Annotated in this window: 96 protein-coding genes and 4 pseudogenes (1 of these 100 only partly in view); 45 read left to right on the top strand and 55 right to left on the bottom strand. The window is 69.9% G+C overall.

Going from position 1 to position 113,736, the window contains the following annotated elements:
- Together ACWCRB_RS00005 and ACWCRB_RS00010 are read left to right on the top strand one after the other, a co-directional pair.
- On the top strand, positions 1 to 1,032 hold a 1,032-nt coding region (locus ACWCRB_RS00005; RefSeq protein WP_450993796.1), incomplete at its 5' end, for an XdhC family protein.
- 47 nt (positions 1,033 to 1,079) lie between these two features.
- The gene (locus ACWCRB_RS00010; RefSeq protein WP_450993797.1) at positions 1,080 to 1,895 is read left to right on the top strand and encodes a sulfite exporter TauE/SafE family protein; all 816 of its coding nucleotides are present in this window, start codon (positions 1,080 to 1,082) and stop codon (positions 1,893 to 1,895) included.
- A gap of 60 nt (positions 1,896 to 1,955) precedes the next feature.
- Here ACWCRB_RS00010 and ACWCRB_RS00015 read toward each other — a convergent pair whose 3' ends face one another.
- Positions 1,956 to 2,822 (bottom strand): MmyB family transcriptional regulator, encoded by an 867-nt coding sequence (locus ACWCRB_RS00015; RefSeq protein WP_450993798.1) that lies wholly within the window; start codon positions 2,820 to 2,822, stop codon positions 1,956 to 1,958.
- 410 nt (positions 2,823 to 3,232) lie between these two features.
- On the opposite strand from ACWCRB_RS00015, the pseudogene ACWCRB_RS00020 reads away from it, so the two are divergent.
- The 8 genes and pseudogenes from ACWCRB_RS00020 (at position 3,233) to ACWCRB_RS00055 (ending at position 9,039) form a co-directional block, all read left to right on the top strand.
- Positions 3,233 to 3,906 (top strand): annotated as a pseudogene (locus tag ACWCRB_RS00020) (SDR family NAD(P)-dependent oxidoreductase).
- A gap of 26 nt (positions 3,907 to 3,932) precedes the next feature.
- Positions 3,933 to 4,913: an aldo/keto reductase gene (locus ACWCRB_RS00025; protein ID WP_450993799.1), complete on the top strand. Its 981-nt coding sequence runs from the start codon at positions 3,933 to 3,935 to the stop codon at positions 4,911 to 4,913.
- Positions 4,914 to 4,935: 22 nt separating this feature from the next.
- Positions 4,936 to 5,284: pseudogene (locus ACWCRB_RS00030) on the top strand (aldo/keto reductase); the annotation flags it as partial.
- A 182-nt stretch (positions 5,285 to 5,466) separates the two neighbouring features.
- On the top strand, positions 5,467 to 5,838 hold the full coding sequence (locus ACWCRB_RS00035) for a DUF2255 family protein (RefSeq protein WP_450993800.1): 372 nt from the start codon (positions 5,467 to 5,469) through the stop codon (positions 5,836 to 5,838).
- Positions 5,839 to 5,977: 139 nt separating this feature from the next.
- Positions 5,978 to 6,643, top strand: a complete 666-nt coding sequence (locus tag ACWCRB_RS00040) for an SDR family NAD(P)-dependent oxidoreductase (protein ID WP_450993801.1) — start codon at positions 5,978 to 5,980, stop codon at positions 6,641 to 6,643.
- Between the two features lie 63 nt (positions 6,644 to 6,706).
- A pseudogene (locus ACWCRB_RS00045) lies at positions 6,707 to 7,262 on the top strand (N-acetylmuramoyl-L-alanine amidase).
- Between the two features lie 50 nt (positions 7,263 to 7,312).
- Entirely contained in the window at positions 7,313 to 8,350 is a 1,038-nt protein-coding gene (locus ACWCRB_RS00050; protein ID WP_450993802.1) for a hydroxyacid dehydrogenase, read from the top strand.
- Between the two features lie 11 nt (positions 8,351 to 8,361).
- Positions 8,362 to 9,039, top strand: a complete 678-nt coding sequence (locus ACWCRB_RS00055; protein WP_450993803.1) for an HAD-IA family hydrolase — start codon at positions 8,362 to 8,364, stop codon at positions 9,037 to 9,039.
- Between the two features lie 59 nt (positions 9,040 to 9,098).
- On the opposite strand, the gene ACWCRB_RS00060 is transcribed toward ACWCRB_RS00055, so the two are convergent.
- From ACWCRB_RS00060 to ACWCRB_RS00080, 5 genes are all read right to left on the bottom strand, one after another.
- Positions 9,099 to 10,163, bottom strand: coding sequence for a zinc-binding dehydrogenase (locus tag ACWCRB_RS00060; protein ID WP_450993804.1), 1,065 nt, complete (start codon positions 10,161 to 10,163; stop codon positions 9,099 to 9,101).
- Positions 10,160 to 10,918, bottom strand: a complete 759-nt coding sequence (locus ACWCRB_RS00065) for a nitroreductase (protein WP_450993805.1) — start codon at positions 10,916 to 10,918, stop codon at positions 10,160 to 10,162. Before ACWCRB_RS00065 ends, ACWCRB_RS00060 begins: the two co-directional genes overlap by 4 nt.
- A gap of 15 nt (positions 10,919 to 10,933) precedes the next feature.
- Positions 10,934 to 11,920: an NADP-dependent oxidoreductase gene (locus tag ACWCRB_RS00070; protein WP_450993806.1), complete on the bottom strand. Its 987-nt coding sequence runs from the start codon at positions 11,918 to 11,920 to the stop codon at positions 10,934 to 10,936.
- Between the two features lie 157 nt (positions 11,921 to 12,077).
- On the bottom strand, positions 12,078 to 13,184 hold the full coding sequence (locus ACWCRB_RS00075) for an NADH:flavin oxidoreductase/NADH oxidase (RefSeq protein WP_450993807.1): 1,107 nt from the start codon (positions 13,182 to 13,184) through the stop codon (positions 12,078 to 12,080).
- 115 nt (positions 13,185 to 13,299) lie between these two features.
- The gene (locus ACWCRB_RS00080; protein ID WP_450993808.1) at positions 13,300 to 14,169 is read right to left on the bottom strand and encodes a helix-turn-helix domain-containing protein; all 870 of its coding nucleotides are present in this window, start codon (positions 14,167 to 14,169) and stop codon (positions 13,300 to 13,302) included.
- Between the two features lie 274 nt (positions 14,170 to 14,443).
- On the opposite strand from ACWCRB_RS00080, the gene ACWCRB_RS00085 reads away from it, so the two are divergent.
- Positions 14,444 to 15,289 (top strand): SDR family oxidoreductase, encoded by an 846-nt coding sequence (locus tag ACWCRB_RS00085; RefSeq protein ID WP_450993809.1) that lies wholly within the window; start codon positions 14,444 to 14,446, stop codon positions 15,287 to 15,289.
- Between the two features lie 69 nt (positions 15,290 to 15,358).
- Positions 15,359 to 15,784: a (R)-mandelonitrile lyase gene (locus tag ACWCRB_RS00090; protein ID WP_450993810.1), complete on the top strand. Its 426-nt coding sequence runs from the start codon at positions 15,359 to 15,361 to the stop codon at positions 15,782 to 15,784.
- Positions 15,785 to 15,993: 209 nt separating this feature from the next.
- Here the strand turns inward: ACWCRB_RS00090 and ACWCRB_RS00095 are convergent, their stop codons facing one another.
- From ACWCRB_RS00095 to ACWCRB_RS00105, 3 genes are all read right to left on the bottom strand, one after another.
- Positions 15,994 to 18,111: an ATP-binding SpoIIE family protein phosphatase gene (locus ACWCRB_RS00095; RefSeq protein WP_450993811.1), complete on the bottom strand. Its 2,118-nt coding sequence runs from the start codon at positions 18,109 to 18,111 to the stop codon at positions 15,994 to 15,996.
- Positions 18,112 to 18,113: 2 nt separating this feature from the next.
- Positions 18,114 to 18,728 (bottom strand): MEDS domain-containing protein, encoded by a 615-nt coding sequence (locus ACWCRB_RS00100; protein ID WP_450993812.1) that lies wholly within the window; start codon positions 18,726 to 18,728, stop codon positions 18,114 to 18,116.
- A gap of 148 nt (positions 18,729 to 18,876) precedes the next feature.
- Complete coding sequence (locus ACWCRB_RS00105) at positions 18,877 to 19,836, bottom strand: helix-turn-helix transcriptional regulator (protein ID WP_450993813.1); 960 nt, start codon at positions 19,834 to 19,836, stop codon at positions 18,877 to 18,879.
- 217 nt (positions 19,837 to 20,053) lie between these two features.
- Here ACWCRB_RS00105 and ACWCRB_RS00110 point away from each other — a divergent pair, with 217 nt between their 5' ends.
- A complete protein-coding gene (locus ACWCRB_RS00110) occupies positions 20,054 to 20,614 on the top strand; it encodes an ester cyclase (protein WP_450993814.1) in 561 nt (186 codons plus the stop codon).
- A 112-nt stretch (positions 20,615 to 20,726) separates the two neighbouring features.
- Positions 20,727 to 21,491: an SDR family NAD(P)-dependent oxidoreductase gene (locus ACWCRB_RS00115; protein WP_450993815.1), complete on the top strand. Its 765-nt coding sequence runs from the start codon at positions 20,727 to 20,729 to the stop codon at positions 21,489 to 21,491.
- Positions 21,492 to 21,834: 343 nt separating this feature from the next.
- Here ACWCRB_RS00115 and ACWCRB_RS00120 read toward each other — a convergent pair whose 3' ends face one another.
- Genes ACWCRB_RS00120 through ACWCRB_RS00130 form a run of 3 tightly spaced genes read right to left on the bottom strand, consistent with a single transcriptional unit; the run spans position 21,835 to position 26,661 of the window.
- Positions 21,835 to 23,382 carry an AbgT family transporter gene (locus ACWCRB_RS00120; protein ID WP_450993816.1) on the bottom strand — a complete coding sequence of 516 codons (1,548 nt, stop codon included), beginning with the start codon at positions 23,380 to 23,382 and terminating at the stop codon, positions 21,835 to 21,837.
- Positions 23,383 to 23,413: 31 nt separating this feature from the next.
- Positions 23,414 to 24,775 (bottom strand): CapA family protein, encoded by a 1,362-nt coding sequence (locus ACWCRB_RS00125; protein WP_450993817.1) that lies wholly within the window; start codon positions 24,773 to 24,775, stop codon positions 23,414 to 23,416.
- Entirely contained in the window at positions 24,772 to 26,661 is a 1,890-nt protein-coding gene (locus ACWCRB_RS00130) for a CocE/NonD family hydrolase (protein WP_450993818.1), read from the bottom strand. Before ACWCRB_RS00130 ends, ACWCRB_RS00125 begins: the two co-directional genes overlap by 4 nt.
- Positions 26,662 to 26,783: 122 nt before the next feature.
- Here ACWCRB_RS00130 and ACWCRB_RS00135 point away from each other — a divergent pair, with 122 nt between their 5' ends.
- Positions 26,784 to 27,845, top strand: a complete 1,062-nt coding sequence (locus ACWCRB_RS00135; RefSeq protein WP_450994051.1) for a DUF5937 family protein — start codon at positions 26,784 to 26,786, stop codon at positions 27,843 to 27,845.
- 188 nt (positions 27,846 to 28,033) lie between these two features.
- On the opposite strand, the gene ACWCRB_RS00140 is transcribed toward ACWCRB_RS00135, so the two are convergent.
- The gene (locus tag ACWCRB_RS00140) at positions 28,034 to 29,422 is read right to left on the bottom strand and encodes a glycoside hydrolase family 43 protein (protein WP_450993819.1); all 1,389 of its coding nucleotides are present in this window, start codon (positions 29,420 to 29,422) and stop codon (positions 28,034 to 28,036) included.
- Positions 29,423 to 29,688: 266 nt separating this feature from the next.
- On the opposite strand from ACWCRB_RS00140, the gene ACWCRB_RS00145 reads away from it, so the two are divergent.
- The 4 genes from ACWCRB_RS00145 (at position 29,689) to ACWCRB_RS00160 (ending at position 33,487) form a co-directional block, all read left to right on the top strand.
- The gene (locus tag ACWCRB_RS00145) at positions 29,689 to 31,113 is read left to right on the top strand and encodes an amidase (protein WP_450993820.1); all 1,425 of its coding nucleotides are present in this window, start codon (positions 29,689 to 29,691) and stop codon (positions 31,111 to 31,113) included.
- A 20-nt stretch (positions 31,114 to 31,133) separates the two neighbouring features.
- Positions 31,134 to 31,358 (top strand): hypothetical protein, encoded by a 225-nt coding sequence (locus tag ACWCRB_RS00150; RefSeq protein WP_369032243.1) that lies wholly within the window; start codon positions 31,134 to 31,136, stop codon positions 31,356 to 31,358.
- Between the two features lie 155 nt (positions 31,359 to 31,513).
- A complete protein-coding gene (locus tag ACWCRB_RS00155; protein WP_450993821.1) occupies positions 31,514 to 32,995 on the top strand; it encodes a flotillin family protein in 1,482 nt (493 codons plus the stop codon).
- A 45-nt stretch (positions 32,996 to 33,040) separates the two neighbouring features.
- Entirely contained in the window at positions 33,041 to 33,487 is a 447-nt protein-coding gene (locus tag ACWCRB_RS00160; RefSeq protein WP_450993822.1) for a type II toxin-antitoxin system PemK/MazF family toxin, read from the top strand.
- Between the two features lie 77 nt (positions 33,488 to 33,564).
- On the opposite strand, the gene ACWCRB_RS00165 is transcribed toward ACWCRB_RS00160, so the two are convergent.
- Entirely contained in the window at positions 33,565 to 34,386 is an 822-nt protein-coding gene (locus ACWCRB_RS00165) for a TIGR02452 family protein (protein ID WP_450993823.1), read from the bottom strand.
- A 278-nt stretch (positions 34,387 to 34,664) separates the two neighbouring features.
- Here ACWCRB_RS00165 and egtA point away from each other — a divergent pair, with 278 nt between their 5' ends.
- From egtA to egtD, 4 genes are read left to right on the top strand one after another with little or no spacing between them, the layout of a single operon-like run.
- Positions 34,665 to 35,981: an ergothioneine biosynthesis glutamate--cysteine ligase EgtA gene (egtA, locus tag ACWCRB_RS00170; protein WP_450993824.1), complete on the top strand. Its 1,317-nt coding sequence runs from the start codon at positions 34,665 to 34,667 to the stop codon at positions 35,979 to 35,981.
- A complete protein-coding gene (egtB, locus tag ACWCRB_RS00175) occupies positions 35,978 to 37,300 on the top strand; it encodes an ergothioneine biosynthesis protein EgtB (protein ID WP_450993825.1) in 1,323 nt (440 codons plus the stop codon). Before egtA ends, egtB begins: the two co-directional genes overlap by 4 nt.
- Entirely contained in the window at positions 37,300 to 38,100 is an 801-nt protein-coding gene (gene egtC / locus ACWCRB_RS00180; protein ID WP_450993826.1) for an ergothioneine biosynthesis protein EgtC, read from the top strand. The genes egtB and egtC overlap by 1 nt, the downstream gene beginning before the upstream one ends.
- Positions 38,097 to 39,059, top strand: a complete 963-nt coding sequence (gene egtD, locus ACWCRB_RS00185) for an L-histidine N(alpha)-methyltransferase (protein ID WP_450993827.1) — start codon at positions 38,097 to 38,099, stop codon at positions 39,057 to 39,059. The genes egtC and egtD overlap by 4 nt, the downstream gene beginning before the upstream one ends.
- Positions 39,060 to 39,095: 36 nt before the next feature.
- Here the strand turns inward: egtD and ACWCRB_RS00190 are convergent, their stop codons facing one another.
- A complete protein-coding gene (locus ACWCRB_RS00190) occupies positions 39,096 to 40,559 on the bottom strand; it encodes a glycosyl hydrolase family 28-related protein (RefSeq protein ID WP_450993828.1) in 1,464 nt (487 codons plus the stop codon).
- Positions 40,560 to 40,621: 62 nt separating this feature from the next.
- On the opposite strand from ACWCRB_RS00190, the gene ACWCRB_RS00195 reads away from it, so the two are divergent.
- A complete protein-coding gene (locus ACWCRB_RS00195; protein ID WP_450405606.1) occupies positions 40,622 to 41,329 on the top strand; it encodes a CDP-alcohol phosphatidyltransferase family protein in 708 nt (235 codons plus the stop codon).
- A 27-nt stretch (positions 41,330 to 41,356) separates the two neighbouring features.
- Here ACWCRB_RS00195 and ACWCRB_RS00200 read toward each other — a convergent pair.
- From ACWCRB_RS00200 to ACWCRB_RS00220, 5 genes and pseudogenes are all read right to left on the bottom strand, one after another.
- A pseudogene (locus tag ACWCRB_RS00200) lies at positions 41,357 to 41,767 on the bottom strand (adenylyltransferase/cytidyltransferase family protein); the annotation flags it as partial.
- Complete coding sequence (locus ACWCRB_RS00205; protein WP_450993829.1) at positions 41,764 to 43,299, bottom strand: fibronectin type III domain-containing protein; 1,536 nt, start codon at positions 43,297 to 43,299, stop codon at positions 41,764 to 41,766. The pseudogene ACWCRB_RS00200 and the gene ACWCRB_RS00205, both read right to left, overlap by 4 nt.
- Positions 43,300 to 43,384: 85 nt before the next feature.
- Complete coding sequence (locus ACWCRB_RS00210) at positions 43,385 to 44,926, bottom strand: lipopolysaccharide biosynthesis protein (RefSeq protein ID WP_450993830.1); 1,542 nt, start codon at positions 44,924 to 44,926, stop codon at positions 43,385 to 43,387.
- Positions 44,923 to 46,503, bottom strand: a complete 1,581-nt coding sequence (locus ACWCRB_RS00215) for a hypothetical protein (RefSeq protein ID WP_450993831.1) — start codon at positions 46,501 to 46,503, stop codon at positions 44,923 to 44,925. Before ACWCRB_RS00215 ends, ACWCRB_RS00210 begins: the two co-directional genes overlap by 4 nt.
- The gene (locus tag ACWCRB_RS00220; protein ID WP_450993832.1) at positions 46,500 to 47,984 is read right to left on the bottom strand and encodes a hypothetical protein; all 1,485 of its coding nucleotides are present in this window, start codon (positions 47,982 to 47,984) and stop codon (positions 46,500 to 46,502) included. Before ACWCRB_RS00220 ends, ACWCRB_RS00215 begins: the two co-directional genes overlap by 4 nt.
- Positions 47,985 to 48,282: 298 nt before the next feature.
- On the opposite strand from ACWCRB_RS00220, the gene ACWCRB_RS00225 reads away from it, so the two are divergent.
- The gene (locus tag ACWCRB_RS00225) at positions 48,283 to 49,263 is read left to right on the top strand and encodes an NAD-dependent epimerase/dehydratase family protein (protein ID WP_450405593.1); all 981 of its coding nucleotides are present in this window, start codon (positions 48,283 to 48,285) and stop codon (positions 49,261 to 49,263) included.
- Between the two features lie 32 nt (positions 49,264 to 49,295).
- Positions 49,296 to 50,495: a glycosyltransferase family 4 protein gene (locus tag ACWCRB_RS00230; RefSeq protein WP_450993833.1), complete on the top strand. Its 1,200-nt coding sequence runs from the start codon at positions 49,296 to 49,298 to the stop codon at positions 50,493 to 50,495.
- A 146-nt stretch (positions 50,496 to 50,641) separates the two neighbouring features.
- Here ACWCRB_RS00230 and ACWCRB_RS00235 read toward each other — a convergent pair whose 3' ends face one another.
- The 3 genes from ACWCRB_RS00235 to ACWCRB_RS00245 all read right to left on the bottom strand — a co-directional run bounded on the left by ACWCRB_RS00235 (position 50,642) and on the right by ACWCRB_RS00245 (position 54,096).
- Entirely contained in the window at positions 50,642 to 51,769 is a 1,128-nt protein-coding gene (locus ACWCRB_RS00235) for a glycosyltransferase (RefSeq protein ID WP_450993834.1), read from the bottom strand.
- Positions 51,766 to 52,452 carry a DapH/DapD/GlmU-related protein gene (locus tag ACWCRB_RS00240; RefSeq protein ID WP_450993835.1) on the bottom strand — a complete coding sequence of 229 codons (687 nt, stop codon included), beginning with the start codon at positions 52,450 to 52,452 and terminating at the stop codon, positions 51,766 to 51,768. Before ACWCRB_RS00240 ends, ACWCRB_RS00235 begins: the two co-directional genes overlap by 4 nt.
- Before the next feature lie 171 nt (positions 52,453 to 52,623).
- Positions 52,624 to 54,096, bottom strand: coding sequence for an exopolysaccharide biosynthesis polyprenyl glycosylphosphotransferase (locus ACWCRB_RS00245; protein WP_450993836.1), 1,473 nt, complete (start codon positions 54,094 to 54,096; stop codon positions 52,624 to 52,626).
- Positions 54,097 to 54,340: 244 nt separating this feature from the next.
- Here ACWCRB_RS00245 and ACWCRB_RS00250 point away from each other — a divergent pair, with 244 nt between their 5' ends.
- The 7 genes from ACWCRB_RS00250 (at position 54,341) to ACWCRB_RS00280 (ending at position 65,103) form a co-directional block, all read left to right on the top strand.
- Entirely contained in the window at positions 54,341 to 54,556 is a 216-nt protein-coding gene (locus ACWCRB_RS00250; protein ID WP_369032224.1) for a dodecin, read from the top strand.
- Between the two features lie 401 nt (positions 54,557 to 54,957).
- Entirely contained in the window at positions 54,958 to 56,172 is a 1,215-nt protein-coding gene (locus ACWCRB_RS00255; protein WP_450993837.1) for a right-handed parallel beta-helix repeat-containing protein, read from the top strand.
- 240 nt (positions 56,173 to 56,412) lie between these two features.
- Positions 56,413 to 57,825 (top strand): family 43 glycosylhydrolase, encoded by a 1,413-nt coding sequence (locus tag ACWCRB_RS00260; protein ID WP_450994052.1) that lies wholly within the window; start codon positions 56,413 to 56,415, stop codon positions 57,823 to 57,825.
- 43 nt (positions 57,826 to 57,868) lie between these two features.
- On the top strand, positions 57,869 to 60,673 hold the full coding sequence (locus ACWCRB_RS00265; RefSeq protein ID WP_450993838.1) for a beta-L-arabinofuranosidase domain-containing protein: 2,805 nt from the start codon (positions 57,869 to 57,871) through the stop codon (positions 60,671 to 60,673).
- A gap of 200 nt (positions 60,674 to 60,873) precedes the next feature.
- A complete protein-coding gene (locus ACWCRB_RS00270; protein ID WP_450993839.1) occupies positions 60,874 to 63,087 on the top strand; it encodes an MMPL family transporter in 2,214 nt (737 codons plus the stop codon).
- A 115-nt stretch (positions 63,088 to 63,202) separates the two neighbouring features.
- Positions 63,203 to 64,423 (top strand): sensor histidine kinase, encoded by a 1,221-nt coding sequence (locus ACWCRB_RS00275; protein WP_450993840.1) that lies wholly within the window; start codon positions 63,203 to 63,205, stop codon positions 64,421 to 64,423.
- Positions 64,420 to 65,103, top strand: a complete 684-nt coding sequence (locus ACWCRB_RS00280; RefSeq protein WP_389350507.1) for a response regulator transcription factor — start codon at positions 64,420 to 64,422, stop codon at positions 65,101 to 65,103. Before ACWCRB_RS00275 ends, ACWCRB_RS00280 begins: the two co-directional genes overlap by 4 nt.
- A 19-nt stretch (positions 65,104 to 65,122) precedes the next feature.
- Here ACWCRB_RS00280 and ACWCRB_RS00285 read toward each other — a convergent pair whose 3' ends face one another.
- The 5 genes from ACWCRB_RS00285 to ACWCRB_RS00305 all read right to left on the bottom strand — a co-directional run bounded on the left by ACWCRB_RS00285 (position 65,123) and on the right by ACWCRB_RS00305 (position 70,452).
- Entirely contained in the window at positions 65,123 to 67,315 is a 2,193-nt protein-coding gene (locus tag ACWCRB_RS00285) for a hypothetical protein (RefSeq protein WP_450993841.1), read from the bottom strand.
- Positions 67,316 to 67,396: 81 nt separating this feature from the next.
- Positions 67,397 to 67,936 (bottom strand): hypothetical protein, encoded by a 540-nt coding sequence (locus ACWCRB_RS00290; protein ID WP_450993842.1) that lies wholly within the window; start codon positions 67,934 to 67,936, stop codon positions 67,397 to 67,399.
- 202 nt (positions 67,937 to 68,138) lie between these two features.
- Positions 68,139 to 69,371: a cation:proton antiporter gene (locus ACWCRB_RS00295; RefSeq protein WP_450993843.1), complete on the bottom strand. Its 1,233-nt coding sequence runs from the start codon at positions 69,369 to 69,371 to the stop codon at positions 68,139 to 68,141.
- A 7-nt stretch (positions 69,372 to 69,378) separates the two neighbouring features.
- A complete protein-coding gene (locus tag ACWCRB_RS00300) occupies positions 69,379 to 69,864 on the bottom strand; it encodes a cation:proton antiporter regulatory subunit (protein ID WP_450993844.1) in 486 nt (161 codons plus the stop codon).
- A 57-nt stretch (positions 69,865 to 69,921) separates the two neighbouring features.
- On the bottom strand, positions 69,922 to 70,452 hold the full coding sequence (locus tag ACWCRB_RS00305; protein WP_450993845.1) for a DinB family protein: 531 nt from the start codon (positions 70,450 to 70,452) through the stop codon (positions 69,922 to 69,924).
- 97 nt (positions 70,453 to 70,549) lie between these two features.
- On the opposite strand from ACWCRB_RS00305, the gene ACWCRB_RS00310 reads away from it, so the two are divergent.
- The gene (locus ACWCRB_RS00310; protein ID WP_450993846.1) at positions 70,550 to 71,575 is read left to right on the top strand and encodes an LLM class flavin-dependent oxidoreductase; all 1,026 of its coding nucleotides are present in this window, start codon (positions 70,550 to 70,552) and stop codon (positions 71,573 to 71,575) included.
- An 85-nt stretch (positions 71,576 to 71,660) separates the two neighbouring features.
- On the opposite strand, the gene ACWCRB_RS00315 is transcribed toward ACWCRB_RS00310, so the two are convergent.
- The 5 genes from ACWCRB_RS00315 to ACWCRB_RS00335 form a co-directional block, all read right to left on the bottom strand.
- Positions 71,661 to 72,449 (bottom strand): lysophospholipid acyltransferase family protein, encoded by a 789-nt coding sequence (locus tag ACWCRB_RS00315; protein ID WP_450993847.1) that lies wholly within the window; start codon positions 72,447 to 72,449, stop codon positions 71,661 to 71,663.
- Positions 72,449 to 73,222: a GNAT family N-acetyltransferase gene (locus tag ACWCRB_RS00320; protein WP_389350516.1), complete on the bottom strand. Its 774-nt coding sequence runs from the start codon at positions 73,220 to 73,222 to the stop codon at positions 72,449 to 72,451. Before ACWCRB_RS00320 ends, ACWCRB_RS00315 begins: the two co-directional genes overlap by 1 nt.
- Positions 73,223 to 73,493: 271 nt before the next feature.
- Complete coding sequence (locus tag ACWCRB_RS00325) at positions 73,494 to 74,243, bottom strand: succinate dehydrogenase/fumarate reductase iron-sulfur subunit (RefSeq protein ID WP_450993848.1); 750 nt, start codon at positions 74,241 to 74,243, stop codon at positions 73,494 to 73,496.
- Positions 74,240 to 76,186 (bottom strand): fumarate reductase/succinate dehydrogenase flavoprotein subunit, encoded by a 1,947-nt coding sequence (locus ACWCRB_RS00330; protein WP_450993849.1) that lies wholly within the window; start codon positions 76,184 to 76,186, stop codon positions 74,240 to 74,242. The genes ACWCRB_RS00325 and ACWCRB_RS00330 overlap by 4 nt, the downstream gene beginning before the upstream one ends.
- 1 nt (position 76,187) lies before the next feature.
- A complete protein-coding gene (locus ACWCRB_RS00335) occupies positions 76,188 to 76,859 on the bottom strand; it encodes a succinate dehydrogenase (RefSeq protein WP_369032263.1) in 672 nt (223 codons plus the stop codon).
- A gap of 130 nt (positions 76,860 to 76,989) precedes the next feature.
- Here ACWCRB_RS00335 and ACWCRB_RS00340 point away from each other — a divergent pair, with 130 nt between their 5' ends.
- Positions 76,990 to 77,874, top strand: coding sequence for a LysR family transcriptional regulator (locus tag ACWCRB_RS00340; protein ID WP_235472902.1), 885 nt, complete (start codon positions 76,990 to 76,992; stop codon positions 77,872 to 77,874).
- Positions 77,875 to 78,043: 169 nt separating this feature from the next.
- Here ACWCRB_RS00340 and ACWCRB_RS00345 read toward each other — a convergent pair whose 3' ends face one another.
- The 3 genes from ACWCRB_RS00345 to ACWCRB_RS00355 form a co-directional block, all read right to left on the bottom strand.
- The gene (locus ACWCRB_RS00345) at positions 78,044 to 80,188 is read right to left on the bottom strand and encodes a putative bifunctional diguanylate cyclase/phosphodiesterase (RefSeq protein WP_450993850.1); all 2,145 of its coding nucleotides are present in this window, start codon (positions 80,186 to 80,188) and stop codon (positions 78,044 to 78,046) included.
- Positions 80,185 to 80,997: an SAM-dependent methyltransferase gene (locus tag ACWCRB_RS00350; protein ID WP_450993851.1), complete on the bottom strand. Its 813-nt coding sequence runs from the start codon at positions 80,995 to 80,997 to the stop codon at positions 80,185 to 80,187. Before ACWCRB_RS00350 ends, ACWCRB_RS00345 begins: the two co-directional genes overlap by 4 nt.
- A gap of 420 nt (positions 80,998 to 81,417) precedes the next feature.
- Complete coding sequence (locus ACWCRB_RS00355; protein ID WP_450993852.1) at positions 81,418 to 82,407, bottom strand: SCO0930 family lipoprotein; 990 nt, start codon at positions 82,405 to 82,407, stop codon at positions 81,418 to 81,420.
- Between the two features lie 287 nt (positions 82,408 to 82,694).
- Between ACWCRB_RS00355 and ACWCRB_RS00360 the strand changes: the two genes are divergently transcribed.
- The 3 genes from ACWCRB_RS00360 (at position 82,695) to ACWCRB_RS00370 (ending at position 85,053) form a co-directional block, all read left to right on the top strand.
- The gene (locus tag ACWCRB_RS00360; RefSeq protein ID WP_450993853.1) at positions 82,695 to 83,468 is read left to right on the top strand and encodes a hypothetical protein; all 774 of its coding nucleotides are present in this window, start codon (positions 82,695 to 82,697) and stop codon (positions 83,466 to 83,468) included.
- 18 nt (positions 83,469 to 83,486) lie between these two features.
- The gene (locus ACWCRB_RS00365) at positions 83,487 to 84,251 is read left to right on the top strand and encodes a bestrophin-like domain (protein WP_450993854.1); all 765 of its coding nucleotides are present in this window, start codon (positions 83,487 to 83,489) and stop codon (positions 84,249 to 84,251) included.
- Between the two features lie 277 nt (positions 84,252 to 84,528).
- Positions 84,529 to 85,053: a hypothetical protein gene (locus ACWCRB_RS00370; RefSeq protein ID WP_450993855.1), complete on the top strand. Its 525-nt coding sequence runs from the start codon at positions 84,529 to 84,531 to the stop codon at positions 85,051 to 85,053.
- Positions 85,054 to 85,150: 97 nt separating this feature from the next.
- On the opposite strand, the gene ACWCRB_RS00375 is transcribed toward ACWCRB_RS00370, so the two are convergent.
- Positions 85,151 to 85,639, bottom strand: a complete 489-nt coding sequence (locus ACWCRB_RS00375; protein ID WP_450993856.1) for a hypothetical protein — start codon at positions 85,637 to 85,639, stop codon at positions 85,151 to 85,153.
- Positions 85,640 to 85,982: 343 nt separating this feature from the next.
- Between ACWCRB_RS00375 and ACWCRB_RS00380 the strand changes: the two genes are divergently transcribed.
- Entirely contained in the window at positions 85,983 to 86,645 is a 663-nt protein-coding gene (locus ACWCRB_RS00380) for a class F sortase (RefSeq protein ID WP_450993857.1), read from the top strand.
- Positions 86,646 to 86,699: 54 nt separating this feature from the next.
- On the opposite strand, the gene ACWCRB_RS00385 is transcribed toward ACWCRB_RS00380, so the two are convergent.
- The gene (locus tag ACWCRB_RS00385; protein WP_450993858.1) at positions 86,700 to 87,545 is read right to left on the bottom strand and encodes a polysaccharide deacetylase family protein; all 846 of its coding nucleotides are present in this window, start codon (positions 87,543 to 87,545) and stop codon (positions 86,700 to 86,702) included.
- Between the two features lie 144 nt (positions 87,546 to 87,689).
- On the opposite strand from ACWCRB_RS00385, the gene ACWCRB_RS00390 reads away from it, so the two are divergent.
- The 4 genes from ACWCRB_RS00390 (at position 87,690) to ACWCRB_RS00405 (ending at position 90,344) form a co-directional block, all read left to right on the top strand.
- On the top strand, positions 87,690 to 88,166 hold the full coding sequence (locus ACWCRB_RS00390; protein WP_450993859.1) for a universal stress protein: 477 nt from the start codon (positions 87,690 to 87,692) through the stop codon (positions 88,164 to 88,166).
- Between the two features lie 170 nt (positions 88,167 to 88,336).
- On the top strand, positions 88,337 to 88,885 hold the full coding sequence (locus tag ACWCRB_RS00395) for a sigma-70 family RNA polymerase sigma factor (protein WP_369032198.1): 549 nt from the start codon (positions 88,337 to 88,339) through the stop codon (positions 88,883 to 88,885).
- A 148-nt stretch (positions 88,886 to 89,033) separates the two neighbouring features.
- Positions 89,034 to 89,549, top strand: a complete 516-nt coding sequence (locus tag ACWCRB_RS00400; protein WP_235472915.1) for a hypothetical protein — start codon at positions 89,034 to 89,036, stop codon at positions 89,547 to 89,549.
- A gap of 138 nt (positions 89,550 to 89,687) precedes the next feature.
- A complete protein-coding gene (locus ACWCRB_RS00405) occupies positions 89,688 to 90,344 on the top strand; it encodes a zf-HC2 domain-containing protein (protein WP_450993860.1) in 657 nt (218 codons plus the stop codon).
- Positions 90,345 to 90,422: 78 nt separating this feature from the next.
- On the opposite strand, the gene ACWCRB_RS00410 is transcribed toward ACWCRB_RS00405, so the two are convergent.
- The 3 genes from ACWCRB_RS00410 to ACWCRB_RS00420 form a co-directional block, all read right to left on the bottom strand.
- Complete coding sequence (locus ACWCRB_RS00410) at positions 90,423 to 91,286, bottom strand: Fpg/Nei family DNA glycosylase (RefSeq protein ID WP_450993861.1); 864 nt, start codon at positions 91,284 to 91,286, stop codon at positions 90,423 to 90,425.
- A 31-nt stretch (positions 91,287 to 91,317) separates the two neighbouring features.
- Positions 91,318 to 93,405, bottom strand: coding sequence for a SpoIIE family protein phosphatase (locus ACWCRB_RS00415; RefSeq protein ID WP_450993862.1), 2,088 nt, complete (start codon positions 93,403 to 93,405; stop codon positions 91,318 to 91,320).
- 64 nt (positions 93,406 to 93,469) lie between these two features.
- Positions 93,470 to 93,733 (bottom strand): hypothetical protein, encoded by a 264-nt coding sequence (locus ACWCRB_RS00420; protein WP_450993863.1) that lies wholly within the window; start codon positions 93,731 to 93,733, stop codon positions 93,470 to 93,472.
- 87 nt (positions 93,734 to 93,820) lie between these two features.
- On the opposite strand from ACWCRB_RS00420, the gene ACWCRB_RS00425 reads away from it, so the two are divergent.
- Positions 93,821 to 95,248 carry a lipase maturation factor family protein gene (locus ACWCRB_RS00425; RefSeq protein ID WP_450993864.1) on the top strand — a complete coding sequence of 476 codons (1,428 nt, stop codon included), beginning with the start codon at positions 93,821 to 93,823 and terminating at the stop codon, positions 95,246 to 95,248.
- Here ACWCRB_RS00425 and ACWCRB_RS00430 read toward each other — a convergent pair.
- From ACWCRB_RS00430 to ACWCRB_RS00465, 8 genes are all read right to left on the bottom strand, one after another.
- A complete protein-coding gene (locus ACWCRB_RS00430) occupies positions 95,236 to 96,084 on the bottom strand; it encodes an amidohydrolase family protein (RefSeq protein ID WP_450993865.1) in 849 nt (282 codons plus the stop codon). The two genes, ACWCRB_RS00425 and ACWCRB_RS00430, sit on opposite strands and share 13 nt — an antisense overlap.
- Positions 96,069 to 96,383 carry an L-rhamnose mutarotase gene (locus tag ACWCRB_RS00435; RefSeq protein WP_450993866.1) on the bottom strand — a complete coding sequence of 105 codons (315 nt, stop codon included), beginning with the start codon at positions 96,381 to 96,383 and terminating at the stop codon, positions 96,069 to 96,071. Before ACWCRB_RS00435 ends, ACWCRB_RS00430 begins: the two co-directional genes overlap by 16 nt.
- On the bottom strand, positions 96,380 to 97,348 hold the full coding sequence (locus tag ACWCRB_RS00440; RefSeq protein WP_450993867.1) for an aldo/keto reductase: 969 nt from the start codon (positions 97,346 to 97,348) through the stop codon (positions 96,380 to 96,382). The genes ACWCRB_RS00435 and ACWCRB_RS00440 overlap by 4 nt, the downstream gene beginning before the upstream one ends.
- On the bottom strand, positions 97,345 to 98,100 hold the full coding sequence (locus tag ACWCRB_RS00445; protein WP_450993868.1) for an SDR family NAD(P)-dependent oxidoreductase: 756 nt from the start codon (positions 98,098 to 98,100) through the stop codon (positions 97,345 to 97,347). Before ACWCRB_RS00445 ends, ACWCRB_RS00440 begins: the two co-directional genes overlap by 4 nt.
- Positions 98,097 to 99,437 (bottom strand): L-fuconate dehydratase, encoded by a 1,341-nt coding sequence (locus ACWCRB_RS00450; protein WP_450993869.1) that lies wholly within the window; start codon positions 99,435 to 99,437, stop codon positions 98,097 to 98,099. Before ACWCRB_RS00450 ends, ACWCRB_RS00445 begins: the two co-directional genes overlap by 4 nt.
- 141 nt (positions 99,438 to 99,578) lie before the next feature.
- Positions 99,579 to 100,604 (bottom strand): ABC transporter permease, encoded by a 1,026-nt coding sequence (locus ACWCRB_RS00455; RefSeq protein WP_389350541.1) that lies wholly within the window; start codon positions 100,602 to 100,604, stop codon positions 99,579 to 99,581.
- On the bottom strand, positions 100,597 to 102,123 hold the full coding sequence (locus ACWCRB_RS00460) for a sugar ABC transporter ATP-binding protein (RefSeq protein ID WP_450993870.1): 1,527 nt from the start codon (positions 102,121 to 102,123) through the stop codon (positions 100,597 to 100,599). Before ACWCRB_RS00460 ends, ACWCRB_RS00455 begins: the two co-directional genes overlap by 8 nt.
- Positions 102,120 to 103,214 (bottom strand): sugar ABC transporter substrate-binding protein, encoded by a 1,095-nt coding sequence (locus ACWCRB_RS00465; RefSeq protein ID WP_450993871.1) that lies wholly within the window; start codon positions 103,212 to 103,214, stop codon positions 102,120 to 102,122. Before ACWCRB_RS00465 ends, ACWCRB_RS00460 begins: the two co-directional genes overlap by 4 nt.
- 164 nt (positions 103,215 to 103,378) lie before the next feature.
- On the opposite strand from ACWCRB_RS00465, the gene ACWCRB_RS00470 reads away from it, so the two are divergent.
- Positions 103,379 to 104,101 carry a FadR/GntR family transcriptional regulator gene (locus tag ACWCRB_RS00470; RefSeq protein WP_450993872.1) on the top strand — a complete coding sequence of 241 codons (723 nt, stop codon included), beginning with the start codon at positions 103,379 to 103,381 and terminating at the stop codon, positions 104,099 to 104,101.
- Between the two features lie 104 nt (positions 104,102 to 104,205).
- Here ACWCRB_RS00470 and ACWCRB_RS00475 read toward each other — a convergent pair whose 3' ends face one another.
- The 6 genes from ACWCRB_RS00475 to ACWCRB_RS00500 all read right to left on the bottom strand — a co-directional run.
- Positions 104,206 to 107,229, bottom strand: a complete 3,024-nt coding sequence (locus ACWCRB_RS00475) for an alpha-mannosidase (protein ID WP_450993873.1) — start codon at positions 107,227 to 107,229, stop codon at positions 104,206 to 104,208.
- 27 nt (positions 107,230 to 107,256) lie between these two features.
- Positions 107,257 to 109,305, bottom strand: a complete 2,049-nt coding sequence (locus ACWCRB_RS00480) for an endo-beta-N-acetylglucosaminidase (protein WP_450993874.1) — start codon at positions 109,303 to 109,305, stop codon at positions 107,257 to 107,259.
- On the bottom strand, positions 109,302 to 110,558 hold the full coding sequence (locus ACWCRB_RS00485) for a glycoside hydrolase 5 family protein (protein WP_450993875.1): 1,257 nt from the start codon (positions 110,556 to 110,558) through the stop codon (positions 109,302 to 109,304). Before ACWCRB_RS00485 ends, ACWCRB_RS00480 begins: the two co-directional genes overlap by 4 nt.
- Positions 110,559 to 110,639: 81 nt before the next feature.
- Complete coding sequence (locus tag ACWCRB_RS00490) at positions 110,640 to 111,560, bottom strand: carbohydrate ABC transporter permease (RefSeq protein ID WP_450993876.1); 921 nt, start codon at positions 111,558 to 111,560, stop codon at positions 110,640 to 110,642.
- On the bottom strand, positions 111,557 to 112,480 hold the full coding sequence (locus ACWCRB_RS00495; RefSeq protein ID WP_450993877.1) for a carbohydrate ABC transporter permease: 924 nt from the start codon (positions 112,478 to 112,480) through the stop codon (positions 111,557 to 111,559). Before ACWCRB_RS00495 ends, ACWCRB_RS00490 begins: the two co-directional genes overlap by 4 nt.
- A 7-nt stretch (positions 112,481 to 112,487) precedes the next feature.
- Positions 112,488 to 113,736 carry the 3' portion of an ABC transporter substrate-binding protein gene (locus ACWCRB_RS00500; protein WP_450993878.1) on the bottom strand. 41 nt of this gene lie beyond the right edge of the window, so only the last 1,249 of its 1,290 coding nucleotides appear in the window; the start codon falls outside the window, past its right edge — the gene reads right to left on this strand; the stop codon is at positions 112,488 to 112,490.

Below are 113,736 nucleotides of genomic sequence, written 5' to 3' on the forward strand. Positions count from 1 at the left end.
GACACCCTCGCGGCCACGGACCCGGCGCTGAAGCCGCTCATCGGCGCGGCCCGCACCGACAAGGACCTGCTCTACTTCCACAAGGCCGACGGCGGAGCCCCCGCGCGGGCCCGCTTCGGCTACTCCGACGACGACGCCTTCGCCGTCGGCCTCACCTGTGGGGGCGAGATCGACGTCCTCGTCCAGCGCGTCGATCCGGCGGACCGGTCACATCTCACCGATGTCCTCCACGCAATCGTGCAGGGTCGCCCCGCCGCTGTGGCCCAGATCGTGGACGGCCCCGAAGCGCTCCTCGGCCGTACCCTCACGCTGCTCGGCGACGGCAGCGCATACGACGGGACAGTGGGCAGCGAGCGCGAAGACCGGGCGGTGGCAGCACAGGCCCGCGCACTGCTGCGCACCGGCCGCACAGCCCGGACCGAGGTCGGCGGCGACGCCGACACCTGCCCCGAGAAACTCTCCGTACTCGTCCACACCCACGCGCCCCGCCCCCGCATGCTCATCTTCGGCGCCACCGACTTCGCCGCCGCCCTCAGCCAGGCCGGCAGCTTCCTCGGCTACCGGGTCACCGTCTGCGACGCCCGCCCCACTTTCGCCACTCCCGCCCGCTTCCCGCACGCCGACGAAGTCGTCGTCGACTGGCCGCACCGGTATCTGGCGGACACCGAGGTGGACGCCCGCACCGCCGTCTGTGTCCTCACCCACGACGCCAAGTTCGACATCCCCCTGCTGCGGCTGGCCCTCGGCCTTCCGGTCGGCTACGTCGGTGCGATGGGCTCCCGCCGCACCCACGACCACCGCATGGAGGCATTGCGAGAGGTGGGTGTACACGAGGACCGGCTCGCGCACCTGCGCTCCCCCATCGGCCTCGACCTCGGCGCCCACACCCCCGAGGAAACAGCCCTCTCCATCACGGCCGAGATCATCGCCCACGCCAACCACGGCACCGGCCTGCCCTTGACCCACGGCACCGGACCCATCCACCACCCCGCTCCCGGCGCCCTCGCATCGGCCGTACTGACAGCCGTGTGAGGGCGTGCCGTAGAGCGCGGGGGCTGCCACCAGCGAGGATGCTCGCCATGACTGCCGACCAGCCCCTCGTTCTCCTCCGTTCTACGCACTCGACACCGGTGGTGTTCGGTGCGGGAGCGGCCATCGGTGTTCTGGGCGGGATGATCGGTCTGGGCGGTGCGGAGTTCCGCCTGCCGCTGCTGATCGGGCTGTTCGGGTTCGCCGCGCTTTCCGCGGTCATCCTGAACAAGGCGATGAGTCTGGTGGTGGTGCTGGTCGCGCTGCCCGCCCGCCTGGCGGCGGTTCCCGCCGGCGAGGTGGCCGCGCACTGGACGGTCGCGGTCAACTTGCTGGCCGGGAGTCTGCTGGGGGCCTGGGCCGGAGCGACGTGGGCGGTACGGATGCGCAGCTCCACCCTCTACAAGGTGCTGGCCGCTCTGATGGTGCTCATGGCCGCGGCTCTGCTGTTCACGCACATCAGCACCGTGGGGACGCTCGCGCTGCCACTGTGGGCTCAGGTGACCTGCGGGGTGGCGGCCGGCTTCGGTATCGGAGCGGTCGCGGCGATCATGGGCGTGGCCGGGGGAGAGCTGCTGATCCCGACGATCGTGCTGCTGTTCGCGGTGGACATCAAGACCGCGGGCAGCCTCTCGCTGCTGGTGTCGCTGCCGACGATGCTGGTGGCCTTCACCCGCTACAGCCGTGACGGCGGCTTCGCCGTGCTGGGCACCCACCGCCGCTTCACCCTGGTCATGATCGCGGGCTCGGTCACCGGAGCGGTACTGGGCGGGCTGCTGCTCGGGGTGTTCCCGGACCTGGTGCTCATCCCCGTGCTGTCCGTGGTCCTGCTCATTTCCGCGGTCAAGCTCGCCCGGCACGACTGACGGCGGACAGCAGAGGTCTGCACCCGGCTCTTCCCGGGCCCGACTGGATGGTGCCCAGCGTCAGTGGGCGGTCCCAGTGCTCGACTGGTGGGTGGCGGACCAGGAGGCGAGAAAGCGCAGTCTCTCGTGGGAGGGGGTGCCGGGTTCCGCGCTCAGGACGGTGAGCTGCTGGTCAGGATCGGTGGGGCAGGCGAGGGTTTCCCAGTCGAGGGTGAGGTCACCGGCCACAGGATGACGGAAGGCCTTCGTGCCCATGGCGTGATGAGCCACCTGGTGGGCACCCCACCACTGCCGGAACTGACGATCCTGTACGGAGAGCTCCTCGACGAGTGCGTTCAGACGGGGATCGTCGGGATTCTGCGCGGCTTCCATGCGCAGGAAGGCCACATTGGTGCGGGCGACATCTTCCCAGTCCGCATACAGATCTCGCATCGCCGGGTCGGTGAAAACCAGTCTCACAGAATTGCGGTGCTCTTCCGGTATCTGGGAGAAATCCGTCATCAAAGCAGCAGCGAGAGGATTCCAGGCGAGAATATCCATACAGCGGCCGAGAACGAGAGCAGGGATATCGGTGAGATTGTCGAGGAGCCGTCGCATCGACGGCCGGACCTTCTGCGCCGCACGTCGGCGTGGCAGTGCATTTTCCTTCCCCGCCAGTTCGAGCAGATAGTCGCGCTGGTCGTCGTCCAGGCGCAGCACCCGGGCCAAGGCGAGAAGGACCGGCGTGGAGGCTTCGATGCGGCCCTGCTCCAGGCGGGTGTAGTACACGGTGCTGATCGAGGCCAGCTGCGCCACTTCCTCCCGGCGCAGGCCCGGGACCCTCCGCAGGGCCCCGCTCTCGGGCAGACCCATCGCATGGGGTCTCAGCTCGGCGCGCCGGGCCTTGAGGAATTCACCCAGCTCACTGAGGTGTGCGTCCCTGCTCATGCCGGTCACGATACTGCGGAAGCCGCTCCGGCACAGCTCTGCTGAGGGGTAGGGATTTATACCTGGAACATCTATTCCCGGCAAGGCTCCTCCCCTTCGCCGGGACCTGCGGAGCGTGTGACACTGCATGTACGGCAAGTGGCTGTCCGATGCGACACCGCATGGCCAGTTCGTTGGGGGACAGGGTTTTATACCAGGAAAGATCTCTCCCATTGTCGCGTTCAGGAGTCGATGGCACTGTTTCCTCTGTACTCGTCGATGGATCGAACAGAAAACTATGAGCCGGAATTCTTTTTCCCGACGCGAGTACGTCGGAGATCCTCATGGTCGGCCCTGTCCGGCCCAGGCGACTGATGTGACGCCCCTGCTGTCTGCCGCCACGCCGTACATCAGCGGAAAGGACAACCTTCATGGCATCGCAACTGACCGGCACCGTCGCGCTGGTCACCGGAGCGAGCAGCGGTATCGGCGCCGCCACCGCCCGCCAACTCGCCGACCACGGCGCCTCCGTCGCCCTCGTGGCACCGACCACGCCCAGGCCGAGGCGGCCGTGCAGCAGGCCGTCGAGCACTTCGGGCGGCTGGACATCCTGGTCAACAACGCCGGCCTGATGCTCCTGGGCCCCGTCGTCGGCGCGGACGTCGAGGAATGGGAGCGCATGATCGCCATCAACGTGCAGGGCCTGCTCTACACCACCCGCGCCGCCCTCCCCCGCCTGCTCAACGCCGCCGAGGACGGGCCCCGCCGGGTCGCCGACATCAGCTCCATCGCGGGCCGACAGGCGTGGGCGAACTACGGCGTCTACAACCTCACCAAGTTCGGCGTGAACGGCTTCACGGAAGCGCTGAGGCAGGAAGTCACCCAGCGGCATGTGCGGGTGAGTGTTCTGGAGCCGGGCGCCGTCGACACCGAGCTCGGCTCGCACAACAACGACACCGTCCACACGGAGATCCTCGAGCCGTTCAACGAGCAGCACGAACGACTGGACCCGGCTGACATCGCCGACGGGATCGCCTACATCGTGACCCGGCCCCGGCACGCCTCGATCGCCGAACTCCGGGTCATGCCCACCGACCAGGCCTGACGGCCGCCACAACCAAGGAGTAACCAATGAAGCACGTATCCCTGGGCGCACTCGATGTCTCTCGCATCGGTCTGGGAGCCATGACCATGGCCGGCACCTACACGACGGGCGGGGGGCTCGACGACTCCGAGTCGATCCGCACCATCCACCGAGCGCTGGACCTCGGGGTCACCCACATCGACACCGCCGAGATCTACGGTCCCTTCCACAGCGAGGAGATCGTCGGCAAGGCCATCAAGGGCCGACGCGACGACGTCGTCGTGGCGACGAAGTTCGGTCTCGTCTCCCACTCCGATGGCGGCCCCGGCGTCGTCGACAGCAGCGCCGGCAACGTGAAGGCCGCAGTCGAAGGCTCACTCAAGCGGCTGGGCACCGACCACATCGACCTCTATTACCAGCACCGGGTCGACCGGAGCACTCCCGTCGAGGAGACCGTCGGCGCGCTGGCCGAACTGGTCGCCGAGGGCAAGGTGCGCCACATCGGACTCTCGGAAGCCGGCCCCGAGACGATCCGCCGGGCACACGCCGTGCATCCGGTGGCCGCCCTCCAGACCGAATACTCCCTGTGGACCCGCGACGTCGAGGCCGAGATCCTCCCGCTGCTGCGCGAACTCGGCATCGGATTCGTGCCCTACTCCCCCCTCGGCCACGGCCTGCTGACCGGGCAGATCCACACGGTCGACGACTTCGCCGATGACGACTGGCGCAAGACCAACCCGCGTTTCACCGGTGAGAACTTCCAGCGCAACCTGCGCATCGTCGACGAAGTGCAGGCCATCGGCGCCGAGATCGGAGCGACTCCGGCCCAGACCGCGCTGGCGTGGCTGCTGACCCGCGGCGACGACATCGCCCCCATCCCCGGAACACGGCGGGTCTCGCGCGTCGAGGAGAACACCGCCGCCGACGGCATCGAACTCAGCGCCGCTCAGCTCGACCGCCTGAACAACCTCACGCCCGCCTCGGGCGAGCGCCACGACGAGGCGAACATGGCCAGCATCGACCGCTGACCGCGGCGCCGCGCACTCTTGAAGGACGAGGAGATGGTTCGCGCGACGCGACGACATCGTGCTGGCGACCAAGGTCCACCAGCACATGCACGACGGCCCCGGGGGTTCCGGGCTGTCACGCAAGGCGATCATGGAGCAGGTCGACGCCTCGCTCACCCGGCTCGGCACTTACTACGTCGAAGAGACGATGGAGGCCCTGCACGACGTGGTCAAGGTCGGCAAGGCCCGCTACATCGGCGCATCCAGCATGTATGCGTGGCAGTTCGCCAAGATGCAGTTCGTCGCCCAGATGAACGGGTGGACGAGGGTTCGTCTCCATGCAGGACCAGTACAGCCTGGTGCAGCGCGGGGAAGAGCAGGAGATGTTCCCCCAGGGACAACCCGAGCAGCGACTTCGACGGGCGCCCTCTGTGGCAGGACAGCGACAGGCCGACGATCGACGCCCCGATCGTGGGTGCGACCAAGAACCATCACCTGCCCGCCGCTGCGGCGGCGCTCACCTACTTCCAGTCGGGCCGAAGAACAAACCCGCATCCCTGAGAGAAGAACCATCATGAGCTCCTGGAGCCAGACACAGCTCCGTGCGATCGCCGAGAACGCGGATCTCTTCGTATCCCCGTTCCGCGAGGACGGCACCACCTACGGCACCCCGACCCAGACCTGGGCACTCGTCGTCGACGGCCACGTCTACGTGCGTGCCGCCAACGGACAGCAGTCGAAGTGGTATCAGGCGGCCATCGTCCAGAGGGCCGGTCGCGTTCGCGTCGCCGGTGAGTACTACGAGGTCACCTTCGAACCCGTCGGCAGCGACGTCGACGCCGCTGTCGACGCCGCCTACGAAGAGAAGTACCCGGGCAGCTCCGCAGTGCCGATCATGCAGGGTGACGGACCGAAATCGGCGACAGTCCGCATCTCCCCTCGCTGAGCTCAGTCCCTGCTCCCGAACGCATGGCGACGCCGCCGGGGTCACGATCTCGCGTTCTCCACAGGACGGTGTATGCCCATGTCCGGGGAGGTATTCGCCGGTAGGACGGCGACCTGCCCCCTACTCGAGGAGAAGAAGCATGACCACCATCGTCATCGTCGGAGCGGGAGGCGGCCTCGGAGCGGCCGTCGCCCGACAGTTCGGCCACGGCGGCTTCGATGTCGCGCTGATCTCCCGCAACCAGGACCGGCTCGACGCGCTGGCGGCCGGCCTGACCGCCAAGGGGGTGACCGCACGCGGATTCGCCGCCGACGTACGCGATCGGGCCGCCCTGGAAGCAGCCCTCGACGCGGCGACCGCCACCCTAGGCCCGATCGAAGTGCTGCAGTACAGCCCGGTCCCACAAAGGGAGTTCATGCGGCCGGTGCTGGAGGCCACTCCCGCCGATCTGGCGGGCCCGATCGAGTTCTCGCTCTACGGACCGGTCACCGCGGTGCGCCAAGTGCTGCCCGGCATGCGGTCCCTCGGCCGCGGCACCCTCCTCTTCGTCAACGGAGGCAGCGCCGTACGCCCCCACCCCGGACGTGCCGGCACGTCCGTCGCCTTCGCCGCCGAAAGCGCCTACGCCCGGATGCTCCACGACACGCTCGCCGACGACAACATCCACGTCGGGCAGCTCATCATCCCCGGCGCGATTGTGCCCGGCGACCCGAACACGGATCCCACCGTCCTGGCCCGCAGGCTGTGGGACATGCACAGCGAGCGGAGGGGATTCCGCCTCTGCGCAGGCGACTTGGACTCCTGACCACCAAATGGCTACGGGCCGTCGAACCGGCCCCCGCCGACACGTACACGAGGCAGCCTCTCCATGCACTCCACTGATCGCCCGACCTGGGCCTCGCCCGAGCAGCCCCGCTTCCCGACCCGCAGAGCGGTCTTCCTCGGCACCGGTGCGGCCTTCCTCGGCGGGCTCGGCTTCGCGGCCGCTCATTCGGCTGACGCCGTCCCACGCAGCTTCCCCGCGCCCGGCGCTCGATCGAGGACCGCGGGCAATCCCGCGAGTACGGCAGGACCCACCATCCCGGCGCCGAGTGGAACACCGCCGCCTCGGACACCGTCGCCCTGAAGGTGTTCCAGGACCCCGGACACCGCGCCGCAACGCACTATGTGGTTCGTGCCCACGACGGCCATCTCACCCAGATGTCGAGCACGAGGGGTTCGTGGACCAACCGGACCGCTGGTTCACCGACGCCGCCTACCGCGCCTCCGCGAAACTGTGCGCCGACATCTGCGCGCGCCACGGCATCCCAGTCGACCGCGGACACATCGTCGGCCACAACGAGGTCCCCGGCACCGACCACACCGACCCCGGCCCGCACTGGGACTGGGACCGCTACATACGCCTGATACTGGTCTCGGCCTGACACTCCGTTCTGAACGGCGAGCCAATACCCGTACACACGCGAGGAGTTCTGTGACCGCTCCACCCGCCGCCCCCGCCAAGCCCGTGGTGGTCCTGCGCCCCAGGCCGCAGCGCACGAACCGCATCTTCGCCCCCGCCGCTCTTGAGTCGCTCCGCGACCGCTTCACCGTGGTGGACCTGGAGAACGATCCCTCCGAGGAAGCGCTTGAGGAGGTGCTGCCCGACGCCTTCGCGATCGTCGGACAGCCCGACCTGCCGGCCGGGCGGCTTGCCCGCGCGGGCAGGTTGCGGGCGCTGCTGAACGTCGAGGGCAATTTCTTCCCCAACGTCGACTACGCGATCTGTTTCGAGCGCGGTATCCATGTGCTGGGCTGCGGACCCGCCTACGCACAGGCCGTCGCCGAGTACTCCCTCGGACTCGCCCTCGACCTCGCCCGCGGCATCAGCCGCGAGGACCGGGCCTTCCGCGCCGGACGGGAGCGGTACGTCTCCGACGGCAACGTGGACGCTGTGCTGCTGCAGGGCTCCGACGTGGGCCTGGTCGGCTTCGGCAACCTCGGCCGCAGCCTCAACCGGCTCCTCACGCCCTTCCGGCCCACCATCCGGGTCTACGACCCCTGGTTGCCGCCCGGTGTCCTGCACGAACACGGTGTGCTTCCCGCCTCGCTCGACGAGACCCTCGCCCGGAGCCGCTTCGTGTTCGTGCTGGCCACCGTCACGGACGACAGCCGCCACCTGATCGGAGAACGCGAACTCGAACTGCTGCCCGACGGTGCCCGCCTCGTCCTGGTCAGCCGCGCACCGGTCGTCGACTACCCGGCGCTGCTCGCCCACGTCGCGCGCGGACGCCTGCTCGCCGGCATCGACGTATGGCCGGAGGAACCGGTCGCCGCCGACGACCCGGCCCGCGACCTCGACGGTCTCGTGCTCTCCGCACACCGCGCGGGCGGCATCCCGGAAGCCTTCCGGACCATCGGCGACATGGTCCTCGACGACCTGACCCTCCTCGCCCAGGGGCTCCCTCCCGTCCGTATGCAGACCGCCGCCCGTGAACTGGTCGGCCGCTACCGCAACCGCCCCGTGACGTGAAGGGACCGCCCATGACTGCACAGCTCCACCCGCCCGCCGCGCTCGACATCCCCTGCGAAGGCCTGCTCTTCGACAACGACGGTGTCCTGGTCGACTCCGACCTCGGTGTCGACCAGGCCTGGAGCCAGTGGGCCCGCGACCGCGACCTGCCGCCGGAACAGGTGACCGCCATGGTGCACGGCCGCCGTTCGGCCGACACCGTCGCCCTACTGGTGACCGACCCTGAGGAGCGACCGGCCGCGCTCGCCGCGATCGACCGCCTGGAGGTGGAGGCCGCGGCCTCCACCACAGCGCTCCCCGGCGCCCTCGACTTCCTCGCGGGCCTGCCACGCGACCGGTGGGCGGTGGTGACCTCCGGAGTCACCGTCCTGGCCCGGGCCCGCCTCACGGCGGCGGGGCTGCCCACTCCACCCGTGCTCATCACCGCGGACGACGTCAGCCGCGGCAAACCGGCGCCCGACGGCTACCGTACGGCGGCGGAGAAGCTGGGCTTCGCCCCGGCACGGACCGTTGTCTTCGAGGACAGCACCGCGGGAGCGGAGGCCGGAGCCGCGACGGGCGCAACCGTCATCGGAGTCGGGCAGCGCGGACTGGCCACCGACGCCACCGTCGTCGTCCGCGATCTGCGCGGCCTGCAATGGCACGACGGCGTTCTCAGCCTCGCCGCCGCGGACCTGCTGCGGTTCTGACCACCCCCCACACCTCCGAACACCTCCGAAGAGAGGGTGTTCGCACCGCACGGCCGCAGTCAGCCGACGACGACGATCGGCTTGATGAGGGTCTGGTCGCGGCTGCGCATCAGTTCGAGGCTCTTCCCGACGTTGTCCCAGCCGTGCAGCACATGAGTTGCCAGCGGCTGGGTGTCGAGCTTGCCGTTCTCGATCAACAGCAGCAGACGCTCCATGTAGTCCCGGCCCTGGTTGGCCTGGGCCGCGGTGAGGAACTTCTCCATCACACCGTAGTTCCAGACCTCCATCGGAAGCGTCACCGTCTCGTCGTCGAAGAAGCCCGAGACCACCGACACGTGGCCGCCGAACTTCGTGAGCCTCATGGCCGTGCCGATCTGGTCACTCGCACTGCCGCCGCTGGCGACCAGGACACTGTCGACCTGCACACCACCGGTCAGCGTCATGATCTGCTCGTAGACGTCACCCTTCTTGTAGTCGACGAGGTCGGTCGCCCCGTACTGCGTCGCGACGGTCATCGTGTTCGGGCGCGAGCCGACGGCGAAAATACGGCCGGCTCCCCGAAGCGCCGCCGCGGCCACTCCCATAAGTCCCACGGGTCCCACGCCCAGTACGACGACGACCTCGCCGAACTGGATCTCCATCCGCTCGACGCCGGTGAAGCCTGTGGCGGCCATGTCGTCGACGGAGACGGCCTGGACATCAGTGACTCCGTCGGGAATGCGCGCCAGGTTGGAGTCCGCGTCGAAGCACTTCACCAGTTCCGAGAACCACCCGCCGTTGGTCGGGTCGTCGGAGAAGTAGGGGCTCTTGCTCTGGTGGAACTTGCCCTCTCCGCGCTGTGCCCGGGGATGCCTCCAGTCCGCCAGCCCCGCGGGAAGGACGACGCGGTCCCCGGGTGCGAAGTCGGCGACCAGGTCGCCGACTTGTTCGACGACTCCGACGGCCTCGTGACCGATGACCTTGCCCAGCGCGTTCGGGAGCGAGAGCGAGTCGATGAGATGCACGTCTGTCGTGCAGGTCGCCACCGCGGTCGGGCGGACCAGGGCGTCGTACGGTCCGATCTCCGGGACCGGGACCTCCTGCCAGTCGGCGCGGCCCTTCTCTTGGATGACGTAACCCTTCATGGGGCGCTTCCCTTCGTGTCGGCCGGACTCTGGAGTGGGAGGTTCGGGGCTTGGTGGCTGTCGAACAGGCTTGGGGTGTCGTGGGCGATGACGTTCTCCTGGGCCGGGACCTTGCCGAGGCGGTAGCTGTTGTCCCGGGACGAGCGGTCTTCGTGTCCGAACGAGATGCCGAAGAACAGCTTGAGGTCGTCGGGAACGTTCAGGACATCGCGGACGGTGTCGGCGTAGAGGCCCAGCACCGTCTGAGGGATTCCGCCCAGGCCTCTGGCAGCGAGAGAGAGCAGGAAGGTCTGGGCGTACATGCCGATGTCGCCGCCCACGCGCACGCCGTCACCGAAGACGGGAGCGAAGAGCATGGCCACGTGGGGAGCCCCGTAGAACTCGAAGTTGCGCCGATCCGCCACGCGGCGTGCTTCACGATCCGACCGGGCGATGCCCAGAGCGTCATTGCGGGTCTGTGCCTGGTGGCGAGAGCACTGTGCGTACGCGCCGAAGTATTCGTTCTGGTCAAAGGTGAAGTCGCCGGACAACTCTCCGGCGGCTTCGGCCCGCAGCAGTTCCTTGCTCAACAGGTCCCGCTGCCGCCCCGAGACGATGTGGATGTTCCACGGCTGGGTGTTGCAGTTGGAGGGGGCCGTCCGCGCATCCTCCAGCACGCTGCGGATCTGTGCAGGGGACAGCGGATCCGGCAGGAACGCGCGAACGGAGTGACGAGCCCGGACGGCCTCGGCGAAGGAAAGGGTGTCGCCAGACACGGTGCTCCTCGTCTTTCACATGGCTGGCGCGGGCGGGAATTCGAGGATGAGTCGCCCCCGAAGGCCGCCCTTCTCCAGCAGCCGATGAGCCTCGGGAGCCTGGTCGGCGGGCAGGGTCGCCGCGACTCTGAGAGTGAGCTCACCCGATTCCACCTGTTCGCGCAGCCGGATGACGGCCGCGGTGTCGGTGATGCGAGAGCGGACGTTCACCGGGTGTACGACGATGCCCCGGCCGGGATCGCCGTCCCAGAAACGGACGACCGCGATCTGACCGTTGTCACCAATGGCAGGCGCAATCAGGTCGTGCAGCATGGCGCTGTCCGCGACGGCTTCGGCTCCACCGGGCACAACATCCAGCACGCGCTGTGCGATGTCGGCGCCGCGAGCGACGAAGGTGTCGGCGCCGTGGGAACGCAGCCACTCCTCGTCGTGCTCCGACGCCACCGCGACGACGCGCAGGTCTTCCGAGGCGGCGAGCTGGACGACGTAGCCGCCGACGGCACCGCCCGCTCCGGTGACGACCAGAGTCGAACCGGGCGCGAGTGCGAGGGAGTCCAGGATGCTCCGGGCAGTCAGCGCGTTCATGAGGAACGAGGCCGCTTCCGGGAACGTCGTGCCGACGGGCTGACGCGTGACCGACGCGGCCGGCAGGACGACGAACTCGCTGTAGCCGCCGTGCCGGCCGTGGTTGTCGACGATGCCGATCACTGGCTCGCCCTCGGACAGGCCGTACGCGGCCTTGACGTCGTCCGCGACCTCGTCCAGCGTGCCCGCCACGTCCATGCCGGGAATGAAGGGAGGTTCAAAATCGCGGTACCACTCGGCGAGGGAGCCGTCGCGGAGCATGGCGTCGGCCGGGTTCACCCCGGCGGCACGCACCCGCACCCGCACCTCGTCGGGGCCGGCATGCGGCTCCGGAAGCTCGACGGCGTGCAACACGTCCGGGCCGCCATAGATGTGCAGACCGATCGCTTTTATGGACGAGGACTGCCTTGCGCTCATGGAGAGGTGTTCCTTCCGTGCGTGCCGACGGCCTGCTCACCCGACACCCCTCGGCGGACAGGGAGCATGGGGACCGTCTCGCGGTGTTGGTGGTGCGGCCACCGCCTGTGCGGTGGGGCGGCTCCCTGCGCATCCGCAGCGCGGGGCCTTCCTCGCCTCAGCCGCGCCGTCGTACGGCGTAGTCGTACTGCTCGGGCCAGCGGGGCTCTGCGCCGAGTTCGAGTGCGGCGTGCTGGGGCCAGTAGGGGTTGCGCAGCAGTTCGCGGCCGAGCAGGACGGCGTCGGCCTCTCCGGTGGCCACGATGTCCTCGGCATGGGCCGGCTCCAGAATCAGGCCGACGGCGCCGGTGAGCATCCCGGTCGTCGCACGGACCTGGGCGGCGAAGGGGACCTGGTAGCCGGGCGCGACGGGGATCGTGGCGTCGGGGACCATGCCGCCGGTGGACACGTCGAGGAGGTCGACGCCATGCGCTTGGAGCTCCTTGGCGAGGCGGACGGTGTCGTCGCCGGTCCAGCCGATGCGCTCGTCCTCCGGATTCTCGGTCAGCCAGTCCGTGGCCGACGTGCGGAAGAAGACCGGCAGGTCCTCGGGCCACACCTCGCGTACGGCGTCGACCACCTGGAGGGGAAAACGCAGTCGGTTCTCGAAGCTGCCGCCGTAGGAGTCGGTGCGGTGGTTGGAGGCGGGAGAAAGGAAGGAGTTGATCAGGAAGCCGTGGGCGCCGTGCAACTCGACCACCTGGAAACCCGCGGCCAGGGCACGCTTCGCCGACTCGGCGAAATCCCGTACCAACTGCTGGATCTCGTCCACCGTGAGCTCGTGCGGTACGGACCGCCCGGCGAACGGTGCGGGGCTGGGCGCGACCGCCTGCCAACCGCCCTCGGCCTCGGGTATGTACCGGCCGGTGAGCCAGGGCTTGTCGACGGATGCCTTGCGGCCCGCATGGCAGAGCTGGATGGCCGGAACCGACCCCTGGGAGCGGATGGCCGCGGTGATGCGCGCGAATGCTTGCTGCTGGCGGTCGTTCCACAGCCCCAGGTCCCAGGGGGTGATACGCCCGTCGGGCCGTATCCCTGTGGCCTCGGCCATCACCAGCCCGGCGCCCCCGACTGCCCGGCCGACCAGGTGGGTGAGGTGGAAGTCGGTCGGCACCCCCGCCTCCGGTCCGTCCGAGGCGGCGGAGTACATGCACATCGGGGACGTCCAGACGCGGTTGGGGATCTTGAGTGACCGCAGGGTCAGGGCGGTGAACAGGACACTCACGAGTGGTTCCTCATCGATGGGGACGTACTGGCCCAGGGGTGGCCAATGGCTTGGGTGGAACGGGGTGGTGCGCCGCATTCCGTCCGCAGTCGCAGGTCGGCCCGTACTGATGCGGTCAGACGGCTGTGTCGGGTGCTGACGGCTGGTGATTCATGGCCCAGGAGGCGAGGATGCGCAGCGCGTCGTGGGAAGGGGTGCCGGGTTCTGCTGTCAGCACGATGAGCACCTGCTCGGTGTCGATGCTGGCGGTGAGGGTGTCCCAGTCGAGGCTGAGCTCGCCGGCCACGGGGTGGTGGAAGGTTTTGGTGCCCACCGTGCGGGCGGCCACGTGGCGATCGCCCCACCAACGGCGGAAGTCCGGATCCCGCACCGACAACTCCCCTACAAGGGCGGCCAGCCGGGGGTCGTCGGGATATTTGGCAGCCTGCATCCGCAGCTGCGCAACGGTGGTGTGAGCGACCTGCTCCCAGTTCGCATACAGCGTCCTCATCGCGGGATCGGTGAAAAGAAGCCGCGTATGGTTTCTTTTCCTCTCCGGAATTTCCGCGTAATCGGTCATCAGCGCGGCGGCCAGGGAATTCCAGGCGAGAATGTCCGTACGGCGGCCCAGAACAAGAGCCGGAGTGTCGATCAGGTTGTCCAGAAGGCGTTGCAGTGTCGGCTGCACCTTCTGCACGGCACGGCGGCGAGGCCGGGCCTGGTCCTTGCCCGCGAGTTCGAAGAGGTAGTCCCGTTGGTCGTCGTCCAGGCGGAGTACCTGCGCCAGGGCGGACAGCACCGGCCCCGATGCCTGGAGGCGGCCCTGCTCAAGGCGGGTGTAGTACTCGGTGCTGATGGCGGCGAGCTGAGCGACTTCCTCACGGCGCAGTCCCTCGACCCGCCTCAGGCCGCCCGTGTCGGGCAGGCCCACAGCGCGGGGGCTCAGTTCGGCCCGGCGGGTCTTGAGGAACTCGCCCAGCTCGTTGAGATGCGCGTTGCGAGTCATACCGACCAGTGTGACACCGAATGGACCAACACTGGGGGGTAGGGATTTATACCCGGAACCTTTCATCCGGGTAGGGAATTCTACCCTTTACGGGTGCGCGTGACGGGGAGAAAGTCGATGGCATAGCGGGGAGAAACCTGCCAGGCAATCGACGACCGCGCGCTCCACACCGGATCGGCCCGGCCGACGGCCGGGAAGCCTTCCTCGACTCGGTACGTCATCACACAGCACAGCACACCGGGTGCCGGATCACGGCACCTGAAAGGAACCCCTCATGAGCAAGGTCATCATCGTCACCGGCGCCGGACGCGGTCTCGGCACGGACATCGCCCGCGAAGCCCTCGCCGCCGGCCACCAGGTCGTCGCCACCGGACGCCGCCCCGAAGAAGTCGAGAAGACCCTCGGCGGACCCCACGACAACCTGCTCGTCACCAAGCTCGACATCACCAGCCCCGACGACGCCGAGACCACCGTCCAGGCCGCCGTCGACCGCTTCGGCCGCATCGACGTCCTCATCAACAACGCCGGAAACTTCTACGCCGGCTACTTCGAGGAGATCACGCCCGCGCAGATGCGCCAGCAGATCGAGACCAACCTCTTCGGCCCGATGAACGTCACCCGCGCCGTCCTGCCCGTCCTGCGCAAGCAGCGCGCCGGCCACATCATCACCCTCTCCTCCTCCGCCGGCATCATCGGCCAGGAGTTCTGCGTCGCCTACGCCGCCTCCAAGTTCGGCGTCGAGGGCTGGATGGAGTCACTGCGCTACGACGTCGAGCCGTACGGCATCCACACCACGGTCGTCGAGCCCGGGTTCTTCCGCACCGAACTCCTCGTCGACGGCTCGACCATCTGGCCCGAGCCGACCATCGACGACTACGCCGAACGCACCACCGCCACCATCGCGGGCTGGAAGAGCATGAACGGCCAGCAGACAGGCGACCCCGCCAAGCTCGCCCGCGCCCTGCTCACCATCGCCGACCAGGACAAGCCCCTCCAGCGCTTCGTCGCCGGCGCCGACGCCATCGAAGGCGTGAAGGCCAAGGCCCAGGAACTCCTCGCCCAGGCCGAAGCCTCCCGCGAACTCGGCGCCGACCTCGGCTACGACGACACCGACGCCTGAACACCCGAGCGGCGACTTGTCACGCTGCCGCCTGAACAGTGGCAGCGGCGCTCTTCGAAGAAGGCATGAATGGAGATCCTCAAGCAGCCGCCGACCACCAAGGGCCCGGCCGACATGTTCGCCGGTGATGTCTGGTTCGACGTTGTCCACCGGGGCGAGGAGCCCTCTCGGGCGCGGGCGAACATGGTCAGGTTCGCTCCTGGCGCCCGTACCGCCTGGCACAGCCACGGCCTGGGCCAGACCTTGTACATCGTCGAGGGCATCGCCCTCATCCAGTCCCGCGGCGGCGAGATCATTGAAGCCCACCCCGGCGATGTCATCTACACGCCCCCGGGCGAGGCGCACTGGCACGGTGCCGCCCCCGACCGCTTCATGACCCACCTCGCCCTGTGGGAGAGCCCCGGCCCGGACGCAGGCCCGGAGACCACCTGGCTGGAGCATGTGGCCAACGACGAGCACGCCGCCCCGCGCGTCAGTACCCGTACTCGTCCCTGAGGGCCCCCGCCCGAGGCGCCTCACGTGCCGGGCGGCTGGAAGACACTCAGCCGCCCGGCATCCCGACGCCTCCTCTCGGGCAGCGACCGTTCTTGGCACCGCGCCACGAACGGCGCAGCCGTTTTCCACACCGATGCAATGGCCAACGACGTCCCGTGCGGCCCGGTCCCGATGACCCGGGTAGACGTCAAGCATCATGGAAGACACCGTCAGGCAAGTCCCGGGACCGAACTGTCAAGCGTCTCCCCGGACCTCACATCCGGGGGGGGAACCGAGTGGCCGTCGACAGCGCCATCCGCCGGCGAAAGGGTCTGCTCAGCCCAGATGATCTTGCCGGCCGCGGTGTAGCGGGTGCCCCAGCGCCGAGTGAGCTGCGCGATGATGAACAGCCCCCTGCCGCCTTCGTCCGTCGTCCTTGCATGTTGCAGGCGAGGTGAGGTGCTGCTGCCGTCCGAGACCTCGCAGATCAGGACGTCCTGGTGGATCAGGGACAGGCGGATGGGACCGGATGCGTAGCGGATGGCGTTGGTGACCAGTTCACTGACGACGAGTTCCGTGGCGAACTGCGCCTCGTTCAGGCCCCAGGCGGTGAGCTGTGCGCAGGCCAGGTTCCGGGCGCTCGCCACGACTGCCGGGTCGGCCGCCAGATCCCAGGAGGCGACCTGGTCCGGGCCGAGGACATGGGTGCGGGCCAGGAGCAGGACCACGTCGTCGGTGGGCGGACCACTCAGCAGAGACTGGACCGCGTCACCGCAGAGCGCGTCCAGGGTCAGGTGGGGCCGGGTGAGGGCATCCCCCAGCCTTGAGATGTCCATGCCGATGTTCCGGTCCGAGGCCTCGACAAGGCCGTCGGTGTACAAGGCGATCAGCGTGCCCTCGGGCAGCTCGAACTCGGCGGATTCGAAGGGCAGGGCCCCCAGCCCGAGAGGCGGCCCGGCCGGGAGGTCGGGAAACGTGACGGTGCCGTCCGGCCGGACAAGGGCGGGCGGCAGGTGGCCTGCGCGGGCCATCGTGCACCGCCGTGTGACCGGGTCGTAGACGGCGTAGAGGCAGGTGGCTCCCACGGCTGCGGAGCCCTCGGCCTCTTCTCGGGCCTCTTCCTCCTCCGCGAGACCGATGACGAGGTCGTCCAGATGGGCCAGCAGCTCGTCGGGCGGCATATCGAGGTCGGCGAGTGTGCGCACGGCCGTACGGAGCCACCCCATGGTGGCTGCCGCGTTGATCCCATGGCCGACCACATCGCCGACGACCAGGGCGACCCGGGCCCCCGACAGCGGGATCACGTCGAACCAGTCACCGCCCACACCGATCGGGGCACCAGCCGCGAGGTAGCGTGATGCCACCTCCAGGGCGGTCCCGCCGGTCAGCCGCCGCGGGAGAAGGTCGCGTTGCAACGCCACGGAGGCCGTGTGTTGGGCGAGCTCCATGGCCAGGACGGTGGCGCCGTGCTCGAGGGCGATCTGCTCCCGATCCGCGGCCGTCCCTGCGGGATCCACCAGGACAATCACGCCGAGGATGTCGGCGCCCGGACTGGCAACGGCCGTGAGCCGACCGTTCTCCCGGACCGGCCGCCCCTCGCTCAGAGCTCGGCGGAGTGTCCGATCTCGTCGGCTCTGGGGCTCTCTCTCGTAGGGGGCGGAACCCTCCGGGCCCGCCCAGGCCCGGATGTTCCCGTAGCGGTCCTCGACCGCCACCGGGTACCCGGTGAGCTCGTACACGGCACGGGCGATTCCTTCCTGCCCCTCCCCGGCCACCGCGACACGGGTCAGCCGGTCGTGGATCCGGGTGGTGTGCTCCAGCGCGCTCACGGTCTCGGCCAGCGCGGCATTGGCACGGCGCAGTTGCCCGGCCCTCGCCCGCTCCGCCATGTGCAGCCGGGCGTTGGCCAGGGCCACTCCGGTTTGCTGGGCGAGCACACGCAACAGGAACTGCGTCGCCGGGGAGGGCGGCTCGGACGCGGCCACGACGAAGTGACCGATGTGCTCCTGGATCCGCCTCAGGGGCAGAGCCCACCCCCACGCACGTCCCGGAATCTCGACCGGGCCGCTGCTCGCACCGAGAACGCGGAGTTGCGCCTCCACATCGGCCCGAACATGCTCCGGGGACAGACACGTGACGTCGGCCTGCCATCCGTCCTCGCCCAGGTACACGCCCACTGCGCGACAACTGCTGAGGGACGGCACCGAGGCAGCCGCAAGGCTGAGGATCTTCTCCTCGCTTCCACTCTCGGTCATCAGCATCGAGAGCATCAGCAGACCCTGCAGGTTCGACAGCTGATCGCGCTGCTCTCTGTCCCGGGCCGTGCGGTCGGTGGGGATGGCGGTCATGGTTACTGCCGGAGGGCGAGGAACTCGTCAGGATCGAGGTAGTAAGGGTTGTCCAGCACCATGCCCCCGAGCACCATCTTGGGATGGGTCTTGAGCACCTCCACCAGGGTCTCCCCGCTGTACTGATCGAGAGGGTAGAGGCACAGGCCCCCCTGGTGAGGATTGCGGCTCAGAAACTGGTTCACCATCGCCTCGTACGTCAGGAGCTCATCGATCATGGGCTGCGGGTGCAGCGCCCAGGTCATCTCCGAAGCTGCACGGGTGTAGCGGAATCCGTTCCGGAGCGCGATGGCCATGTTCTGCTCCCACCAGTCGAAGACCCTGTCCATGGAGAAGTCGCCACCGCGCAGAAAGACGTCCTGCGAGGGGTGCACCTCCAGCTGCTGACGGCCGAGAACCAGCTTGAGATCGGTGTCGGCGCCAAGGTCGTCGAGCAGCGCCGCGGGTTCGGTGGTGTCCACGACGCAGACGCATTTCTCGCCGGCAAGCAGGCCCTCACGAAGGAACGGGAGCAGGATTCCGTCGCGCTCGGCCAGGCTCGTATAGAAGACGCATACGTGATCGCCTGGGGCGATGCTGACGTCGGAGGGCCCCAGAGATGTTGAAGCGGGCAACATCCGGATCACCTTCTCTGGCCGGAGCAGACAGCCGGGCCCCGTACTGGAGAGCATAGTCCTGAGCCCCCAATGACAGCATTTGCGCAGCGATGCCTGGGGCGTCGACGACGTCTGCGGATCGGCATGCTGTCACTCGGTGGCTCGTCGATCAGTCGGGCGTCTCGGCCGACTCGGCCGGTTCGGAGTCGTCGGTCGAGGCGGGCTGCTCGATCGCGTCGGTGGTCGCTGCCCAGCTGGCCAGCAGGTTCAGCGCGTCCTGCGAGGGAGATGCGGGCTCAGCGGTGTAGGCGAGGAGGAATTGGCTGGGATCGGCGCCAAGCGGGAAGGTCTCGAACGGCAGCTCGAGGTCCCCGACAACCGGGTGGTGGAGGCGCTTCACGCCCGTGGTGTGGATCCGGACGTTGTGTGCGGCCCAGCGACGGCGGAAGTCCTCGCTGCGGGTGGACAGCTCCCCGATCAGATCCGTCAGCCGCCGGTCGTAGGCATCACGGCCGGCCTCGGCGCGCAGCATGGCGACCGTGTCGTTGGCGACCCCGTCCCAGTCACGAAAGAACTCGGCCGCGTGCGGATCGAGGAAGACGAACCGAGCGTTGCTCGGCGGCCTCAATGGGTCGGCGTAGAGCGGCGAGAACAAGGCGCGTCCGAGGCGGTTCGCGGTGAGGATGTCCAGACGTCCGTTCAGGACGAACGCGGGTGTGCCGGTCATCGAGTCGAGGACCCGTTGCACCGCCGGCCGAACGCGCTGCTGGGTCGGCCGACGGCGCGGCGGACGGGTCGTGGTGGCGGTGCGCAGGAGGTCGAGCAGATGGGTTCGCTCGGCTTCATCGAGCTGAAGGGCTCGTGCGATGCCGTCGAGGACGCCCTCGGAGATGCCGGTGGCGTTGCCGCGCTCCAGCCGGGTGTAGTACTCGCTCGAGATGCCCGCCAGGAGGGCGACCTCCTCGCGGCGCAGGCCCGAGACCTGCCGGCGGTCCCCGCCGTACACAGGCAGCCCGGCCTGCTCGGGGGTGACCCTGGCGCGTCGCGTGCTCAGGAATTCCCGAATCTCCGAGCGGATATCGCTACGGATGTCGCGGTGCGCGTCGTGAGCGTCGTTTTTGCCTGCCATGCATTTCACCTTACGAGCGATCCCGCATGGCCGGGGGTCCCTGTCAGTACCCCTCTCATCAGGGACTCCCGCCCGCCCGCACCAACCTGTTCCGTAGGGGGTGCACCGCCGATCGCGGTGTGAGTGGCCCGGACACGGCGGCGCACCTGGCGCCCGTCTCCAGTGCCTCCCGGCAGCACCGTCGGTGCTGCGAACCTCCGAAACAGAAGGACGAACCATGCGTCGACACACCAAGGCTGCCGTCGTTGTCACGACCCTGGGAGCACTCAGCTTCTCGGCCTACGCAGCGAACGCCGCGGACACGGCCGGCAGCATCAACACCGGCTCCGGCGCCGCGGCGGAATCCGCCTCCTGGAACCATGGGACCGCCCAGGTGAACAAGCGCATCATGCAGCAGTTCACCAGCCAGTTCCTGCCCACCAACGACCCCGCACTGGCGAAGAAGTTCATCAGCCCGGACATCGTCATGCACTTCGCCGGAACAACACAGCAGGGCCTGGACACCTACCGCGGCATCGTCGCCGCCAACATGAAGGCCTTCCCCGACCTCAAGTGGACGGTCCAGGACATGCGCGCAGAGGGCGACACCGTCGCCATCCGCTACACCATGGACGGCACCCACGAAGGGCCCTTCGCCGGCTACGAAGGCACCGGCAAGAAGGTCCACGCCGAGAGCATGGCCTTCTACCGCCTCGCCCACGGCAAGATCGTCGAAGAGCGCGCCCAGCTCGACATGCTCACCATCCTCCAGCAGATCGGCGCCATCCCCGCCGCCTAGGCACCCCTCGCCGCCCGGCCTGGCGGTTTACGGCGCCCCATCGGCCCGAGCGACTGATGGGGCGCCCCCGACTGCTTGCCCCATTTCATACGTCTGGAAAGAGAACCACCCCATGGCAACGAATCTGACCGGCACCGTCGCGCTCGTCACCGGCGCGAGCAGCGGAATCGGCGCCGCCACCGCCCGCCGGCTCGCCGAGCACAAGGCCTCCGTCGTGCTGGTGGCCCGGCGCAAGGACCGTCTCGACGATCTCGCCACCGAGATCGAGAAGGCCGGCGGCACAGCGCTCGTCCTGGAGGCGGACATCACCGACCGCGCCCAGGCCGAGGCGGCCGTACAGCAGGCCGTCGAGCACTTCGGGCGGCTGGACATCCTGGTCAACAACGCCGGGCTGATGCTCCTGGGCCCCGTCGTCGGCGCGGACGTCGAGGAATGGGAGCGCATGATCGCCATCAACGTCCAGGGCCTGCTCTACACCACCCGCGCCGCCCTCCCCCACCTGCTCAAGGCAGCCGAGGACGGGCCGCGCCGGGTCGCCGACATCGTCAACATCAGCTCCATCGCCGGCCGCGTCGCCTGGAGCGGCTACGGCGTCTACAACCTCACCAAGTTCGGCGTGAACGGCTTCACCGAGTCCCTGCGCCAGGAGGTCACCCAGCGCCACGTCCGCGTCGGGGTCCTGGAGCCGGGCGGCGTCGACACCGAGCTCGGCTCGCACAACAGGCCCGAGATCCAGGGCGCGATGATCAACCCCTTCTACGAGACGACCGAGGTCCTCGCCCCCGACGACATCGCCGACGGCGTCGCCTACATGGTCACCCGCCCCCGCCACGCCTCCGTCGGCGAACTGTGGATCATGCCCACCGACCAGGCCTGACGGCACCCCCTGCCCGGCCATCCACCGGGGCCGCCGGAGCACGCCTTGGCCGGCCCTCGGCTCCCAAGCGTTCGGTCTGCCCATGGGAAGGCACGAGGCCGGATCGCTTCGCAGATCGACGCCTCTGGGCCAGGGCATCGTCGGACGGAAGCGTTGGCCTGCTCTGGAGCGGGCCTTCGACTACTCGGCAGCCCAGGGACCGGTCGTCACCAACAAGGCCCCCGAGCAACGTGATGGAGACGTCAGACATCTCGATCAACAGCTCGGGGGCCTCGCCCGTCGCACTTCGTGGACCGGCACCTGGTCGGTGGCCGACTCGAAGAAGCTCAGTGAACCGGCGTGGTCAGTGGATCGGTGAGCCGGGGCCCAGTGGCAGACCCACGGCGTACCAGATGGCGAACAGGGCGATCCAGGCGACCATCATCGCCATGGCGGCGGGGAGGGTGAACGACACCAGGGTGCCGATTCCCGCCTTCTTCTGGTAGGTCTGCAGATAGCCGACGGTGAGAACGAACGTCGCGCTCATCGGGGTGATGGAGTTGGTACAGGAGTCCGCGATCCGGTAGACGGCCATGACCGTGGCCGGGTTGGCCCCGACCAGCATGGTCATGGGAACGATCACCGGAGCGATGAGCGCCCACAGCGCGGTCCCGCTGGTGATCAGCAGGTTCAGCAGGGCGATTCCGGCGATGAGCAGCATGAGCACGATGAAGACCGGAGCGTCGAGACTCTTCAGGCCCTCCGCTCCGCGTACCGCGACGACGGTGCTGATGCCGGTCCACTGGAACAGCGCGAGGAACTGCGAGACGGCGAAGAAGAGCACGAGGAGCGGCGCGATCGACTTGATCCCGTCCGCCATGAAGGCGGGCAGGTCGGACGAGCTGGTGAGCCTGCCGGTCAGGCGGGCGTAGGTGGCCCCGATGAGCAGGAAGAACAGGCTCAGGACCAGCGCGATGCTGTTGAAGAGCGTGGAGTCGAGGATGGCGCCGTTCTCACCGCGCAGCGGGGAGCCCGCCGGGATCATTCCTACGACCAGCAGCCCGAAGAAGACCGCCGCGACGATGCCGGTCCAGCGCAGCGCGCGGATTTCGACCTCGTCGGGGACGGAGTCGGAGCGGACGCCGGTGGTCGGGCCGGTGGCGCCGTCGTCGGGCACGAGTTCGTGCTCACGCTTGGCCAGGACCTTCTCCGTGACCACGGTGAGAACGATCGCGAGGACGACCGCGGAGACGGTGGTGAAGTAGGTGTTGTCGGTGGGCCGGACGATCGCCCCTGGATCGACGATCTGCGCGGCCTCGGTGGCGATCTTGGCGAAGATGACGTCGCTCGGAGCGATGAACGGGTTCGCGTCACCGGCCGCGTTGATCGACAGGAAGGCCACGATCATGCCCAGCATGGGGGAACGTCCGACGGCCTTGAAGACGAGCGCGGCCAGCGGTACGAGGATCACATAGGCGCTGTAGGACAGGAACTTCGACATCGCCCCGGCCACACAGACCGCGAAGACGGCATGGCTGGGGCGGACACGGCCCAGCGTGTGGCGGGCCAGCGATTCGAGCATGCCCGAGCGGTCGGCGACCGCGAGGCCGATCATGATGATCAGTACGGTGCCCAGTGGCCCGAAGGTCAGGAACGACTCCTCGGCACCGAGGGTGAGTTCGCGGACCGCGGCGACCGACAGGGCGTTCTTGACGGGGGACGGATCACCGGTCGCCGGGTCGATGACCGAGACGCCGGCCGCGGACATGATCGCGCTGGTGGCGGCAACGACGACCGCCAGGATCCAGAACAGCCAGAAGGGATGGGGCAGTTTGTTGCCTATCCGTTCGACGCCGTCCAGGAACCGGGTGAGTCGCTGGGGTCTCTGCTGTACTTCTGAGGGGGCAGTCATTTCTCGCTGGCTCCTTTACCGAGGTACGCGCTTATCTGTCGATGCGGATGCGGCCTTGACCGTTGTCAAGGAGGATTTCGGTTCCGTACGCCTCGGAAAGTGTGCGGAGTCGATTGAGTATGCGATGCGCGGCAGTGACGTCCGCCGGTCGAGGAGTTCCCCGGTCGGAATCATGCTGCGTGTCGAAGGTGAGGGTCACCGGGTGAATCGTGATGTCGACGGCGCCCTGGTTCTCGTATGCGCCCTGGTTCTCGAACGACAGGGACACCGCGACGCTCTCATACCAGATCCGGTCCCTGAAAGGCCCCTTGATCCGCTTCTGTTCGAGCATCTCGCTGGGAGTGTGCCGCGACGGGTCCAGGCCGGTTCGCCGCCATGCCTCACGGGTCAGCGGGAATTGGCGGTTCTGCATGAAGACGAAATTCCCGAGCGAATAGAAGATCGGCCGGTTCCGGTACACCTCGATTCCCCGCAACTGGTGGGGGCCGTGGCCGAGGACGACGTCGGCGCCCTCGTCGACCGCGGCGTGCGCGAGGTCGTGGAGGAAGGGGGGCGGCTCGGCGCTGTAGTTGCCCGGTTCGTGGGTGTGGAGGGCGACCGCGACGACATCGGCACTCTGCTTTGCCTGGCGCACGCTGGTGCGCAGGGCGGTGATGTCCTCGTCGTCGACCTTCCAGTACGGCCCGACCTTGCCACCGGTGGCCACGGACGAGATGAACGCGGTTCCGCCGAGGGTCACCGAGCCGTCCCGTGTGTCGGCCTTGCGGGCGGTGTGGTGCAGGGACTCGGTCGGCAGACTGTCCCGGATCGCGGCCAGGGACCTGAGCTCGTCGGGGCGCACACCGAACCACTTCGTGGTGCGCAGGCCGTTGATCCCGGGGCGGGCCGGCACGATCCCGAACGGGTCGCTGGCCAGGGACATGGCCTGGTAGCGGGTCGCGGCCGACACGAGCGCGACCCGTCCGCGCCGGGTGGTGAGGTAGCGCGGCGCCCGGGCCGCGGTGAGCGACTCTCCGGCGCCGGCATGGACGAGTCCGGCCTCGTCGAGAACGGCACCGGTGGAGCGAAGGCCGGCCACGCCCCAGTCGGTGGCGTGGTTGTTCGCACGCGACACCATGTCGATGCCCATGGCACGGACATCGGCTCCGCTGCGCGCCGAGGTGACCAGCCATGATCCGCCGGGTTCGGCCTCGGGCCAGCCGGCGAAGCGGTCGAAGTCGATCGCGGTCGTCTCGAAGTTCCCGATCGTGACGTGCGCGTCGCGCAGGAGGCCGAGGAGTTCGGGGGAGGTCGCTTCCAGGCGTGGCGTCAGGACGTCGTCGTCGAGGACGAGGTCGCCGACGGCGGCGAGGGTGAGACCGGCCCCGACACCCGTACCCGTACCCGTACTCATATCTGCTCCCCGGCAACGAGGTGCAGCGTGATCGTGGAGCGCCCGTCGACGAAGACCCTGTTCGTCGCGATCACCTGACGGCGGTCGGTGGTCTCCGGCTCGCCGGTGCCGGAGTTGACGTCGAACCGGGGAAAGTTGCTGGAGCTGATGTCCACCCGGATCCGGTGGCCGCGGGCGAAGAGGTTGGCGGTGCCGGGCGCCTCGACCGTCACGTCGTAGATCCGCCCGGGTTCGAGTGGTGACGGTGTCTCGAACGAGTCCCGGTAGCGGCATCGGAGGATGCCGTCGGTGAGGTTCATGGCGAAGCCGGCCGGGTAGTCGGCGCTCGGCGGGTGGACGTCGATCAGCTTGACGGTGAAGTCGGTGTCGGCCGCGCTCGACGACACCGTGAGCCGGGCGACGACCGGACCGGCCACGACGACGTCCTTCTCCAGCGGCTCGGTCTCGAAGGTGAGGACGTCGGGCCGGGAGGCGAGCGGCAGCCGCGACCGGGACAGGGAGAACGTCCGGTGGTCGGGGCGCTGGTCGAAGGCCCCGCCCACCATCACCGGTTCACCCGACGTGACCTGCCCGCCGATCGTCGGCACCGGGTCACGGGGATCGTGGTCGTACTCCAGAAACCCCGGGGACTCCGGGGACTCCCCCACGGCTCGGCGCTCGGAGGTGAGACTGCCGTCCGCGTTGAGGAAGAACCGCGAGGTGTACGACGACTCCGGCGGCCAGGTCGAGCTGCTCAGCCAGCGACCGCCGTGGTCGAGCCGGCCGTCGGCGTTGCGCTTTCCCGAGCCGCCGCCCATCCGGAAGTACCGGACGGCCGGGGGGTTGGACGCCGTCGGGTTCAGCTGGGAGTCGAACCAGTCCGCCCGGAACTCGACGTAGTCGGGCGCCAGGTTGCCGTCCAGCGTCGCCTCGGGGCCGAAATCGACGTCCCCCGCGTACGAGAAGCTCCGCTTGCCGTGGGTCCACGGCCCCAGCACCAGATACGCCGGGCTCGTCTTGCGTGCACCGAGTTCGCGGAAGTTCTCGACAGCGGTCTGGATGTAGGGGTCGTACCAACTGGAGATGTGCAGACTCGGCACATCGGGGAAACGGTCGAAGTGGCCTCGCCCATAGATGCCCAGCTGCTGCCAGTACGGCCCGAAGCGGCCGTGCTCCCACTGCTCGAAGAGATAACCCTCGTACTCCGGTGCGTGCCGCAGGGGTGAATGGCCCCGGCGCCACGGCAGCTGCCGGAACCACTCCTCGATCGACTCGGCGTCGAGCGCGGCGGCCCTGACGGGGTCGGCGAGGGTCTCCGCGCTGGTCCTGGCGCGGGCGAAGGCCCAGGTGGCCTGCTTGAGTTCGAAGGCCCCGCCCAGCCGGACGCCGGTCTCGTAGGCGCTCGCGAAGCCGCCGGAGTCGAGGAACATGGCGGACAGGTGCGGGGTGCCCAGCGAGGCGAGCGCGGTCTGCACGTGTGCGGCGTAGGACACGCCCATCGTGGCCACCTGTCCGTCGCACCACGACTGGGCGGCGATCCACTCGACGGTGTCGTATCCGTCCTCCGCCTCGTTGAGGTACTTCACGAACGCGCCGCCGGAGTCGCCCCGGCCGCGACAGTCCTGACGGACCACGTGGTAGCCGCGTTCGACGAAGCGCCGGCACACCGCCTCCGGCGGAGGCGGGTTCCAGGACTCGAAGGCGCCGTCCGACCCGCGTGCCCTCCGCCGGCCGTAGGGCGTGCGCTCCAGCAGGACCGGCCGGGGAGCCGGGTCCGGCTCGGCGGCGTAGACGTCCGCGACGAGCTCAACGCCGTCGCGCACCGGCACCGAGATCACCCGACGCCATCCTGAACCCGGCTCCGGTACGCGTTGCCAGACGTCGTGCCCACCCGGACTGTCCACCACGTGCACTCCTTCACATCGCTCGCATCGGTGTATGTGGGCGGGGACGCTACGCCGCTGACCACGGCCTGAACCCACTGTTATCGCGGAGGCGACAACAGTCGGGCTAGGCTGAGCGGGTGCCGGTGCTACTTGACCTCAGGGGGGCGAACGGCTCGGACGTGCAGATCGGCATCTCGCCGATCTCCGAGCTTCAGGCCTGTCTGCACGCGCTCGCGGAGCCCGACCATCACCTCGAATTCCGGGCGTGGCTGGTGCGGACCGACGAGGCGCTGTCGCCGGATCTGCGGGCCCGGCTGACGCGCTTCGCGCCGCTCTGGGCCCGCCGTCGCTGCCGTCTGCTGCTGCCGTTGAGCGGTCCGCTCGACACGGGCGTGGACGCGGAGATCGAGCGGCTGTCGCGGCTTCCGGAGCGCGAGTTCGTCGAGGCCGCCGCCTACACGATCCAGGGCGGAGACTTCGATCCCCGGCGGGCGGTTTCCCGGCCGGGTGAATTCATCGCCGCGTGCGAAGCCCGCTCGTTCTCACGCGGTGAGCTGGCGAGGTCGCTCGTCGACGACCCGGAAGAATTTCGCGCCGTGCTGATGCGGACATTGACGGACTGCGTCGGGGAATTCTTCGCCGAGGAATGGGAGCGTATTCACGACCGACTGCGCGAGGAGGCCGACCAGACCCGTTCGAGGCTGCGCGGGCTGCCGCTCGCCGAGCTGATCTCGTCGGTCAGCCCTGCCGCCCAGCCGGTCCAGGGCGGCAGGGCGGTCCGCTTCGACAAACTGCAGAACCTGACTGTCTCCCTCCAGGGAAACAGCACCTTTCTCGTCCCGACCATTCACGGACGCCCGCACCTCATCATTCGCGGTGAGGCCGGTTTCCCCGTGGTGGTGCATTATCCGGTGGCCTGGCACAGCCAGCCCGCGTCCATCGACGAAATGCAGCAACGGCTGACCATTCTGTCGGATCCGGCGCGCCTGGCCCTGTGCCGCCACCTGGTGAACGAGGCGATCACCACCTCCGATCTCGCCCGCCGTATGAACATGACCCGACCGCAGGTGTCACGGCATCTCGCCAGACTCCGCACGGCCGGCGTGCTCACCTCGGAGCGAAGCGGCAGATACGTCTACCACCGGGTCGATGTGCAGAAGCTGATGCAGATGGGAGTGGAACTGTTGCGCGCCATCGTGCGCTGACCGAAGCGGGGGCTTTGATGTGACCATCGGACCCGTTTCGCCAGGTGTGATACTTGCGGCGCGGCCGATGCACGTACGAGGCATACGCAGCGACCCCTGCGACGGTCGGACCGCACAGGGGTCGCTGCGTATGCCTCGCCCTCGCCCAGCCCGTTGCACGCTCCGCCCCAGGTCAGCAAGGGTCAAGCTCAGGCCCAGGCCGTCACCGGCACGAACGAGCTGTCTTGACGGAAGGTGTCCGTGCCGTCCGTCACGTCCACGCGCAGCTGGTAGTTGTAGTGGCGCAGGAAGTAGCCGGGGTAGTTGTACGACTCGAAGCGGATCGAGCCGGACGTCGTGCCGGTCCGGGCGATGAACGTGGCGTCCTTGGCGAAGGTCGTCGTGCCGTCGTTGGCGTCGAAGCGGGCGCGGTAGTTGTAGTGGCGGAGATAGTTGCCCGAACTGTCCCTGAAGGAATAGCCGTTGGCGTCGGCGAGGCCCGCGACGACCGTGAAGGTGGCCGCCGTCTTGACCGCGGTGGTGCTGGAGCTGCTCACCACGGGGAGGTTGAGCAGGGAGGACTCCACCGTCCAGTACCGCGTGGAGTAGTTGGCCGACTGGAAGGAGCGCGTGACGCCCTTCGACAGGGTCGGGCCGCCGCTGACCGTCTCCTTGATGACGGTGAAGTGGCGTGCCGTGCCGGACACCACGGGCAGTGCCTTGGGGGCGGTCCAGGTGGCGAACGTGTCGTAGCTGTCGCTGTAGTAGTAGGTCCCGTCGCCGTAGCCGTCGAAGAAGATCCGCCAGCCGCCGTTGTCGAGCTGGATCACGGACGGGCCCTCGCGATAGCTGCCCCAGCCGGCCCAGTTGCCGGTCTTCGAGATCGTGTAGGGGCCTGCGAGGCTGGTCGCGGTGGCGTACTCGATGTACTTCGTCGTCTCGTTCTTCGGGAACGCGTGGTAGGTCGAGCCGACCTTCACGATGTACGTGTCGATGTGGTTCGAGCCGATGCCGGACAGGGCGACCGGTGAACTCCACGCAGTGAGCGCGGTGTTGGTCGCCTTGAGCAGATACGGGGTGAAGATCCACTCGTCGCTGGTGACCGAGCAGGACACGATGATGTTGACGCTGCCGTCGCTGTCGACGAACCACTCGGGCGCCCACGCGCGGGACAGATTGGTGATCGGGACCGTGTAGTCGTACAGGAAGGTCCAGTTGACGCGGTCCGAGCTGCGGGCGAAGCCGATGGTGGTGCTGGTGTCCTGCCAGGTGTGCGTGGTGTAGGTGACGTAGTAGTAGCCGTTGGTGTGCTTGAAGACGCTCGCGTCGCGGATGCGGTTGCTGGGCGGTGTGTAGGCCGAGGACTGCACGAGCCGGAAGTCGGTGGCGTCGTCGGACTGGTAGACGTTCACCGTGCCGTCGTTGCTGTTGAGGAACGGCACGATGGTGTAGCGCGTGGCGGAGCCGCTGGGCGGGGCCGCCGCGGCGGCGGTGCCGAGCAGCCCGGGGAACTCGCCCAGGACGAGCGCGGAAGCGGGCAGAGCGGCCAGCGCGCGCAGGAGGCTGCGGCGGGAGGGGGTGGGGCTGGGTCTGGTCACGAGCGGCTCCTTGACGATCCGACCGACGGCTCTCCACGTTCGAGATTGCGAACGCGGTTCGGTAAATCGGTCAGACCGTAGGTCCGAGTCGTGCGCACGTCAATACTTCCGACACGCTCCGGACCTGTGAACTTCCGCCCGGCCGCGCCACATTCGACATACCGCACCGCGTCGCCGTGCCAGCCGTTACCGTTCGGTAGGAAGCTGTGAAATCGCTATGGGGAACACACCGCCGCGGCGCGACGGTGTGCGACGGAGGTGTCCGTATGACTGCCGAGCGTGCCGCCGGACTCGCGGAGTGCGCCCGTGCGCTGGCCGCCGGCGAGGCGACCTCGCGGACGCTCGTCGAGCAGGCCCTCGCCCGGATCGGGGCGAGCCAGCCCTCCCTCAACGCCTTTCGGGTCGTACGGGCCGAGGCCGCGCTCGCCGAAGCCGACGCCGCCGACCGGGAGTTGGCGGCCGGAGGGCGCCGGACGCTGCTCGGCGTACCGGTGGCCGTGAAGGACGACACGGACGTGGCGGGCGAGCCGACCGCGTTCGGCTGCCCGGGCGAGTTCCCGCCGGTGGCCGAGGACGGCGAGGCGGTACGGCGGCTGCGCGCGGCCGGCGCGATCGTCATCGGCAAGACCAACACCTGCGAGCTGGGCCAGTGGCCCTTCACCGAGGGCCCCGCCTTCGGCGCGACCCGCAATCCCTGGCACCAGGGCCACACCCCGGGCGGCTCGTCCGGCGGTTCGGCCACCGCCGTCGCCGCGGGCCTGGTCCCCGCCGCCCTCGGCTCGGACGGCGCCGGTTCGGTGCGCATCCCGGCGTCCTGGACCCATCTGATCGGCATCAAGCCGCAGCGCGGACGCGTCTCGACCTGGCCGCTCCCCGAGTCCTTCCAGGGCATCACGGTCAACGGCACCCTGGCCCGTACGGTCGCGGACGCGGCCCTCCTCCTGGACGCGGCGAGCGGCAACCACCTACGGGACCTGCACCAGCCGCCGCCGATCAGCGCGTCCGAGGCGGCCGGCCGCGACCCCGGGCGGCTGCGCATCGCGCTCTCCCTCAAACCGCCGTTCACCGCGCTGCCCGCCCGGCTCCAGCCCGACGTACGGGCCCGGATCGTCCAACTCGCCGAGAAACTGGCCTCGTTGGGCCACACCGTGGAGGAGGCCGATCCGGCGTACGGGCAGATCGGGCTCACTTTCATTCCGCGCGCCACCGCCGGTCTCGCCGAGCGGGTCCGCGAGGCCCCGTTCCCCGCGCTGCTCGACCGGCGCACCCGGGACGCCGCCCGGCTGGGCCGACTGCTCGGCGGGCCCCCGCTGCGGCTGGCCCGGCGCGCGGAGTCCGCGCTGCAGCGACGGATCGGCGGCCTGTTCTCCTCGTACGACGTGATCCTCTCGCCGACCACGGCCGCTCCCCCGCCGCGCATCGGGGCGATGCTGCCGCTCGGCGGACTGGCGACCGATCGCGCGATGATCGCCGCCTGTCCGTACGCCTGGCCGTGGAACGTGCTGGGCTGGCCCGGGGTGAACGTCCCGGCCGGGTTCGTGGGTGAAGGGCTGCCGGTGGGCGCCCAGTTGCTCGGTCCGGCGAACAGTGAGCCGCTGCTCGTCTCGCTGGCCGCGCAGTTGGAGGCCGACCTACGCTGGCACGAGCGGTGGCCGCCGTACGAGCCGGTTGCCGACTCGACGGCCGCGTAGGGGGTTTCGGCCCGTACGCTGTGACCATGGACGACGCGCCGATGGTCGGCTTGATGGGGCGGGTGACCGGCACGATCGGACCGGGGCTGGTCGGCGAGGTGATCGTCCGGGTGCGCGGCGGGGCCGAGCACTTCCTGGCGTACCCGGCCGCCGCGCAGGACCGGATCGAACGGGGGACGGTGGTGATGGTCGTGGAGTATCTGCCGCCGCGGACGGTCTACGTCACCGCCGCGTACGACAGTTGAGTCCGGCCGGGCACACCGGGTGACCGATTCGTCTGCGGATGATCACGTGTGCGTCAAGCTTGCAACAAGGATTCGTCAGCATCTGTACCCCTGCCCCGCGCAGGAGCACCCTTGCCTTCGTTCGGTGCCGAAAGGGCACCATGCAAAGGGGGCGTATGCCGATGTTCGTCGGCGTCGTTGCGGGGATCGCGGTTGCCGGGATCCTCGTGCTCATCGGTGTGTTCAAGATGATGTGGCGGGTCGCTGAACCCAACGAGGCACTCATCATCTCCGGTTCCAAGCACAGGACCGAAGGCCTTGAGGAAGGCATGGGGTTCCGGATCGTCACGGGGCGCGGCACCCTCGTGCTGCCCGGGGTGCAGGCGGTGCGCAAGATCTCGCTCGACCTCAACGAGACCGAGCTGCACGTGGACTGCGTGACCACCCAGGGCATTCCGCTCAAGGTGCGGGGCGTGGTCATCTTCAAGGTGGGCGACGACTTCGTGTCGATCGCCAACGCGGGCCGCCGCTTCCTCGACCAGCAGAAGATGATGTCGGAGCGCGTGCACAACGTGTTCGCCGGTCATCTGCGGTCCATCGTCGGCGGGTTGACCGTCGAGGACATGATCCGCGACCGCGAGAAGCTCACCGGGCAGACCCGGGCCGCGTGCGGAACCGAGATGGAGAAGCTCGGGCTGATCGTCGACTCCCTCCAGATCCACGAGATCGAGGACCCGACCGGGTACATCAAGAACCTCGCCATGCCGCACGCCGCAGCCGTCCAGCGGGACGCGCGGATCGCGCAGGCGGAGGCCAACCGGCTCGCCACCGAGGCCGAGCAGAAGGCCGCGGCGCGGATGTCGGAGGCCACCCGGGACAGCGAGATCCTCCAGGCCGGGTACCAGGCGGAGCGCGACAAGGCGGCGGCGAAGGCCCGCCAGGCCGGACCGCTCGCCGACGCCGCCGCCCGGCAGGACGTCGTCGTCCAGGAGACTCGTATCGCCGAACTCGACGCCCTGCGCCGGGAACAGCAGCTCCAGGCGGACGTCCGCAAGCCGGCGGACGCGCAGGCCTACGAGACACGGGCCCGGGCCGAGGCCGAGCGCGACGCGCGTATCTCGGCGGCGCAGGCCAAGGCGAAGGAGACCGAACTCGCGGCCACGGCCGAGGCGAACCGGGTGAAGGCCGCCGCGGGCGCCGAGGCCGAGGCGACCAAGGCACGGGGTGCGGCCGCCGCGATGGCGACCAAGGCCACCGGTGAGGCCGAGGCCGCCGCGTCCCAGGCCAAGGGCCTGGCCGCCGCCGAGGCGACACGGGCGCAGGGGCTCGCGGAGGCGGAGGCCATCAAGGCGCGGGCCGCGGCTCTCGCGGAGAACCAGGAGGCCGTGGTCGCCCAGCAACTCGCCGAGAACTGGCCGGAGATCGTCAAGGCCGGTGCGTCCGCGTTCGGCAGCGTGGACAACATGGTGGTGCTCAACGGGGCCGACGGTATGGCCGAGATGCTCGCCAAGGCGCTCACGATGGGCGGTACGGGGCTGGGCCTCGCACGGCAGCTGCTCGCGTCCATGAACCAGAACGGGCAGGCGGCGAACGGGACTTCGGCGCTGAACGGGGTGGCGGGTCCTGAAGTGCAGAAGGTGACGGTGGAGAAGGACTAGGGGTGATGCGTGGAGGGGCAGTCCGCAGGCTCTAACGTGAGCCTCGTGACTGCCTTTCCCGATGCCGAAGTCCCGGGGCGTTTTGGCCCCTCCGCCACCACCGAGGCCGATCCTCGCGATGTGGGGCGGGTGCGTACGGAGTACTCGCCCGCCCACGACGGGGATCCCGATCCCGGGGAGATCGTGTGGACCTGGGTGCCTTTTGAGGAGAACGACGGGAGGGGCAAGGACCGGCCCGTCCTTGTTGTCGCTCGGGAGGCTGCGGGGACGTTTCTTGCCGTGCAGCTGTCAAGTAAGCGGCATGACGGGGATCGGGAGTGGGTCGCTATCGGGAGCGGGCCGTGGGATCGGACCGGGCGCGATTCCTGGGTTGATGTGGATCGGGTGCTGCGGCTGTTCGAGGACGGGATGCGGCGGGAGGCTTGTGCGTTGGATCGTATGCGGTTCAACTCTGTTGTTCGGCGGTTGCAGGAGCGGTATGGGTGGCGGTGAGTTTCGGTTGTTCGCCGGGTGCGGGTCGGTGGGGGCTGGTCGCGCAGTTCTCCGCGCCCCTAAAAGCCGGCCGCGCCCTAGGGGGCGCTCACTCCAGCGAACGTATGTTCAAATGCGGCCCTTGTTGTCGCGCCCCTCGTGCGGTCCAGTACCGCGAACGCCACCCTCTCGAATCTGCCCTCGAAACGGCCGCCCACCAGTAGGTCTCTGAACGTGGTCGCCACCATGTGCGGGTCGTTCTGGAAGACTCCGCAGCCCCATGCGCCCAGGACCAGGTGGCGGTAGCCCTCCGTGGCGGCCACTTCCAGGACCCGCTCCGCACGTGATGCGAGGGCCTGGGGGATGGCCGCCTCGCGCTCTGGGGTCGTACGTCGGATCACTCCCGCGTTCGGGGCCGCCGAGGTCAGGAAGCCCGCCGTGTGCGGGGTGTCCAGGAGGCGGCCACGGTCGTCCCGGAAGATCGGGACCTCGGGTGAGTGGATGACGCGGTCCGTGTAGAACGGGTCGCGGTGGGTGCGGTGGTGGTCGTAGAACTCGCGCACCTCCAGCAGGCAGGTGTACAGCGCCGAAGCCCTGCACAGGGCCTCTTCCTGGGCCTGGGCGCCGTTCAGGTAGCCGCCGCCCGGATTGCGGGCCGAGGAGAAGTTCAGGACCGCCACCGGGCCGGGGAGGCGGCAGGCCGCCTCCAGGCTGCTCTCGCCGGTGACCTCGAAGGCCGTGGCGAGGGGTGCGGGTGCCGGGAGTACGTCCAGTGGGCCCGGGCCGTAGAGGCGTGTGCCTGCTCGGGCGGCCTTGATCGCCGCGGCGAGTCGTACCTCGCGTCCGTCGGACGCTCGGTAGGAACCGGCCGCGACGATCTCCTCCGTCGCACGGGCGAGGTCGCGCAGGCGGGCGCTCATGGCGCCACCCCCGTGTGCGCCATGGCCGTTCCCCGTACTCGCTTCCCCGCCGTGCTCATGCAGGCATCGTGGGTGATGCTGGACATGCGGTGCAACAGAGTTTCCCGGGTCGGCGAACGGCCCGGAAACACCACGGAAACGGAGATACACCGTCCCGTAAGTGCCCATGTGCACCCTTGTGCGATTCGGCGCGAGGGGTTTGGGTGGGACGAGCGTTGCCTGACCGGCCCACCCGAAGCCGGGCCGGCGGCATGGTGGAATCTCAGGAGGATCCCGACATGTCCGATTCGGTGAGTGGCTGTACCAAACGCCGCACCGCCCTCTCCGAGGCCGAGGTCGAAGCCCTCGTCCGGGGAATCTGTTTCAAGACCGGACCGCCTCGTACCCTCGGCGTCGAGGTGGAATGGCTCGTCCATGAGCTGCGGCAGCCGCAGCTCCCCGTGTCACCCGCACGGCTCGAAGCGGCCTACGCTTCCCTGCGGACCCTGCCTCTCAGGTCGGCGCTCACCGTCGAACCGGGCGGTCAGCTGGAACTCAGTTCCGCTCCCGCCGACACCCTGATGGAGTGCATCGGATCCGTCTCCGCCGACCTGGACGCCGTCCGCGCTGTTCTGCGCGAGGACGGTCTCGGCCTCGTCGGAATCGGCCAGGACCCTTGGCATCCGCCCCGGCGTTTCCTGCACGAGCCGCGCTATGACGCCCTGGAGCGCTCCCTCGACCTCACCGGCCCGGCCGGCCGCGCCATGATGTGCACCTCGGCCTCCGTGCAGGTGTGTCTCGACGCCGGTCACGAGGAGCCCGGGCCCCTGGGGCACGGACGGCGCTGGTGGCTCGCGCACCAGCTCGGCGCGGTCCTCGTGGCCGCCTTCGCCAACTCCCCGCTCGCCGCACGCAGCCCCACCGGCTGGCGTTCCACCCGGCAGGTGCTGTGGATGGAGATCGGCGCCGGGCGGGCGGGCGCGCCCACTCTGGACGCCGACCCGCGGCACGCGTGGGCGGAGCACGTGCTCGGCGCCCCGGTGATGTGCATACGACGGGACAGCGGGCCCTGGGACGTGCCGGAGGACGGGCTGACTTTCCGGGAGTGGATCCGGTCCGGGGTGCCCCGGCCGCCGACGCAGGAGGACCTCGACTACCACCTGACGACCCTGTTCCCGCCGGTCAGACCGCGTGGCCATCTCGAACTGCGCATGATCGACGCACAGCCCGGCGACGACGGCTGGATCGTCCCGCTCGCCGTGACGGCGGCGCTCTTCGACGACCCCGAGGCGGCCGAGCGGGCCTACCGGGCGGTCAAGCCGCTCGCCGAGCGCGCCCAGTCGCTGCCCGCCCCGCACAACCCGCTGTGGGCCGACGCGGCCCGCTACGGACTGACCGACCCGGAGCTGCACGAGGTGGCCGTCGTCTGTTTCTCGGCCGCCCTGGAGGCGCTGCCCCGGATGGGCGCGAGCCAGGAGGTCGTCGGCGCCGTCGCCGCGTACCTCGACCGCTATGTCATACCGGGTCGTTGCCCCGCCGACGACCTGCTCGACCGCCTGGGCGGCACGGACCGGCGTGCGCACGGGAACTCGTACGGGAAGGATCTCCGCACATGACCGACCCCACCCTGGATCCGGAGGCGCTGCGGGAGCGTGCCTTTGCCGCGCTCACCACCGCGCGGGCGCGGACCGCGCTCCTGACCACCGTGGACGATCCCGAACTCACCGCCCAGCACTCGCCGTTGATGTCCCCGCTGGTGTGGGACCTCGCACACATCGGCAACCAGGAAGAGATGTGGCTGCTGCGGGCGGTCGCGGGGCGGGAGGCGATGCGGCCCGAGATCGACGGCCTGTACGACGCCTTCGAGCACTCGCGCGCCGAACGGCCCTCGCTGCCGCTGCTGCCGCCCGACGAGGCGCGTAAGTACGCGGCGGAGGTGCGCGGCAGGGCCCTGGACGTGCTGGAGAGCGCCGCGTTCGAGGGCACGGGCGCCCGGCTGACCGAGGCGGGGTTCGCCTTCGGGATGATCGCCCAGCACGAACAGCAGCACGACGAGACGATGTTGATCACCCATCAGCTGAGGAAGGGGGCTGCGGTTCTCAGTGCTCCCGATCCCGAGCCCGCTCCCCTCTTCGCCGGTCCGGCTGAAGTCCTGGTCCCCGGTGGCCCGTTCACCATGGGCACCTCCGCCGAGCCATGGGCCCTGGACAACGAACGACCCGCGCACCGGCGGGAAGTGGCGTCCTTCTTCATCGACACGACCCCGGTCACGAACGCCGCCTATCAGGCGTTCATCGCGGCCGGCGGCTACGACGATCCGCGCTGGTGGACACCGGACGGTTGGGCACACATCCGCCAACACTCGCTGTACGCACCGCAGTTCTGGTTCCGGGACGGCGGGCAGTGGCTGCGGCGGCGGTTCGGGGTCACCGAGGTGGTGCCGCCCGACGAGCCCGTCGTGCACGTCTGCTGGTACGAGGCGGACGCGTACGCCCGCTGGGCCGGGCGTCGGCTGCCCACCGAGGAGGAGTGGGAGAAGGCCGCCCGGCACGACCCGGCGACCGGCCGCTCGACGCGCTACCCGTGGGGCGACGCCGACCCCACCCCCGAGCACGCCAACCTCGGTCAGCGGCATCTGCGGCCGGCGCCCGCCGGTTCGTATCCGGCCGGTGAATCGCCGCTCGGGGTACGGCAGTTGATCGGTGACGTGTGGGAGTGGACGGCGAGCGACTTCGCGCCGTACCCGGGGTTCAGCATGTTCCCGTACAAGGAGTACTCGGAGGTGTTCTTCGGGCCCGAGTACAAGGTGCTGCGCGGTGGTTCGTTCGCCGTGGACGCGGTGGCCTGCCGGGGGACGTTCCGCAACTGGGACTACCCGATCCGGCGGCAGATCTTCTCCGGGTTCCGCACCGCCCGTACCCCGGAGGCCGTCTGATGTGCCGTCAACTCGCCTATCTGGGGCCACCGGAGGCGATCGGCAGCCTCGTCGTGGAGCCGCCGCACGGGGTGTACCAGCAGTCGTGGGCGCCCCGGCACCAGCGGTACGGGACGGTCAACGCCGATGGTTTCGGGGTGGGTTGGTACGCGGAGGGCGATCCGGTGCCGGCCCGCTACCGGCGTACCGGGCCCGTCTGGGCGGACCCGTCCTTCGCCGACCTCGCCCGGGTCGTACGGACCGGCGCGCTGCTCGCCGCCGTACGGGACGCGACGGTGGCGGGCGCCGACGGGGAGGCCGCGGCGGCGCCGTTCGCCGCCGGTGCCTGGCTGTTCGGGCACAACGGCGCGGTGAAGGGTTGGCCGGGGTCGCTCGCGCCGCTCGTACAGGCCCTGCCCGCCGAGGAGTTGCTGTCGATGGAGGCACGCTGCGACTCGGCGTTCGTGTGGGCGCTGGTGCTGCACCGGCTGCGCGCCGGTGACGACGTCGGGCGGGCGCTGGCCCGTACGGTCCTGGAGGTCGCCGAGGCGGCCCCCGGGTCCCGGCTCAACCTGCTGCTCACCGACGGCACGACGATCGCCGCCACCACCTGGGGCGACACCCTCTTCCACCTCACCGGGCCAGGACCGCGCACGGTCGTGGCCTCCGAACCGTACGACGACGATCCCCGCTGGCAGGAGGTACCCGACCGCACCCTCGTCATCGTGAGCCGCACCGAGGTACGGCTCACCCCGCTCCAGGAGTTGAGCGACACGAGCGGCAACATGGCATCCGTACCACCCGAGGAGCTTCGTACGTGAGTCCGTTCCTGGTCACCCGCACCCTGCCCGAGGACGCCACGGAGGCCGCCCTGCGCGCCGACGTTCTCCATGGGCTCACCCGCACACCCAAGACACTCCCGCCGAAGTGGTTCTACGACGCCCACGGCAGCGAACTCTTCGATCAGATCACCGAGTTGCCCGAGTACTACCCGACCCGGGCCGAGCGCGAGATCCTCGTCGCCCGCGCCGGGGAGATCGCCGCCGCGACCGGTGCGCGCACACTGGTCGAGCTGGGTTCCGGCTCGTCGGAGAAGACGCGGTACCTGCTCGACGCGCTGACGGAGCTGGAGACGTACGTCCCGGTCGACGTCAGTGAGAGCGCGCTGCGGCAGGCGGGCGAGGCGCTGATCGCCGAGCGGCCCGGGCTCGGCGTACACGCCCTGATCGCCGACTTCACCGGCGGTCTGGCGCTGCCGGGGACGCCCGGGCCCCGGCTGGTGGCGTTCCTCGGCGGCACGATCGGGAACCTGCTGCCCGCCGAGCGGGCCGGCTTCCTGTCCTCGGTCCGTGCCCTGCTGTCGCCGGGCGACACGCTGCTGCTCGGCACGGACCTGGTCAAGGACGCGTCGGTGCTGGTCCCGGCGTACGACGACTCGGCGGGTGTGACGGCCGCGTTCAACAAGAACGTACTGACCGTCGTCAACCGCGAGTTGGGCGCCGACTTCGACCCGGACGCCTTCGAGCACGTGGCGCTGTGGGACCCCGAGAACGAGTGGATCGAGATGCGGCTGCGCTCACTCGCCGAGCAGACCGTGAAGGTCCCCGCGCTCGATCTCGCCGTCGACTTCACGGCGGGCGAGGAGATGCGTACGGAGGTGTCGGCGAAGTTCCGGAACGAGGGTGTGGGCGCCGAACTGGCCGCTGCCGGGCTGGAGTTGCGGCACTGGTGGACGGACAGCGCGGACCGCTTCGCGCTGTCGCTGAGCGTGGTGCGCTGACGGCGCGGCTCACCGCGGGCCGGCGTCCGGAACGCATCACCCGCCGGCCGCCGGCGCCGCGGAGGGCGGCGGGCTCGGGGTGGGCGGGGCGGCATCACCGGCGGGCGGCGGCGGGCTCCCGGGTGCCACCGGGCTGGTCGTGGAGACCGGGCCGCCGGGGTCGGCCTGCGTGGGCGTGTCGTCGGTGCGGGGGACGTCCAGGCAGTCGACGAAGCTGACGAAGTCGGGTCCGTCGGTGCTGTCGGCGACCAGGAACGCGCTCACCGCGTGGCTGCGCAGCAGGCACATGTCGTAGCGGGCGACGGCCGACAGGGGATGCTGCCGGCCGTCGGTCCGGTATTCGTGGCGGCCCACCAACTGGCAGGAGTCGTAGCGGATCAACGGCCCTCGCGGCCCCACCGAGTAGCGGTGCGGGCGCACGTCGGCGGAGAAGTCCCGGAAGGCGTGCCCGGTGTCGTCGCAGTCGCTGAAGTGGATCGTTCCGCTCCTCCATTCGCTGTCGATGATCCGCACGTTCGGGTTGCGCACCTCGAACCGGATGTCCTGGGCGTGGAACCGCTGCACCGAGTCATGGTGCTGGGCGACGGGGAAGCGGAAGAACGTGCTGCTGACGCCGTACTCCTCGGTGCTCACCGGGCGGGTGCCGGTGATGATGTACGAGCCGCCCCGGCAGGTGATCGATCCGCCGTAGGGGAACTCGAGGAAGTTGCCCCACTCGTACTCGACCTTCATGTCGGTGAACCAGTAGTTGAGGAACTGGTCCTGGTCGTTGGCGTCCGCCTGCCCGCGCCGGGTCAGACCCGAGTACAGGAAGGCCCGGCGGTAGCTGCCGCCGACCCGGCACGCCTCCCACCGCATCTCCGAGTTGGTGTCCGTACCCTCCAGGGCGAGCCCGAACTCCCACTCCCCCATCCACTCGCACTCGGAGAACCGGTAGTCCTGCGCCTGCCCGGTGGAGTACGAGCTGAAGAAGGAGGCACCCGGTGTGGCCGAGCGGAACTGCATGCGCTCGAAGGAGACGTTCGACCAGATGTCCTCGTTTCGGCACAGATAGGAGCCCGGGCCGGCATTCGGGCGGAAGACGAGGGTGGTCATGCGCTTGCCCGCCCCGACGAAGCGCAGACCGTTGGCCGGCCGCAGCGGAGCGACTCCGTTCATCAGCGCGTTCGGATGCGTGATGAGGAACTCGCCGGCGGGAATCCAGATCACCGTGCGTCCGACGCCGCCGGAGACCTGGGTGGCGGCGAGACGGTAGGCACGCTCGAACGCCGCGCTGTCGTCGGTCCGTCCGTCGCCCACCGCGCCGAGCTGGGTCACATCGATCACTCGGAGCAGCGGGTCGCCGGAGGGACGCCCTCGCCAGGGTTCAAAGGGGCCGGCCGGTGGGGCGGGAGTGCCCTCCGGCCCCACGGCGGCGGATGCGCTGTGGGCTGTCAGGGCCGTCGCGGCCAGCACCGTCGCTCCGCCACGCAGAAGTTGACGACGACTGACACGAGACATGGAACCTCCCCTTTCTGCCATGATTGCCTTCTCTCTAACGTTTTGCCCCATAAAGGAGGATAATGTCAGAATTTACTGCGGTACTCAGACAGCTGTCGGCGGCACAGAAGCCCGCGAAGGGCGTGTCGCTCTACACCCTGTTCATCAACCGTCCGGCCGGTCGTGTACTGGCCGCGCTGGCCTACCGGGTGGGGGCGACGCCGAATCAGCTGACCGTGCTCGGCGCCCTGTTCACCTTCCCGGCCCTGGCCGCGGTGGCTCTGCTGCCACCCGGGCCGACGATGGCGGTCTGCGTCGGCGCGGCCCTGGCCGTGGGGTTCGCCCTGGACGCGGCCGACGGTCAGCTGGCGCGGGGTCAGCGCTCGGGGAGCCCGTCGGGCGAGTGGCTCGACCATGTCCTGGACTGCGTCAAGATCGTCGCCCTCCACCTGGTGGTGCTGGTGTCGTTCTACCGGTTCTTCTCCCTGCCCGGCCCGGAGTTTCTCCTGGCACCGATGCTGTTCCAGCTCGCGGCCGTGGTGATCTTCTTCGCCGGGATTCTGACGGACAAGCTCAAGCGGCGGACACCGGGTGATGTCCCGGCGCCGACTGGGCCGGTCCCAGCACTGAGATCCGTGCTGCTCCTCCCGGTCGACTACGGCCTGACCTGCGTCAGCTTCCTATTCCTGGGGAGTCAGGAGGTCTTCCTTTCGGTGTACTGCGCGCTGCTGCTCGCCCATGTCCTGTTCATGGCCGCCTTCCTGGTGAAGTGGTTCCGCGAGCTGCGCTGAGGGCATCTCCGTCGGCTCGTGCGCCGAGAGCAGCTGCAGGGCGCCGCGCAGCAGGGTGCTGGAGGTGTGCGCGGTGTACGGGAAGTAGACGACTTCGACACCGACCGGGGCGAAGCGGCGCTCGAGCTCTTCCCACTTGGGGGTTCCCCGCCAGTCGTCACCCTTGAAGATGACGTGGAAACCGACCCGCTTCCATGTCTTCAGCTTGTCGACGTCCGCCTCCACGACGGCCTCGTCCACGTAACGCACGCTACGGACGATGTCCAGGCGCTCGGCGAGCGGAACGACGGGCAGCCTGCCCTTCAGGCGTGCGGCAAGGTCGTCGGAGGTAACCCCCGCGACGAGACGGTCGCAGTGCCGGCGTGCCTCACGCAGGATGTTGAGGTGCCCGACGTGGAACAGGTCGTAGACGCCGGGGGCGAATCCGATGCGGGTCACCGCGTCTCACCCTTGGCCCGCTCCTCCGCCTTCGGCACGGTCACGCTCAGGGCGGCGGACTTGGGCGAGGTGTTCGTCCCGTCCGTCACCTCGATCGCGTACCGGTGGCTCGTGCCCGCGCCCACGGAGTCGGTGTAGCTCATCCGCGGACGGTCCCAGTAGGCGGACGACTTGGTCCGCCGTGCCACGAGCTTCCCGTCCCGGTAGATCCTGTACGTCAGCTCGGCGTCGTCCCGGTCCCATGAGGTGCGCCAGGCGAGGGTGACCCTGCCGGGGTCGGTGTCGGCCACCGAGAGGGCGGGAACCATCGGCGCTCCGGTGTCGCGGCTCCCGAAGCGGGTGAGGCCCTGCTGCGGTTTGTTGTTGACCGTGGTGAACTCGCCGCCCGCCCACAGGATGCCGCGTCCCACCTCCAGGGTGCGGGGACCCACGTGTTCGCCCAGTCCGTCGTTGGTGTCGGGGAACCAGTGCAGGATCCTGCGGTCGTTGAGCTGCTGGGCCAGCAGGTGCTGCCGGTCTCCCCTTTCGGGGAACCCTCCGGGCGTCTCGGCGCAGTCGTGCGCGTGTGAGGCGCTGTACAGGACGCCCTTGTAGGGCAGCAGGGCCTGGGTGGCGCCGCGGCAGGTGTCCCTCCACACAAGGGTGTTGTTCGTCAGCCGGCCGGCGATGCGGCCGTCGAAGATGCCCCGGCCGTGGCCCTCGGCGCCCACGTAGAAGCGGGTGCTGTCGCGCGCGATGGCCTTCACCGACGACTGGGACGGGAACCATCCAGGATAGGAGAGCACCGTCCCGCCGGTGGTGGGGTTCAGGGCGACCAGCGAACGGTCCTGGCGTCCGTTGACCGACTCGAAGTCGCCTCCGACGAAGACGCGCCCGTGCGAGGTCGCGGCCGACAGGGCGCGCACCGGGTGGTCGAGGTTCGCCGAGAAGGGCAGCAGGGAGCCCTTTGGGGAGATGGCGGCGACACGCTGCCTCACCTTGCCGTCGACGCGGCCGAAGTCACCGCCCAGGTACACCGCACTGTCCGTCACGTCGATGGCCCGCACGGTGGCGGACACCGCCGGGCGGAAGCTCTCGCGCAGCGAGCAGCCTGCGGTGTTGAGGGCGACCGCGCTGGCCACGCTGGTGGATCTGACGCGGTTGAAGGAACCGCCCACGTACAGCACGCGGCCGTCCGCCGAGGCCTTCATGGCCCGCACGGTGCGGCCCAGGCCGGTGAAGGACGGGGCACAGGGCAGCAGCTTGCCCGTCACCGCGTCGAAGGCGGCGAAGTTGTGGCGTTTCACCTCGCCCCGGCCGGGCTCGGCACCGGGTGGGCGGACCGAGTCGAAGGTGCCTCCGACGTAGACGACGCCGTTCGCGGAGGCCAGCGACCAGACGATGCCGTTCGTCTGCCAGGTGGCCAGCGGATCGGCGGTGAACGTCCCGTCGGCGGCAGCGACGGGGAAGGCTTCGAGCAGGGCCGTGGTGCAGACGAGGGCGGTGACAGCCGCCGTCGTGACCGATTTCGTGCGGAGCTTTCTCAGGCGCAAGGGACACCCCGGTGGCAGTTGTGGAAGTGATACGGAGGAGGTGACGCCGACAGGGTGAGCCCGGACGGTACGACCGTGTCTGGGCTCATGCAGCGCGTCGGCGCAGCACTCCGACCAGCTCGCTCACTCTCAGCGGCGTCCTATATCGCCACAAACTAGTAGCAAATACACATATTCCCAAGACCATTCCCACGGCGAGTCCTGTCGGTGTGTCACCTGCCAGCGCGCGGGAGGCCGCCAGGGCGACCGCGACGAACAGACCGGCGGCCAGGGCGTTCACGTAGCCGCGGCTCACGGAGGTGAAGCCGAGGCCCAGCCGGATGAGTACGGCCGCCGCGAGGTTCTCCACGATGATGGCCGCACCCCAGGACGCGGCGGCGCCGAGCACACCCCAGGCCGGCACGGCGAACACGCCGACGGCCAGCTGCACCGCGAACGCCGCGGCGGTGACGGCCAGGTGCCAGGAGCTGCGGCCGGCCATGAGGAGCACGGTCTGGGCGTTGCCGACCGCGACATTGACCATCGAGGCGGCGCACAGCAGCACCAGGGCGGGCGCACCGTCGACGAACTCCGGCCCGAAGACGGACAGAACGGTCCGCGGAAAGCCGGCGACGAGGAGGAACAGGGGCCAGGAGAAGAGCACGATCCAGCAGGTCGAGACGCGGTGCAGATCGTGCGCCTCGGCGGCCTTGTCGACGGCGAGCAGGCGGCTGATCTCCGGTGCGGAGGCGAGCCGGACGGCCAGCTGGATGAGGGCGCCCGCGGTGACGACGCGGCCGATCGCCGTGTAGACCCCCGCGTCGTCGGCCGTGGCCATGACCGACAGCAGGATGACGCCGACCCATACGGCACTGATGTCGAAGACGGAGGAGACCGCGCGGGGTGCGGCGAAACCCCAGAAGGTCCGCCAAGGCACGGACCCGGGTCCCGTGGTGTACGGCGTACCGTGGCCGGCGCGGCAGCGGCGCAGGGCGAACCAGGCGGCCACGGAGCCGGCCAGCGCGGGCAGCAGCCAGGCCGAGGCCAGGGCCAGCAGTCCGGGCGCGTAGCAGGCCACAGGGACGGCGATCAGCACGCGCAGCACCGGTTTGCCGATCTGCTCCACGCCGACGAACGGCACCACCGTGCCGTAGCCCCGGGTGGCGGCGAGCAGGATCGTGCCCACGGTGGCGGCGGGCAGGAAGAGTCCGAAGAGCCGGACCAGGGCGACGGCGTCCGCGGGGGGCAGGAGGGGCAGGAGCGTGGTGGCCACCGACGGGAACAGCAGCAGGGGCACGGCGGCCGTGGTGCCGGCCAGGGCCGCCGGCAGGGCGGCCGTGCGCAGCAGCGCCCCCACCGAGCGGCCGTCGTCGACGGCGAGGTCGCGCGGGACGAAGCGGACAAGCCCGGTGTCGGCACCGAGCTTGCAGGCGTTGCTGAGAATGGTGAACAGGGCGACGCCCGTGAAGATCGCTCCCGCTCCGTTCGCTCCGACGGCCCGGGTGATCAGGCCGACGAAGACGAAGGAGAAGACGGCGTTCGCGAGAGACCCCGCCATCCCCCACCAGCCGCCCCGTGCGGCCGCGGCCACCCCGCTCGGGGCGGTGGCCCCGGCGCGGCGGCGAGCGGTCGCTTCGGGTGCGGTCATCGGCGGGTGACGGTGAGCGTGCCGTCGTACAGGGGAAGGTCCATGGTCGAGGTGTCGACGGGCGACACGCGACCGTTCTTCCGGCGGCGGAACAGCGCGCGCAGGCGTCGGCGTGGGCGCCCGGCATCGAGGACCGCCCCCAGGAGGCGTCCGCCGGAGCAGCCGATCAGCTCCTGCACCTGCCGGAGGTCGTCGCGCCGGGTGCCGTCGAGGCCGGTGACCACGAGGATGCCGTCGACTCGCTGAGCGACCGCCAGCACGTCGGCGTGCTCGAGGAAGGGCCCCGTGACGACGACGGTGGAGGTGTCGGCCTCGGACCCCGTCCGGTCGGTCCCGGAGAGGGCGGCCCGGGTGTACGGGCCGGTGTGGCCGCCCGAGGAGAAGGTGAGGCGTCCGGTCACGTCGGCGTCGACGAGGACGCCGCTCTCGGAGCGGAACCCCTCCTTCAGGGCGGGGGCTTCGTACGGCAGCAGCGGCAGTCGTCCGGCCAGTCCGGAGGTGTCGGGGGCGGCGTCCACCAGCAGCACGTCGCCACCTTCCTCGGCGAGGGCCGCGGCCAGGTTGGCGCCGACCTCCTCGGCGGCGTCGGCACGCCGGGGGGCCACGACCAGGACGCTGCCGGGGCCGGCCGGGCTGCCGAGCTGCCGCAGACGGAAGGCCAGGGCCCGGTACGCCTCCGTGCGAGGACTGTTCGTGTGGCCGACCGTCAGCAGCGCGTCGTCGCCCCCGTCGTCCGAGGGCAGGAGGCCGAGCACCGGGGCGCCCAGGGCGGCCCGTACCTCACCCACCGACCGGACCCGGGTGTCCAGGGCGGAGCGCATCCAGGCCAGCACGATGCCGAGGAGGAGACCGCAGGCCAGTCCGACGGCGAGCAGGGTCTTCCGACCGGGGCCCACGGGCAGGGCGGGGGCCACGGCCCTGCGCACGATGTCACCGCCGTCGGTGTCGCGGGACTTGATGTCGAGGACCTTCTTCTGCAGGTTGTAGAGCTGGTTCTGCGCGGCGGGCTTCGCGGTCGCCCGCTCCAGCTGGTTCTGGGCCAGCCGCTGGTTCAGCACGGTGATCTGCTGCTCCAGGGCGCGGGTGGCCCGCAGCACCGTGGCGTCGTTGCGGCTCTTGCGGTCGGCGAGGTAGGCCTCGGCGAAGGCGTTGGCGCCGCGCGCCGCGCGCTGGGGCCCGCGGGCGGTGAACTCGAAGCGGAGTACCTGGGACTTCAGCGGATTGGTGACCCGCACCCGGGCGCCGAGCGTGCCGGCCTGGTTGTCGGGGCGACCCAGGAGCCGTGGCACGCGGTGGGAGACGGCCGCGCTGGCGGCGATCCGCTGCTCGGTGCTCATACTGACCTGGTTGTCGGCGGAGACGCCGACCGCGCCGAAGGGGTCGGTGGTGGAGCGCACGAGGACTTCGCTGGTGGCGGTGTAGGTGTGAGCTCGCTGCAGCGACAGCGCCAGCCCGCCGAGGAGTCCCAGGAGGATTCCCAGCGTGATCAGGACGCGGTGGCGCAGGAGTCGGCGCAGTTGGTCGCGTAGCTGGTCCGGCTCGTCGTACCGGTCGTCGATGGGGATGGGGCCGGTCACGGGTGCCCTCCTGTTCCGGGGATCGATGCATGACGGGTGGGTGCGGTCGGCGCCGCCGATGAGGGGAACCGGGATGTCCTGACGGTCGGGATGCTGATGAGCAGCGGGATGGCCAGCAGCAGGGTCAGTGGGCCCGCGATGCCGAGCAGGCTGCCGCGCAGGAAGACCATCTGGTAGAAGGCGAAGGCGGGGACCATGAGGGCGGCGACGGTGTCCGGCCGGTCGCGCAGCCGGTGGCGTACGTCGTCCGCACGCCGTCCGGCCGCGCCGAGCAGGAGGAACACGATGACCACCGCGTAGGGGCCGGCCCACAGGTAGCTCTCGATCCACAGGGGCGCGGAGAGGTTGAGGAAGTCGTACCCCGCGTACCTGGCCAGGGTGATGCCGGTGTCGTCGGGTTTCCCGGGCCACATCGAGCGCGGCACCGCGAACAGCGGGGGGCCGAGCGCGTCCTGCGGGGAGAACCCGTTCTCCCGGGCGTAGTCGAGTCCGGTCTGCACCTGCTGGAAGGCGTCGTAGTCGCCGTTGGTGGTGAACTGGTCGGCGAGGGAGACGACGGCGACGTCCTCCCGCTCGCTGTAGCGGAAGTAGTCGCTGTACGGGAAGACGAGCAGGAGCGCCGCGATGAGAGCGGCCGCCGCGATGCGGAAGGCACGGGGCCGGCACAGCCGGGGCGCGGTGAACAGCAGGGTCAGCAGGACCGTGCCGACCCAGAACCGCGGCTTGCTGATGGGGTTGTTGACAACGGCGTTCAGCGCGAGGAGCACCGGCAGCAGCAGCCAGCGGACGCCGCGCAGCCATCGGTCGCCGCCGGGCAGGCGGGGTACGCGCAGCAGGCCCAGCAGCGCCCAGAAGGCGGGCACGGACAGCGACCAGCTGAGCAGCACCTGCATGAAGCCGCCCTGCCCGTTGTCGGGGGCGCCGACCTCGGTGATGGCCTGACGACTTGTGAAGTACGCGCCGAGACGGCCGGGTTGGCCCGAGATCAGCAGCACCGCCAGGGCGAGGGCGAGCCCGCACAGTGCCAGCAGCCGCCAGGGGGAAAGACGCCGGGAGAGAAGTCGTTCCAGGAATCCCGGTGGAGCACAGGCCGCGCGGGCGTGGCCACGGCGGGCGGCGAGGGCCGTTCCGGCGCTGTAGGCGACGAGACCCAGTTCGACGACGGCCACCGCCTGGAAGGCGGTCACCTCGCTGGTCCGGTTGGGCCACGGGTAGGTGTCGGCGGCGAGCATCGCCAAGGGGGCCAGACCGAGCCAGATATAGACGAAGACCCAGAAGCCGAAGGCGATGAACCGCACGGTGCCCGCGGTGAGCACGCGGGCGAGCGCACCGCCGGTGTGCGCCACGACGACACCTTGCAGGGCCAGTGCGGCCGACAGGTGCACGCCGTCCGACTGGAGGATCAGCCCCGGCAGCAGGACGGTCAGCACCACGGCCCAGAGGGAAACCGCAGCCACACTGCGGACGCGAGCGTCCTGCATCCCGACCTCTCTGCCGAGTGAGCATTCTGGACGAAACATCATCGAACGATATATAGCGCGCTTAATTATCAAATCGTCCCAGGCGCGCACGAATCCTTGACTTCGGCGCCGCCACCTCGGCGAGAGAGCCATCGGGTGATCTTGTTCATCGGGCGGCGTGCCATTTACCCCAAATCATGACAAGTCTGCATAGCTTATCGCGCAGGTCCCCGCGCAGCCCGGTGATGGACCGGCGTCACGAGCAGCGGCGGGCCGGCTGACCTCAGATCAGATCTCCGGATTCCCAGAGGAGTTGCGCATGAGCAAGCGGGTCGACGTCGTCGTCGCTGGAGGCGGCGGATTCATCGGTGGCCATCTCGTGGGCGACCTGCTCGCCCAGGGGCTGACCGTCCGCTCCATCGACATCAAGCCCCGGCACGAGTGGTACCAGGTCCACGAGGACGCCGAGAACGTGATCGCCGACCTGTCGCTCCTGGACAGTGCTCGCGCGGGCGTCCGGGACGCCCGGCAGGTGTACATGCTCGCCGCCGACATGGGCGGCATGGGCTTCATCGAGAACAACAAGGCCGCCTGCATGATGTCGGTGCTGACCAGCACCCACATGCTCCAGGCGGCGCACGAGGCCGGCGTGGAGCGCTACTTCTACTCCTCGTCCGCCTGCGTCTACGCGGCCGACAAGCAGACCGACCCGAACGTCACCGCCTTGAAGGAGGAGGACGCCTATCCGGCGCTGCCGGAGGACGGCTACGGCTGGGAGAAGCTCTTCTCCGAGCGGATGTGCCGTCACTACGCCGAGGACCACGGGTTCGTCACCCGCGTCGCCCGCTACCACAACGTGTACGGCCCGCACGGCACCTGGACCGGCGGACGGGAGAAGGCTCCGGCCGCGGTGTGCCGGAAGGTGGCCGAGGCGGTCCTCTCCGGTGACCACCGGCTGCAGATCTGGGGCGACGGACAGCAGAGCCGCTCCTTCATGTACATCGACGACTGCCTCCACGGCAGCCAGATGATCATGCACGGGGACAGCGGTGTACCGGTCAACCTCGGATCGTCGGAACTGGTGACCATCAACCAGCTCGTCGACATCGTCGAGCGGATCGCCGGCGTCCGCTGCGAGCGCGCCCACCGGCTCGACGCCCCGCAGGGCGTGCGCGGGCGCAACTCCGACAACACCCTGATCCGCGAGATCTACGGATGGGAGCCGTCGGTCTCCCTCGTCGACGGTCTGGAGAAGACCTACGCGTGGGTCTACGACCAGGTCAAGCGCTCCCACCAGTGACACCCGACCGAGCACCAGGACACCACGACCCGATGAGGATCCTCGTCCACGACTACAGCGGCCACCCGTTCCAGGCCCAGCTCAGCCGGGAGCTGGCACGCCGCGGTCACGATGTCGTCCACTCCACGTGTACGGCCTACGTCTCCGGCAAGGGCAACCTCGCCGAAGACACCCCCGGCCTCCGCTTCGTCACCATCGGGGACAGCACCGCGCTCAGGAAGGAGGCGTACTTCCGCCGGCTCCACCAGGAGACCCTGCTGGGCCTCGAACTGGCCCGGCAGGTACGGCGCGAGAAGCCCGATGTGGTGATGCTGTCCAATCTGCCCATTCCGGTGCTGGTCGTGGCGGCGGCCGTGCTGAGGCGGCTGCGGATCCCCTGGGTGCTGTGGCACCAGGACGTGACCGCCGTCGCACTCAAGCGCTTCGCCGCCGCCGACGTCGCGAAGTCGATGGGCGTCGCCGCCACCATCTTCGGGGCGGGCGAGAAGTGGTCGGCGCGCCGGGCCTCGGCCATCGTGGTGATCGCCGAGTCATTCGTGCGGATCCACGAGCAGTGGGGCACCGCCGGCAAGGTCACCGTCATTCCCAACTGGGCACCGCTGGACGAGATCGTGCCGGTGGCCCGAGCCAACGCCTGGTCGGCCGAGCAGGGTCTGAGCGGAGTAAGGACCATGCTGTACTCCGGCACCCTGGGGCTGAAACACAATCCGGTCCTGCTGGTGCAGCTGGCCGAACGGTTGCGGGACCGCGGCGCTCCGGTGCGTCTCGTCGTCGTCAACGACGGTCCGGCCGTGCCCGTCCTCCGGGAGGCCGCGGCCGCCCGCGGCGTCGAGCTGACGTTGCTGCCCTTCCAACCCTACGAGCGGCTCCCCGAGGTCCTGGGCACCGGCGACCTCCTCGTTGTTCTCCTGGCGGCGGACGCCGGGGAGTTCTCCGTCCCGTCCAAGACACTGTCCTATCTGTGCGCCGGGCGTCCCGTGCTCGGCCTGATGCCCGCCGACAACCTGGCCGCGCAGCTGCTGCGCGAGGCGGGGTCGGCTGTCTTCCCGCCGGAGGAGTCCTCACTCGACGACGCCTCCGCCTGGGTCCAGGAGGTCCTGTCCGACCCGGCGCGTTCCGAAGCACTCGGCAAGGAGAGCCGCGCGCTGGCCGAACGGGAGTTCGCATTGGAGGACTGCGCCTCGCGCTTCGAGGACATCCTCCGGACGGCGAAGCGCCGCGCCGCACGCTGACCGGTCCGCCGCGGGAGTCCGCCGTTCTCCTCACGGACGGCGGCTCACCGGCGGGCCGCCTCCCCTGGTCGGTCGAAGCCGCCGGCCACCCAGGGCTCGCCGTCGATCCGGCGGGTCCGAGGTGGCCGGCAGCCGTCGCACCTGTGTCACCCCGCGCCCGGCCGGTCCTGGTAGATGCCCTCGAGCTGGTCCACGACGGCCCGGATGGAGAACACCTCGTCGATCGCGCGGCGACCCGCCTCGGCCAGTCGGCTGCGCAGCTGTTCGTCGACGAGGAGCGCGGCCACCGCATCGGCCAGGGCCTCCGGGCTGCCGTCGGTCACCAGCGCCGCCTGTCCGCGCTCCAGTTCGGCCGCGATGCCGCTGCTGTCCGTGCACACGACCGGTGTTCCCTCGGCCAGTGCCTCCAGGACCGTCATCGGGAACGGCTCGTGCACGCTCGGCAGGACGTACACGGCGGCTCTCCGGTAGGCCTCGAGCGCCGCGGAGTGCTCCAGCGCGCCGCCGTAGGAGACCACATCCGTCAGCCCGCGGTCCATCACGAGCCCGTTCACCGCCGCGAGGGATCCCTCGTCCGCTCCGTACAGCGTGAAGCGTGCCTCGGGGATCTCCTTGTGGACCAGGGCGGCCATCTCGACGAACGCCTCGGGGCGCTTGCGCGGGTGCAGCCGGGCGAGGAAGATCACCTGGTTGTCGTCCCTCGGCCGAGTGCCCGGCCGCTCGCCGGACGTGCGCAGGCCGTTGGGCAGTGACACCAGCGGTGGCCCGTCCGGGCCCAGCACCTCGGTCAGTGCCCGTCGCTCCCGCTCGGTGAGCACCAGGCAGCAGCGTGCCCGGCGCAGCAGGGGCACGTACAGACTGTCGAACACCCGCGCGACGAGACCTGTGCGGGGCTCGACCATGCCGTGCGTCTGGGTGACGAAGTCCGTGCGCCGGAGCCGGGCGACGGCGAGCCCGGCGAGGGAAACGAGGTCCCGTCCCGCATGAAGGTGAACGGTGTCGGCGCGCCCCATGGCCCGCCACAGGTCCCACAGCAGCAGGGGATGCGCGAGTCCGAGGCACCCTCGGCCCGGGACGAGGCGCCGTGCCGGGCGGGAGACGAAACGGACGGTTCCGACACGCTCCGAAGCGCGGGCCCTGCCCCGCCACAGCGACACCAGCGTGACGTCGTGACCGCGGGCGGCGCATTCCTCGAGCTGGGCGACGGCCACGCTCGTCGGACCGCCGAAGGCCCCGTCGTCGCTGACGAGCGTGACCACATGGACCAGTCTCATGCCGTGACTCCCTTCGCTGATACGGCCGGGGCCGCTCCCGGCGTACCGCTCGCCGTCAGGACCGAGCCGGGCGCCAGGTCCCGGTGCGCGACGGCACCGGCCCCCACCACCGCGTCCCGGCCGACAGTGACGCCGCGCAGCACGACGGCGCGGGCCGCAACCCAGCCGCCCGGCTCCAGCCGGATGGGGCCGTTGTCGAACTCGAAGGTGGCGGAACGACGGAGATGGCTGCCCGTGCACAGCAGCGCACTCTGGGAGACGCAGCAGTCCTGGCCGATCGTCACCGGTTCCAGGTTGAGGATCCAGGCGTCCTCGCCGATCCACACGTCGTCGCCGATGTCCAGCTTCCACGGCCAGTGCACGCGCACCCCGCGCCGGATCAGCACCCGCTCTCCGACACGGGCGCCGAAGGCACGCAGCAGTACCGGCCGCCACCGGGCCGGGAACCACCATTTGACGAAGAGCAGATGGAGAGCCGCGAACCAGGCCGCCTGGACCAGCAGGGGGCGGCCTTTCTCGTAGCCGGCACCGGTGAAGCCGCGCAGGGTTCGCGCCACGACCGCCCGGTACGCCGTCTCCCCTGCCGCGTCACCCGCGGGCGGGGCGGCTCCGGGCGGTGCGACTGCGGGCTCTGCTGCTTCGGGCTGTGCGGCCGCGGGCTGTGCGGCTGTGGTCTTTGCCATGACGGTGTCCCTTCCGGGGGCCCAAGACGTCCACGTCCGCGATCCTTCACGGCCCCGGGGACGGAGCACCTTCGATCACCGCGTGTTGGCGGCAGACCTGCCTGGATGGAGGACCGCCCGTGGGGCGTGCCGGTCCGGCCGACGGCACGCCCCACGGGACCACACTCCTGTTCAGTAGGCGCCTTGGCCGTCCAGCACCGCGCGCACGGTACGGGCCATGACGTTCATGTCCCCGGTCAGCGACCAGTTGTCGACGTAACGCAGGTCGAGTGCGACCGTTTCACGCCAGGACAGGTCGGACCGGCCGCTCACCTGCCACAGCCCGGTCAGGCCCGGTTTGACACTGAGCCGACGCATCTCGATCCCGTTGTACTTGACGACCTCCTCGGGCAACGGGGGACGTGGACCGACCAGGGACATGTGGCCGAAGAGGATGTTGAACAACTGGGGCAGTTCGTCCAGCGAGTAACGCCGCAGGATCCGGCCGACCGGGGTGACCCGGGGGTCCCGCCGCATCTTGAACATGTGCCCGTCGTTCTCGTTCTCCGCCTCCAGACCGCTCTTGAGCCGGTCCGCGCCGACCACCATGGTGCGGAACTTCCACATGGCGAACTGCCGCATGTTCCAGCCGACCCGGGTCTGGCGGTAGACGACCGGACCCGGCGAGCCGAGCCGGACGGCCAGCGCCAGCACGAGCAGCAGGGGTGAGAGCAGGAGGAGCAGCACCAGGGCGCCCACCCGGTCCAGCGCGGCCTTCGCCACGGTGTGCGCGCCGCGCTGCAGCGGTGGTGCGATGTGCAGCAGGGTGAGTCCGGCCGCCGAGGTCAGCCGCATCCGCCGGCGTGCCACGTCCACGACGCCGGGCAGCACCATGAGGGAGCGGCCCCTGTCGTGCAGCATCCAGGACAGCCGGCGCACCCGGTCGCCCGACATGTGCCGGCCCGGCGCCACGAAGATCAGGTCGGCCGCGAGTTTGTCGGCCGCCCCGAGCACGGCCGCGGCGTCCTCCTCGGGCGTCTCGGGCTCCTCGCAGGGCAGCCGCACGCACACCTGCACCCCGGAGCGCACGTCGCCCTCTCCCACCGGGCAGGAGCCGACGATCACGTACTCGTGATCCGTCCGCTGGGAGAGCTGCTCCACCACCGCGTCGACCGTCGGTGGTTCGCCGACGATCACCACGTGACGCAGGGCGCGGGCCTCCCGGCGGGCGGCCAGCAGGTGACGGTGAATCATCTTCTGACAGACCCCCGTGACGACCAGCGCGGGGATCAGTGCCGTGAACGCCTCGGCGGGCACGCTGTCCAGTCCGCAGACCACACGAAGCGTCGCCAGGGCGCCGACCAGGACCAGCCAGTCCCGTATGACGGCCCGGAGGCCGCCTCCGTCGCCCCAGGCCGAGGGCGTGTTGCGCTTACTCACCAGCCCGATCAGCGGCCACAGCAGGGCTGCGGTGGCCGCCAGGCGCAGCGGGTGCGGTTCTTCGACCTCCACGAACGTCGCAGCGACCGGCAGGGCCGCGGCAAGAAGGTCCACACAGACCGAGAAGGGGCGATACCACTGCGCCCACGTTTCCTCACGGTGGACGGGGCGGCGCGCCACGGTAGTCGGCGCCTGTCGGGACATCGCGATTCTGAACCGCCGCATGGTCTCCTCTCAACCCCTGATCGGCAGATCTCGGGCACAGCCGCGTGAACCACCACGCGTGCGGTCCCATCTCCTGACGTGATTCTTATATCATCAGATGGGTTGGCATATCGTACTTTTATCCCCTCCTGTGTGTCCGGGACGCCTCGCGCTCCGCCGCTGCTTGGGGCACGGTGGAGTGACGCGCCCCACACACCGGACACAGGTGACGCCACGCCGCCGTCACCGCGGAGAGGAGCCCCGCATGTCGAACCACACCTATCGGGTCACGGAGATCGTCGGCACCTCGCACGAGGGGGTCGACCAGGCCGTCCGCAACGGCATCACCCGCGCCTCGCAGACCCTCCGCAACCTCGACTGGTTCGAGATCACGCAGGTCAGGGGCCAGATCGTGGACGGGCAGGTCGAGCACTACCAGGTCGGGCTGAAGGTCGGTTTCCGGTTGGAGGACGGCGAGTAACCGTAGTGGGCGACCTCCGCAGGTCCGGCCCCCACCCTCCCTCGCATCCTTCGGCGCGCCGAACTCGGCCGTGCAGCGGGCCCGTACGACGCTGAAGCCGGCCCGTTCCGCGTCCTGGCAGACGAGTTCGTCGTCCACCAGGACGCGGAGCGCGCGGCCCTGGTCCAGTCGGATCCGGATCTCCGGCCCACGGCTCTGAGGTGGCCCGCGCCTGCCGGTTCAGGGGCGGGGCGAGGTGCCCAGGAACCGCTGGAGACGAGAACCGCAGCGTTCGCGTATCTGATCGCTCGCAGTCCCAGGCTCACGACCTATCACCCGGTCCAGTCGGCCGACCCGGCAACCTCCACGGCGCCGGCGGCCACTCCTTGGCGACAGAGCCGAGGCAGAGGCGGGAGCCGTACATGCGCAACGCAGCGATCCGGACGGGAACGGCGGTCCTGGGCACCGCGTTAATGACAGCGGGGATGCTCGTGGGCGCCGCCGAGGGGGCGAGTGCCGCGACGACCCTCGTCGTGGCGACAGGTGGCGACGACTCGGCGCCGGGCACGCCCGCGCACCCCCTGAGGACCATCCAGAAGGCCGTCGACCTGGCGAAGCCGGGCGACACGATCACCGTACACGGGGGCACCTACGCGCTCACCGACAACATCACCATCGCCACCTCCGGCACCGCGTCCCAGCCCATCACCCTGGGCGGCTACCCGGGCGAACGGGTCGTGATCGACGGGGAGCGACTGCCGGCGAGCCACACGCCGGTCGGCGGCAGCATCCCGCGTGCCGAGCGCGGCGCGATCCACCAGGAGGCCTCCTACTGGCGGATCTCGGGGCTGGAGATCGTGAACGGGCCGTACGGCGTGTACTGCGACGGCTGCGACAACAACGTCTTCGCCCGCCTGATCACCCACGACAACTACGAATCCGGTTTCCAGCTCCAGGGCGCCTCCGCCCACAACCAGATCCTGGACCTGGACAGTTACGGCAACCGCGACCCGCGCAAGAACGGCGAGAGCGCGGACGGGCTGGCCGTCAAGGAGGGCAGCGGGACCGGCAACGTCGTGCGGGGCGCGCGGCTGTGGAACAACGTCGACGACGGCTTCGACGCCTGGAAGTTCACCTCGCCGATCACGATCGAGAACACCATCGCGTACGGCAACGGCGTCAACCGCTGGAACTTCCCCGACTTCGCGGGCGACGGCAACGGCTTCAAGCTCGGCGGCGGCACACCGGCGCCCGCCGCGGCGCACGTCCTGCGCAACACGGCCGCGTTCAGGAACGCGGCGCACGGCATGACCGACAACGGCAATCCGGGCGCGATCGCCATCAGCCGCAGTACCGCGTACGGGAATGCGGGCACCGGCTTCGATGTCGACGTCTCCGGGGGACGCGCGACCCTCACCGCCGATCTATCGGTGGCCGCCGGACGTGCCGTCGCTCTCGGGTCCGCCACCGTGTCCACCGGCAACTCCTGGGATCTGGGCGGCACTTGGAACGCCGCGTCGGTACTGAGCACCGACCCCGCGGCCATCACCGGCTCGCGTCGGGCGGACGGTTCGCTGCCCGCCGCTCCCAACTTCCTTGTGCCGCGCGCCGGTACGAACATCGGGGCCCGTTTCTAGGCGATCTTCGGCGGGTGTATCGGGGGGCGTATCGGTGGCGTGAGCGATCAACCGGAATTCAACCTGTCGGAAACATTGACTCGCTCACGCCCCATACCTATCTTTCGGTCGAACCTCCGTACACCGTTCCATATATCGAACAATGTCGGCCCGGGAACAGGCCGCCGAAGGAGACGCGCCGTGGACCGCACCCGCAGCAGCTCGACCAGCCGACGCACGCTCCTCAAGGCCTGCACGGCCCTGGTCGTGGCCGTGACCGTGCCCGTCGCCGTGGGCACCCCGGTGTTCGCCGCCGTCCCGGCCTCCCCGGCCGTCACCTTCACCAACCCGATCGCCGCGCAGCGCGCCGACCCGCACATCTACAAGCACACCGACGGCTACTACTACTTCACCGCCACGGTCCCCGCGTACGACAAGATCGTGCTGCGCCGGGCCACCACGCTCCAGGGTCTGGCGTCGGCCGCCGAGACGACCATCTGGACCAAGCACGCCAGCGGTGAGATGGGCGCCCACATCTGGGCTCCGGAGATCCACTACATCGACGGCAAGTGGTACATCTACTTCGCGGCCGGCGCCTCCAACGACATCTGGAAGATCCGCCCGTACGTCCTGGAGACCTCGGCCGCCAACCCGATCACCGGGACCTGGACCGAGAAGGGCCGCATCGCCCTGCCGCTGGACACGTTCTCGCTCGACGCGACGACCTTCGTGGTGAACGGGACGCGCTATCTGAGCTGGGCGCAGAACGACCCGGCGGTCGGCGACGGCACCAACCTCTACCTCGCGAAGATGTCCAACCCCTGGACGATCAGCGGCACTCCGGCGATGATCTCCCGGCCCACGCTGTCCTGGGAGATCATCGGGCACACGGTGAACGAGGGACCGTCGGTCATCCAGCGGAACGGCAAGGTCTTCATGGCCTTCTCGGCCAGCGCCACCGACGCCAACTACTGCCTGGGCCTGCTCACCGCGTCCGCCTCCGCCGATCTGCTCAACCCGGCTTCCTGGACGAAGACTTCGACGCCGGTGTTCACGAGCAACGCCTCGACCGGGCAGTACGGGCCGGGCCACAACACGTTCACGGTCTCCGAGGACGGCAAGTCCGACGTCCTCGTCTACCACGACCGCAACTACAAGGACATCAGCGGCGATCCGCTCAACGACCCCAACCGGCGCACCCGTTACCAGAAGCTGTACTGGAACGCCGACGGCACCCCGAACTTCGGCATCCCGGTCTCCGACGGTGTCACCCCGGTCCGCTTCTCGTCGTTCAACTACCCGGACCGGTACATCCGGCACTGGGAGTACCGGGCGAAGATCGAGGCGAACGTCACCAACCTCGCCGACTCGCAGTTCCGGATCGTCACCGGGCTGACCGGCTCCGGGACCGTCTCGCTGGAGTCGGCGAACTTCCCCGGCTACTACCTCCGGCACAAGAACTACGAGCTGTGGGTGGAGAAGAACGACGGCACGGCCACCTTCCTGGCCGACGCCTCCTTCACCCGCCGGGCGGGCCTCGCCGACGCGGCCGGGGTGTCCTTCGAGTCGTACAACTTCCCGGGCCGTTTCATCCGGCACTACAACAGCCTGCTCCAGCTCCAGCCGCTCAGCACCTCCCTGGACCAGCAGGACGCGACCTACTACGCCGAGTAGAGCCCAGGTCAGACACGTCGGACACCTCAGAGACGAGGCATATGTGACCCCCCATCCGTCGAGACGGTTCCTGCTCCAGAGCGCGGTTCTCGCCGCGGCCGCACCCGCGTTCGCCTACGCGGCCTCCGGCCGGGCCGCCGCCGCTGCCCTGCCCGCGCCGTCCGCCTGGACACTCCGCCCGTTCGAGCTGAAGGAGGTCTCGCTCGGCTCGGGCGTCTTCGCGAGCAAGCGCCAGCTGATGCTGGACCACGGGCGCGGCTACGACGTCAACCGGCTACTCCAGGTCTTCCGGGCGAACGCCGGACTCTCCACAGGCGGCGCGGTCGCGCCCGGTGGCTGGGAGGGCCTGGACGGCGAGGCCAACGGCAACCTGCGCGGCCACTACACCGGGCACTTCCTCAGCATGCTGTCGCAGGCCTACGCGAGCACCGGCGACCAGGCCTACGCCACCAAGATCGGGACGATGGTCGGCGCGCTGACCGACGTACGCGCGGCGCTGCGCACCGACCCGCGCATGCTCACCGTCACCGGGAGGTGGGGCGGCGCGCACGAGAACGTCCGGGGCTCCTACCAGTACGTCGACCTCCCGGCGGCCGTGCTGGGCGGTGCCGCGGCGATCACCCTGTCGATCTGGGTCAAGCCCACGCACGACGCCAACTGGCAGCGGGTCTTCGACTTCGGCAACAACACCACCCGGTACATGTACCTGGCCTCCCGCAACGCGAGCGGCGTGCCGCGCTTCGCCATCACCACCAACGGCGCCGGCGCCGAACAGGGCCTCAACGGCACCGCCGCGCTCCCGCTGAACCAGTGGAGCCACCTCGCGGTGACCATCTCCGGCACCACGGGCACCCTCTACGTCAACGGGACCGCCGTCGCGACGAACACCGCGATGACCGTCAACCCGTCCGTCCTGGGCACCCTGACGAACAACTGGCTCGGCCGCTCCAACTACTCCGGCGACCCCGTCTTCGCGGGCGCCTTCGACGAGTTCAACGTCTACTCGCGCGCCCTGACCGCCGCCGACATCACCTCGCTCCAGAGCAACGAGGCCAAGAACTCCTCCGCGGGGCTCGGCAATCTCGCCTCGTACTACTTCTCCGCCACCACCGGCTCCACCTTCGGCGACGCCTCCGGGCGCGGACTGACCGCCACCCTGCGCCGCACCTGGGGCGGCCCGAGCCACCAGAGCTTCCTCGCCGCCTACCCGGAGACGCAGTTCATCGCCCTGGAGTCGATGACCAGCGGCGACTACACGAAGGTGTGGGCGCCCTACTACACGGCGCACAAGATCCTCAAGGGTCTGCTGGACGCCTATCTCGCCACGGACGACGCCCGGGCGCTGGACCTCGCGTCGGGCATGTGCGACTGGATGTACTCCCGGCTGTCCAAGCTGCCCGACGCCACCCTGCAGCGGATGTGGGGGATCTTCTCCAGCGGTGAGTTCGGCGGGATCGTCGAGACGATCGTCGACCTGTACACGATCACCGGCAAGGCCGAACACCTCGCCCTGGCCAAGCTGTTCGACCTCGACACGCTCATCGACGCGTGCGCGGCGAACAACGACATCCTCGACGGCCTGCACGCCAACCAGCACATCCCGATCTTCACCGGATACGTCCGGCTGTACGACGCGACGGGCGAGGCCCGCTATCTGACCGCCGCGAAGAACTTCTGGGGCATGGTGATCCCGCAGCGCATGTACGGGATCGGCGGCACCAGCACGGCCGAGTTCTGGAAGGCGCGCGGGGTGATCGCGGGGACGATCAGCGACACCACCGCCGAGACCTGCTGCGCCCACAACCTGCTCAAGCTGAGCCGGATGCTGTTCTTCCACGAGCAGGACCCGAAGTACATGGACTACTACGAACGGGCGCTCTACAACCAGGTGCTCGGCTCCAAGCAGGACAAGGCCGACGCCGAGAAGCCGCTCGTCACGTACTTCATCGGGCTCACCCCCGGACATGTGCGCGACTACACGCCCAAGCAGGGCACCACCTGCTGCGAGGGCACGGGCATGGAGAGCGCCACCAAGTACCAGGACTCGGTGTACTTCAAGTCGGCCGACGGCGCCTCCTTGTACGTCAACCTGTACAGCCCCTCGACCCTGACCTGGGCCGAGAAGGGCGTCACGGTCACCCAGACCACCGCGTATCCGCAGGAGCAGGGCACCACGCTCACGTTCGGAGGCGGCAGCGCGGCCTTCGCGCTGCGGCTGCGGGTGCCGGTCTGGGCGACGGCCGGGTTCCAGGTGACGGTCAACGGGCAGGCGGTGAGCGGGACCCCGGTCGCCGGGAGCTACTTCGCGGTGTCGCGGACCTGGCGCGCCGGGGATGTCGTACGGATCAGCGTGCCGTTCCGGCTGCGGGTCGAGAAGGCGCTCGACGACCCGTCGCTCCAGACCCTGTTCTACGGTCCGGTCAACCTGGTCGCCCGGAGCACGAGCACCAGCTACCTCTCCTTCGGGCTGTACCGCAACGCGGCCCTCTCCGGCGATCTGCTGCCGTCCCTCACCCCGGTGAGCGGCAAGCCGCTGCACTACACGCTCAACGGCACCGAGTTCGCCCCCTTCTCCGAGGGGACCGAGGACCCGACGCACGCCTATGTCCGGCGGGCCGAGCCGACGGTCGTGTTCGGGACCGTGTCCTCCGGGGTCGCCAATCCGGCGAAGGCCGACGGCACCACGCTGCTCGACGAGATCTGGGCCGGGGCGCCCTTCGCGAACAAGGCGGCGCTGGTCTCCCGGGTGCAGTCGACGACGGCGGCCTGGGTGACGGCGGGGCTGCTCACGCAGGCGAACGCGAACACGGTCGTGAGTACGGCGCAGGCGGCGTCGTACGTGTCCTGACCGCCGTACGTCTCGTGATCGTCGCGGGCGGTACCCCTACCCGAGGGGTACCGCCCGTCGGCCGCAGGAACGACCGGTGAGGGCCGTGTACTGCGTTCTCAGTAGTCGCGATTGTCGACAGGTGCACGACGACGGGAGGGGGTCGGTACCGGGAGCCTTGGCAGGTACCCGAGATCCGACGATCTGGAGACCTCCCCCTCGTGGCTACCTTCCTGTACAAGCTGGGCCGACTGGCCTTCCGGCGGCGCTGGTACGTCGCCCTGATGTGGGTGGCGGTGCTCGCCGCCGTCGGTGCCGGTGCGGCCACGGCGCCCGCCGCTCCCGACGCGGACAACACGATGCCTGGGATCGAGTCCCAGAAGGCGTTCGACCTGATGGACCAGCGCTTCCCCGGCTCCAACGCACATGGCGCCAGCGCCCGGGTGGTCTTCGTGGCCCCGGGCGGCGAGAAGGTCACCGCCACCGAGAACCGGGCGGCGATCGAGAAGTTCGTGGGCGAGGTGGCCGACGGTTCGCAGGTCTCGTCCGCCGCCGATCCCTTCCAGGCCAAGGCGGTCAGCGAGGACGCCTCGACCGCGTACTCCACCGTCAGCTACAAGGCGAAGCCCGACGATCTCAGCGACGCCACCAAGAACCATCTCAAGGACGCCATCAAGGAGGCCCAGGGCTCGGGGCTGACCGTCGAGGTCGGCGGTACGGCGCTGGCGACGACGCCCGCGGCGGGCGGTACGGCCGAGGCGATCGGTATCGCCATCGCGGCCCTTGTCCTCCTCATCACCTTCGGCTCGATGGCCGCTGCCGGGCTGCCGCTGCTGACGGCGGTCATCGGGGTGGGCGTCAGCATGGCCTCCATCCTGGCGCTGAGCAGCGCCCTCGGGCTGTCCTCGACGACCGGGACGCTCGCCAGCATGCTGGGCCTGGCCTGCGGTATCGACTACGCGGTGTTCATCGTGTCCCGATACCGGGAGGAGCGCGGCAAGGGGCACAGCCCCCAGGAGGCGGCGGCGCTCGCGACCGGTACCGCCGGTTCGGCGGTCGTCTTCGCCGGTCTCACCGTCGTCATCGCGCTGGCCGGGCTCATGGTGGTCGGCGTACCGATGCTGACGAAGATGGGGCTCGCGGCGGCGGGCGCGGTCGGTGTCGGTGTGCTCGTCGCGCTGACGCTGGTCCCTGCCCTGGTCGGCTTCTGGCCGAACGCGCTCCTCTCGCGCTCCGCCCGCAAGACCGGGCAGATCAAGGCGGCGGCCGAGCAGAACGGCGGCACCCGCTGGGCCCGGTTCGTGCTGCGCCGTCCGATCCCGGTGCTGATCGCCTCGGTGGCCGGTCTCGGCGCCCTCGCGATACCGGTGATGGACCTCCAGTTGGGCACGTCCGGCGACGAGGCCAAGCCGACCTCCACCACCGAGCGCCGCGCCTACGACGACCTCGCGACGGCCTTCGGCCCCGGCTTCAACGGCCCGCTGACCATCGTCGTGGACGCCAAGGGCGCGAGCGACGCCAAGGGAGCGGTGGCGACGATCTCCGAGAAGATCGCCGCCACGAAGGGGGTCGTGTCCGTCTCCCAGGCCCGCTTCAACACGGCCGGTGACACGGCGATCTTCTCCGCGGTCCCGGCCGACGCGCCGACCAGCACGAAGACGCAGGACCTGGTGAAGAAGATCCGCTCCGAGCGGCCGGCGACGGTGGCCGGCACGGACGCGGAGTTCAGCGTCACCGGCACCACGGCGGCCAACATCGACGTGGCCCAGAAGATGCAGGACGCGCTGATCCCGTACCTGATCGTGGTCGTGGGTCTGGCCATCGTGCTGCTCCTGCTGGTCTTCCGGTCGATCCTCGTACCGATCAAGGCGGCCCTTGGCTTCCTCCTCTCCGTCCTGGCGGCGCTCGGTTCCGTGATCGCGGTGTTCCAGTGGGGCTGGGGCGCGGACCTGCTCGGCGTCGAGACCACCGGCCCGATCATGAGCATGATGCCGATCTTCCTGGTGGGCATCGTCTTCGGCCTCGCGATGGACTACGAGGTGTTCCTGGTCGCCCGGATGCGGGAGGCGTACGTCCACGGGGACGGGCCCGCGCAGGCGGTCGTCACCGGGTTCCGGTACAGCGCCCGGGTCGTCGTCGCCGCCGCGCTGATCATGATGGCCGTCTTCTCCGGGTTCATCGGCGCCGGCGAGTCCATCATCAAGATGATCGGCTTCGGCCTGGCCGTGGCCGTCCTGTTCGACGCCTTCGTCGTCCGGATGGCGCTCGTCCCCGCCGTACTGGCGCTGCTCGGCAAGGCCGCCTGGTGGATGCCGGGCTGGCTGGACAAGGTGCTGCCCCGGGTCGACGTGGAGGGCGAGGCACTCGCGCACAGGGCGGCGACACCCGAAGACGGGGCGGACGGTACGGCAGACCGGGAGGCGGTCCGGGTCTGACGAATCGGCCGTACGCCCTGGGGGTCGCCCGTGCTGGACACACGGGCGGCCCTCGCCGGACGTCTTCACGCACTGTCGTGGACCATGGGTCCACGCCCCCCTGACCGGAGAAACGATGAGCATCGATCTGGAGCGCTCCATGGCACGCCATCCCCGTGTCGTCGACACGGTGACCGTCGTGACCCTGTTCGCCCTCTTCCTGATCGGCGCCCGGGTCACCCTCCCCGGCTCCACCCCGCCGGAGGGCCTGTGGCCGGCCGTGCTCATCGCCGTCAACGCCTGCACGGGCGTGCTCCTGAGCCGCAGCCATCCCCGTACGGCCGTCATGGTGACCACGGTCTGCGCGATGACCGCGAGCGCGCTGGGCTATCTGCTCACCGTGCTGATGCTGGCGCCCGCCATGGTCGCGATCTACTGGCTGGCCATCCTCACCGACCGGCGGACGACCCGGATCTACACCATCGGCATGATCGTCCTGCTGGTGGCCACGGCCACACTCCTCGACCCGGTCGACCATCCGCTCGTCCTCAAGACGGTCGCCCCCATCGCCTATGTGCTGGTCCCGGTCGCCACCGGCAGCTCCCGGCGTATGCGCCACGCCTATCTGGAGGCCGTGCACGCCCGTGCGGAGCACGCCGAGCGGACCCGCGACGAGGAGGCCCGCCACCGGGTGACCGAGGAGCGGATGCGTATCGCGCGGGAGCTGCACGATGTCGTCGCCCACCATCTGGCCCTGGCCAACGCCCAGGCGACCACGGCCGCGCACCTCGCGCGCAGCAACCCGGAGCAGACCCGCCGGATGCTGAACGACCTCACCGGCACCACCTCGTCGGCGCTGCGCGAACTCAAGGCCACTGTCGGTCTGCTGCGCCACGCCGACGACATCGACGCCCCGCTGGAACCGGCACCCGGGCTCTCCCGGCTGCCTGAGCTGATCGACACGGTCCAGTCGGCGGGGCTCATCGTCACCCTCACCACCGTGGGCGAGGAGCGCCCGCTGTCCCCGGGGGTGGACCTGACGGCGTACCGGATCGTGCAGGAGGCGCTCACCAACATCACCAAGCACGCCGTCGGCGCGACGGCATGCGTGCGGCTCGCGTACTCGGCGGACCGGCTGACCATCACGGTCACCAACAACGCCGCCGCCGTCACGGTCCCCGCGGGTCCCGCCGCGGCCACGTCCGCGCGCGGGTTCGGTCTCATCGGGATGCGGGAGCGTGCCCAGTCCGTCGGCGGCAACCTGGAGGCAGGTCACCGCCCCGAGGGCGGTTACGAGGTCTCCACCGCGCTGCCCCTCTACCCCCGGCCCTCAGAAGAAGAAGAGCGCACCTCATGACGATTCGTGTCCTGCTCGCCGACGACCAGGCCCTGCTGCGGGCGACGTTCCGGATCCTGATCGACTCCGAGACCGACATGACGGTGGTCGGCGAGGCCACCGACGGCCGGGAGGCGGTCGAGCTGACCCGCACCCACCTCCCCGACCTGGTCCTGATGGACATCCGGATGCCCGGCACCGACGGCCTGGCCGCCACCGCCGCGATCTGCGCCGACCCGGAACTGTCCGCGACACGGGTACTGATCCTGACGACGTTCGAGACGGACGAGTACGTGGCCCAGGCGCTGCGGTCCGGCGCCAGCGGCTTCCTGGGCAAGGACGTCACCGCCGAGGCACTGCTCGCGGGCATCCGTACGGTGGCCGCAGGTGACTCCCTCCTCTCCCCCAACGCGACCCGCACCCTCATCACCCGCTTCCTCAACTCCCCCGCCCCGGGCACCCAGTTGGCGACCCCCGAGGGGCTCGCGGCGCTCACCACCCGCGAACGGGAGGTGATGTGCCTGGCGGCCGAGGGCGGCTCGAACGACGAGATCGCGGAGAAGCTGTACGTCAGCCCACTGACCGTCCGCACCCATGTCCACCGCGCGATGACGAAGCTGGGCGCCCGCGACCGGGCCCAACTGGTCGTCATCGCCTACCAGTCGGGGCTGGTGCGGGCGGTGCCGCCGCAGGAGTCCTGAGGCCTGGAGTCGTTCCGGTTCAGTCTGTTCCGGTGTGGGGGCTGAGCCCGTCGGTTCCCTTCCGCCGGCCACGGCGGTAGGCAATCACGCCGGCCGCGGTGAGCGCCGCGGCGGCCGAGGCCATCCCGATGACGCCGACGCCGGTGGAGGCGAGGCTGCCGCCGGTGCTGCCGGTGGCCGTGGTGCCGCCGGTGGTGGAGCCCGAGCCGCCGGTGGTGTCGGTGCCGCCCGTGGTGCCGCCCCCGGTCGTGCTCCCTCCGGTCGAACTCCCGCCCGTCGTACCGCCGTTGGTGCTGCCGCCGGTGGTGCCGCCGTCGGTTCCGCCGGTCGTGCCGCCGTCACCGCCCGTGTCTCCCCCGGTGTCCCCGCCCGTGTCGCCTCCGGTGGTCGACTCGGCGGTCACGGTGAGGGTGACGGGCGTGGTGCGGGTGGTGCCGGCCGTGTTGGTGAACTCGGCGCGGTAGCGGTGGCCGTCGTGGCCGGTCTCGGCGGTGAAGGCGTACGTGTTCGCCGTCGCGTCCGGCAGGTCCTGCCAGGTCTGGGCCCCGTCCGTGCTGACCTGCCAGCGCGCGGTCGGTTCGGGGGTGCCCTCCGCCTGGGCGATGAGGGTGACCGTGTCGCCGACGACGACCGTCTGGTTCGTCGGCGCCTGGACGACCTTCGGCGAGACGAACCGGTCCAGTCTGACGACCTTGCCCTCGGCAGGGCTGGTGACGTAGACCGTCCTGCCGTCGGCGGCGACGGTGATCGCGGCCGAGCCGAGCTGGGAGTGGTTGCCCGGCAGCGGCACCGCTTCCACCGCGGCCTTGTACGTCGTCGTGTCGTACACGGCGAGCGAACCGTTGTTGTCGCCGCCGCTGCCGGTGTCGCCGTTGTCCTGCCGGACGACGAAGACGCGGCCCGTCGACGGGTCGAAGGCGGCTGCGGCGGCCTCGTCGGTGCCCTCGACGGTGGCGAGGAGTTTCGCGTCCTGGTCGAAGACGAGCACCGAACTGCCCACGCCCACCCAGACGTTGCCGGTCGCGGGGTCGATCTCGACGAACCTGATGGTCTCGTCCGGGAGTTGGGCGGAGGCCGTGACGGCGAAGGTGCCGGTGTCGACGCGGCGCAGCTGTCCGGCGGAGGATCCCACGGACCAGAGGGCGGCCCGGGTGGAGTCGAGGGCGAGCCGGCGTCCGCCGTCCAGGGTGACGGTACGGCGGACGGCTCCGGTGGCCGTCTCCAGCTCGGAGAGGGTGGCGCCCTGGGCGACCAGCACGGTGTCGGCTGTGGTGCCGGGGGCGAGGTCGGTGATGGTCGCGCCCGTCAGCCAGACGCCCTTGGCGCTCGCGTCGCCGTCCTTCGCGGTGCCGATGCCGCGCAGGGGGTAGCGGTAGAGGACGCCGTCCCCGGGGAGCGCGGCGGCGATCTGGGCGGCTGCGGCGGTGCGCAGGACACCGTTGGTTCCGGGGGCCTGGCTGATGTGACTGCGGACGGTGCCGTCGGCGGGGTCGAGGACGTAGAGGCCGCGCTCGTCGACGTCGGCCGTGTCGGCGAGGTTGTCCGAACCGACGTACAGCTTCCCGGAGTCGGGGTGCAGCAGCACGTCGAGGGGTTTGCCGGTGGTGGTGAACTCGGCCGCCTGCCGGTAGCTGACGGTCCCGGCGGGTACGTCGACGCCCTCGCCGCCGCCTCCGGGCTCCTGGCCGGTGAAGGTGACGGGGACCCGTACGTCCTGGGAGCGGTCGCCGCTGCCCCGGTGGTCGACTCGGGTGACGATCGCGCAGGACACCGTGGCGCAGTCGAGGCCGTCGCCCGCGGCCTTGATGTCGAGGGTCACGTCGAAGGTGCCGCCGTCGCCGTACGCCACGGCGAGGTCGCCCTCGTAGGTGTCGCCCTCGGGGACGATCCAGCGGGAGGCCGCGCCGTCGCCGGAGGTGTCGGCGCCGCCCAGGCAGGGGCTGGGGACACGGTTGTCGCCGTTGTCCTTGCAGAGGGCGACGTAGATGCCCTTGGTCTGGTCGTATCCCGCGCCGGTGACCTGGAGGGTCTCGCCGTCGGGCGCGAGACCGGCGGAGGCGGAGACGGTGAGCCGCTGGCCCTCTTTGCCGAGGGCGGTTTTCGGCGTGTCGGCGGCCTGGGCACCGGAGCCGGCGCCGAGGGTGGCGAGCGAGAGGGCGGAGGCGGCGGAGAGCGAGGCCGCCGCCCAGAGTCTGCGGCGTGAATGAGTCATGGGGTCCTCGGGAATGGGCCAGGCGGGCGGGGCCCGGCCGGGTATCGACCGGCCGGGCCCCGTTCTGTGGCTGCGGGCCGACTACTGGAAGGTGATCGGCACGTGGACGTCGTACTTGCGGTCGTTGGTGTCGAAGTGGTCGGCGCGGGTGACGACAGCACACGTGACGTCCTCGCCGCAGACCTGGCCGTCGTCGAGGGTGGCCTTGACGTAGATCTGCACGCTGAAGGTGCCGCCGGTGCCGAACGTGGAGCTGTTGGCGAAGAGGCCGCCGAAGGTGTTGTTGATCCAGTGCGAGGCACCGGTCGAACCGCTCTCGTCCTGGCCACCGAGGCACGGCGTCGGCTTGTTGGCGCCCGCGGCGCCGTCCACCGCGCACAGGCCGACGTAGATGCCCTGGCTGGTGTTGTAGCCGCTGCCCGTGACGGTGATGACCTGACCCGTCGCGGCGGCGGTGTCGGGCGCCGTGAGCGACAGGTTGTAGGTGGTGGTGCCGTCGACGACGGTACGGGTCGAGGTCGCGGCGGACGCCGAGGTGGCGAGACCAAGGGTCAGCGCGGCGGAGGCGACGACGGCGAGACCGGCACGGGCGGCGGTACGTGCGGACAGCAGAGATCTCATGATCGGAAGGACACCCTTCTCAACTGACTGTTAGGTAAGGCATACCTAACTTGAAGCCGCGAGGAATGTCAACGGGAAGCAAAGGGAGCGTCAATCTCCCGAGGAGATAAGGCAGTTGTGGCAAACAGCGACGAAGCCGGACATGACGAAGCCACCCATCGCCGGGCTCTTTCCCGGGGTGGGTGGCTTCGTTCGGGGCTCGTCAGTCGCCGACGGTCGTGGGCTGCACCGCCTCGTCCGGCGGTGCCGTGGCCGGGGTCGTGGGACGGGCGCGCCCCGCTCGCCACGCGCCGACGCGGGCGGCCAGGGGCTCGGTCCAGCGCGCGGTGAGCGGGCCCGCGACGACCAGGATCAGGACGTACGCCGTCGCCAGTGGACCGAGGTCGGACTCGACGCCGGCGGTGACCGCGAGGCCCGCGATGACGATGGAGAACTCACCGCGGGCGACCAGCGCGCCGCCCGCGCGCCAGCGGCCCTTGACCGAGATCCCGGCGCGCCGCGCCGCCCAGTAGCCGGTGGCGATCTTCGTCAACGCCGTGACGGCGGCCAGGCCGAGGGCGGGCAGCAGGACGGGCGGAATGCTCGCCGGGTCGGTGTGCAGCCCGAAGAAGACGAAGAAGATGGCCGCGAAGAGGTCCCTGAGCGGACTGAGCAGGGTGTGCGCGCCCTCGGCGACCTCCCCCGACAGCGCGATCCCGACGAGGAACGCCCCTACGGCGGCGGAGACTTGGAGCTGCTGGGCGATGCCCGCGACCAGGATGGTCAGACCGAGGACGACCAGCAGCAGTTTCTCGGGGTCGTCGCTGGAGACGAAGCGGGAGATGACCCGGCCGAAGCGGACGGCCAGGAACAGCACCAGTCCGGCGGCCCCGAGCGCGATCGCCAGGGTGACACTGCCGGCGGCGAGCGAGACGCCGGCCACCAGCGCGGTGACGATGGGCAGATAGACCGCCATCGCCAGGTCCTCCAGGACCAGGATGCTGAGGATGACCGGGGTCTCCCGGTTGCCGACCCTTCCCAGGTCGCCCAGCACCTTCGCGATGACTCCGGAGGACGAGATCCAGGTGACCCCGGCGAGCACGACGGCGGCGACCGGGCCCCAGCCGAGCAGCAGCGCGGCGGCGGCTCCGGGCAGCGCGTTCAGGGTGAAGTCGACCAGCCCTGCCGGGTAGTGGGACTTGAGGTTGGAGACGAGATCGCTGGCCGTGTACTCGAGGCCGAGCATCAACAGCAGGAGTATGACGCCGATTTCGGCGCCGGTGGCGATGAACTCCTCGCTCGCGCCGAGCGGCAGCAGCCCGCCTTCGCCGAAGGCGAGACCGGCGAGCAGATAGAGGGGTATCGGGGAGAAGCTCAGCCGGGCGGCCATCCGGCCGAGCAGTCCGAGCGCGAGGATGATGGAGCCGAACTCGATCAGCAGGACCTGGGAGTGCATGGCGATGTCACTCCCGTCCGAGTATCGCCGCGGCCGCGTCGACGCCCTCGCGGGTGCCGATCACGATGATCACGTCCCCGCCGGCGAGCCGGAAGTCGGGGGCCGGGGAGGGGATCGCCTCGGCCCGCCGCAGTACGGCGACCACGGACGCGCCGGTCTCCGTCCGCATCCGTGTCTCCCCGAGCACCCGTCCGTTCCAGTGCGAGCCGCCGGCCACCTCGATCCGCTCCGCCACCAGTCCCAGCGCAGTGGTGGAGAGCAGACTGGGGCTGTGGTGCGAGGGACTGAGCGCGTCGATCAGCGAGGCGGCCTCGGGCGCGGTCAGCCGCAGCGACTGGGCGCACGAGTCCGGATCGTCGGCCTGGTACAGGTTCACGGTACGGCCGCCGTCGCGGTGGGCCACGACCGACAGATGCCGTTGCTCACGCGTGACCAGGTCGTACTGAACCCCGATACCCGGCAGCGGAGTCGCCCGCAGGCGTGGCGCAGACACGTTGAATCCCCTTGCTGATTGCTGGTGTTGAACTGTTGTTGAACCTCTTGTCGGGGCTCAGGCCCCCGTGACCCCGTCGACGAGTTCGCGCAGCAGGTCGGCGTGGCCGTTGTGGCGGGCGTACTCCTCGATCATGTGCACCATGATCCAGCGCAGCGAGATCCCCTGGCCACCGACGTGGGCCGCCTCCGCCTCCGAGAGCCGCCCGGACTCGTCCAACGAGGCTGCTGCGGCGACGAGTTCACGGCTCCGCGCGATCTCCGCCCGCCAGACGACGAGCGCCTCGCCGAGCCCACGCTCGGGGACGAGGGTGTACCCGTCCCCCTTGCCCTCTTCGTAGACGAGAGGCACATCCAGACCCGCGAACACCCGCTGGAACCAGTTCCGTTCGACCTCGGCCAGATGCTGGACGAGTCCGAGCAGGGTCAGCTCCGAGGGGGCCGCCGAGGCGAGGCGTAACTGCCGGTCGTCGAGGCCCTGGCACTTGAGGGCGAGAGTGGCACGGTGGAAGTCGAGCCATGCGCTCAGCATGGCGCGTTCGTCGGCGTGCGCGGGAGGTATGGGACGGCCGTCCGGTGTAGTCGACATGTACAGCACCCTTGCACAGGTGCCCGGTGACCCGCGAGGAATAGCGGCGGCCGGAAGATCGCTGACAAGGACACAGCCGAGGATGTCCGGAGCAGCCATGCCGAATCCAGCACCACGCCCCACCGCGGGGTCGATCCTGTCGGCGACCCGCTTCTCCGTGCTGGACAGGTCCCGCGCCCGGGAGGGCCACCCGGACGCCGAGGCCCTGCGCGACACGGTCGCGCTGGCCCGGGAGGCGGAGCGACTCGGCTTCCACCGCTTCTGGGTCTCGGAGCACCACGGCGTACCCGGGGTCGCCGGTTCCGCGCCGACGGTACTGGCCGCAGCCGTCGCAGCCGCGACACGCACGATCCGGGTGGGCACGGGCGGAGTGATGCTCCCGAATCACCAACCCCTGGTAGTGGCCGAGCAGTTCGGGGTCCTGGAATCCCTCTTCCCGGGCCGGATCGACATGGGCCTGGGCCGCTCGGTCGGCTTCACCGACGGCGTACGCAGGGCCTTGGGCCGCGACAAGGACATGGCCGAGGACTTCGCGGCCCAGCTCGACGAACTGCTCGGCTGGTTCGCCGGCACCTCCCCGACGGGAGTGCACGCCCGCCCCGCCGAGGGCCTCACCGTCCCGCCCTTCGTCCTCGCGATGGGCGAGGGCGCCACGATCGCCGCCCGCGCGGGCCTGCCCATGGTCATCGGCGACCTGCGCTCCCGCGACCGAATGCTCCGCGGCATCGACACCTACCGCGCCGCTTTCCGCCCGTCACCCTGGGCGAGCGAGCCGTACGTGGTCATCTCGGGAACGGTAGCGGTGGCCGCCACGGCGGAGAAGGCCCGCCGACTCCTCATCCCCGAGGCCTGGTCGATGGCGTACTCCCGCACACACGGCACGTTCCCGCCCCTGCCGCCCGCGCACGAGGCCGAGTCCCGCACGATGACGACGAAGGAGTGCGGCTTCTACGAGTCGGGGCTCGCGGGCCAACTCGCCGGAACGGCGGAAGAGGTGGCCCACGAACTGGAGACGGTACTGAAGGAAACGGCGGCCCAGGAGTTCCTGGTCACGACCAGCACGTACGACCGGGATGACTTGCTGGACTCCTACAGCAGACTGGCAGACCTGCTGCGGGCCTGAAAGAGGAGGCGGCGCAGCCGCCCTTCTTTCAGTTCAGGGGCGCGGGGAACTGCGCGACCAGCCCCCACCGGCCGTCAGCCGCCCCCTAAGGCCGATGGACCCCCACCACAGCCGGCTGCGCCGCACGCGCAAGAGCACGCCGGTCCGGGTGGCTACCCGGCGCAATCGCACCCTGCACCTCCACCTCCGCCACCAGCCCCCGAGCCGATACGACCCGCCACACCGAAGTCAACAACGAGTCCTCCCCCACGAACGCAGGCGCAGTACTCGCCGCTCCCCCGGCGAGCCGATAATGCAGATGCACCGGCTGCACAGGCACCCCCGCATCCAGGGCGGCCTGAAACACCGCCCGCCGAAAATGCCCCTGAGCCTTCCCGCACCAGGTACTGCCCTCAGGGAAGGCGACAACCGCCGTCCCCTCACGCAACGCCTCCGCGATCTTCCCGACCGTCTGCGGCAACGCCCGCAGCCGGTCCCGCTCGATGAACAGCGCCCCGCTGCTCGCGGTCAACGCGCCCGCCACCGGCCACCCCCGGATCTCGGCCTTGGCCAGCATCCTGGCGGGCCGTACGGCGGCCATCAGCGGGATGTCCAGCCACGAGATGTGGTTGGCGACCATCAGGAGGCCACCGGAGGGGGCGGTGGGGCCGGTCACCCTGAGCCGGACTCCCGCAGCCCGCACGATGACACGGACCCAGAGCCGTACCCACCCGGCAGGGATCCTCCTGCCGAGCGGACACAGCGTGATGCCGGCGAGCAGGACGACCAGGACGGTCACCAGTCGCAGGACGGCCAGGGGTGGGGCCGTCGTGGCACCCTTCGTCTCCACGCACGCTCTGGGGGTGCAGGGCGCGCTGGGCAGCCAGACGCTCATCAGGCCGGGACGAGGGAGAGGAAGTGCCGCAGATAGCGCTGGTTGATCCGGCGCATCGACAGCAGCACGTACAGGTCGGCGACCCCGAAGTCCGGGTCGTGGGCGGGCTCGCCGCAGACCCAGGCGCCGAGGCGGACGTAGCCGCGCAGCAGCGGGGGCAGTTCGGTGCGGCCGGTGGGACGGGTCACGCCCTCGGCGGACCAGGGCAGCAGCGGGCGTACCCGGAACTCCTCCGGGGCCAGGTGCCGGTCGCGGACGCGGTCCCAGGTGCCGGCGGCGAGGGTGCCGCCGTCGGAGAGCGGGATGGAGCAGCAGCCGGCCAGCCAGTCGTGGCCGCGGTCGACCATGTAGCGGGCGATCCCGGCCCAGATGAGGCCGATGACGGTGCCGTCGCGGTGGTCGGGGTGGACGCAGGAGCGGCCGACCTCGACGAGGCCGGGGCGGATCGCGTCGAGCGGGGAGATGTCGAACTCGCCCTCGGAGTACAGGCGTCCGGCGACGGCGGCCCGCTCCGGGGGCAGCAGCCGGTAGGTGCCGACGACCTGGCCGGTGACGGTGTCGCGGACCAGCAGGTGGTCGCAGTACGCGTCGAAGGGGTCGACGTCGAGGCCGGGCTGCGGGGAGGACAGCAGGGCGCCGAGTTCACCGGCGAAGACGTCGTGGCGCAGCCGCTGGGCGGCGCGTACGTCGTCCTCGTCGCGGGCGAGGGTGACGGTGTAGCGGGTGGGTGCGGCGGGGAGCGGGGGACGTTCGATGGTGGAAACGCCGGTCATGGCTCTCTCCTGGTCACGGGCCGGGGACGGCGAGGCGGCGAACTGGCCGGTCCCGTTACGTCCGGCCGCATCAGTTCTTCCGACCTCGGCTGTCCGGCGCGTGACCCTCGAAGAGAGTGCGGGTGTGAGCTTGTTGAATGCCAGGGGTGCCTGGCGGGACCGGCAATGAGCACCACTGCCGGTCCCACCCGTCCGCACCTTGTCGGCGAACGTTCCTGGTAAGGAGGCCGTCATCTCCCGGTGGGGAGGCGGTCATCTCCGGGGGCGGCGGCTACCTGCTGCCCGCCTTGCGGGTCGCCCGCAGCCACTCCTTGTTCATCCCGGTGATGGAGACGAGCGGGATGCCCTTCGGACAGGCGGTCGCGCACTCGCCGGCCAGCGTGCACCCGCCGAACCCCTCCTCGTCCATCTGCGCGACCATGTCCAGCACCCGCGTCTCCCGCTCGGGCGCGCCCTGCGGCAGCACGTTGAGATGGTTGACCTTGGCGGAGGTGAAGAGCATCGCCGCGCCGTTAGGACACGCGGCCACGCACGCCCCGCAGCCGATGCACTCGGCGTGCTCGAAGGCGAAGTCGGCGTCCGGTTTGGGTACGGGGGTGGCGTGGGCCTCGGGGGCGGCGCCGGTCGGGGCGGTGACGTAGCCGCCGGCCTGGATGATCCGGTCGAAGGCGGACCGGTCCACGACGAGATCCTTGACGACCGGGAAGGCGGCGGCGCGCCACGGCTCGACGTCGATGGTGTCGCCGTCCGCGAAGGACCGCATGTGGAGCTGGCAGGTGGTGGTGCGCTCGGGCCCGTGCGCGTCGCCGTTGATGACGAGCGAGCAGGCGCCGCAGATGCCCTCGCGGCAGTCGTGGTCGAAGGCGACGGGGTCCTCGCCCTTGAGGATGAGTTCCTCGTTGAGGGTGTCGAGCATCTCCAGGAAGGACATGTCGGCCGAGATGCCGTCCACCTCGTACGTGGACATGGCGCCGTCGGCATCGGCGTTGCGCTGCCGCCAGACGCGCAGGGTGAGCTTCATGCGTAGCTCCGCTGGGTGGGGTGGACGTACTCGAAGACGAGGTCTTCCTTGTGCAGGACGGGAGCTGTGCCCGTACCGGTGAACTCCCAGGCGGCGGCGTACGAGAACTCGTCGTCCCGGCGTTCCGCCTCGCCGTCCGGGGTCTGGGACTCCTCGCGGAAGTGGCCGCCGCAGGACTCGGCGCGGTGCAGGGCGTCGAGGCACATCAGCTCGGCCAGTTCGAGGTAGTCGACGATGCGGTTGGCCTTCTCCAGGGACTGGTTGAACTCCTCGCCGGTGCCCGGGACTTTGATCCGCCGCCAGAACTCCTCGCGGATCTGCGGAATGCGCTCCAGGGCCTTCCGCAGGCCGCTGTCGCTGCGCGCCATTCCGCAGAACTCCCACATCAGTTCGCCGAGTTCACGGTGGAAGGAGTCGGGGGTGCGGTCGCCGTCGACGGAGAGGAGGAGGTTGAGACGGTCCTCGGTCTCTGCCAACACGTCCTGTACGGCGGGGTGTTGGGCGTCGACCGGGTGCTGGCCGGGGTTGCGGGCCAGGTAGTCGTTGATGGTGGCCGGGAGGACGAAGTAGCCGTCGGCCAGGCCTTGCATCAGCGCGGACGCGCCGAGCCGGTTGGCGCCGTGGTCGGAGAAGTTGGCCTCGCCGATCGCGAACAGGCCGGGGACGGTGGTCTGGAGGTCGTAGTCGACCCAGAGGCCGCCCATCGTGTAGTGCACGGCGGGATAGATCCGCATGGGGACCGTGTACGGGTCCTCGGCGGTGATCCGCGCGTACATGTCGAAGAGGTTGCCGTACTTCTCCTCGACGGCCTTGCGTCCCATCCGCCGGACGGCGTCGGCGAAGTCGAGGTAGACGCCCTGCCCGCCGGGCCCCACTCCCCTGCCCTCGTCGCAGACGTTCTTGGCGGCGCGGGAGGCGATGTCGCGGGGCACCAGGTTGCCGAAGGACGGGTAGATGCGCTCCAGGTAGTAGTCGCGCTCATCCTCGGGGATCTCGTTCGCGGGCCGCTGGTCCCCCTTGGCCTTGGGCACCCAGATCCGGCCGTCGTTGCGCAGCGACTCGCTCATCAGGGTGAGCTTGGACTGGTGGTCGCCGGTGCGCGGGATGCAGGTCGGATGGATCTGGGTGAAGCAGGGGTTGGCGAAGTGGGCGCCACGCCGGTGCGCCCGCCAGACGGCGGTGGCGTTGGAGTTCATGGCGTTCGTCGAGAGGTAGAAGACGTTGCCGTAGCCGCCACTCGCCAGTACGACGGCGTCCGCGAAGTGGCTGGAGATCTCGCCGGTGATCAGGTCCCGGGCGACGATCCCCCGGGCCCGTCCGTCGACGACGATCAGGTCGAGCATCTCGGTACGGGCGTGCATCTCGATGTTCCCGGCGGCGATCTGCCGGCTGAGGGCCTGATAGGCGCCGAGCAGCAGCTGCTGACCTGTCTGGCCGCGGGCGTAGAAGGTCCGCGAGACCTGGACGCCGCCGAAGGAGCGGGTGTCGAGGAGTCCGCCGTACTCACGCGCGAAGGGCACCCCTTGCGCCACACACTGGTCGATGATCTCGACGGAGATCTGCGCCAGCCGGTGGACGTTGGACTCGCGGGCGCGGAAGTCGCCGCCCTTGACGGTGTCGTAGAACAGCCGGTGGACGGAGTCGCCGTCGTTGCGGTAGTTCTTCGCCGCGTTGATCCCGCCCTGCGCGGCGATCGAGTGGGCGCGGCGCGGGGAGTCCTGATAGCAGAACTGGACGACGTGGTAGCCCTGTTCGGCGAGCGTGGCCCCGGCAGAACCACCCGCCAGCCCGGTCCCGACGACGATGACGGTGTGCTTGCGCCGGTTGGCGGGGTTGACGAGCTTGGCCTCGAACCGGCGCGCGTCCCAGCGCTCGTTGACGGGTCCTGCGGGCGCCTTGTGGTCGACGAGGGGCTCGCCGGTGACGTATTCGGTGTAGGTCATTTCAGCTCACCACTCCGGTCATGACGCCCACGGGTACGGCGAGGAAACCGGCCGTGAGCAGCAGCGCGAGGACGTCGGCGACGGTCTTGAGGGCGCGGTCGCGGGTGCGGCTGCCGACGCCGAGGGTCTGGGCGGCGCTCCAGAAGCCGTGCCGGATGTGCAGGCCGAGGGCGAGCATCGCGACGATGTAGATGACGTTGCCGTACCAGGTGGAGAAGGTGTCGACGACGTTCTGGTAGGGGTGCCCCTCCTGGAAACCGCCGGAGTGCACGGTGCCGGTGGTCAGGTCGAGGATGTGCCAGACGATGAAGAGGCCGAGGATGATCCCGCCCCAGCGCATGGTGCGCGTCGCGTAGCTGGCCCGCGCCTTCTTGTGCACGTACTTGCTCGGCCGGGCCCGGATGTCGCGGCGGCTGAGCTGGTAGGCGGAGGTGGCGTGGGCGACGACGGCGACCACGAGGACGATCCGGATGAGCCAGAGCGTCCACTCGTAGTGCATGAAGGGCTCGCCGACCGTGCGCAGCCAGTGGGCGTAGTGGTTGAACTCGCCGGGCCCGAAGAAGATCTTCAGGTTTCCGATCATGTGGACGACGAGATACAGCAGCATGATCAGGCCGCTCACGGCCATCACGGTCTTCTTGCCGACGGACGAGTCCCACACGGTACGCGCCATCGACGGCCGTCGGTCCGTCCGCGTTGCCAGAGCCATGGGTCAGACGCTAGGCGGCGGAACCCTGATCGGTCCAAGACATGGTCCGGCTCGTTTCGATAGCCAGTTCCTATGCAAGCAGTACGCTGGCCGCATGCAGTTCCAGCAGCTCCAGTACTTCGTGGCGGTCGCCGAGACCCGGCACTTCACCCGCGCCGCGGATCTCGTCCATGTCGCGCAGCCGTCGCTGTCCCAGCAGATCAAGGCGCTGGAGCGGGAGTTGGGGGCCGAACTGTTCCTGCGGGCGCGCGGCAACATCACGCTCACGGACGCCGGCGAGGCGCTCCTGCCGCTGGCCCGGCGCATCCTGGCCGACGCGGACACGGCCCGGCACGAGGTGCAGGAACTGGTCCAGCTCCGGGCGGGCCGGATCCGGCTCGGCGCGACCCCGAGCCTGTGCACGGGGCTGTTGCCGGAGGTGCTGCGCGCGTTCCACGACCGCTATCCCGGCATCCGGCTGCTGATCGAGGAGGGCGGCTCGCACGACCTGGTACGGCAGCTGGCGCGCGGGGCCCTGGACCTGGCGCTGGTCGTCCTGCCGCTGCCGACCCCGTCCCCTGCGCTGACGACACTGGAGGTGCTGCGTGAGGATCTGGTGGTGGTGTCCTCCCCGGAGGCGCCCGCACCCGGGCGGGGCCGGCGGACCGTCAGCATCGCCGACCTGGAGGGCGAGCGCCTGGTGATGTTCCGGCACGGCTACGACCTGCGGGAGCTGACCGTGGCCGCATGTCGCTCCGCCGGGTTCGAGCCGGAGTTCGCGGTGGAGGGCGGGGAGATGGACGCGGTCCTGGGGTTTGTGCGCGCGGGGCTGGGCGTGGCCGTCGTACCGCGCATGGTGGCCAGCCGGTCGGGGCGTGGGCTACGGGTGACTCCGCTGGCTCGGCCGGGGTTGTTCAGGGCGATCGCCCTGGCCCACCGAAGCGATGTGGCTCCGCCTCGGGCGGCTCGGGAGTTGCAGCGGATGTTGTTCGAGCGGTGACGCTGCGCTCGTCAGGGGGCGCGGAGGTCGTGGACACAGTTCACGTCGTACGTGGCTGGTCGCGCCCCGCGGCGGAGCCGCATATGGGCACAGTCCCGCGCCCCTCTAGGGCGCTTCTGCTCGGGTTGGATTCAACAGCACCGACGCCGCTGCAACCGAGGTTATGACCTCATCCCGTCGCATCCACCAACGCCAGCTCGTGCAGCCGTTCCGGTGGGCCCGGGCGGGCGTAGTACCAGCCCTGGGCGGTGTCGCAGCCGAGTATGCGGAGTTGTTCGGCCTGGGCGCCTGTTTCCACTCCCTCGACCGTCACCGCGAGGTTCAGGCTGTGGGCCAGGGAGACGATTCCCTCGACGATCTTGAGGTCGACGGGGTCCGCCGGGAACTGCTGCATGCCCTGGGTGAAGGAGCGGTCCAGTTTGAGGATGCTCACCGGGAGGCGGCGCAGGTTGGCGAGGTTCGAGTAGCCGGTGCCGAAGTCGTCCAGGGCGATGTCTACACCCATTTCCGCGAGGCGGCGCAGGGGTTTGAGGAGGTCGTCGTCGGCGCCGATCAGCGCCGACTCCGTCACCTCCAGGCACAGCACCTCGGGTTCCAGACCCGCGCGTTCGAGGATGTCCACCGTGTCCTGGACGAGGCCGGGGTGGGTGAGCTGGCAGGGGGACAGGTTGACGTTGATTCGGAGAGGACCGCCTGCCGGGTGGCCTCCGTAGCGTTCCTGCCAGTCGCGGGCCTGGCGCACCGACTGTTCCAGGACCCAGCGGCCCAGCGGGACGATCAGGCCGGTGTGTTCGGCGAGCGGGATGAAGCGGTCGGGGCCGAGGACTCCGTGCTGCGGATGCAGCCAGCGCACCAGGGCCTCGGCGCCACGGACACTGCCGTCGCCGAGGTTGACCAGTGGCTGGTACTCGATGAAGAACTCGTTCCGGTCCAGCGCGGCCGGCAGCGCCGTCGTCAGGCCGTGACGCGTGATCGCCTTCAAGTCGGCCTCGGGGTCGGCGAGTTCGAAGCGGTTGCCGCCCGCCGACTTGGCCCGGTACATGGTGATGTCGGCGCTTCGGAGCACCTCCGCCGGGCCGCGCTCCCCCGCCGGGCCCTCGACGATGCCGATGCTGCCGCGCACGGTCAGCTCACGGCCGTCGACGCTGACCGGGGCGATCAGCGCGTGCATGATGCGGGCGGCGAGTTCGTCGACCTCGGCCTCGGTGTCGGGGCCGGTGGTGAGCGCCACGAACTCGTCGCCGCCCAGCCGGGCCACCATCTCGCCCGGCGCGGTCGCACAGGACTGCAGCCGGTCGGCGACCTCGACGAGCAGCCGGTCGCCGGCCGCGTGGCCGAGGCTGTCGTTGATGGTCTTGAAGCCGTCGAGGTCGAGGTAGCACAGGCCGAAGCGCTGGCCCTCGCCCGCCGTCACGGCCTTCTCCAGGCGTTCGAAGAACAGCGTGCGGTTGGGCAGCCCGGTGAGCGCGTCGTGCGTGGCCTCGTAGCGCAGCCGGAGGTTGAGGAGCCGGCGCTCGGTGGTGTCCTCCATCAGAGCGAGCTGGTACTGCGGCCGGCCGTCGGCGTCCCGGAGGAGGGAGACCGTGAGGTTGGTCCACAGGACCGTTCCGTCGGGGCGGTAGAACGCCTTCTCGGCGTGGTAGTGCTCGCGCTCGCCCTGGACGAGTTCCTCGTACAGCTTCCAGACCTGGGGGCCGTCGTCCGGGTGGGTCCACTCCGTGACCCTGCGGCCCCGTACGGTCTGCTCCGAGCCGCCGAACATGCGTTGCAGCGCGCCGTTGATCTGCAGGATGTTGCCGTCGAGGTCCGCGATGGCGATGCCTATCGCCGCGCCCTCGAAGACCGCGCGGAAGCGGGCCTCACTGTCGTGCAGCGCCTCGGCGACCGTGCTGCGCGCGCTCTGCGCGGCCCACGCGATCGCCTCCTGCTCGGCCAGCGTCCGGTCGCGCAGCGCGCCGGCGTACCCGGCGGCCATCGCGTGCTGGAGCCTCGACGAACGGTTGCGCAGATCCTCCTGCGGGCCGTCCTCACCGCAGTACAGCACCAGATAGGCGTCCACGCAGTCGAGCGAGCGGCTGAGCGCCTCGGGGTCGGTGCAGTGCGCGGCGACCAGCGCGGCGCCGACCGCCCGGCCCTCCTCGGCGTCGAACGTCCTGGCCCGCAGCGCCTCGCTCAACCGCCCGGCGAGCGGCAGGAGTTGCTCCTCGAACTCCGGCCGGGTGAGCGACGTGGAGGTCACCTGGTACACCGACCGGCTCCAGATGGTCACGAACCGGCGCAGTCTGTCCTGGGGCCCGTCCGGCTCCGCGGTCACGCCGTACGCCCCACGCCGGCGAATCCGGAGAAGGAGTACGCGTCCTCGTCCTCCGGTGCCGTCTCCGGCCGCCAGTGCGGCATCGGCACCAGTCCCGGTTCCACCATGTCGTACCCCTCGAAGAACCGCGCGATCGAGTCGCGCGAGCGCATGACCAGCGGGTTGCGAATGTCCTTGTATACGTCGACCGCGCCCTCGGCCCGCTCCGGCGGCAACGGGATTCCCTCGTACGAGGCATGCGACAGGACGAGCAGGCTGCCGGGCGCGAGCGCGTCGCGCAGCTCGGCGACCGCCGCGTACGGGTCGTCCATGTCTTCCACGAAGTGCAGTATGGCAACGAGAAGCAGGGCCACTGGCCGGTTCTGGTCGATCAGACCCCGTACCTGTGGGCTGTCCAGGATCTCCCGGGGCTTGCGCAGATCGGCCGCGAGGACGTCCGCGCGCTCGTCACCGGCGAGGACCGCCTGGCTGTGTGCGACGGCAACGGGGTCGTGGTCGACGTACATCACCCGGGCCTCCGGGCTGACCGCCCGCGCCACTTCGTGGACGCTGCCGAAGGTGGGAATGCCGGAGCCGATGTCGAGGAACTGGGTGATGCCCTCGGCGGCCGCGAATCGAACGGCCCGGCGCATGAACGCACGGTTCGCCTGCATGATCTTCGGAAGTCCCGGCATGAACTCCATGGCCCGGCGGGCCGCTTCCCGGTCGACCTCGAAGTTGTGCGAACCGCCCAGGTAGAAGTCGTAGATCCGGGAGACGCTCGGCACCGAGATGTCGATGCCCCGGGGGGCCCAGGCGGGACGCTCCATCTATCTCTCTCCAAGGAGTTGGCAGGCGTTGGCGCTCCAGTGTTCGAGCTGAGGTTACTGATCGCCTGCCAAAGGAGCGAGCGGAAACGGAAATTGACCATCCGTTCCCGGTCACTGCCTGCGGCACGTGCCGAATTGACGTACCGCGAACTCACTGCCGAACTCTCTACGAAATGTATCCGGAGCATTCCATAGAGTTCCCAAGCGTTACGAACAGTGGCCGCCGACTCCCGTGGAAATACGGCGAGTCGGGGACGATTCCCCGGCAAATCGCCCTGCCTGTCGACGCGTTGCGGAGTCGCCGAGTTGTCGCGCAGTCACGGACATGCCGAAGCGACCTGCTCCCTTCACGCCACACGGACTGTGCGGTGCGAAGGAAGCAGGCCCGGAGAAGAAGTCGGCTTCTGCTGCTGCCGGTTACTACTCGTTCGGCGCGCCGACGAGCTTGCCGTCGGGTGCCACGGCGTACCAAGTGCCGCCGACGCCCTGGCCGTTGGTGTCGCCGGGCTCCTTGTCGTTGATGAAGGTGTAGATGGGCGAGCAGTTGACCGTCATCTGCTTGGCGCCGTTGTCGGGCCGGGTGAAGCTCATCAGGCCCTTCTTCTGGACACCCTTGGTGTCGTTGACCTCGACCGGTGCGACGACCGGCCACTTCTCGAGGCAGGCGCCGACACAGGCGGAGACGGGCTTCGGCCAGGCCTCGTCCTTGATGAAGCGGTAGACCGTCATGCCGTTCTTGTCGACGACGATCTCACCGAGCTTGGGGTCGTTGCGGGTGGACAGGCCGGGCAGCGAGGCCAGCGTGGCCTTCTTGCCGTCGGGAGCGAGGCCGTACCACTTGCCGCCCACGCCCTGGCCCTTGATGTCACCGGCCGCGGTGTCCTTGGCGTAGTAGTAGGCGGGCCAGCCGCCGACCGTCAGCTGCTTGGTGCCGTCGGCGCGGGTCACCTCGCCGAGCAGCGCTGCATCGATACCGGCACCGGCCGTGACATCGTCCGCCGGAACCGGCGGCCAGGCAGTGGCGCAGTCGCCGTCACAGTTGGACTTCGGCGGTTCGGCCGTGTCCGCGTCGAAGCGGTAGATCGTACGGCCGGCACTGCTGGCCAGCACCTTGCCGATCTCCGCGCTCGCGACCACGTTCAGCTGGCCCGCCGCGGCGGAGTCGCCCGCGGCGGCCTGCTCGCCATTGGCATTCGCACCGGTGTCGGTACCCGTACCGGTGCCTGTACCCGTGCCTGTACCGGTACCCGTGCCGGCCACGGTTCCGACGCCACCGGCGGCGGCGGGTGCCGCCGCGCCGACGTTCTGGCTGCTCGTGTCGGTGGCCTTGTCCTGACCGCACGCCGTCGTAAGCGCCAGCACGGCCGCAGCTGACGCTACGAGTGAGGCGCTCCGCCAGGAGGTCTTCATAATGAAACTCCCCGTAATCGTTAGGGTGTTGCGACGCCCTGCTGGGCCGCCGCACGGTCCTAGGTACGGGCGGGGATGGTCACTGTGTTCAACCACTGCACAAATTTCTTTCCGATCCCTGTGGCCCCACCCGTCACTGCCGGCACACCGTCATCCGTCACACCTCGTACACGAGGACGGATCGCAGGCCACAGCTAGAACGCCTGATCCAAACCGCGGCACGACATATGTCACTCGTTCGGGGCAATCTCCTCGCGCTCCCGCGCGCGCGGGAGCGCCCAGCGCACATGATCTTCGTCGTGTATGGACCCACACGGACCCGATTCGCCCTCGCCATACGGGTGTTGGCGCTGTTGGCACTGACCTGGCTGCTCGTCGGCGTGCCGATCGGCACGGCCGGCGCGACGACCTGTGTCTCCGTCGCCACCGATCAGGGCGGCGGCACATCGGTGACGGTCACCGGGAACGGCGCCACGGTCACGGTCGGCACCGGCGTCCCGGACGCCACCGGAGACGGAGACGGCTGGTCGGTCGAGGCGGGCAACGGCGGTGCGGCGGTCACCGGAAACGGTACGGCGGTGGTCGTCGGCACCGGCTCCTGGTGCCCGACCCCGACACCACCGCCGCCCTGCCCGACCCCGACGCCCACACCCACGCCGTCACCGACCCCCACACCGACTCCGCCGCCCACACCCACGCCCACGAAGGAGCCGCCGCCACCGCCGAAGCCGAGTCCCACGCCCACCCCGACACCGACCCCGAAGCCCACTCCCCCGCAGAAGCCGACACCGGTACCGGAGCCGAAGCCACCGGCCGTTCCGCCCGCCCCGGCTCCGCCGCCGCCTCCCGCGCCGGCGCCCACCCCCTCGTACACACCGACGCGCACCCCGAAGCCGAGCCCGAGCCCGAGTCCGACGGCGTCACCGACGACGGTGAGTTATCCGCCGTACCACGTGTCCGCCCGCAAACGGACCGTCCGCAGCGGCCCGTCGCTCGTCTCGTTCACGTTGCTCGTCACCCTGCCCGCACTGATCGCCGTCATCGCACTGCGTCCGCGCTGACCTCTTGGAGGCATCCCCTTGTCGGAATGGCTTGTTCTCGCCCTCGCGATCGCGGCCGCGTGCGCGGTCGTCGTCGTCATCACCGTCGTACGGGATCGCAGGGCCCCGGAGGACGAGGATCCGTCCGACACCCCGGACGTGATCGAGTACATGACGATGTGGATCGGTGTGGTCTACGCCATCGTGCTGGGCCTGGCCATCGCCGGTGTCTGGGAGGCCCGCGGCGTCGCCCAGGACCATGTGTCGACCGAGGCGCACGCGCTGCACGAGATCTCCGAGCGCGTCCGGGTCTATCCGCCCGACGTCCGTGACCGCATTCGGGACGATGTCAACGCCTATGTCGGACACGTCGTCAAGACCGAGTGGAAGGAGATGTCCGACAACGGCAAGGTGACCGAGCGCGGCGACCAGCTGCTGGACCGCATCCGCGCCGACGTCACGGACTACGAACCGAAGACGGACTTCCAGGCACAGGCCTACCAGCCGCTCCTGGACCAGGTGACCACGGCGGACCAGGCCCGTACGGCCCGCGCCGACTCGACCGGGCCGACCATGCCGGGCGTCGTGTGGTTCGGTCTGATCGCGGGAGGCATGATCACGGTCGGCATGATCTTCGCCCTCCAGATCCGCCGCACACCCCGCGAGATGATCCTCGCCGGGCTGTTCTCCACCCTGATCGCGTTCCTGCTCTTCCTCATCTGGGACTTCGACGCGCCCTACAGCCGTGGCATCACCGCCACGGCGGATCCGTTCCTGACGCTCTTTCCGGGCGCGGACCGCTGAGACCGTCCCCGGATGACCGCTCGCGACCGGTGGGGACCGGCTGACGGTTCCTCACCGGCCGCGGCCGCGGGAGACACCCGCCACGCGCGCGTGTCCCCCGACTCGCTCAACGGAGTCCCCTGACCGGCCCACATCCGTGCCCCATTCGCACGACACCGATCGCGCGTACGCACACGTGTTCCTAGCGTTTCGGTCATCGAGGTGCATTTCTGGCGCGAACGGTATGGCGCGAGCGGAAAAGGTCCGCAGCTGCTCCTCGGGGACCCGGAGGACTCACATGCGCGCGATACGCGTCGCCTCGGCCGCACTGCTGGGCGTCACCACCCTCACCCTCGCCTCGCCCGCCGCCCACGCGGCCGTCTCGGACAACAGCGTCACGTCGTTCGGGTTCAGTGTCGTGCCCTCGACCGTCGCGGCGGGCGGACAAGTCACCCTGCGCGTGGACAACTGCAACGACGACACCCGGGTGTCCTCCGGTGTCTTCGACCCGGTCACCATCCCCAAGGGCCAGTCTTCGGTGACGACGAAGGTCGACTGGGACGCCGAACCGGGGGCCGCGTACCGGGTGACGTTCACCTGCGGCGGCGAGAACGGCCACACCGACCTCACCATCGCCGGCGGCAACTCCGGCAACCCGACGCACTACCCCGTGCCGATCCAGCGGGGTGTGCACGCGGGCGAGGGCGGCAGTGTCGCCGGCTTCGACCTCAAGGAGATCGGCCTCGGAGCGGCGCTCATCGCGGGGTCGCTGGCGGTGGCGTACCACTTCTCCCGCCGCGGTACGGGCGACGACAGCGCCTGACCCGCCGGCACCCGCACAGCCCTTCGCCCCGGATACCCGTCAGGGTCCGGGGCGAAGGGCTGTCGACGTGCGGTCCACGCTCCGAAGGGGATGAGCGTCAGATCCGGTTCTCGGACCGGCGGCGCATCCAGAACACACCACCACCGACGAGCGCGGCGGCCACAAGACCGCCACCGATCGCCATGTCGGTCGGCGTGGCCCCGGTGGAAGTGCTGCCGCCGAGACCGCCCCGGACACCACCGATGACCGTGAAGACACTGGTGAAGGTCTTCGACCTGTTCTCACAGTTGGTGGTGACGCTGTACGAACCCGCGGTGGCGTTCGAGTTGACGGTCACCGTCGCAGTCGCCGTGTTGCCGCCCATCGACTTCAGCTTGGTCGCCGGGAAGGCGTTCGAGCTGACGGTGCTGCCCTGCATGGTGCAGGCGGAACCGTTGACCGTGAGGACCAGCTGGCCGCCCGGCGCGATGACGCTCGGTGCGGCGGTGACGCTGGTCGGCTGGTCCCAGGCCGAGGCAGCCGGGGCGGCGAGCCCCACCGCGGCAGCCGTGGCGGCAGACACCACCAGGGCACGAGTAGTACGCATGTTGAACCTCCGCGGAAGGCGCCCCGGGACCCGTCCCCGGTCGATCGGCGAGAAAACGCCTCCCAGACGAACCCTCAGATGCCGTGCGCGCAGCCGCATTTCGGGAATGGTCCGTCCTGGTGAGGGGACACGCCGGGCAATGACCGCACAATCAGATATTGCCGCAGGTCACGGACCGTCAGAAAAATACTTTTCCCCGCGACCCGGATGGCTCACGAACACGTCACGGACGACACAGGCGCCACCCGTTCGCTGCTGCCCCGTCGCCGGTTTCCCGCCGGGCACTTAGCGTTCTCATATGCGCGATTGACCCGGCGACGGCCGGGTCGAGAGGGGATGGCGAATGTCTGCGTCCGAGCTGGCGGAAGAGGAGGAGCGGCGGAAGAAGCGCGCTCCGTGGGGCGTGATAGCGCTTGTTCTGCTGACCGGCCTCGCTCTCATTCGGAATGGTTCGGGAGAGTTCGACGTGGGCCCGCCGCAGCCCGCGTCGGCGGCGGCAGCGGACAGCCGCCTCCCGGGCGGCACCTTCTCCAGCGCCCCGGCCGCACTGCCGTACTCCGTGGTCGACCGGGTGCGGATCCCGGCGATCCAGGTCGACGCGCCGGTGCTGCCGGTGGGTCTGGACGCGGCCGGGTGGGTGGACGCCCCGCCGGCGGAGGACCCGAATCTGGCGGGCTGGTTCACCGGTGCCGTGTCGCCCGGCGAGAAGGGCACCGCGGTGGTCGTCGGCCATGTCGACAACAAACAGGGCCCCGCCGTGTTCTACGGACTCGGGGCCCTCAAGAAGGGACATCGCGTCGAGGTCCAGCGCCAGGACGGAAAAGTGGCCGTCTTCGAGATCTACGGCATCGAGGTCTTCGAAAAGGACAACTTCCCCGGCGACCGTGTCTACGGCAGCAGGAACACCCCGGAATTGCGGGTCATCACCTGCGGAGGCGGTTTCTCCAAGCAGAACGGCTACAACGGAAACGTCGTCGTTTTCGCCCGCCTGGTCGAGGTCCGCTGAGCGTTCCCCGACCGGGCGGGCGAAAGCCCGTGTCCAGTGACTCCGGTGATTCCGTTACGTGTAATGCCGCGTCGGTACGGTGATGTGGTAGCCGGAATCCAGCAGTTCCGGCAGATAGTCGCGCAGCGCCCGGACGCTCTGCGAGCGGTCGCCGCCCGCGTCGTGGGAGAGCACCACGACCCCCGGGGCGGCGCCGCGCTCGACCCGGTCGACGATGGTGCCGGCGCCCGGGGCCATCCAGTCGAGGGTGTCGACGGTCCAGGCGAGGGGTTCCATGCCGAGGTCGGCGCCGATCTGGAAGGCGGCCCGGTTCCAGGCGCCGTAAGGGGCGCGGAACCAGACGGGCGCCTCGCCGCAGGCGTCCTGGACGACCTCGCTGGTGCGCTCCATCTGCCAGCGGATCTTGCCGCGCGTGAGGCGGGTGAGCAGCGGGTGGGACCAGGTGTGGTTGCCGACGACGTGTCCGTCCTCGGTCATCTCGGCGAGCAGGTCCTTGTTGTGGACGGCCATCTCCCCGCACACGAAGAACATCGCGCGGACGTCGTGCTCGCGCAGGGTCCGCAGGATGTCCGGGGTGTAGCGGGGGTCGGGGCCGTCGTCGAAGGTCAGCACCATGGTGCGGCCACGTCCGGACACCCGTAGCAGGGGCTCGTGGCGGACCAGGGTGCGCCCGTGGGCGGCGGCGGGCGGCGGGCCGTAACCGGTGAGGGGCTCCAGGCGGTACGCGGAGGGCTTGAGCGCGCGGTGCGCCGGGGGGCCGGCGGCGGGGGCGGCGGGCTTGGCGGCCGGGGTCCCGTCCGGGCCCGCGGTGAGCAGCGCGGCCGTACCGGCCGCTCCCACGGCGGCGACCCCGCCGATCGTCAACACCCGGCGCCGTGTGATCAACTGATCCTTCGTCATGACTCATGAGTCGCCCGGTACGGTCCCGACGCCCCGCATCGACACCGGTGCGGCGGCAGGAAAGCACCCGCCTGGACCAGTACGCGCCGATCAGACCCTCCCCCGCGTCTCCTGCGGGCCCAGGGCGCCCGATAGCCTCGCGGTGTGACGGAAGAGCAGCACTCAGCCCGGTCAGGGCACCAGTTCGAGCGGGGCACGGACGGTCCGAAGGTCATCGTGGTCGGCGTCGACGGCTCCGACTCCTCGCTCCGCGCCGCCGCCTACGCCGCGGGACTGGCCCGGCGCCAGCACGCGCTGCTCGCCCTGGTGTACGTCCAGCCGGTGATGGCGGCGGGCGCCGCGTTCGGGGCTCCGGTGGCGGAGACGACGGACCAGATCGCCGAGGACCTCATCGCACAGATTCGCGAGGGCACCGAACAGGTCAAGGGGATCTTCGACGTCCGCTGGGAGTTCCACACGTTCCGCGGGGACCCGTACACCGGGATGGTGAAGGCCGCCGACGATCTCAAGGCGGACGCGGTGGTCGTCGGCGCGTCCGAGCAGGCGGGCCACCGGATCATCGGCTCGGTCGCGATCCGGCTGGTGAAGGCGGGCCGCTGGCCGGTGACGGTCGTGCCGTAGCGGTGGTCCCGGGCGCCCCCGCCCCGTCGTCGGACCGGCCGGTGACTGCTGGGATGAGGAATGCGCCGTTCAGACCGTTCGTCGCACCGTTCGTCGACGGGTCCGACCGTCCGCCGCACACTCCGGTCCGCTCTCTGTCCCGAATCGGGACCTTGCGATGCCATACGGCCATGACGGCCGGAACCACCATCACCCACGGGACGACGACCGCCGAGCACGAGCTGGCCGCGCTGCAGCGCGAGCACGGCCGACCGCTCTTCGCCCTGCTGCTGCGCCTGTGCGACGGCGACCGGCAGCGCGCCGAGGACCTGGTGCAGGAGACCCTCGTACGCGCCTGGCAGCACCCCGAGGCGCTGCGCGCCGACGACTTCGAGTCCGTACGGCCCTGGCTGATGACCGTGGGGCGGCGGCTCGCCATCGACGCGCGGCGGGCCCGGCAGGCGCGGCCCGCCGAGGTCGGGGACGCGATCCTGGAGAACGCGCGGGTGTGTGCCGATCACGCGGAACGGTCCGCGGCGACCCTCGATGTGCGGGAGGCTGTGAAGACACTCACTCCCGAGCATCGTGAAGTCCTGGTGCTCGTGTACTTCCAGGGGGCGAGTGTGGCGGAGGCCGCCACGGCGCTGGGTATCCCGCCCGGTACGGTGAAGTCTCGCGCGTATTACGCGCTGCGCGCCCTGCGCCGAGTCCTGCCGGGTTATGCGGCCGACCTGCGGTGAAACCAATGGTCGAGTCAAACCTCGGTAAAGCGCCTTGCTGAGGACCATGGTTGAGCCATCAGCTGTCTTCATCCGTGTTCCGGACTGGCACCAGTCCCGGATGCCCGGGGTCGGGCGACGCGCACGCACCGGAGGAAGGCAGGAAGGGATGCTGCACAGAGGTCAAGAGAGCACGGACGGCGCCGGCGGGGGCGAACTCACCGTCCCCATGGCCTGGTTGTACGCCGAGTACATCGCCGACGAGCTGCTGCGGACGGGCGACCTGATGCCGCCCACGTCCTTCGAGTTCCGCGCGGGTCGGGACGCGCTGGCACTCACCATCTTCCTCTCCGACACCAGCGGGGAACTCTCGGGCATCCGGGTCATCACGCAACTGGAGAAGTGGCTTTCGCTCACGGCGTACGACCAGCCCTGGCAGGACTGGGTCCGCGAACGTATGTCCAGGTTGGCGGCCGACGCACTCGACTCGGGGGCGCCGGCACCGGACTTGGACCTTGCCGCCGCCGCCTGGCGCTGGCTGGAGGAGACCGAGCTGCTCGCCCCGGACCTGGACGCCGTTCCAGGAGGTGGGCCCGTACTCGGTGAGGACGACGGACCGAAGGTGTGGACCCCGGCCTGGCGGCTCGGACTGCCGCTGGGGCATCTGGCGATCCATCTTTTCTAAATCAGACCAATCCGCGGGCCCCACCGCTCCGAACACCTAAGGTCTCGATTCGGTATGGGGCTTGAGTGATTCCGCGATCCGGTGCGTACCGGTGGGAGCAACACCACCCCACCCGTACCATCGGCACGAGGATTCGGCATGAGGTCCCTGGAACGGCATCGCGACGTCGGCGCATACGCGCTCGGCGTGCTCGACGAGGCGGAGGCCTTCCGCTTCGAGGACCACCTCATGGAGTGCCCCCAGTGCGCGGTCCAAGTGACCGAATTCGGCTCCGCCACACGGCAGTTGCTGCTGTACAAGCGGGCCACGCCGCGCTCCGTGCACCCCATGGCCCAACCCGGTCCCAGGCTTCTGGACCGGCTGCTCGGTGAGGTCGCGACCCGGCAGCGGGCCGGGCGGCGGCGCTGGCTGTTCGCCGTGGCCGCCGCGGTGGTCTTCGCCGTGGCCGGGCCCGGTATCGCGATCATGGCGGGCGGCGACGACGCGGACCGGACGCAGAAGGTCGAGGCGACCGACGAGCGGTCGGGCGTCTGGGCACAGGTCACCAGTGAGAACACGGTCTGGGGGAGCCAGATCGAACTGAAGGTGAAGGATGGGGCCGGGCCCCGCGCGTGTCATCTTGTCGCTGTTTCGGACGATGGCACGGAGGAGACGCTGACGAACTGGAACGTGCCCGAGCATGACGCTCGCGCCAGCACCATGATGGGGGCGTCTACTTTTCATCCTGACCAGATCGATCGGTATGAGTTGCGTACGACCGATGGGTTGCATCTGGTCACGCTTGACGCGCCGTGAGGTCTCGTACTTCGGGTGCTGCGCCGTTGTGGCTGGTCGCGCAGTTCCCCGCGCCCCTGCGTGCGCCCCTGCGGGGCGCTACTTCAGGAGGCGTGACATGCGGCGGTCCGCCAAGGGTTTGCCGCCTGTTTGGCACGTTGGGCAGTACTGGAGTGATGAGTCGCTGAAGGAGACCTCTCGGACTGTGTCGCCGCAGATCGGGCAGGGTTCGCCGGTTCGGCCATGGACTTTGAGGCCGGTTTTCTTTTCCGCCTTCAGGCGGCCGGCCGCCAGGCCGCGGGAGCGTTCGATCGCCTCGGTCAGGGTTTTGCGCAGGGCCTCGTACAGCCGCCCGTTCTCCTCGGGTGTGAGTGAGGCGGCCAGTTTGAACGGGGACATTCGCGCGGCGTGCAGGATCTCGTCGCTGTAGGCGTTCCCCACCCCCGCGATCAGGCTCTGGTCGCGCAGCGCGCCCTTGAGCTGGCGCCGCTCCCCCGCCAGCAGACCGGCCAGCCGCGCCTCGTCGAAGTCGTCGGCCAGCGGGTCGGGGCCGAGGCGGGCCACGCCGGGTACCTCCTGCGGATCGTGTACGACGTACACCGCGAGCCGTTTCTGCGTGCCGGCCTCGGTGAGGTCGAAGCCCTCCCCCGTCTCCAGGGCGACACGCAGTGCGAGCGGGCCCTTTCCGGGTTTCGGCGGGCCGTCCGGGAGGCGGTCACGCCAGTGCAGCCAGCCCGCGCGGGCCAGGTGGGTCACGAAGTGCGGGCCGCCGTCGGTGGCCAGGTCGAGGAACTTGCCGTGCCGGTGCACGGCGGTGACCTCGCGGCCCTCGAGGGCGGTGAGCGGTGGGTCGTACGTCTTCAGGACGCTGATCGCGACGGGCAGCACTCGGACCACCTCGTGGCCCACGAGCCGTTCGGTCAGGAAGTCCCTGAGCGCCTCGACCTCGGGAAGTTCCGGCATAGGTCCAGGGTGCCACCGCCCGCCCGGGTGCTCAGCTCCTGGGCGGCACCGCGAACTCGCACCACACGACCTTGCCGCCGCCGCGCGCCTCCACTCCCCAGGTGTCGGAGAGGAGGTCGACCAGGAGCAGACCGCGCCCGGAGACCCCGGATTCGCCTGCATCCCGGCGGCGCGGCAGGGCGCTGGAGGAGTCCTCGACCTCGACGCGCAGCCTGCGTTCGGGGGCGGTCAGCACGCGCAGGGTGACGATCGCCGGGCCCTCGGTGTGCATCAGGGCGTTGGTGATCAGCTCGTCCGCGATCAGTTCGACCTCGTCGGCGCGCTCGCGGGCGCCCCAGGCCCGGACGGCGGCGCCGATCATGTGCCGGGCCTCGCTCAGCGCGTCGGGGTCGGCCTGCGCGACGTGCTGCTGGAGCCGCCCGCCGGACTGTACGGCGGCCAGGCCCCGGCGGCGCAGGAGCAGCAGGGCCACGTCGTCGTCGCCGCCCCGCTCGTCGGCCACCTCGATAAGGCGGTCGGCCAGTTCCCAGGCGCTCTCGGGGCCTGCGGCGATGAGCGCCTTGAGGGTCCGCATCCCGTCGTCGAGGTCGGCGCCGGGCTCCTCGATGAGCCCGTCGGTGCACAGCACCAGGGTCTCGCCGGGCTCCAGTTCGAGGATGGCCACCGGGTAGGCGAGGCGTCCGAACTCGGCGGAGAGGCCGAGCGGCAGCCCGCCGTCGACCGGGACGCGCCGGCAGGTGCCGTCGGCGCTTCGCACCAGCGGGTCGAGATGGCCGGCTCGGACCACCTGGACCACCCCGGTGGCCAGGTCGGCCTCCGCGTACAGACAGGTCGCGAAGCGGTCGGTGTCGAGTTCGTCGAGGAACACGGAGGCGCGGGCCATCACCGTGGCGGGCGGGTGCCCCTCGGCCGCGTAGGCCTTCAGGACGATCCGCAGCTGGCCCATGACGGCCGCGGCGTGCGTGTCGTGGCCCTGGACGTCCCCGATGACCGCGCCGACCCGGCCGCCCGGCAGCGGGATCACGTCGTACCAGTCACCGCCGATGTCACGGCCGAGCTGGCCGCCGGAGGAGGCGGCGCGGTAGCGGACGGCGATGTCGGCGCCGGGCACGCTGGGGATGGTGCGCGGCAGCATGGCCTGCTGGAGGCCCTGGGCGAGGTCCTTCTCCTGCTCGTAGAGCATGGCCCGCTGGAGGCACTGCGCGATGCTGGTGCCGAGCGCGACGAGGACGGCCCGGTCCTCCGCCGAGAAGCCGTAGCGGTCGTTGTAGAGCAGACCCATCGCGCCGATCGGCCGGGCCTGCGCGATGAGGGGCAGGTAGGCGGCCGAGGTGACCTTCAGGTCGATGAGATGCGGCCACAGGACCGGGTACCCGGCCGCGAACTCCTCCGGCGACTCGATGAACCTCGGGCTGAGGGTCCGTACGACGTCGCCCATCGGGTAGGGCTCGTCGATCCGCGTGATGCGGGTGCCGGGCACGGAGGCGCCCGCCGGGCCCTCGGCGACCAGGCGGATCCGGCCGGCCTCCACCAGGCCCATGACGAGGCTGGCGGCGCCGAGGTGGGGGACGCCGGGCGAGTTCGTGAGGACGTCGATGACGTCCTCCACGGTGCGGGCGTGCGCGAGGGCCGCGGTGATGACCTGCACGACGTTGATCTGGCGGCGCCTGACCTCGTCCTTGGCGGCCTGTTCGGTACGGGTCTGGCTGTCCCGCAGCTCCTGCGTGGCGTCGCGGACGATGCCGATGACCCGGCGCGGGCGGCCCGTCTCGTCACGGCGGATGTAGCCCTGGGTGTGGGTCCACTGGAGGCCGCCGTCGCGGCGGCGGAGGCGGAAGTAGACGCCGTAGTTCTCGCTGCCGTCCTTCATGGCCTCGGAGACCACGGAGTCGATCCGGAGGCCCTCCATCCGGGGCACTCGCACACCCAGGCTCTCGGGGTGGCCGTCGTATTCGTCGGGGCGCAGGTCGAAGATCTCGTGTGCCAACGCGTCCATGTGGAACAGACCGGCGTCCAGGTCCCAGTCGAACGTCCCCATACGGTTGAGCGCCAGAATCGGATCCGGGTGGGCGGGCCAGTCGTCCGGGAGTGACAGGGCGCTCGCTCCCCGATCAGCCATGGGGCCACCTTGCCAGTGTTTGGCTGATTCTTCGACTTGTCCGACGTCTTTCGTCGGGCATCGTTCACTCGCCGACACCCTCGCAGGGGTCGTACGGGGCATACGAACCGTATGCGGTGCTTGTCTCGTCGGGAATCAAGCCGCCGCCGTCGGGGAGGTCGGGGATCTCCGGGACGGTGTCGGGGCCGATCTCGTCGCAGCCGTCCTGGGCCGTGCCGAAGCCGAGGTCGTCCGGGGACACGACCTCCTCGCCGGGCGGGTCGCCCTCCCAGCCGCCGACGAGCAGGGCTGCCGAGAGTGCACAGGCGGTGACAAGGGTTCGGTGCATTCCCCATTGTCTGCGTCACCCACTCGGCGCACGCAAGCCGAGACGGTCACCCAGCGTCACAATGGAGGAGAGAAGAAAGGGGTCCGCGTGGAGTGGTTCACCGCATCCGAGTACTGGCTGAGCCGTGTGCTCCTCCAGCGGGGCCTGGCCTGCGTCTATCTGGTCGCGTTCCTCGGCGCGGCCCTCCAGTTCCGGGCGCTCATCGGCGAGCGGGGCATGCTTCCGGTCCCCCGGCTGGTCGCCCATGTGCCGTTCCGGCAGGCACCGAGCGTGTTCCAACTCCACTACTCCGACCGCTTCTTCGCCGTCTGGGCCTGGACGGGGTGTGCGGTGTCGGTGGCGCTGCTCGCCGGGCTGGACGCGCGACTCCCGCTCTGGGCGGGCATGTTGCTGTGGCTGCTGCCGTGGGCGATGTATCTGTCGATCGTCAACGTCGGCCAGACCTGGTACGGCTTCGGATGGGAGTCCCTGCTCCTCGAAGTCGGCTTCCTCGCCGTGTTCCTGGGCAACGACGAGGTCGCGCCGCCGGTGGTGGTGCTGTTCCTGCTGCGCTGGATCCTGTTCCGGGTGGAGTTCGGCGCCGGTCTGATCAAGATGCGCGGCGACGCGTGCTGGCGGAAGCTGACCTGTCTCGACTTCCACCACGAGACACAGCCGATGCCGGGCCCGCTGAGCTGGTTCTTCCACCACCTCCCGAGGCCGGTGCACCGCATCGAGACAGCGGCGAACCATGTCACCCAACTCGCCGTCCCTGTCCTCCTGTTCACCCCACAACCCGTGGCGACGGCGGCAGCGTCCCTGATGATCGTCACCCAGCTGTGGCTGGTTCTGTCGGGCAACTTCGCCTGGCTGAACTGGCTCACGATCGTGCTGGCCCTGTCGGCGGTACGCCTCCCGGACACGGCACCGACATCCGTCCCGGACACCCCGCTCTGGTACGAGATCGTGGTCCTTTCCATCGCCACGGCACTGCTGAGCCTCAGTTACCGCCCGGTCCGCAACATGATCTCGCGCCGCCAGGTCATGAACCGCTCCTTCGACCCGCTCCACCTGGTCAACACCTACGGCGCCTTCGGCAGCGTCAACCGCATCCGGTACGAGGTGGTCGTCGAGGGCACAGCCGACGCCGTACCGCGCGAGGAATCCGACTGGCGGGAGTACGAGTTCAAGGGCAAGCCGGGTCAACCGGGGCGCTGGCCACGCCAGTTCGCGCCCTACCATCTGCGGCTCGACTGGATGATGTGGTTCGCCGCGCTGTCGCCCGCGTACGCCGCATCGTGGTTCGGCCCGATGACCGAACGCCTCCTGGAGAACGACCGCGACACACTCCGCCTGCTGCGCCACTCCCCGTTCCCGCCGGACGCGCCCCCGCGCTATGTCCGCGCTCGCCTCTTCCGCTACCGGTACACGACCTGGCGGGAGCTGCGGGCGACGGGAGCCTGCTGGGAGCGGGTGTACGTACGGGAGTTCATGCCGCCGACGCGGCTGGTCTCCGGGCCGGCTCAGAGGCCGTAGACGCGGCTCGCGGTGTGCGTGAAGACCTGCTCGCGTTCGCCCGTGTCGAGGGATGCGGTCAACTCCTCGGCCAGGGAGATGACTTGGCCGTACGTCGCCGCGAGCGTGCACACCGGCCAGTCCGAGCCGAACATCAGCCGGTCCGGCCCGAAGGCGTCCAGGGCCGTCTCGGCGTACGGGCGCAGGTCGTCCAGGGTCCAGGCCGTGGGGTCGGCCTCGGTGACCAGGCCGGAGAGTTTGCCGACCGTGTTGGGCAGGGCGGCCAGGGAGCGCAGGTCCGACGCCCAGGGTTCCAGGGCTCCGGAGACGATCGGCGGCTTGCCCAAGTGGTCGAGGACGAAGGTGAGTTGAGGCAGCGCCTCGGCCGCCTTCACGCACGCGGGCAGCTGGTGCGGGAGGACGACCAGGTCGTACACCAGGCCCGCTTCGGCGACGGCGGCAAGGCCTCGGCGTACGTCCGGGCGCAGCAGCCACTCCGGATCCGGCTCGCCCTGGACCTGGTGGCGGATGCCCTTCAGGTAGGCGCCGCCTGGGAGTTCACGCAGCCTCGCCAACTCGTCGGCGATGTCGGTCCGGGTCAGGTCGGTCCAGCCGACGACGCCCGCGATCAGCTCCTGCTCCGCCGCGAGTGCCAGGAACTCCGGGGTCTCCTCGGGCACGGTGATCGTCTGGACGAGGATCGTGCGGTCGACTCCGGCCGCGTGGGCCTCCGGCGCGAGGTCCGCCGTGGTGAAGTCCCGCCGCAGTGGGCTGCCTTCGGCGATCCAGTCCTGGTCCCGGACCGACAGATCCCACACGTGGTGGTGCGCGTCCACGACCGTCACGGCAGCTCCCATACGACCGGCAGGCCGGCGTCCGCGCCTTCGTCGGAGTAGTCGTGCACCACGTCGAGGAGTTCGGCCATCCGGGCCTGCCAGGCCACGTTGACCGGCAGTTTCTCCAGCTCGGCGAGGAGAAGGGCGTAGTCCTCGCACTCCAGGACGTGGAAGAGGTCGGTGCCGCTGCGCCAGATCGTCCAGGAGGTGGCGCCGGAGGCACGGATCGCGTCGGTCAGTTCGACGGGGACCTCGCGGTGGGCGGCGTCGTACTCGGCGACGCGGTCGGCGCGGACCTTGGTGTGCAGGGCGACTCTCATGACGGCTCCTCGGTGGTCAGGAGCCCGGTGACACGCAGTTCCTGCCAGCAGGCGGGAGGTACCGGGGTCGCGAACTGGGCGGCGGCGTCCTGGACTTCGGCCACCGAGCGGGCGCCCACGAGCACACTCGCGACGGCCGGGTGGGCCGCGCAAAAGGCGAGAGCGGCGGCCCGCAGGGTGATGCCGTGCCGCTCGGCGATCTCCCGTATGCGCAGGGCCCGTTGCAGCAAGTCCCCAGGTGCTTCGGCGTAGTTGTAGGTGGCTCCCGGCTTCGGGTCCGCCAGCAGACCGGAGTTGAAGGCGCCCCCGATCACCACGGAGACGCCTCGTTCGACGGCGGCGGGCAGGAGGTCGGCGAGGGCGCTCTGATCGAGCAGGGTGTAGCGCCCCGCGCACAGCACCACATCGACGTCCGTGTCGCGGACGAAACGCGTGAGCATCGCCGTCTGGTTCATCCCGGCGCCGATCGCACCGACCACACCCTCCGAGCGGAGCTTCTCCAGGGCCGGATAGCCCTCGTGGAAGGCCTGTTCGGCGTGGTCGTCGGGGTCGTGGAGGTAGACGACGTCCACCCGGTCGAGGCCGAGGCGTTCGAGGCTGGCCTCCAGGGTGCGGCGTACGCCGTCGCCGCTGAAGTCCCAGACGCGGCGCAGGGTGGCGGGGACCGCGAAGCCGTTGGCGAGGTCGTCGCCGCCCTCCTGGGCGGGCTCCAGTCGGCGTCCGACCTTCGTGGAGACCGTGAACTCCGCGCGGGGGTAGGCGCTCAGGGCCTGGCCCAGGCGGCGTTCGGACAGGCCGAGGCCGTAGTGCGGGGCGGTGTCGAAGTAGCGGATGCCGGACTCCCAGGCGGCGGCCACGGCCGCGTGCGCCTGCTCTTCGGTCACCTCCGTGAAGAGGTTGCCGATGACGGCGCCGCCGAAGCCGAGCCCGCTGACCGGGACGCCGCTGCCGCCGAGCGTGCTCACTGGCCCACCGGCCGCAGCCTGAGGCCCTGCATGCCGCCGTCGACGGCGAGGGACGTGCCGGTGGTGGCGCCGGACAGGGGGCTCGCCAAGTAGGCGATGGCGCCCGCGACTTCGGCGGCCGAGACCAGCCGGCCGCTGGGCTGACGGGCCTCCAGTGCGGCGCGTTCGGCGGCCGGGTCGGGGGCCGCGTCGAGGAGGCGGCCGACCCACGGGGTGTCGGCGGTGCCAGGGTTGACGCAGTTCACGCGGACGCCCTCGCGGATGTGGTCGGCGGCCATGGCGAGGGTCAGGGAGTACACGGCGCCCTTGGTCGCGCTGTACAGGGCGCGCTGCGGCAGGCCGGCCGTGGCCGCGATCGAGCAGGTGTTCACGATGGCGGCGTGCGCCGAGTTCCGCAGATGCGGCAGCGCGGCACGGGCCACGCGGACCATGCCGACCACGTTGACGTCGAAGACGCGGTGCCACTGCTCGTCGTCGTTGTCCTCGACGGTGCCCTGGGCGCCGATACCGGCGTTGTTGACGAGGATGTCGAGACCGCCGAGTTCGGCGACGGCGCCAGCCACCGCGTCCCGTACGGAGATGTCGTCCGTGACGTCGGCCCGATACCCGAACAGCGGCTTCTCGACCGACGACGGGTCCAGGTCGAGGACCGCGACCTGTGCGCCACGCGCCGCCAGCAGCTCCGCGGCGGCCCGGCCGATGCCGGACGCACCGCCCGTGACCAGCGCCTTGAGACCCTCGAAGTCGGTCATGCGGCCTGCCCCTTCTCCTTCGCCAGGTCGGCGGCCCAGAAGGTGCCGCCGGGGAACGTGAACTCCGCGATGGACTCCGGCCGCATGGTCGCGGAGAAGCCCGGCGCGGTCGGTGCCCGGTAATGACCTTGCCCGATCACCACGGGGTCGAGGAAGTGGCCGTGCAGATGATCGACGTACTCGATGACCCGGTTCTCTGTCGTGCCGGCCAGGGCGACGTAGTCGAACATCGACAGGTGCTGGACGAGTTCGCACAGGCCGACGCCGCCCGCGTGCGGGCAGACGGGGACGCCGAACTTGGCCGCGAGCAGCAGGATGGCGAGGTTCTCGTTGACGCCGCCGACGCGGGCCGCGTCGATCTGCACGACGTCGATGGCGTCGGCCTGGAGGAGCTGCTTGAAGACGACCCGGTTCTGGACGTGTTCGCCGGTGGCGACCTTGACGGGGGCCACGGCCCGGCGGATCGCGGCGTGACCGAGGATGTCGTCGGGGCTGGTGGGTTCCTCGATCCAGTAGGGGTCGAACTCGGCGAGCGCCTTGGTCCAGCGGATCGCCTCGTCGACGTCCCAGCGCTGGTTGGCGTCGATCGCCATGCGAATGTCCGGCCCGACGACGGATCGGGCGACGCGGCAGCGCCGCACGTCGTCATCAAGGTCCGCCCCGACCTTGAGCTTGATCTGGGTGAACCCGTCGGCGACGGCCTCGGCGGCGAGCCGGGTGAGCTTCTCGTCGTCGTAGCCGAGCCAGCCGGCGGAGGTGGTGTAGGCGGGGAAGCCCTTCGCCAGCAGGTCGGCCGTACGTTCGACCGCACCCTCGCGGCCCCGGCCCAGCAGGTCGAGGGCCTCCTCGGGGGTGAGCGCGTCGGTGAGATACCGGAAGTCGATCTGCCGGACGAGCCACTCGGGCTCGGCCTCGGCGAGCAACTGCCACAGCGGCTGACCAGCCCGTTTCGCAGCAAGATCCCACACGGCGTTGACGACGGCACCGATCGCCATGTGCATCACGCCCTTCTCGGGTCCGAGCCAGCGCAGCTGGCTGTCGCCGATCAGGTCGCGATTCAGGGTGCCCGGGTCCGCACACAACTCGTCGACGGACCGGCCGACCACATGCCCGCGCAGCGCGTCGATCGCGGCGACCTGGACCTCGTTGCCCCGCCCGATGGTGAAGGTGAACCCATGCCCCTCGTGCCCATCGACCGCGTCGGTACGCAGCACGACATAGGCCGCCGAATAGTCGGGATCAGGATTCATCGCGTCGGAGCCGTCCAGCTCGCGCGAGGTGGGGAAGCGGATGTCGTAGGTATCGACCGCGATGACGCGGGCGGGGGTCGGTGACACGGAAGGCCTTTCGGTCAGGGGGTACGGGATGTCTCTATGCCGGGTGAGGTAAGGCGCCCCCTAAGGGGCGCGGGGAACTGCGCGACAAGCCCCCACCGGGCCGCAGACGACGAACAACAGATCCAGCCGAGCTCTTGGCCATCAGTCCTGAGCACGTCCAGTCGTCACACGCGCGATCATGAGCGCAACCAGGATGATTCCCCCATAGATCGCCTGAATCCAGAACGACGGCACCTGAGCCAAGGTCAACAGGTTCTGCACAACCCCCAGCAACAACACCCCGGTCAACGCCCCGAACATCGTCCCCTTGCCGCCATCGAGACTGATCCCCCCGATGACAGCAGCCGCGAACACGGTGAAGATCATGTTGTTGCCCTGGTTCGCACTGATCGCCCCGACATACCCCGTCTGCATGATCCCGCCGACGGAGGCAAGAACACCGGCGACGACAAACACCCCGAGCATCACCCGCTCGACCCGGATACCAGCGGCGCGCGCCGCATCCGCGTTGCCACCGATCGCGTACAACGCGCGCCCGACGCGGTGGTACCTCAACACAAGCCCGGCAACGGCGAAGCACGCCCCGGCCACCCACACCGACATCGGCACACTGAGGAACGTGGTGGTGGCGAGAGAGTAGAAGGAGTCGGGCATGCCGAACAGGGTCTTGCCCTTGGTCGCACCGACCAGCAGTCCGCGCAGCACGATCAGCATCGCGAGCGTCACGATGAACGCGTTCAGCTTGAACTTGACGACGAGGATGCCGTTGAACGCTCCAACGACACCTCCGGCGACGAGGATCGCCAACAGGGCCAGTACGGCGGGGAATTCGGTCCCCCACCCGGACTGCGCGACCGGCAGCACGAGCAGCGCGCCGACGGCCGGGGCGATGCCGACGACCGACTCCAGGGAGAGGTCGAACTTGCCGGTGATGAGGACGAGCGACTCGGCGAGCACGACCATCGCGAGGGCGGCGGAGGCACCGAGGATCGAGATCAGGTTGCGCTCGGTGAGGAACGAGTCGTTGACCACCGTACCGAGCACCATGAGCAGCAACAGGGCCGGTACGAGGGCGAGTTCGCGGGCGCGGCGGAGGAGTACCGTCTTGGCCGAGCGCGGGTCCGGGGCCCGTAGGGGGGCGAGCGGCGGGGCCTTCGTATCAGCCATGGTCCACTCCTTCGATGGAGGCGATCAGCTCGTGGTCGTGCCAGCCCGCCGGGTGCTCGGCGACGACGCGGCCGTGGAAGAGGACGAGAACCCGGTCGCAGCGGCGCAGGTCGTCGAGTTCGTCGGAGACGACCAGGACGGCGGTGCCGTCCTCGCGGGCGCTGTCCATGCGGGCGAGGAGGGACTCCTTGGACTTCACGTCGACGCCCGCGGTGGGGTTGATGAGGACGAGCAGTTTCGGGTCGGAGGCGAGGGCGCGGGCCATGACGACCTTCTGCGCGTTGCCGCCGGACAGGTCGGAGACGGGCTGGTCGGGGCCCTCGGTGTGGATGTCGAGGCGTTCGATGAGGGCGGTGGCGAAGCCGCGTTTGCGGTCGCCGGAGACGAACCCGTACCGGCCGAGGCGCCGCAGGACGCTCATGGTGGCGTTGTCGCCGACGGTCATGCCGGAGACCAGCCCCTGTTCGTGCCGGTCGCGCGGGACGCAGGCGACGCCCGCTGTCAGCGCCGCCTGCACATCCCCGAACGGCAGCCGCCCGCCGTCGACTTGAGCCGTTCCGCCGGTCGGTGTGTACAGTCCGGCGAAGGACTCGGCCAACTCGATCTTCCCGCTCCCACTGGACCCGGCGAGCCCGACGACCTCACCGCGGCGCACGGTCAGGTCGATGTTCTCGTACGCCGGTGAGGTGAGCCCTTCGGCGGCCAGCAGCACCGGCGCCCCGGCCTCAACTCCCTTGGGGGTGAAGGCCTGTTCGGCGATGGTCTCCCCCGCCATGGCCTCCACGAGGGCCGTGCGCGGGAGGTCGGCGACGGGGGCGGTGGTGATCCAGCGGGCGTCCCGCAGGACGGTCACCGTCTGGCACACCTCGTACACCTCCTGGAGGTGGTGCGAGATGAACAGGAAGGTGACGCCGGAGTCCTGGAGTGCGCGCATCCGGGTGAAGAGCCGGTCGATCTCCCGGCTGTCGAGCTGGGCGGTCGGTTCGTCGAGAACGATGAAGCGGGCACCGAAGCTCAACGCCCGCGCGATCTCGACCATTTGGCGGTCCTCCACCTTGAGGTCCGCGGTGCGAGCCTCCGGGTCGACGTGCACATCCCAGGTGTCGAGGAGTTCGGCGGCCTCGGTGCGCAGCCGACGCCAGCTGATGACTCCGCCACGACCCGTCGGCTGCCGGTTGATGAAGAGGTTCTCGGCGACCGTCAACTCGGGGACCACGGTGGGCTTCTGGTAGACGCAGGCCACCTTGGAGCGCCAGGCGTCGCGGTCGGCGAGCGGAGGCGAGGGCTGGCCGTCGAAGCGGACCGTACCCTCGTCGGGCGCCTGAAGGCCGGTGAGGATGGTGACCAGGGTGGACTTTCCGGCGCCGTTGCGGCCGACGAGGGCGTGCGACTCACCTGCCAGGACGGTGAGTCGACCGTCCTGGAGTGCGGTGGTGGGGCCGTACCGCTTGGTGATGCCGCGCGCCTCGACGAGCGGCACGAGAGGGGGGTCCGGGTTCTCCCGTGGTTGGCTGCTCATCCGACCGTGTTGCCCCAGAGCGCGGCGTCGTCGACGTTCTCCTTGGTGACCAGGGGTGCGGGCAGCTGGTCCTCCAGGATGCCGCTGGGCAGCTTGACGATCGTGGAGTCGTGGTCCGTCGGGCCCGGCTCGAAGGTCTTCCCCGCCATCGCCGCCTTGATGTAGTACATGCCGTACTTGGCGTAGAGGTCGGCGGGCTGGGAGACGGTCGCGTCGATCTCGCCCTTGCGGATGGCGTCGAACTCCTGCGGGATGCCGTCGTTCGAGACGATCGCGATGTGCCCGGCCTGGCCCGTCTTCTTCAGCATCCCCTTGGACTTCAGGGTCTGGAGGGTGGGCGCGAGATAGACGCCGCCGGCCTGCATGTAGATGCCCTTGATGTCCGGGTTGGCGTTGAGGAGCGTGTCGAGCTTGGAGGCGGCCGTATCGGACTCCCACTTGGCCGGTATCTCCAGCACCTTCAGCTTGGGGAACTTCTCCTTCACACAGGCCCGGAACGCCTCCGACCGGTCCCGCCCGTTGACCGAGGCCAGATCGCCCATGATCTGCACGACCTTGCCGGACGTGATGTGCTCGCCGAGGTACTGGCAGGCCTTCTCGCCGTACGCGACGTTGTTGGCGCGTACGACCATGGCGACCTTGCCCTTCTCGGGCGCCACGTCGACGGCTACGACGGGCACGCCCTTGCGCTCGGCCTGGTCGAGGCCCGCCTCGATGGCGGCGCTGTCGAGGGGCGCGACGACGAGCCCCTTCACTCCCTGGTTGAGCTGGTTGTTGATGTCGGTGATCTGCTGCGAGGGGTCGCTGTTGGAGTTGACGGTCTTCAGCACGTCGACTCCTTCGGTCTTGGCCATCTTCGGCACGTAGTCGTTGTACGACTGCCAGAACGGCGAGGTCAGCAGCGGCAGGATCACGCCGACCTTGCCCGTCCCGTCGCCGTCACTGCCGCCCGAGGCGACGGAGTCCTTGGTACTGCCGCAGGCGCTGAGCACCAGGCCGGTACAGGCGGCCAGGGCCACCGCACCGAGCACCCGCGCCCTGCCCCGCTTCTCCCGCCGCGTCTCCCGCTTCCCCACTGTTCTGTCGAGCATCTGGCAGCTCCTCATCGAGCGTGATCGAGCAGATGCCCGCATATTTATCAGACCACTTCGGGGTTGGAACACCCCGCAGGGCCAATTTTCCTCGATTCTGACCGTAGTGGTCCGACCAACCTGCTGGTTAGACTGCGGCGCACCCGGCGACAGGAGGACACGGCATGGACGAGATCCCGGCCGGCAGCACTGAGGCGGCCCCGCAGAAGGGCACGGTGACGCAGCGCGCCATCGAGCAGATCAAGGCGATGATCGGCGAGGGCCGGCTGGAACCGGGCCAGCGGCTGCCCACCGAGCGTGATCTGGCCGTCCGGTTGGGCATCTCGCGCAGCTCGATGCGGGAGGCGATCCGGGCGCTCACGGTGATGGGCGTGTTGGAGGCCCGGCACGGCTCGGGCATCTACGTGACCCAGCTGGAGGCAGGCGACCTGCTGGAGACCTTCGGTGTGGTCGCGGACCTCTCGCGGGGCCCGCGGCTGGTCGAGTTGCTGGAGGTCCGGCGCATCCTGGAGTCGACGGCGACCGCGCTGGCCGCCGCGCGGATCACCCCGGACCAGCTCGCGGAGGTGGAGAAGCACCTCACGGCGATGAACGCAACCGACGATCCCGAGGAGATCCTCGCCCACGACCTCGCCTTCCACCGCGAGATCGCCGGGGCGGCGGGCAACGACACGATGGCGGCGATTCTCGATGGCCTCTCCTCACGTACGTTCCGCGCCCGCGTCTGGCGGGGCTACCAGGAGGAAGGTGCGTTCGCGCGTACGCGCCGCGAGCACGCGGCGATCCACCGCGCGCTGGTCGCCCACGATCCGGAGGCGGCGCGGGCGGCGGCTGCGGCGCATGTGGGCGAGGTGGAGGAGTGGCTGCGGGCCCAGCTCGAAACGTGAGCCCAGGGCTCCGCTGGATGCGCGGTGCGGAATCTGCGGGTCCGCTGTGGCTGGTCGCGCAGTTCCCCGCGCCCCTTCGGGCGCGGGTCCGCGATACCTGCCTGCTACCGGGCCCGTACTAGCCTGAGCGTCACCAGTTCGAACGGGCGTAGGCGTACGGCGATCCGGTCGCCGTCGAGCTGAGGTGCCGGCGCCTCTGCGAGCGGGCGTTCCAGCAGGTCGGTGACCGTGACGGACGTGAAGGCGAAGCCAGCGGTGAGTGTGGCGCGGGCGCGTCCGCCGTGGGCCTCGTGGAAGCGGACGACGACATCGCCGCTGCCGTCGTCGGCGAGCTTCACGGCGCTCACGACGACCGCGTCCCGGTCGACACTCACCAGCGGGGCCACGTCCCGGGCGCCGGTCACCCGCCGCTCGGGCAGGTTGATCCGCCAGCCCTCGCGCACCGCGTCGCCGATCCCGGCGCCCGGTACCAGTGCGTGCCGGAAGCGGTGGACGCCCTGGTCGGTCTCGGGGTCGGGGAAGCGCGGGGCACGGAGGAGGGAGACACGGACCGTGGTGGTCGTACCCCGGTCGCCGTCGGTGCGTACCGTGCGGGTCACGTCGTGGCCGTACGTCGAGTCGTTGACGATGGCGACGCCCCAGTCCGGCTCCGCCACATGGACGAAGCGGTGGTTGCACGCCTCGAACTTGGCAGCCTCCCATGAGGTGTTGGTGTGCGTCGGGCGGTGGAAGTGCCCGAACTGCGTCTCGGACGCGTACCGCTCGGCGTGCACGTCGAGCGGGAAGGCGAGCTTCAGGAACTTCTCGGTCTCGTGCCAGTCGACCTCCGTGTCGATCACCAGTTTCCGCTCCCCCGGCGGCAGCGTCAGCACCTGGGTGACGCGCGAGGCGCCGAAGGACCGTACGATCCGCAGCGAATCGCCGTCCTCACCTGCGCTGATCTCGTCGACGTCGGTCAGGTCGGTGACCGTGTTGCGGTAGAACTCGTCGACGTCCCAGGCATCCCACATGTTCGGGAAGTCGGGGTGCAGTTGGAGGAGGTTGGCGGCGTGGCCGGGGGCGACGGTCTCGCGGTCGGCCTCGATGTCGTACGCCGACACCACGAGCCCCGCCGCGTCGATCTCGACCCGGAGGAGCCCGTTGTCGAGGGTGTAGCCGCCGGCGAGGCGGGGCGTGCGGGCCGTCTCGCCGGTGGGCCCCGGAGTGCGGGCGCCGCCTGCCGGAACGCCATCGCGGCTGTGGGGCGCGGAGTTGAAGACGAACTCCGTGGATCCCTCCCCCGCCAGGGCGTGTTGGGCCGCGTCGATGATGCCGTTCAGCTCGGCGGCGAGTCGGTCGTAGGTGGCGCGTGCCTCGCGGTGGACCCAGGCGATCGACGATCCGGGCAGGATGTCGTGGAACTGGTGGAGCAGGACCGTCTTCCAGATGCGGTCCAACTCCTCGTACGGGTAAGGGAATCCGGTGCGGACGGCCGCGGTCGCCGCCCATAGTTCGGCCTCGCGGAGCAGGTGCTCGCTGCGGCGGTTGCCCTGCTTCGTCCGCGCCTGGCTCGTGAGGGTGGCGCGGTGCAGTTCGAGGTACAACTCGCCTACCCAAACAGGCGCGTTGGGGTATTCGGCCTCTGCCTTCGCGAAGAACTCGCCGGGGGTCTCCCACTCCACGGTGGCCGAGCCTTCGAGGTTGCCCAGCCTGGCCGCCTTGGCGACCATCTCGCGGGTGGTGCCGCCGCCTCCGTCGCCCCAGCCGGTCGGTGCGAGGGAGTGCCGGGCGACGCCCTTGTCCTTGAAGTTGCGGGCCGCGTGGGCGATCTCGCTGCCCTTCATCGAGCAGTTGTAGGTGTCGACGGGCGGGAAGTGCGTGAAGATCCGGGTGCCGTCGATGCCCTCCCACTGGAAGGTGTGGTGCGGGAACTTGTTGGTCTGCGACCACGAGATCTTCTGGGTCAGCAGCCACTTGGAGCCGGCCGCCTTGATGATCTGCGGGAGTCCGGCGGCGAAGCCGAAGGTGTCGGGCAGCCACGCCTCGTCGTTCTCGATGCCGAACTCGTCGAGGAAGAACCGCTTCCCGTGCACGAACTGACGGGCCATCGCCTCCGAGCCCGGCATGTTGGTGTCCGACTCCACCCACATACCGCCGGCCGGCACGAACCGCCCGTCGGCGACCGCCTTCTTCACCCGGGCCCACACCTCGGGCCGGTGCTCCTTCACCCACGACCACTGCTGGGCCTGCGACATGGCGAAGACGAACTCGGGCTCGTCCTCGATCAGCGCGGTCATGTTCGCGGTCGTACGGGCCACTTTGCGCACCGTCTCGCGCAGCGGCCACAGCCACGCCGAGTCGATATGGGCGTGGCCGATGGCACTGATGCGGTGGGCGGAGGGTACGGCGGGCTCGGACAGCACGGTCTCCAGGCGGGCCCGCGCCTGGGCCGCCGTACCGCCCACGTCCTGGAGGTCGACGGCGTCCAGCGCCTTCTCCACCGCCCGCAGGATCTCCCAGCGGCGCGCCGACTCCACAGGCAGCTCGGCCATTAGCTCGCCGAGCACCTCCAGGTCGATCACCAACTGCCAGACCGTCTCGTCGAAGACGGCCAGATCCATACGCGTGAGGGTGTACTGCGGTTCGCTGCCCGCGGTCTCCTTGTCGCCCAACTGGGTGGGCAGGAAGGGGTGGTAGTCGAGGATGACGGGGTTGGACGCGGCCTCGATGTGCAGCCGCACCTCCTCGCCGCCCTCGACGGGCGCCCCGATCCGCACCCACTGGTTGCGCGGGTTCAGCCCCTTCACGGGGGTGCCGTCGGGCCGGTACACCAGGCCTTCGCACTGGAAGCCGGGCATGTTCTCGTCGAATCCGAGGTCGAGCAGGGCCTCTACGGTCCGCCCGGCCCACGCCTGCGGGACGGTTCCGGTGACCCGGAACCAGCTGGTGCCCCAGGGCGCCCCCCACCGGGCGCCCACCTCGATCGGCTCGGGCACACCGGCCAGCCCCTCGGCGACGGGCACCGGCTCTCCGGGGGCGTGCCACACGGCCACGTCCAGCGGCACGGACTCGGGGTACACGGCGGGTCGGATGCGTTCGTCGAGGACACGCTTCAGACGGCCTTCGACCAGGTTGCGGTCGTCATGCATGTGAGGTGCTCCGAATCGACTCGACGGTTACCAGGCGTGCGTGACGGTCACGGGGGCGGACGCGGTGTACAGCTCCCCTACGGCGCGCACTTCGAAGCGTGCGATCTGCTCGCCCTGTTCAGGTGCCAGTCCGGCGACGAAGAACGCCCGCTGACCGGTGGCGCCGAGGAAGCGCCGGGTTCCGTCGGGGAGCACGCGGTGGAGGGTGTGGTGGCGTACGGGGACTGGGCCCGGGGCGGGACTCCAGGCGAAACGCAGGTCGCCTCCGGTGGCGCCGGTGATCTGTGCGTCGGCCGGGGCAGCGGGCGTCTCGACGCCGTTGTGAACGGCGATACCACCGAGCCGCCACTTCACCGGGTCAACACCGGTCGGGGTGAGTCGGACACCGAGCGCGTGAACGGTCCCGTTGGCGGTCAGGTCTGTGAGCTGCACGGTCGCGGTCTGCCAGCCGTTGACCGCATTCACGGGCATGCCGCTGTTGACCGAGTTCACAGGGATATACGTGTACGGCGGTGTCGCACCGGGTCCGCTCGGCTCGGCGATGGCAACGGCCAGCTCGACGTTCACACCCCCAGCGTCCGTGCGATGCGTCAGCTCGACAACCGTGTTCACACCGATCGGCAGCCGAGTCGCGTACACATCGAGAGTGACTGGCTCATCCAGTGAGCCACCGACCAGGACACTGCTCCCACCACGCCAGGCATCGGCGAAGTCGAACGAGACAGCGGGCCGCACCCCCTCCGTCCGCACCACCCACCGTCGCGACGGCAGCCGGTCCTGGAGCCCGAGGTGGTTCCAGGCGGCGTCCGAGGTGACCGCCCCCTCCTCGTACCACTTCACCCCGTGCCCGGTGTTGAACACACTCGCGAACGGAACCGCCGTCACCGTCGACCGGTCCGCGACCGACACCGCCGGCGCCCGCCAGCTGTCCGTCCCGTCGGGCGCGGCCGGGTCCAGCGACCGCCCGGTCCAGAACCGGTCGTCGGCCGCGTGGAAGTCGCCGGGGGTGCGGCCCGCGGGCAGGTGGTTGCGGGTCCACTCGGGCCGGTAGAACCCCAGCGAGACGACGTGCGCCCTGTTCGCCGGCACGATGGCGTCCCAGTTCACGGAGGAGTTCCAGCCGTTCGCCTCCACGTCCACGCCCGCCCACAACTCGTACCGGCTGCGCGCGAGTTGGTCGGCCGTCTGCCCTGATGACGTCAGCCTCGCCGCCGTCCAGCGGAAGTCGACGAACATGGAGTCGGCGGCCTGGAAGAAGGCCTGGTTCTGGCTGTTGAGCGCGCCCTGCCAGCTCACCGTGCCGTTCACCGTCATCGAGTCGTACCAGGTCACCCGCTGCCCCGCCGCCAGGGACAGCGCCTTCAACTCCCGTACGAAACCGAGCATGTCGGTGCCGAGCGCGGTGTTGCCGCCACTGGTCTCGGCGTTGACGAACCAGCCGTCGAAGCCGTACGCCGCAGCGACGGCGACGAGTTGGGCGGCCAGCGGATAGCGGCCCGCGGCGTCCTTCTGCACCAGGTCGCGCGTCCACTGCAGCTGTCCGCCGTAGGCGACGGGCGGCAGGAAGATGTTGCCGAGGACGGGTACGCCGTGCCGGTGGGCGGCGTCCACGATCGGCGCGTTCGGCGCGAGGATCAGGCCCTCGCCGGACGAGCCGCCCCAGAAGACGAGTTCGTCGATGTACGCCCAGTGGGTGAGCGCGTAGTAGTCGGCGGTGGCCGAGCCCTGGGAGGGGTTGGAGGCTGTCGGGCCGAAGGAGACGAGCGACTGGACGCGGGCCTGGCCGGACCGGGCGGTCGCGTTGGCCGGGGTCGGGGTGAAGCGGGCGGCGAGCGGCACGGAGGCCGTGTTGAAGGCGAGGTCGGCGTCGCCGGCCGCGCTCCAGGTCTTCAGGCTGCGCCAGGTGATGCCCGCGCCCGGGGTGCCCGAGGGCAGGGAGTCGGGGTACCAGTAGGAGGCGTACGGCGGTGTCGCAGCGGCGGCCGCGGAGGCCGCCACAGCCGGAAGTGCCGGAAGTGCCGGGAGCAGGGCGGCTGTTGTGGCGGCGAGCAGGACGGTGCGTCTGGTGGGGTTCACGAGCGGGTGCCTCCTTGTGGGGTGGGGAGTACCTGGTCGGGAGTGACGACTTCGGTGATGCCGCGCGCGGCGAGGTGGGCCGGGTCGTCCGCGCGCGTGTCGAGGACGGTGGCCGGGCGGGCCCCGTCGGTGGTGAGCCGGAAGAACGCGTCGAAGACCGGCCCGCCGGGCGCGCAGGTCGAGCGAGCGGCGGGGTCCGCCGGTACGACGAGTGCGGTGGTCCGGGGCTTCGGGGTGTGCGTGTGCTCGCGGGCCGCGCGCTCCAACACCCGGGCGGAGTCCTTGGGTTGCCGGTCGTTGGTCAACAGGCCGAGACCGTACTCGAGTTCGGGGAAGTCGGCGAGGTCGCGGGAGACGTCGTGGGAGCACCACCAGGTGATGCCCCACAGGTCGGGACAGTCGAGGGCGTTCGCGACGGTCGCCGCGGTGAAGGCGGCGGCGTGCTCGGCGGGGACCAGCGGCGCGGGCGCCCCGACCTCCTGGAGCCAGACCGGACGGCTCGGGTCGTCGGCCCACGCCTTGCTCAACTCGACGAGATACGCGGCGTGGTGCTCGGCCGGCACGGAGGTGCGGCCGTGCCGCTGGGCGGTGCCGTTGAACACCCAGGAGTGCACGGCGGTGACCGCGCCGCGCCGGGCGGCCTGGGCCGGGGTGAACGGCTGGTCGTCCTGGTACCAGGTCGCGTCGTACTCGGCGTGCAGATGCAGCCTGCCCGGGGCGCCCGCCTCGCAGGCGGCGAGCATCCGCTCCAGCCAGGCGTCGATCTGGTCGGCGGTCGCCCGGTCCGGGTCCGGATGGGGGCCTGCCGAGAACTGGTTGACCTCGTTGCCGAGGGTCATGCCGATGAAGTTGGGCCGGTCGGCGAGGGCGGCGGCGAGTGTGCGCAGGTAGACCGCCTGCCCCTCGACTACCTCCGGGTCGGTGAAGAGGTTCCGCCGGTGCCAGGTCCGTGTCCAGGCCGGCAGGAAGTCGAAGCTGCTCAAGTGCCCCTGCAGTCCGTCCACGTTGACGTCGAGGTCGAACTCGGCGGCGGCGTCCGCGAGTTGGACGAGTTGCTCGACGGCCCGGGGGCGGATCAGCGTGCGGTTGGGCTGGAAGTAGGGCCAGAGCGGGAAGACCCGGATGTGGTCGAGTCCGAGTTCCGCGATGGAGTCGAGGTCGGCGCGTACGGAGTCGAGGTCGAAGTCGAGCCAGTGGTGGAACCACCCTTCGCTCGGGGTGTAGTTGACGCCGAAGCGCACGGCAGGGGGCATGCGGTGTCCTTGCACTCGATGGGGGGTGTCAGCTCGATGGGGGGGGTGTCAGCTCGATGGAGTGTCGGCTCGGTGCGGGTGTCAGCCCTTGACGGCGCCCTCGCCGACCCCGCGGAAGAAGTACCGCTGGAGACAGGCGAAGAGGGCGATCAGCGGTGCCACGGCGATGACCGTGCCGGCGGCGACGAGCCGTTCGTCGTTGGCGAAGGTGCCGTGCAGATAGTTGAGGCCGATGGTCAGGGTGAACTTGGACGGGTCGCTGAGCACGATGAGCGGCCAGAGGAAGTCGTCCCAGGCCCCCATGAAGGCGAAGATCGCGACGACGGCGAGGGTGCCCTTCACCGACGGCAGCGCGATCCGCAGGAACCGCTGCCAGGAGTTGGCGCCGTCGACGAAGGCCGCCTCCTCGATCTCGTAGGGGAGGTTGAGGAAGGCGTTGCGCATCAGCAGGACGTTCATGGCGCCGACGCAGCCGGGCAGGACGACCCCGATGAGGGTGTTGTTCAGGCCGAGTTCCCGCATGGTCGTGAACTGGGCGATGATGATGCCCTCCACGGGCACGAGCATCGCGAGGATGAAGGCGAGCGTGGCCACGCGGCGGCCTCGATAGCGCAGCCTGGCCAGGGCATAGCCCGCGAGTGCCGAACCGACGCAGTTGGTCACGACGTTGGCGCCGGCGACCTTCAGGGAGTTGAGGGCGTAGTCCCAGACGGGGATGGTGTCGGCGACGCGTTCGTAGTTGTGGAGGGTCGGGTCGCCCGGCAGGAACTTCGGCGGCGAGCTGAAGATGTCCTCGGTCGGGCCCTTGAGGGACGTCGACAGCTGCCACAGGAACGGGCCGACGGTCAGGGCGAGGACGCCGAGCAACAAGGCGTAGCGCAGGACGAGTTCCCAGGCGCGGACGCGTCGGCCGTGCTCGTCCACGACCCGCCGTCTCCGGACGGGCGCCGGGCGCTCGGAAGGACGTACCGCCGTCGAAGGCCCCTTCTCCAGCACGCTCACGGGGTGTCCTCCCTGCGGTCGGCGCGCAGGACGAGGAGCATCAGCGCGACGGTGACGGCGAAGACGACGACGGACAGGGCGGAGGCGTAGCCGACGCGGCCGGTCAGGCCCGTGCCGGTGCGCTGGACCAGCATGACGAGGGTGGTGTCCTCGCCCGCCGGGCCGCCGTCCGGGCCGGCCATCAGGTACACCTCGGAGAACACCTTGAACGCGGCGACCGAGGACAGCGCGCCGACCAGGACCATGGTGGAGCGGACGGCGGGCGCGGTGACCGTCAGGAAGCGGCGTACCGCGCCCGCGCCGTCGACGGCCGCCGCCTCGTGCAGTTCGCGCGGGACGTTGGCGAGCGCCGCCAGGTAAATGATCATGTAGTAGCCGAGGCCCTTCCAGACCGTGACGGCCATCGCGCTCAGCAGAAGCAGCCACTGGTCGCTGAGGAAGCCGACCCGGCCGACGCCGATCGCCTCCAACAGCGAGTTGACCAGGCCGCGTTCGTCGAGCAGCCACACCCAGATGAGCCCGACGACGACGATCGACGCGACGACCGGGGTGTAGAAGGCCGACCGGAAGAAGGTGATGCCGGGGATGTTCTTCTGGACCAGCAGCGCGAGCAGCAGGGGCAGCAGGACGAGTGCGGGAACGACCCCGACGACGTACAGCGTGCTGTTGCGCAGTCCGATCCAGAACATGTCGTCGTGCAGCAGTTCACGGAAGTTGGCGAGGCCCACGAACTCGCCGGGGATCAGGGTTCGGCGGTCGGTGAAGGAGTTGATCAGGGTGGAGACGAACGGGTAGAGGATGAAGGCGCCGATGATCAGCAGCCCGGGGGCGGCGAACAGCCAGGGGCTGGTGGGCAGTTGGCGCCGTACGGACACCAACCGCCCCGGCCGCCGTGCACGTTCGACTGCGGGACTGGCCATGCCGGCCTCAGCCCTGCTGCTGGAGGAGCCGGTCACAGGCCTTGACAGCGTTGTCGAGGGCTTCCTCGGGGCTCTGCTTCCCCTGGAGCGCCCGCGCCACGGAGTTGCGCAGCTCGGTCTTCATCTGCTCGCTGAACAGCACGGGCGTGTAATTGACCGCGTTCTTCAGGGACTTGGCGGCGGCGATCCGCACCCGGGTCTCGTCGGTGCCGTCCTCCTCGGTGAAGTACGGGTCGTCGAGCGAGCCGGCCGTGCTGGGGAAGATGGCGACCTTCTTGGCGAACGACATCTGGTGCTCGGCGTCGGTGACGTAGTGCGCGAAGGCGACGGCGGCGGGCTTGCGCTTGCTCTGCGCGTTCACCATCACGCCCATGACGTACATGTTGACCTTGCCGGTGCTGGTGATCTGGTCGGTGATGCCGATGTTCTTGTACAGGTTCGGGGCCTGCTTCTTGAAGTTGCCGAGGTCCAGGGCGCTGCCCGGGTTCATGGCGACGGCGCCGGTCAGGAACTTCTTGCCGGAGGACTCGGGGGTCGCGGTCAGCGCCTGCGGGTCGAGCGCCTTGGCGTCGTACAACTCCTTGTACTTGGTGAGGAGTTCGACTCCCTTGGCGTCGTTGAAGGCGAAGGCGGTACCGGCGTCGTTCATGAGGGGGACGCCGTAGCGGCCGAAGTCCTCGATGGTGGGCACGTTGGCGAGCGTGGCGACCTTGCCGTCGCTCTTGTCGGCCAACTCCAGGGCGTCGGCGAAGAGTTCGTCGTACGTCTTGGGCGGTTGCTCGGGGTCGAGGCCCGCCTCCGTGAACAGGGACTTGTTGTAGAAGAGCGGGCCGGTGTTCAGATACCAGGGGAAGGCGTACGTCCCGGTCATGCCCGGGATCTCGTGGCTCGCCCATGCCCCCGGCAGATACTCGCTCTTGTACTGGGCGGCGGCCTTGTCGAGGTCGAGTGCGAGGCCGGCCTTGGCGAGTGGGGCGACGAGGTCCGGCGAGACGTTGACGACGTCGGGCAGGGTGCCGCCCGCCGCGTCGGCGCTGATCTTGTCGGCGTAGCCCTCGGCGGGCTGGTCGATCCACTTCACGTCGGTGCCCGGGTACTTCTTCTCGAAGTCGGCGACGAGCCCCTCGAAGTACGACTTGAAGTTGGCGCGGAGGTTCCAGGTCTGGAAGGTGATGTCGCCCTCGATCTTGCCGGAGGCGTCGGTGGAGCCGCTGTCGCCGCTCCCGGAGCCGCAGGCGCTCAGCGGCAGGACGACG

The organism is Streptomyces sp. NPDC002156, from assembly GCF_053593675.1.

What these genes read in the sequence shown, in the direction of transcription:
- ACWCRB_RS00010 (WP_450993797.1), top strand. Translation starts at nt 1,080, where the DNA reads ATGACTGCCGACCAGCCCCTCGTTCTCCTCCGTTCTACGCACTCGACA.
- ACWCRB_RS00015 (WP_450993798.1), bottom strand. Translation starts at nt 2,822, where the DNA reads ATGAGCAGGGACGCACACCTCAGTGAGCTGGGTGAATTCCTCAAGGCC.
- ACWCRB_RS00025 (WP_450993799.1), top strand. Translation starts at nt 3,933, where the DNA reads ATGAAGCACGTATCCCTGGGCGCACTCGATGTCTCTCGCATCGGTCTG.
- ACWCRB_RS00035 (WP_450993800.1), top strand. Translation starts at nt 5,467, where the DNA reads ATGAGCTCCTGGAGCCAGACACAGCTCCGTGCGATCGCCGAGAACGCG.
- ACWCRB_RS00040 (WP_450993801.1), top strand. Translation starts at nt 5,978, where the DNA reads ATGACCACCATCGTCATCGTCGGAGCGGGAGGCGGCCTCGGAGCGGCC.
- ACWCRB_RS00055 (WP_450993803.1), top strand. Translation starts at nt 8,362, where the DNA reads ATGACTGCACAGCTCCACCCGCCCGCCGCGCTCGACATCCCCTGCGAA.
- ACWCRB_RS00060 (WP_450993804.1), bottom strand. Translation starts at nt 10,163, where the DNA reads ATGAAGGGTTACGTCATCCAAGAGAAGGGCCGCGCCGACTGGCAGGAG.
- ACWCRB_RS00070 (WP_450993806.1), bottom strand. Translation starts at nt 11,920, where the DNA reads ATGAGCGCAAGGCAGTCCTCGTCCATAAAAGCGATCGGTCTGCACATC.
- ACWCRB_RS00080 (WP_450993808.1), bottom strand. Translation starts at nt 14,169, where the DNA reads ATGACTCGCAACGCGCATCTCAACGAGCTGGGCGAGTTCCTCAAGACC.
- ACWCRB_RS00085 (WP_450993809.1), top strand. Translation starts at nt 14,444, where the DNA reads ATGAGCAAGGTCATCATCGTCACCGGCGCCGGACGCGGTCTCGGCACG.
- ACWCRB_RS00090 (WP_450993810.1), top strand. Translation starts at nt 15,359, where the DNA reads ATGGAGATCCTCAAGCAGCCGCCGACCACCAAGGGCCCGGCCGACATG.
- ACWCRB_RS00095 (WP_450993811.1), bottom strand. Translation starts at nt 18,111, where the DNA reads ATGACCGCCATCCCCACCGACCGCACGGCCCGGGACAGAGAGCAGCGC.
- ACWCRB_RS00100 (WP_450993812.1), bottom strand. Translation starts at nt 18,728, where the DNA reads ATGTTGCCCGCTTCAACATCTCTGGGGCCCTCCGACGTCAGCATCGCC.
- ACWCRB_RS00105 (WP_450993813.1), bottom strand. Translation starts at nt 19,836, where the DNA reads ATGGCAGGCAAAAACGACGCTCACGACGCGCACCGCGACATCCGTAGC.
- ACWCRB_RS00110 (WP_450993814.1), top strand. Translation starts at nt 20,054, where the DNA reads ATGCGTCGACACACCAAGGCTGCCGTCGTTGTCACGACCCTGGGAGCA.
- ACWCRB_RS00115 (WP_450993815.1), top strand. Translation starts at nt 20,727, where the DNA reads ATGGCAACGAATCTGACCGGCACCGTCGCGCTCGTCACCGGCGCGAGC.
- ACWCRB_RS00120 (WP_450993816.1), bottom strand. Translation starts at nt 23,382, where the DNA reads ATGACTGCCCCCTCAGAAGTACAGCAGAGACCCCAGCGACTCACCCGG.
- ACWCRB_RS00125 (WP_450993817.1), bottom strand. Translation starts at nt 24,775, where the DNA reads ATGAGTACGGGTACGGGTACGGGTGTCGGGGCCGGTCTCACCCTCGCC.
- ACWCRB_RS00145 (WP_450993820.1), top strand. Translation starts at nt 29,689, where the DNA reads ATGACTGCCGAGCGTGCCGCCGGACTCGCGGAGTGCGCCCGTGCGCTG.
- ACWCRB_RS00155 (WP_450993821.1), top strand. Translation starts at nt 31,514, where the DNA reads ATGCCGATGTTCGTCGGCGTCGTTGCGGGGATCGCGGTTGCCGGGATC.
- ACWCRB_RS00165 (WP_450993823.1), bottom strand. Translation starts at nt 34,386, where the DNA reads ATGAGCGCCCGCCTGCGCGACCTCGCCCGTGCGACGGAGGAGATCGTC.
- egtA (WP_450993824.1), top strand. Translation starts at nt 34,665, where the DNA reads ATGTCCGATTCGGTGAGTGGCTGTACCAAACGCCGCACCGCCCTCTCC.
- egtB (WP_450993825.1), top strand. Translation starts at nt 35,978, where the DNA reads ATGACCGACCCCACCCTGGATCCGGAGGCGCTGCGGGAGCGTGCCTTT.
- egtC (WP_450993826.1), top strand. Translation starts at nt 37,300, where the DNA reads ATGTGCCGTCAACTCGCCTATCTGGGGCCACCGGAGGCGATCGGCAGC.
- ACWCRB_RS00190 (WP_450993828.1), bottom strand. Translation starts at nt 40,559, where the DNA reads ATGTCTCGTGTCAGTCGTCGTCAACTTCTGCGTGGCGGAGCGACGGTG.
- ACWCRB_RS00195 (WP_450405606.1), top strand. Translation starts at nt 40,622, where the DNA reads ATGTCAGAATTTACTGCGGTACTCAGACAGCTGTCGGCGGCACAGAAG.
- ACWCRB_RS00210 (WP_450993830.1), bottom strand. Translation starts at nt 44,926, where the DNA reads ATGACCGCACCCGAAGCGACCGCTCGCCGCCGCGCCGGGGCCACCGCC.
- ACWCRB_RS00220 (WP_450993832.1), bottom strand. Translation starts at nt 47,984, where the DNA reads ATGCAGGACGCTCGCGTCCGCAGTGTGGCTGCGGTTTCCCTCTGGGCC.
- ACWCRB_RS00225 (WP_450405593.1), top strand. Translation starts at nt 48,283, where the DNA reads ATGAGCAAGCGGGTCGACGTCGTCGTCGCTGGAGGCGGCGGATTCATC.
- ACWCRB_RS00230 (WP_450993833.1), top strand. Translation starts at nt 49,296, where the DNA reads ATGAGGATCCTCGTCCACGACTACAGCGGCCACCCGTTCCAGGCCCAG.
- ACWCRB_RS00235 (WP_450993834.1), bottom strand. Translation starts at nt 51,769, where the DNA reads ATGAGACTGGTCCATGTGGTCACGCTCGTCAGCGACGACGGGGCCTTC.
- ACWCRB_RS00240 (WP_450993835.1), bottom strand. Translation starts at nt 52,452, where the DNA reads ATGGCAAAGACCACAGCCGCACAGCCCGCGGCCGCACAGCCCGAAGCA.
- ACWCRB_RS00245 (WP_450993836.1), bottom strand. Translation starts at nt 54,096, where the DNA reads ATGCGGCGGTTCAGAATCGCGATGTCCCGACAGGCGCCGACTACCGTG.
- ACWCRB_RS00250 (WP_369032224.1), top strand. Translation starts at nt 54,341, where the DNA reads ATGTCGAACCACACCTATCGGGTCACGGAGATCGTCGGCACCTCGCAC.
- ACWCRB_RS00255 (WP_450993837.1), top strand. Translation starts at nt 54,958, where the DNA reads ATGCGCAACGCAGCGATCCGGACGGGAACGGCGGTCCTGGGCACCGCG.
- ACWCRB_RS00275 (WP_450993840.1), top strand. Translation starts at nt 63,203, where the DNA reads ATGAGCATCGATCTGGAGCGCTCCATGGCACGCCATCCCCGTGTCGTC.
- ACWCRB_RS00280 (WP_389350507.1), top strand. Translation starts at nt 64,420, where the DNA reads ATGACGATTCGTGTCCTGCTCGCCGACGACCAGGCCCTGCTGCGGGCG.
- ACWCRB_RS00285 (WP_450993841.1), bottom strand. Translation starts at nt 67,315, where the DNA reads ATGACTCATTCACGCCGCAGACTCTGGGCGGCGGCCTCGCTCTCCGCC.
- ACWCRB_RS00290 (WP_450993842.1), bottom strand. Translation starts at nt 67,936, where the DNA reads ATGAGATCTCTGCTGTCCGCACGTACCGCCGCCCGTGCCGGTCTCGCC.
- ACWCRB_RS00295 (WP_450993843.1), bottom strand. Translation starts at nt 69,371, where the DNA reads ATGCACTCCCAGGTCCTGCTGATCGAGTTCGGCTCCATCATCCTCGCG.
- ACWCRB_RS00305 (WP_450993845.1), bottom strand. Translation starts at nt 70,452, where the DNA reads ATGTCGACTACACCGGACGGCCGTCCCATACCTCCCGCGCACGCCGAC.
- ACWCRB_RS00310 (WP_450993846.1), top strand. Translation starts at nt 70,550, where the DNA reads ATGCCGAATCCAGCACCACGCCCCACCGCGGGGTCGATCCTGTCGGCG.
- ACWCRB_RS00315 (WP_450993847.1), bottom strand. Translation starts at nt 72,449, where the DNA reads ATGAGCGTCTGGCTGCCCAGCGCGCCCTGCACCCCCAGAGCGTGCGTG.
- ACWCRB_RS00320 (WP_389350516.1), bottom strand. Translation starts at nt 73,222, where the DNA reads ATGACCGGCGTTTCCACCATCGAACGTCCCCCGCTCCCCGCCGCACCC.
- ACWCRB_RS00325 (WP_450993848.1), bottom strand. Translation starts at nt 74,243, where the DNA reads ATGAAGCTCACCCTGCGCGTCTGGCGGCAGCGCAACGCCGATGCCGAC.
- ACWCRB_RS00330 (WP_450993849.1), bottom strand. Translation starts at nt 76,186, where the DNA reads ATGACCTACACCGAATACGTCACCGGCGAGCCCCTCGTCGACCACAAG.
- ACWCRB_RS00335 (WP_369032263.1), bottom strand. Translation starts at nt 76,859, where the DNA reads ATGGCGCGTACCGTGTGGGACTCGTCCGTCGGCAAGAAGACCGTGATG.
- ACWCRB_RS00340 (WP_235472902.1), top strand. Translation starts at nt 76,990, where the DNA reads ATGCAGTTCCAGCAGCTCCAGTACTTCGTGGCGGTCGCCGAGACCCGG.
- ACWCRB_RS00350 (WP_450993851.1), bottom strand. Translation starts at nt 80,997, where the DNA reads ATGGAGCGTCCCGCCTGGGCCCCCCGGGGCATCGACATCTCGGTGCCG.
- ACWCRB_RS00355 (WP_450993852.1), bottom strand. Translation starts at nt 82,407, where the DNA reads ATGAAGACCTCCTGGCGGAGCGCCTCACTCGTAGCGTCAGCTGCGGCC.
- ACWCRB_RS00360 (WP_450993853.1), top strand. Translation starts at nt 82,695, where the DNA reads ATGATCTTCGTCGTGTATGGACCCACACGGACCCGATTCGCCCTCGCC.
- ACWCRB_RS00370 (WP_450993855.1), top strand. Translation starts at nt 84,529, where the DNA reads ATGCGCGCGATACGCGTCGCCTCGGCCGCACTGCTGGGCGTCACCACC.
- ACWCRB_RS00375 (WP_450993856.1), bottom strand. Translation starts at nt 85,639, where the DNA reads ATGCGTACTACTCGTGCCCTGGTGGTGTCTGCCGCCACGGCTGCCGCG.
- ACWCRB_RS00380 (WP_450993857.1), top strand. Translation starts at nt 85,983, where the DNA reads ATGTCTGCGTCCGAGCTGGCGGAAGAGGAGGAGCGGCGGAAGAAGCGC.
- ACWCRB_RS00385 (WP_450993858.1), bottom strand. Translation starts at nt 87,545, where the DNA reads ATGACGAAGGATCAGTTGATCACACGGCGCCGGGTGTTGACGATCGGC.
- ACWCRB_RS00395 (WP_369032198.1), top strand. Translation starts at nt 88,337, where the DNA reads ATGACGGCCGGAACCACCATCACCCACGGGACGACGACCGCCGAGCAC.
- ACWCRB_RS00400 (WP_235472915.1), top strand. Translation starts at nt 89,034, where the DNA reads ATGCTGCACAGAGGTCAAGAGAGCACGGACGGCGCCGGCGGGGGCGAA.
- ACWCRB_RS00405 (WP_450993860.1), top strand. Translation starts at nt 89,688, where the DNA reads ATGAGGTCCCTGGAACGGCATCGCGACGTCGGCGCATACGCGCTCGGC.
- ACWCRB_RS00410 (WP_450993861.1), bottom strand. Translation starts at nt 91,286, where the DNA reads ATGCCGGAACTTCCCGAGGTCGAGGCGCTCAGGGACTTCCTGACCGAA.
- ACWCRB_RS00415 (WP_450993862.1), bottom strand. Translation starts at nt 93,405, where the DNA reads ATGGCTGATCGGGGAGCGAGCGCCCTGTCACTCCCGGACGACTGGCCC.
- ACWCRB_RS00420 (WP_450993863.1), bottom strand. Translation starts at nt 93,733, where the DNA reads ATGCACCGAACCCTTGTCACCGCCTGTGCACTCTCGGCAGCCCTGCTC.
- ACWCRB_RS00430 (WP_450993865.1), bottom strand. Translation starts at nt 96,084, where the DNA reads ATGGGAGCTGCCGTGACGGTCGTGGACGCGCACCACCACGTGTGGGAT.
- ACWCRB_RS00435 (WP_450993866.1), bottom strand. Translation starts at nt 96,383, where the DNA reads ATGAGAGTCGCCCTGCACACCAAGGTCCGCGCCGACCGCGTCGCCGAG.
- ACWCRB_RS00445 (WP_450993868.1), bottom strand. Translation starts at nt 98,100, where the DNA reads ATGACCGACTTCGAGGGTCTCAAGGCGCTGGTCACGGGCGGTGCGTCC.
- ACWCRB_RS00455 (WP_389350541.1), bottom strand. Translation starts at nt 100,604, where the DNA reads ATGGCTGATACGAAGGCCCCGCCGCTCGCCCCCCTACGGGCCCCGGAC.
- ACWCRB_RS00460 (WP_450993870.1), bottom strand. Translation starts at nt 102,123, where the DNA reads ATGAGCAGCCAACCACGGGAGAACCCGGACCCCCCTCTCGTGCCGCTC.
- ACWCRB_RS00465 (WP_450993871.1), bottom strand. Translation starts at nt 103,214, where the DNA reads ATGCTCGACAGAACAGTGGGGAAGCGGGAGACGCGGCGGGAGAAGCGG.
- ACWCRB_RS00470 (WP_450993872.1), top strand. Translation starts at nt 103,379, where the DNA reads ATGGACGAGATCCCGGCCGGCAGCACTGAGGCGGCCCCGCAGAAGGGC.
- ACWCRB_RS00475 (WP_450993873.1), bottom strand. Translation starts at nt 107,229, where the DNA reads ATGCATGACGACCGCAACCTGGTCGAAGGCCGTCTGAAGCGTGTCCTC.
- ACWCRB_RS00485 (WP_450993875.1), bottom strand. Translation starts at nt 110,558, where the DNA reads ATGCCCCCTGCCGTGCGCTTCGGCGTCAACTACACCCCGAGCGAAGGG.
- ACWCRB_RS00495 (WP_450993877.1), bottom strand. Translation starts at nt 112,480, where the DNA reads ATGGCCAGTCCCGCAGTCGAACGTGCACGGCGGCCGGGGCGGTTGGTG.